The sequence below is a fragment of the Hanstruepera flava genome, from assembly GCF_023634025.1.
Lineage (GTDB): Bacteria > Bacteroidota > Bacteroidia > Flavobacteriales > Flavobacteriaceae > Hanstruepera > Hanstruepera flava.
Map to the genome: position 1 here is coordinate 171658 of NZ_JALJCW010000002.1, position 115343 is coordinate 287000.

The window sequence follows — 115343 nt, forward strand, 5'->3', positions numbered from 1 at the left end:
CTTTCGATTCCCTGAAACGATTGGGAGTTTCATTAAAAGTAGACGTTTACGATACAAGAAATATGTCAAGTGAAGTGTCAACTATCTTAAGAACTGAAGACCTCAATGCTGTTGATGCGGTTATTGGTCCTTTTATGCCAGATAATGTTGAACGTGTTGCACAAGCTTTAAATGCGTACCAAGTTCCTGTTGTTTCACCCTTAACTAAAAATGTTAAATTATTAGATAACGTTTTTCAAACAAGGCCTTCAGAAGATTTGTTGTCGAATAAAATTATTGAGTATGTAAAAACTGATTCTACGTTAAGTCAAATAATCGTTATAGCTGATCATGAACATACAAAAGTTAGTGATAATTTAAAGCGCATATTCAATAGAGCATCACAAGTGTATTCTAGAAAAAATAAAGAAGGAGTTGATGCTTATTTTATTTTGGATAGTGATATTATTGATAAATTGAAACCAGGAAAGAACATAGTGTTTTTAGAGACAGACAATTCTGGCTTAATTTCAAACGTTACCAGCAAACTAAACGCTTTAAGAACAGATGATATTGAGATTGTGTTGGCTACTACTAATATGAATAAAGCCTTTGAGGATGATGAGGTATCTAACTATCATTTATCAAACTTACAATTTCATTTTCCTACAATAGCGAAAACCTATAATGAAGAAGACAATAATAGTTTTGCTAAACATTACCAATCGCGTTTTGGTATAACACCAAATGCTATAGCTGTTAGAGGTTTTGATTTAACTATGGATGTTGTGTTACGATTGGCTACAAACTCTAATTTATACGAGTCAGTTGTTAATGACCCATTAACTGAATATGTGGAGAACAAGTTTTCTTATAAAAAGGAGATGTTAGGAGGCTATTATAATAACACGGTATATTTGGTAAAGTACGATGGGTTAAAAATCGTAGAGGTGAAATAAGGGTTCTTACCTTTGATTATGCCTACAATATTTTAGAATATCGTGTCGTTAATAATTTATGTTTCGCATTCTTGTTTTTTGTTTAATACCCTTGTTTCTTTTAAAAAGTGACCAAAGTATTCCTTGGCAAAAAAATTATAAATTAAGTTGGGAGAATTTTATAGGGCAACCTGACACTAATTCTGATGCTGCTGCGGTAACGTCTTCGGGTATTACATTCGGTTATCGGTTAAGTCGTGTTAATAATGTTGTGGAGAGTATTCGTGTTGAAGCCACAGCGCATTTTTACCCTGAAAAGTCTTGGTTTAAACCAAAAGAAGCTGATAATCATATTTTGGCTCATGAGCAGTTACATTTTGATATTACCGAATTATATACACGTAAATTACGAAAGGCTACTTCTCAAGTTACTATTTCTCAAAACGCAAATAATGAATTGGACGCCATTCACAACAAAATAGTCAAGGAACTACATGATTTTCAAAATCAATATGATAACGAAACCAATTATTCAAGAAATCATGAGGCTCAAGCCAAATGGCAAAAAAGTATTAAGGAGGCTTTAGAAGCTTTAAATGATTACCAATAGTTGAATTAAAAAAAGTGCAACCAGATAAAGAATTTCTTATAAAATTAGCACATACTAAAATGCCTTATGGGAAATATAAGGATAGGTATTTAATAGATTTACCAGAGTACTACATAGTGTGGTATCATAGTAAAGGGTTTCCTAAAGGTAGGTTGGGCGATTATCTTCAAACGGTTTACGAGCTAAAAGTTAATGGGTTAGAAGATTTGGTAAGGAATATTAAAAATAACTTCCCAAGACCGTAAAGCTTAAAATAATTTGCTGTTTTTAATCTTAAAAACAATACCCAATTACCTAATTTAATTTTGTAAATTTGCCTGCGTTTAACAACGCAACATGACAACAACAAAATACATATTTGTGACAGGAGGAGTATCGTCCTCATTAGGTAAAGGAATTATTGCTGCATCTTTGGCAAAACTTTTACAAGCACAAGGTTATAGAACAACCATTCAAAAATTAGATCCCTATATAAATGTTGATCCTGGAACACTAAATCCTTATGAACATGGTGAGTGCTATGTAACAGATGATGGTGCTGAAACCGATCTAGATTTGGGGCATTATGAGCGTTTTTTAAACGTGCCTACCAGTCAAGCTAATAATGTAACCACTGGCCGAATTTATCAAAGTGTTATTGAAAAAGAACGTCGTGGTGAATTTTTAGGAAAAACCGTTCAGGTTATTCCTCATATTACAGATGAAATTAAAGAACGTGTTCAGATTTTAGGAAACTCTGGCGATTATGATATTGTCATTACTGAAATAGGAGGTACCGTTGGTGATATCGAGTCGTTACCTTATGTTGAAGCGGTACGTCAATTGAAATGGGATTTGGGCGAGCATAATGCTATAGTTATCCATTTAACATTAGTACCATTTTTATCTGCAGCAGGCGAGTTAAAAACAAAGCCAACGCAGCACAGTGTTAAAACATTGATGGAAAGTGGTGTTGTGGCAGACATATTGGTTTGTAGAACAGAACATGAATTACCAGAAGATTTAAGACGCAAGCTGGCACTGTTTTGTAATGTTCGCGAAGAAGCTGTTATACAATCTATTGATGCATCTACAATTTACGATGTGCCAAATTTAATGCTAAAGCAAGGACTTGATAAAGTCGTGCTTAAGAAATTGGATTTAGAAAGTGCAGTTCCAGATTTAACCCAGTGGAACCAATTTTTACAACGGCATAAAAATCCTAAAACCGAAGTGACAATCGGGTTAATTGGTAAATATGTAGAATTGCAGGATTCATATAAGTCTATTTTAGAGGCATTTATTCATGCTGGTGCAGAAAACGAAGTAAAAGTTAATGTTGAGCCTATTCATTCAGAATATTTATCGGAAGAAAATGTGGATGTTAAGTTGTCACATTTAGATGGTGTTTTAGTGGCTCCTGGGTTTGGAGAACGTGGAATTGAGGGAAAAATAGATGCTGTTAAATATGTTAGGGAAAATAATATTCCTTTTTTCGGAATCTGTTTAGGTATGCAAATGGCAGTTATAGAGTATGCAAGAAACGTACTAAACCTTTCAGATGCGAATTCAACAGAAATGGCTTCAGATTGTGAAAATCCAGTTATAGATTTAATGGAAGATCAAAAAACCATTACAGATAAGGGAGGGACAATGCGTTTAGGAGCTTGGGCATGCGACTTAAAACCTAATAGTATTGCGTATAATGTATATAAGTCTAACGCAATAATGGAGCGTCATCGTCACAGATTTGAATTCAATAATAATTATAGAGAGCAAATTGAGGCAGCAGGAATGATTGCAACAGGAATTAACCCAGATACCAAATTAGTTGAGATTGTTGAAATACCTGAACACCCATACTTTATTGGGGTACAATACCATCCAGAATATAAGAGTACGGTGGCCAATCCACACCCATTATTTGTATCATTTGTTAAAGCGGCTCTCAAACGAAAGAATAAAAGCAAAGATGCCACTATGGCACAAAAGTAATTTTGGATAGTTTTTTGACAATCCAAAATGTAATAACAACTAAATAGTCAGAAGAAGAGTAAATAGTTTATAGAATTTTCTCAATTTGGCCGTAATATTAATATGGAAGAAAAGAAATTTGACCTTAATTCAATAATCGGATTTATTCTGATTTTTGGAATTCTTGTGTACATGATGTACACTAATCAACCAACTCCTGAAGAATTAGCAGAACAGGAAAAAGCAAAACAAGAACAAGTTGAAGCTGAAAAAAAAGCGCAACAAGATAAAGCCGCTGCTATAACATCAGCCGAAGATTATTCGGTAGCTGCAGTTCAGGACTCTGCACAATTGGTAGCAATAAATAATAAATTGGGAGCTTTTGCGTATTCCGCTACATTACCTTCTGCAACAGCTAAAGAAACATTAGTTGAAAATGACGTGTTAGCGATTAAGTTTAGTAATAAAGGAGGATATGTCTCAGAAATAAAATTAAAACAATTTGTAGATTTCGATTCTGTCCCTATTTACTTAATAAAAGATGGCAATGCCGACTTTAATATTAATTTCAGTACGACTGATAGTCGTAATTTAAACACAAGGGATTTATATTTTCAGCCTAATATTTCTAAAAGTGGAGAGAATACAGTTGTTTCTATGAAATTAAAGGTTTCAGAGCAAGCCTTTTTAGAATACCGTTATGAGCTGAAACCTAACGAGTATATGATGGATTTCACCATTCGCTCGCAAGGGTTAGCGTCGGTTTTTAATACCTCGAAACCAATAGATATGGACTGGGATTTAAAAGCCATTCGCCACGCGAAAAGTATTTCATATGAAAACAGATATACAGAAGTTGTATTTGAATATGAAGGTGGTAAAGATGATTATTTAGGTCAGCAAGAATTAACAGAAGATACCGCACAAGATGTAACTTATGTGGCTTACAAACAGCACTTTTTCACGTCTATACTATTAGCCGATACACCATTTAAATCAGCAAGTTTAAAATCAGAAAATCTAGTTCAAGATGAAGAAATAGATACGGTTTATACAAAGGCTTTTGCAACCAAATTGCCTTTGGAATTACAAGGTGGTGAGTTAAATAAAAGTATGAATTGGTATTACGGACCAAGCGATTATAAAATTTTAAATAGCTATGACCGTAATCTGGATGAGGTAGTTCCTTTAGGTTGGGGAATATTTGGTTGGATAAACCGCTATGTGTTTATCCCGTTGTTTGGATTTTTAAGTGGTTTCTTGCCCTATGGAATTGCCATTATTGTTATGACAATTTTGGTGCGAATTGTTATGTCACCTGTTACATATAAGTCTTATGTCTCACAGGCAAAGATGAAAGTTATTAAACCAGAAATAACAGAAATTAATACAAAATATAAAGACAATGCCATGAAGAAACAACAAGAAACCATGGCCTTGTATAGCAAAGCAGGTGTGAGCCCTATGGCTGGTTGTTTACCCGCTTTAATGCAATTACCGGTCTTTTATGCCTTGTTCCAGTTTTTCCCTTCGGCATTCGATTTAAGACAAAAAAGCTTCCTTTGGGCCGAAGATTTATCATCTTATGATACTATAGCTAAGTTGCCATTTAATATTCCTTTTTATGGAGACCATGTAAGTTTGTTCCCTATATTGGCGTCATTAGCGATTTTCTTCTATATGCGAATGACAACGGGCCAGCAAATGGCGTCGCAACCTACACAAGAAGGGATGCCTGATATGGGTAAAATGATGAAGTATATGATTTATTTCTCACCAATCATGATGTTGTTCTTCTTTAATAACTACGCTTCAGGTTTAAGTTTGTATTACTTTGTTTCCAACTTAATCACAATAGGTATTATGTTGGTTATTAAGAACTACATTATTGATGAAGATAAGATTCATGCTAAAATTCAAGAGAACAAGAAAAAGCCTAAAAAGCAAAATAAGTTTCAGCGAAAAATGGCAGAAATGATGGAGCAGGCCGAGCAGCAAAAAAAGAACCAAAACCGTAAATAAGTAAAAAGGCTGTCAATTTTGGCAGCTTTTTTGTTATAAAACATTTTCATGAAATTTACGTTTATTAAAATTGTAAAACTTAATTCAAAAATGAAATCTATTGTTTCTATTTTAATTGTATTAATAGCTGGATTGGCATCTGCCCAAGAGTTTAATCAGTTTGACGCTAATGGTAAGCGACATGGTAATTGGAAAAAAAACTTCGATGGTACACAAGTGTTGCGTTACGAGGGAAAATTTAATCACGGCCAAGAAGTAGGCCAGTTTAAGTTTTATAAGAATATAAACGGCAAGGCCGTACTAACAGCCACCCGAGATTTTAATACTGATGGAACAGCAAAGGTTATGTTTTATGCTTCTAACGGTAAAGTTGTAAGCGAAGGCCTAATGAAAGGCAGAACATATATTGGCCCATGGAAATACTACCATAATAATTCAGACCAGCTAATGACTTTAGAACACTATAATAGTTCAGGAGAATTAGATGGCGACCGTATAATTTATTATCCCAATGGGCAAATAGCAGAAAAAACATTTTATAAAAGTGGGAAGCTTGATGGTAAAGCTAATTGGTATGCAGAAAATGGTGTGCTTATAAAGGAGTACTTATATGATAATGGCCAGTTAAATGGTAAAGCGTCATTTTATGATAAGGCTGGCAAGCTAATGGTTGAGGGTGTGTATAGAAATGATAAGAAACACGGTATTTGGAAGTACTATGAAAATGGTGAGTTAAAGGAGGAAAAAGACTTTACGGTATACAGTAAAAATCCTTACAAGAAAAAGAAAAATTAATAAAGCACAGTTTATTTAAAATGAAAGCTCCTTAAGAAATTAAGGAGCTTTTCTATGTTAGGTATAATCTAATTTGAATTTATAAGCTATTAATCATCAAAATGGGGAAGTACCTAAACATAAGTATGGGCAATATATGTAATAATTTAAGACTCACAAAATATTCTCATAATAAAAAGTTTTTTAAAATGAGAAAAGACCATTCTTAATTAAGAATGGTCTTCCTCTTTTTCATAGCCATTTTTAAACTAACTAACTTAATTTGACAACCAACCAAATATAAAATGACTATGTTTTTTTGCTGTTAAAATTAAAGGTGGTAAAACAACCTTATTTAAATTTTACAACGTCATCGGCAGCATGAAACATCAACAGCAAATATGAATCGCTTACTTTTGGCGTCTCAATCGTTAAGGCTGCACACCACCTAAACTTTTTATTCATAAAGCTTATTTGTTAAAGCTTTTTACATCGATAAAAAAGGTCTCATAATATTAACTAAAGGAATTTTAAAAGACCTTTTTATCCCATCAATCAAATAAAATACTTTTTCTTGTGGATGGATTCACCATTTAGTTTGGCAACATCACTTTATTTATAACATGTATAACACCATTTCCAGCTTGTACATCTACAGCTACAACGCCAATATCAGTGGCTCCTGATCCATCTGTAATATCAGCAATATTATCTCCTGTACCTGGAACATTCAATGTAAATACGCCTCCTTGTAACGAGGTTACAGGATTTGCACCCATCATTAAGTCTCCCGAAGTTACATTAGCCTCGCTCGCCACGTGATATAGTAATACATTTGTTAAGACTACCTCACTTGGCACCCCACCTAAATCCTCGATTAGTGAATCAAACGCATCGTTTGTTGGAGCAAATACAGTGTAATCTGGATTGATACCGTCTGCATTACTTCCTGAAGTTCTGCTTAATATTTCCACAAAATCAGTCCCAGGTGTCAAATCTGTTAAAGCAGAAACTAAAGTTGAAAAAAGTGGATCAGCCGTAGCAAAAGTAACCACTGTTGGAATGTCAATTACATTATTCACTGCATGTATAATACCATTGGTTCCAACAACATCAGCTTGAAAGACTTGAGAAACACCGTTAAATGCAACACCGTCCGTTGTATCAAAATATATACTTATATTGTTATCATTCGGACCTGTTGCCAGAGTATTGGTATATCCTGATCCAGCATCTATTAAGAAGTCTGCATTAATAGCAGCACTTATAACATGATTTAACAAAATTTGTGATAATAAATCCGTCGGTACGCTTCCTATAGGTGTTCCATTTAAGAAAGTTTCAAAAGCGTCGTTATCTGGCGCTAAAACCGTGAACGGTCCATCGCCTTGTAATACTGAAACCAAATCACCATCTGCAGCGCCTAAAGCAGTCACAAGACTTGAAAAATTATCATTCATGATAGCATGATCGACAATGTCAGGAAGACCAAGAACACCATTAATAATATGTATGGTACCATTTGATGCGTCAATATCGGCCGTCGTTACAGTTCCCGCGTTATTGAAACGAACACCACCTGTCGCATCAAAATAAATACTAATGTTTAGACCTGCATCACTCGTAGCGCTTCCGGCTGCGTATCCAGTTCCTTGGGCTTGAAGATCAGCGGCTTTGATATCTGCCATGATCACATGATTAAGCAAGACCTGAGAGAGTACATCTGTTGGTACGTCTTCTAAAGAAGCAAAACCATTAGCATTCAAAAATGCAGTAAACGCTGCATTTGTTGGTGCTAACACTGTAAATGGGCCATCACCTTCTAGTACGTCAACTAAATTCCCATCAGCACGCACTAGGGCTTGAACTAGTGTTGACAATTCTGGAGTTTCCAGAGCAATTTCTACAATAGATTTAGCTTGAGGTGCTGGACTAGGTGTAGTATTGTCATCATCGCTACTACACGAAAGAGTAACCAATAACACCAAGGCTAAAGCTGTTGTTTTTTTTAAAGCTGTTAATGTTTTCATTGTTTTTGATTTAAGATTATTAAATTTTTGTTTAGCAAATATATAAAAAGATTAAACAAATAACCAAATAATGTTTAAAAAAATTAACAAAACTTTAAACAAATAGAAATGTTTTCACTCTCAATCATTTAATTATTTGATAGTTTAGAGGAAAAACAATGGTTTAAAAATAAGAGTATTTATGTATCTTTGCAGCCCATTATGAAGGAACAAAAGCGTGTTATAATAGGTTTATCGGGTGGAGTAGATTCCAGCGTTGCTGCATACCTTTTAAAAGAGCAAGGGTATGAGGTTATTGGCTTGTTCATGAAAAATTGGCATGACGATTCTGTGACTATTTCAGATGAATGCCCTTGGTTGGATGATAGTAATGATGCCATGTTGGTAGCCGATAAATTGGGCATACCCTTTCAAACGGTCGATCTAAGTGAGCAATATAAAGAGCGCATTGTAGATTATATGTTTAGGGAGTATGAAAATGGACGTACGCCAAATCCTGATGTGCTTTGTAATAGAGAAATTAAGTTTGATGTATTCATGAAAATCGCTCTTGATTTAGGAGCCGATTTTGTGGCTACAGGTCATTATTGTAGAAAAGGAAGTATTGAAAAAGATGGTAAGGTAGTCTATCAATTACTGTCTGGTGTTGATAACAATAAGGATCAATCGTATTTTTTATGTCAATTGTCTCAAGACCAATTGTCAAAATCACTATTTCCAATTGGAGAACTCACCAAACCAGAAGTGCGTGAAATAGCAACCAAATTAGATTTGGTTACAGCCGATAAAAAAGATTCACAAGGACTATGCTTTATAGGTAAGGTAAGATTACCAGATTTTCTACAGCAACAACTCAAACCAAAAGACGGTGTAATTGTTGAGGTGCCACAATCCAATTCAAATTATAAAAACCATATTAATAATTTCGATTCTAAATGGGAAGAACTAGAGTACAAATCTAGAAAACTAAAATATGATGTTTCCGACGGCAAAATAGTTGGGAAACATCAAGGAGCCCATTTTTATACAAAAGGACAGCGCAAAGGCTTGGCAGTAGGCGGAACTCCAGAGCCATTATTTGTTATTGATACTGATGTTGAGAAAAATGTAATTTATACAGGTCAAGGTAAGGCGCATCCAGGATTGTACAAGTCGGCATTGTTTATTAAAAATGAGGAACTACATTGGATTCGCGAAGATTTAGCATTGCAAATTGGTGAAACAATGTCCGTTGATGCCAGAATCCGGTATAGGCAACTATTACAAAAAGCTACATTGCATAAAGTAGAGTCAGGTTTGTACATAGAATTTGAAGAACCACAATCAGCTATAACCGAAGGGCAGTTTGCGGCTTGGTATCAAGATGACGAGCTTATTGGTTCGGGAGTTATATCATAGTTTTACGATACTTAATATTACTGTAAATTCTAATTTCATTTTCTTACTTTTGAAATTAGTATTTCGATCTGATTCGTGACCTTTCATTATTAAATTTCATTTAAATGCAAAATAGAATAACCCAACTTTTCAATATTAATTACCCAATTATACAAGCTGGCATGATTTGGAATAGTGGCTGGCGATTAGCTTCGGCTGCCAGTAATGCTGGTGCTTTGGGCTTAATAGGAGCAGGAAGCATGTATCCAGATGTATTGCGTGAACATATTCAAAAGTGTAAACAAGCAACCGACAAACCATTTGGAGTAAATGTTCCCATGTTGTATCCTAATATTAATGAAATAATGGATATTATTGTGGAAGAGGGTGTCAAGATAGTCTTTACTTCGGCAGGAAACCCAAAAACTTGGACCGGTTGGTTGCAAGAAAAAGGTATTATTGTTGTACATGTAGTTAGTAGTGTGAAGTTTGCTTTAAAAGCACAAGAGGCAGGTGTAAATGCTGTTGTAGCAGAAGGTTTTGAAGCTGGAGGACATAACGGTCGTGATGAAACAACTACATTAACCCTAATACCTATGGTAAAGGAACAGCTACAAATTCCCCTTATTGCAGCTGGAGGTATTGCAACAGGGCAGGCTATGTTGGCTGCTATGGTTTTGGGTGCAGATGGTGTACAGGTTGGCAGTAGGTTTGTGGCCAGTGAGGAAAGTTCGGCACATATGGCTTTTAAACAAGTTGTTGTTAATGCCAAAGAAGGGGATACCCAATTAACTTTAAAGGAATTGGCACCTGTTAGATTAATTAAGAATAAATTCTTTAATGATGTTCAAGAGCTATATAAGACAGCTCCAACAGTAGAGCAATTAAAAGATTTATTGGGTAGAGCTCGTGCAAAGCGAGGCATGTTTGAAGGCGATTTAGAGGATGGCGAATTAGAAATAGGACAAATTGCAGGACTCATTCATGATATAAAGCCTACAGCTCAAATTGTTAAGGATATGATGCAGGAGTTTGAAGAAGCTAAACGCTCCGCGCTAAACTTATAATTTATTATAAAGCCTTTAATAATTAGAATAAAACTAACGCTATGAAACTAAAAAAACTACTTTTTCTATTTTGCTTATTTTCTACAATTGGTCATGCTCAAATTCAGTTTCAAACGAGTATAATCGGAGATAATTCAAATTATGGCACTAGCGCATCTGGTGCCTATGCAGCCGATTTAGATGGAGATAACGATTTAGATCTTCTAGCGTATTATTACGAAGGGAATTTTGTTTGGTTTGAAAACAAGCCTAATGATGGTGGTTTAGTAGAACCAAAAATTATTCATAATAGTATAAATGGTTCAAATGCCAATGTTTTTGCAATTGATATTGATAATGATGGCGATTTAGACCCAGTGGGATCTTCTGGATATGATATTTTTTGGTATGAAAATGATGGTCTCGGAAATTTTACCATGCAGCATATTATTACTACCGATGTGGAATCTGTGAACTCCATTGATTATTATGATATTGATGGCGATGGTGATTTGGATATTTTGTCAACTTCAATTTATGACGATAAAATAGCATGGTATGAAAACGAAAATGGTTTAGGCAGTTTTGGTGCTCAACAAATTATTTCTGATTCCAATTCTGTTTTTATAGGAATTGTTTTTGCTGAAGATATGGATGGCGATGGCGATGGTGATGTAGTAGTGAATAACAATGGTATTAAATGGTACGAAAATAGCGATGGAAACGGCACGTTTACCACGGAACATAATATAGCATCTACAACAACAGCTAAATTTCTTCCAGTAGATTTAGATCAAGATGGCGATATGGATATTGTCGTACCTGATGGTTATGACGATGATGTTATTTGGTTTGAAAACATTAATGGACTTGGAACATTTAGTACGGATCTATTTATCGGTTCTGTATTAGGTGATGTAGATTTAGTAGCCGTAGATGATTTAGATGGCGATGGCGACCTAGATGTATTGGCAGATGGAACAGGTTTGTTTTTATTTGAAAATGAAGGCAATGAAGACTTTGGTTTTAGGGAAAATATTTATAGTACCACATCCAACGCTGGTGTGTCGCAATTTATTCTTACCACAGATTTTGATGATGATGGAGATGTAGATGTGTTTTCAGATGGTTTTATTAATTACACTTCTGGAATTATGTTAAATGAATATGATCAAACTTTAAGTGAATTTAAACATGAACATATTTTAGCAGAGTATACCAGTAATCCAATAGAAACATTATCGGCAGATGTGGATAACGATAACGATTTGGATATTGTAGTATTGTCAACTGGAGATAATAAAATTTCATGGTTCGAAGATGTAGATGGCACTCAAAATTTTGTTGAGCATCATATCATTTCAACCCAAATTTATAGAGGGAAGTCGTTAAGAGCCGAAGATATCGATGCGGATGGTGATGTTGACATATTTGTGGTTTTAGAGATTGAGGATAAAATAGTGTTGTTTAAAAATCAAGGTAATGGCAATTTTGATAATGAAATAACAATTACAACAGATACCAATAACCCAAAAATGATTCAGTTAGTTGATTTGGATAATGATGGCGATTTAGATTTATTATCTGCATCTTCAGTTGATGATAAATTGGCTTGGTATGAGAATACTGATGGCATAGGAAGTTTTGGTGCCCAACAAGTAATTTCAACAGAATTCAACAGTGCACATGCTATTTATGCTGCCGATTTTGATAACGATGGCGATTTAGATTTATTGGCATCAGGAGGTGATGGTCAAATAGGATGGGTTGAACATACAGATGGTCAAGGCAGCTTCGGACCAAAACAAACCTTTGTTTATGGAGCGTATAATGCAATATCTATGGATGTTGGTGATATTGATGGCGATGGGTTTTTAGATTTTGTAGTTGGAAGTGGTAATAGTTCAGATTTGCAATGGTATCGCAACGAAGAAGGAAATAGCCATCCCAACGGTCAATTTGGATACGGCAATGATATTAGAACCTCAAGTTCGGCTGTTGTTAGCCTTAATGATGTTGATAACGATGGCGCTTTAGATGTTATAATAACAGTAGGAGATGATATTTTATGGTATACCAATCAAGATGGATTAGGCGATTTTGTTAGTGGAGGTCATGTTGCAGATATTCGTTATGACAAATATTTCTTTGCAACCGATATGGATTTTGATGGCGATGTTGATGTTGTTTCCACTAAAAAAGGTAACGACCAAATTGCCTTCTCAAAAAACTTGGGTGTTTTAGGAAATGAAATTAATGGCACCATTCAAGTTGATATAAATGGTAATGGTTGCGATGAACAAGATGCCTTTTACCCTAATATTATGGTAGTGGCCAGTAATGGTTCTACAAGTTTCGGAACCTTTACTATGCCAAATGGCTCGTATCAAATACCTGTAAATACAGGAAACTTTGAAACGAGTATTGCTGGTGGTTTACCATCTTATCTAACATCTAATCCGGCTTCATATTATTTTAATTATAGCAATTTAGGTAACATAGAAACTGCCGATTTTTGTTTGGAACCAAACCAAGCAATACCCGATGTAAACATTAGTATTTACCCATTATTGCAAGCAAGACCAGGTTTTGAAGTGAGTTACAGAATAGTGTATAAAAATGTGGGAACCGAAACTTTAAGTGGCACCATAGATTTTCAATATGATAACGATATGCTTAACGTATTGAGCGCAAGTGAAACAATTTCTAATCAAACTGCTAATGCCTTAACATTTAATTATTCAGATTTAATGTCTTACGAGACGCGCTATATAGATGTGGATTTCAATGTTTTGCCTCCACCAACAGTTAATATTGATGATGTTATTTTTTTAGAGGCAATAATTAATCCAGTTTCAGGAGATTTTACAGAAGAAGATAATGTGTTTAGTTACAATCAATTGGTTATTGGTTCGTATGATCCAAACGATATTACCTGTCTTGAAGGAGATGAGGTTTTAATTGATGATTCAGATAAATACTTACATTATCTCATTCGTTTTCAGAATACAGGAACAGCATCAGCAATTAATATTAGAGTGGAGAATGTACTGGATGATAAATTAGATTGGAACACACTACAAATTGAGACTATAAGTCATATGAATCGCGTGGAAATTAAAGATGGTAATGAATTGTCGTTTATTTTTAGCGGTATTAATTTACCAGATAGCACATCAGATGAACCCAATTCTCACGGTTTTATCGCTTATAAAATAAAACCAAAAAGTGATGTAATTGAAGGTGATATTGTACATAATACAGCTGATATTTACTTCGATTTTAATGAGGCAATAGTTACGAATACTGCTACTACAGAATTTGTTGGTGCGCTTTCAATTGAAGAGTTTACTTCATCTAGATTTACTGTTTATCCTAATCCAACAACTGATGAAATAAATATTCAATCTAAATTACCAGTTATAAAAATTGAGATTTATAATAATTTAGGTCAACAAATATTAGGGCAAGAATATGTAGAAAAAGTTGATTTGTCTCAAGTTCGAAAAGGAATTTACTTTATGACAATTCATGATAGTAATGGTAATCAAGAAACCCTAAAGATAATTAAGAAGTAAACTAGTATTTTAAAGCATTATTAATATTGACCTGATATAATATACTCGAACCATTATCAAGTCTATTAAATTCATTAATTAGATTTTTTAAATCTAAAGCTTGTTCGTGTTGAATTTGAGTATTGTCGCGTTTACTAGTAAAATAGAGGATATTCTCTTTAACAAAAGGACAATAATCCATTTTATGAGAATTAACAGTGCTTCCTAAATTTTCAGCTTGAGTCCATCCTATATTCGTTTTTTTACTGATGTAAATATCACCACTACCATATCCACCAGTTCTGTTATAACCGCCAAATAAAATATAAGATTCATCTGGGGCAATAAAAGCGTTGTATTCATAGCTTTCAGAATTTATGGAATCTGGTAAAGCCTTTGGTTCTTGATACTTACCGTTTTTTAAAACACTAACATAGATATCATCCTTTCGGTTTTTTGAAGTATCATCTCGTGTAAAATAAAAATTACCATTATCAGCAATTGAAGGATAAAATTCACCATGCTCCGTATTAATGGGCGCACCTAAATTTTTGGGTTCTGACCAAGGGTTCTTTAAACTAGATCGTTCAACATACCAAATGTCAAAATCTTTTGGCTCCAATGAATCATCTAAAGGTCTTGTTGACACAAAATATAGCTTTAAGCCGTCAGGAGAAAAACAAGGTTCTAAATCAAAGTGTTTTCCAGAAAAGGATGCAACTTGAGGTTTGCTCCAAGTCGTATTATTTTTTTTAACACTTATAACGGCTGATAAATTGCCCATAACACTCTGCGCAGTAAATAGAACTTCATTGCCATCTGGCGAAATGGTAATATCACGAACATTCGGAAATTGTTTGGTGATTTCAGGTATAAATGGTTTAGGTATATTTTGACTAAAACAGAAGTTTATGCTCAATAAAAAAATTAGTACGTAGAGTTTTTTCATGTTTTATATATTATGATAATACAAGATAGGAATTGAATGTTTAGTTACTTCATAAGGAATTGTTAATCTGTAACTATTTATCAATGAAGTACAATTCTAAAGTACTACTTTTGCCAAATGGTATTAAGCGCATACACCAAAGAATTTAAGTACAATTGGCAATTAGCATCACCTGTTATGTTAGGGATGCTAGGTCATACTTTTGTGAGTTTTGTTGATAATATCATGGTTGGGCAGTTGGGAACGGCTGAACTTGCTGCAGTATCGTTGGGTAACAGTTTTATGTTTATTGCCATGTCTTTAGGTATTGGTTTTTCAACAGCCATTACACCTTTGGTAGCTGAAGCAGATGCTGAAAATAATTTTGTATCTGGAAAATCGGCTTTTAAACATGGCTTATTTCTTTGTATGGTTTTAGGTATCCTGTTGTTTCTAATGGTGTTTTTTGCAAAACCCCTTATGTATCTCATGAAGCAACCAGCCGAAGTTGTGGAGTTAGCCATTCCGTATTTAGATTTGGTAGCATTTTCATTAATTCCTTTAGTGTCTTTTCAAGCTTTTAAACAGTTTAGTGACGGCTTGTCAATGACGCGCTATCCCATGTATGCTACATTGGTAGCGAATATTGTAAATGTGGCTCTAAACTACGTGTTGATTTTTGGGAAATTAGGGTTTCCGCAATTGGGTATAGTTGGCGCAGCTTATGGTACATTAATATCCCGTTTTGTAATGGTTGGTTTTTTGTGGTGGCTCTTAAAGGGACATGAAAAATCTAAAGCCTATGTTACCCAAATCAAACTGTTTGTATTGAATTCTAGTATGATTAAAAAAATCATGAGCTTGGGTTCACCAAGTGCTATGCAAATGTTTTTTGAAGTAGCTATTTTTACGGCAGCAATTTGGTTAAGTGGATTGTTGGGCAAGAATGCCCAAGCAGCTAATCAAATTGCATTAAATCTGTCATCAATGACCTTTATGGTTGCTATGGGTTTAAGTGTAGCGTCTATGATACGGGTTGGGAATCAAAAAGGATTGCAGAATTATTTGGAGTTAAGGCGTATTGCATTTTCATTATTTTTAATGGGTACTTTATTTGCCATATGTTTCGGACTTTTATTTTTTGCCTTTCATACCGAATTGCCAAAATTATATTTGGATCAAAAAGATATTTTGAATGCCATTGATAATACTGAAGTTATGGCTATTGCTTCAAAACTATTGATAGCAGCTGCTATTTTTCAAATAAGTGATAGTATACAAGTGGTGGTTCTAGGTGCTTTAAGGGGCTTGCAAGATGTTAAAATACCAACTCTAATAACATTTATTTCGTATTGGGTTGTTGGTTTTCCAATAAGTATTTACTTTGGTAAAGCAGATAGTTTGGGTAGTTTTGGAATCTGGCTTGGCTTATTAGCTGGTTTGACTACTGCTGCTATTTTATTGTATATTAGATTTAATTATTTAACAAAAAAGTTGATTGATGCAAAACATGGAACTTCCTAAATTTATTTTAGGTGATAATACTGATTATCCAAACGCTATTTATGTAATACATACCGAGTTTCCTAGGTTTATAATTAATCTAGAAAATGATGATGTAGAATGGTTGGAGGATTTTGATCAACAAGATCAACGTGAATTGGAAAATGAAGCTGAAAACTTAATTGAACAAGCCAACTCATTTTACGATAGGGAAGTGGAACGCTACGAAGAATAGTTATGTTAGAACAATTAGTGCAGTTAGATACAGACCTTTTCTTGTACCTTAATAATTTAGGGACAACCACATGGGATCCTTTTTGGATGTTTTATACCACAAAATTCTACTGGATACCGCTATATGCCGTTTTGTTATTTTTGATTTACAAGATGCCGAATCCTAAAATTTTTATTCTAACTGTTGTTTTAATAGTTTTAATGATTTCATTTACCGACCAGATTACTAATGTGTTTAAAAAAGTTCTGGTAATGCGATTAAGACCTTGTCATGACCCCTTGTTGGAAGGTTTAGTGCGATTAGTTAAACCAAATTGTGGAGGACAGTTCGGTTATTTTTCTGGTCATGCTTCCAACTCTATGGCCGTAGCCATATTTACAGGATTTATGCTGCGTTATCGCTTTAAATACTTGCTTTATATTTTAATAGCCTGGTCAATTGGTATGGGGTATAGCCGTATTTATATTGGAGTTCACTACCCACTTGATGTGTTAAGTGGATGGGTTTTTGGTGGACTCTCAGGTTATATGTTTTATCGTTTGGATAAATACTTTCAAAACCGATTTAGAATGCGCTAACTATCGTTTGGTTAGAATGTAGTAGTTGGCTCGTAAGCGTTCTTTATATTGTTTGGAATCTGTATCAACTTTGTTTAAATCAAAAACGCCCTGTTTTTCAATTTGATATAAAGATTGCATATAATCGGAATCTTCAGGGCTGATTCCAATGGTCAATAAACCAAAGGTGTCATCTTTTGGAAATTCAATAGAGCCATCTTCTAATTTTATGGCTGGAATTTTATCACCATATTGCCAAATAACTTCTGGAGCGATATAATTAAATTGATAAAGATTTAAATCGCTAGTTTCTTTCAAATTACTGATTGGACGGTAGGTTTTACTCTCAAACGCTTGTTTTAAGGGCAAAGCCAGAATAAGTAGTGCAGCAAACAGTCCAAATGTTAAATAAAATACAGTAGATATTCGCTTGCGTTTTAAGCTCTTAAAAATTAAAACTCCAATACCCAATAGAATGATACTTGACGATATGAAATAGAAATAATATCCATCCAAATTATGTTTTAAAAACCATCCAGCTAGAAAAGAAAATACAATGCCTATCAATCCAATTAAGCCAAAATTGAAGTAAATAGGAAAAGTTTCCCGCTTATCTTTTAAGGTTTTAAATTCACGAATTAAATAATCGATGTAAAAACTGATATTTATGGACAATGGAATTAAAACAGGCATTAAATAGCGTGACTTTTTCTCTGGAATAATCGATAACAATACAACTGCCAAGAGGGTCCACAATAAGCTAAACTGATATGCTTTTAAATGCCTTACTCGATTTTTTAAGTACGGATACAATAAGCTGATAAATGCAGGAATAGTCCAAATACCGCTTTGCGTAAAAAAGCTCCAATAATAGTAAAACGGCCTAACGTTATAACTACTCCAATTCCCAGTTTCTTTTTCAGCAATAGCTGTAAACGTTATAGGGTCATAAGTGCGAACATACAAATACCACCATCCACCAAGTAAAATACCAACAACTATAATACTTACAATAGCTATAAGTTTTTTGGAAAACGGTTTATAAGTAAAGGTAAAACCATACGCTAATAAAAAAGGTAGAAGTAAAGCATATAGCGAAACAGGCCCTTTACTTAAAAACGAACAGCCTAAAAATACACTTGCCGGTAACGCATATTTAAAATGAAATTTTTCATGTTCAAAAAACTGAAACAAATAGTAGAGGGAAACGCACATAAAACCATGGGTAAATATATCCCAAGGTGCTTCTATTATAATACCTATTACGTAAAATGATGAGCCCACAATTAAAGCGTTTCTGAATGCAAAAAAGGTATTTTGGGTCAGCTTATTTGAAAGTTTAAATACAAAAACAACAAGTAAAACCACAAATAAAGCTGCAGGCAGCCGCATGGCAAACACACTTTTAATACCAAAAACTGAAGCTGAAATAGCGGTAAGCCAAGTTGGTAGCGGTGGTTTTTCATAACGGGCTTCACCATTCATGGTGGTTAATAGCCAATTATTATCGCTTAACATTTCTCTGGCTGTAATAAAATTACGGGCTTCCATTATGGTTACTTCTAATACATTTAAATTAGGTAGCAGCATAACCATAAATATTATGCAAAGTGTTAATAAAGGATAAGAATTAACGAGTCGCTTTAGCATATCGGTAAATTAAAACTAAATTTCTAACATAAATTGTAGCGCCCAAAATATGCCCTACAAATAAAACTGGGTCTTTTCTAAAAACGGCATAAGTTAAAATTAATAGAGACCCTATTAAACTTAAAGACCAAAACCCCATAGGTAAAGAAGATTCTTTTTGCTTTTCAGAATATATCCATTGATAAACAAAACGTAGAGTAAAAACTACCTGAGAAACAATACCAAGGATTAATAACCATAAAGGAATAGCGTCGTTTTTAAATAACTTCTCTACATCTATGGTGTTATTATTAAAATAGTAAATGACAATAAATGATGGCATTAATAAAATAAACCATTGCAGCCATTTGGGTATCTGTTCCCATTTGTCCTGTAACTGGAGATTTCTAATGTAAATAAAATAGGTTAAACCTTGGCCGAGCATAATGGCAAAGTCATCTCGTAAATAGCCATATACAAATAATAGAAATGAGGCTATTAAGCTTAAGGTCCAAAAAATAGTTGGTGTAATAACACGACCTTCTTTTTCTGAATAAATCCACTGAATTATAAGTCGCGAGGAAAATAATATTTGAGCCAAAAACCCAATGCTATATATTAACCAATGACTCATTCGCTAGTTTTGCTAACAGTATAGTTAATGTACTTTTTCTTCATCCATAAATAGGCAAAGCAATCCATTAAAGGGCCTATAAGTCTGTTCCAAACACCAAATTTAGCCTGACCCGCTACACGGGGAAAATGTTGAACCGGAATTTGGATAATTTTACCTTGTTGTAGTAAAATCATAGCGGGTAAAAATCGATGTAAGCCTTTAAACATGGGGATTCGTTTGGCATAAACTGTTTTTATCACTTTTAAAGGACAGCCTGTATCGTCCATGCCATCGTTGGTAAAGGCTCTGCGAATACCATTGGCAATGGTTGAAGACATGTTTTTTACAAATGAATCTTTTCGGTTTGCTCGTACACCAGTTACTAAATCATACTCTCCAATATGCTCCAACAATAAATTAAAATCTTCAGGAGCTGTTTGCAAATCAGAATCTATATACCCAACCAATTCAGTATCTGCGTAATCAAACCCAGCTTTTATGGCAGCACTTAAACCTCTGTTTTCAGCAAAAGAAATAAAATGAAAACTTGCATTTCTATTTGATATGGTTTCAATAAGTTCTTGACTGTTATCTTTTGAGCCATCGTTAACAAATAAAACTTTAGTTTTTCTTGAGGCTATTTTTATATAGGATAGGAGTTCTTTTTCAACACGTAGTAAATTATCTTCTTCATTATAAACAGGTACTATAATGGTAAATTGGTAATCCATATTACACGTAGTTAGTTATGCAAATGTATTCTTTTTTGGATAAAACCATACGAAGGACTAAAAATGTTTTAAGTTATAAGCTGTATAATTGAGGGCTAATTAAACAGGATTATAATGGGTGTATTAAAAGGAGTTAAAAAAAAAGTGGCTGGTACAAGGAGAACTTTCTATAATCCTTGTTTTAAGCTTAAAAGGTATTCTGCGGCTACAAACGGAGTGGTTTGATTAGTTTCTATAAGTTTAAGCTGTTCAACTAAAGCTGTTTTTATCTTGTGGTGATTAAAAAAAGCATTCTGTAGATTATCTTTTACAGTCTGGATTAACCAATATTTGTTTTGTTCTTGCCGTCTTTCATTAAAAAACTGGTTTCCTTTAGTTAATGTAACATAATCTTCAATAGTTTGCCAGATATCCGAAATACCTTCGTTATGTAAGGCACTACATAGTTGAACTTTAGGTGTCCAACCGGAAGCTTTTTCAGGATAAAGATGGAGGGCACGGTTAAACTCTACTTTGGCTAATTTGGCACGTTTAATATTATCATTATCCGCTTTGTTTATGGCAATAGCATCAGCCATTTCAATAATACCACGTTTTATACCTTGAAGCTCATCACCAGCTCCAGCTAATTTAAGAAGTAAAAAGAAATCTACCATACTATGTACGGCAGTTTCACTTTGTCCTACACCTACTGTTTCAATTAGAATAGTATCAAACCCGGCAGCTTCACATAAAATAATCGTTTCACGTGTTTTTCGGGCAACACCTCCCAATGAATCGCCAGAAGGAGAAGGCCTAATAAATACATTGGTGTCTTTTACCAAATCCTCCATTCGGGTTTTATCACCAAGAATACTTCCTTTGGTTAGAGAACTACTAGGGTCAATGGCCAATACAGCGACTTTTTTACCTAAAGCAGATAAGTGTTTGCCTAAAGACTCAATAAAAGTACTTTTGCCAACTCCAGGAACTCCGGTTATGCCAATTCTAACCGACTTGTTAGCGTGCGGTAGACATGCTTTGATAATTGTATTGGCTTTCTCTAAATGCTTACTGTTTTTGCTCTCTATTAACGTGATGGCTCTACTTAATGCAGTAACTTGCCCTTTTAGAATTTCGGAAACTAGAGTGTCTGTAGAAACCGATTGCAGACGTTTTTGCTTAATTTTATGTATGGCATTAGTATTAGTGATTTCAGGATATGAAACACCTTTTTGTTCTGATAATGCCGTTTTATGTCTGCTTTTTTTAGTCAAAAGTTTTTAAAGGTATACCAATTTTGGTGTTGTCCCAAGCCATGGTTAATGATATACTGTCTAGTGTATTGTTAAAGCCAATGGTGAATTGCTCTACTACCTGATTTAAGTGTTCAACAGGAACAGAAATATTTACAACGTCAAATTCGGGTTCTCGTAACGGATTCATTTTGGCATCAACACCCCAAGGATATTGTTTACTATTAAACATAACCTGCCATGTAGAATCGTTGGGTATGGTCCATAGCGTATACTTTCCGGCTGGTAATGAGTCGTTACCAATTTTTAAAGGTTTAGAACATTTAAATGTAGTAGCCTCATTAGCACCAGTACGCCAGACTTTGTTGTAAGGAACTAAACCGCCAAAAATGTCTCGGCCGCGTTTTGATGGTCTGTTGTATACTACTTCAAAGACTAAATCATTTTCTATAAGCTTAACAGTATCTATCGGACTCTTTCTTTTTGCCAAAAGGCTATCGTCTACAAAATAAGAATACAAAAAAAGACTCACTGCTATGAGTACCAATAAGCCAAAAAACCATCGAAATTTATTATTCATTTCCCCAAAAAATAGTGTTATAAAGATACTTTAAATGTTATTTGTAATAAAATAGTAAACCATAAAATTTATACAAATTTTTATCTGTGAAAAAAATTATATCTTTTTTGCAACAACAGAATTTTTTGTTCGTCTTTAAGATGAACCAAACCAAAAACCAAACAAAGCATGTTTCAAATAGACATTGTTGAAAAATGCAAACAAAACGATCGTAAAGCACAAATGCAGTTGTACAACCAGTACTGCAATGGTATGTATAGTGTTGCTAAACGATTTGTAAAACATGATGCCGAAGCCGAAGATGTTGTTCAAGACGCTTTTATTAAAGCGTTTACAAAACTTCATCAGTATAATGCAGAAGTAACGTTTGGAGCTTGGTTAAAACGTATTGTTGTTAATACTAGTATTGATGCTTTAAAATCTAAAAAACAACGCCTTGTTGAATTGGATGATGTGCACTTAAAAGTTGTTGATACTGGAGATGATGACAAATGGTTGGCAGATGATGCTGTGAGTATAGATGAAATAAAAGAAGCTATAAATCAACTGTCTGACAAATACAAGTATGTCGTTATGTTGTTTTTAATTGAAGGCTATGACCATCAAGAAATTTCAGAAATTTTAAATATTTCAGAAGTGGCTTCAAGAACACAGCTATATAGAGGTAAATTACAGTTGCAAAAATTGCTAAAACAAAAACAAAATGGCACAGGATATTAGAAAATTATTTGAAGATGCCCGTAACAACACAGAAGATAGAATGTCTTCTGGACATGAGGCCCGATTTTTAAAAAAGCTAGATAACCAATTACCAATCAAGAAATCCAAAAGGTTTACATGGTTACAAATAGCAGCTAGTATAGTAGTTGTTTTGGGATTGGGATACGGTACGTATAGCTATTTTAATAATCCTATAGAGCCTGTAAAGGTTGTAGATACCAATAATAAAACCATTGAAGAACCTACAAAAAGTTTGGGTGATATTTCACCAGATTTAAAAAAGGTTGAAGATTATTATTTGGCTAATATCAATTTAGAATTATCGAAGGTAAAGCTAACGCCAGACAATAAAGAGTTAATCGATGGTTACATCAGTAGGCTAGACGAATTAAATAAGGAGTACAAACGCCTGTCTATAGAGCTTACCGAGTCTGGTGCTAATGAGCTAACTGTAAATGCCTTAATTACCAATTTAAAGTTTCGTTTAAACTTAATGTACCGCTTAAAGGAACAATTAAAGATGCTAAATGAAACCAACGAAAATCAAAATCAGAACAAGATTAATGCATAAAACAATCAAAAAATGAAAACAGTAAATATATTAAGTATACTATTTTTCCTAACAATAAGTGTTTCGGCACAACAACGGTTAGAGAAAATTTCACAGTCAGTTAATGTAAATGACGATGTGATTATCAATCTCAATACAAGCCAAACCGATATTATTATAGATACCTGGAACAAAGATATTATTGAAGTAGAAGCTTATATGGAGAGCAATACTCTTACAAAACAAGAATTGGAAACCTATTTAAAAGGATGGAAAGTAAGCGTTGATGGATCTAAAGATAACGTTACCATTAGTTCTAACGCTTCTGGATTATCCTGGACGGAGAGTGTAGGCTTGCTTGAATTGGAATCTATAGATGCCTTACAAGATTTAGAAATCGAATTAGCCGATTTACCTGTAATGCCTATGGTAGACGGTCTGTTAGAGTCTATGGATCTAGCCAATATGCCAAAAATGCCAAAAATGCCAGATTTACCAGACTTACCAGAAGGTATGAATAATATTAATTTCGATTTTGATAAATACGAAAAAGAAGGCGAAGCCTACATGGATAAATGGAGTAAAGAATATGGTGAAAGGTATGGAGAAGCCTACGCAAAAAAAATGGAGAAATGGGCTAAATCTGTGGATTCAGATGCACTAGCCAAGTATGAAAAAGAAATGGAAGCTTGGGGTGAAAAATTTGGAGAAGAATTCGGAGAGAAATTCGGAAAAGAAATGGAAGCATGGGGCGAAGCCTTTGGCGAAAGTTTTGGAAAAAGCATGGAGGCCTGGGGTGAAAAATTCGGTGAAGATATGGAGAAATGGGGCGAAGAATTTGGTAAGGAAATGGAAGAGCGTGCCAAAGTTTATGAAGAACGTGCAAAAATAATTGAAGAGCAAGCAGAGGCAAACGAAGGATTATTTAAAGAAAGAGAAGATGCTTACCGCGTGCTTTTAGAAAAAGAGTCCAAAAAGAATTTGAATATTAAGAAAACCATTAAGATAAAAATCCCAAAAGATGCCAAACTAAAAGTTAACGTGCGTCATGGTGAATTAAAGTTTTCTAATGTAATACATAATTTAAAGGCAGATTTAAATCATGCCACCTTTTTGGCCAATAGCATTGATGGAGAAAAAACCTCCATCAATGCTTCCTATACGTCTGTGTTTGTAAAAAACTGGAATATGGGCGAATTAAAACTCAATTTTGTTCAAGATGCCTTGCTTCAAGATGTCAATGGTATGGTTTTAAATTCCAATTCGTCTAATATAGGAATTGATAGATTATCTGGAAATGCTATAATTAATGGTAGCTTTGGCGACTTGGTGATCCATAATATAAATGACAATTTTAATAATTTAAATATAACTTTAGATAATAGTAATGCTGCAGTTAAATTGCCAAAAGGTAATTTTAAGTTGCAGTATCAAGGAAAGCATTCTTATTTAGAGCACCCTGAAAATAACAAAGGGAAATCGGTTTCTTCATTTAATTTGGGAAGCATAGCTAATAATAAAACTATTGTAATAAACGCAAAATACAGTAAGGTAATCATGCAATAGTTTTTTATTTTTGGGTTTTCATACTGTAAAATGAACGCCACTCAATTTTCTTCTTTTTTAAACGGTATAAGTAAAGAACCGTTATATGTTTTAGATAAGACCATTCCTTTAAACAAGTATACACCTATTAACTTATCTGAAACCAATCCAGATTTACTAGCATTTAATGTTGCTAATTCCCAAGATTGGGAAACGTATTTAGATGATTATTTGCAAAACAAACAGTCTCAAGTAGCTTACGGTGGTTATTTGGAAAAACGCAGTATATACAAACGGAGTTCATATTTTAACGAATCTCATAAAGATTTAGAGCGCAATATACATCTCGGAATAGATTTATGGTTAGCTGCTGGAAGTTGTATTTATACACCTTTAGACGGTACAATTCATAGTTATGCCAATAATGTTAATCATGGCGATTATGGGCCAACCATCATTCTTAAACACGCGATTAAAAATGTGGTGTTTTATTCATTATATGGACATTTAAGTTTAGAATCCATAAGTAGTCTAAGAATAGGACAAGCTTTCAAAGCTGGCGATTATTTAGCTACATTGGGAAGTGCAGAAGTAAATGGCGATTATGCACCACATTTACACTTTCAGCTTATTCGAGATATCGAAAATTATAATGGAGACTATCCAGGTGTGTCAAATAAAAAAGATTTACAGTTTTATGTAAACAATTGTCCAGACCCTAATCTGCTTCTAAAATTGCCTTAATGCGATACTAATAGCTTACTGACGTTTTGGCTACCTTCTATAGTCTTAACGGTTAAAAAGTATAATGCACTGGGTAATACAGATGTGTCTAAAACTATTCCTTCAGGAGTTGGAGAATTGCTATCCATTGGCTTTAAAAGCACCGTTTTTCCATCAAGGGTTTGTATGGTTATAGACTGAATAGCTGTTTGATTATCAGCGAGTTTAATTGTTACTGTATCTTGTGCTGGATTTGGATAGATGGAAACAGTTAGAGAATTACTAAATGTCTCAATAGATAGGGTTTCTAAAAGAATGTCATTTGCTGTGCCTAAAATATCACTTCCAGAGTTGTTAACAACCACAGTACCATCAGCAGCATCATAATTGTGGGCAATGGAAATAGCTTGTGTTTCATCGAGAACTTCAAATTCAATAGTAAAAATAATTTCATCGGTAGTAATGTTGCCAGATAAACTTGCCGCTTCATATTTCACTAAACCAGGGGTTCCAGTATCGTTTACAGGAGTAAAATCAAAAGCATATACTGGAGTTAAACTATTAAGTTGAATAACACTAGGGTTGTAAATGAGTTTTATTCGTAATGCATTATATGGGTTCCCGGTAGACAGAATAGAATAATTAAATGTTTGCCCATTGCTTAATGGGGGAGTAACGTCTACTGTTGCAACTAAATCTACCGATTGAGCACTTAAGCTCATACTTATAAAAAACAATAAGGCAACTTGTAGAAAATATGGTTTTATTTGTTTCATCTTTAAAATTTTAATCATTTTGTGTATCACCTACTAATTGGTAGTTTCCAGAAAATAGCCCAAGGTCAAAAATGTTTATGGTTTGGTTACCATCAAAATCAGCTCGCGAATCATAACTTGAATCACCATTACTTAAGTTGTAGGTACCAGCAAAAATTCCCAAATCAAAAATATTAACAGCATTATCATTATTAACATCACCGGCCAGTAGCATCGGAATAATTTCTGTACCGTTGGCATTTACATCTACTATTTTTAACTGCTGTAAATATTGAGGATGTTTTACTAAAACCTTATAGGTGCCTTTGCTAATGGTCGAGCTTAAAGAAATGGTACCGCCTAAATCTCCAGATTCATTAAAAGTATATTCAGGTGTTGTTAAGTCGTCCAAAGTATAAAACAAAACAGAGTAGGAGCCGCTATGGTCTGATCGTCCTTGTAGACTTACACTTAAATCAATAGTATATTCCGGAATTAAAACATCAACGGTTTGGTTACAAGATAACGAGGTGTTACCAGAAGCATCCGTAGCAGTCCAAGTAATAGTTGTTGTACCCAATGGGAATGGATCTGTAAGTAACAACCCATCAGAACGCGAAAAGTCATAGGTAATAACACTATCACAATTATCTAATGCCGTAGGATTTGATATAACGATATTGGCTTCTGTAGTACCAATCGGTATCTCTTCAAGAAGGTTTGTTGGACAGGTTATTGTTGGTGCTTCAGTATCGTCTAAAACAATCCATTCAAAAGATTGGTTAACATCTAAACTCCCCGGTTTTTTTAGGGTTACAGTAACCTGATGCACACCATCGTTGTTAGGGCCACCAGAAACAGCGGTTTCGTCAATAGTACCAAATATTAAACCGTTTGTCGGTTCAATGGCAATCCCTAAAGGTTGACCAGAAATTTCATATACTAAATTATCCAGAGGATTGCCACCAGATCCTTCCGCTTGAAAATCAGAAATTTCTAATTCACAGTCCATACGGTCTGCAATAGGTTGTAATTCCAATTCAGGGTATTGAATACCTAAAATTTCAATGCCATTGACTAAAGGGTTTTGTATGTCAGAATGAATAAAACCTATTTCCAAAGCCCCTCCTGTAACAGTAACATTAAATTGTTCCATACCTCCAACTTCATGACCAAATCGTAAAGACAAATCAAGATTGGTTATTTTGCGTTCACCTTCAATTTCAACATGAAATAATCGTTCTCCGGGTTCCGAAGTACCACTGTATAAATTAGCAAAATATAGATTAACTATATAGTCGCCATCTGGCACATTAATAGCATAAATCATGGGATAGTCAGGTCCACTGTTACTATGCTGGCTACTTAAAACAGTAGTGTAAGTACTACTATCCATATAATCTGGTATAGATGCATCTCTGTTGTTATAGTCTACACTACCATTAAAAGGATTACCTGAAGCTACAACAAACGATTCCCCATTACGTGTTATATTGTCTTCCCAATTAGGGCCGCCATCTGTTGCTACAACTTCGGCACCACCAGCATTTATTCTAACAACTGGAGCAAAAATATCAGTGAGTTCAGCAGTTATATCTGCTTGAATGGCCGAATTATTTCCAGAATGGACAACAGAAATTACTGCTGTTTTTGTGCCTATTAGGGCATCTGAACTAAAATCTATTGGAATGGTTACCGATGAACCTGGGTTAATGTTAAAAGGCAAACTGACATCTGTAGAAAATAAACTGCTATCAGTTCCAGAAAAATTAAGCGCAGTAACTGTAATTGCAGTATCTGTTGGACCGCCTTCATTATTTAAGGTTAGGTACTTTGTGCGCTGCGAATTGGTAACTGGAGTTAATCCAAATTGTAACGGATCCGGATTAATGGATATGATACCGTCTAGATTTTCATAAACCTCAATAAAATCCCATGTAGCTGTAAAGGAGTTTGGTGTAGTTTGCGAGCGTGCCGTTGAAATCAAACCAACTGCCAAACCTTTATTATCTGTATCGTCTAAAAAAGATAAAGGAATCGTTATAGGGCTACCTAAAACTATTAACGTATGGCCATCATCTAAAGAGTAGAAAGGCTGCGCAGATAATGTCGCGGGATCAATCGATACATAAAGATCAACCGAACCTGAGTCCAGAATGCTAGGGACATCATAACTAGTGTTTGACGTTACAACACCACCAGATTCCAATAATACTTGTAGACCATTAATGTTGTCGTTGTTGTCTGTACCATTCATCAATACAAACTTTAAATAATTGTCTTGATCGCCTGTACCTAGTTGTATACCGTACGATTGAAAATCTACAGGATCGTTTTGCATGCCGTTTGAACCAAAGTAAGGCGATTCTATTCTGGAGTGTACCGTAAAAGCATTTGAATTGACATCCACATTTACTCCAAATTGAAATCCATAATCTTGGTCATTAGTATTTTCAAAAGCATCACCTCCAGTAACACCATCTACAGTAGCTTTTCCTGCAGCACCCCCAAAAGACATTTGCGTTTCATTAAACTGGTCAAGATAATCTGTATTACCAGTTGGGTCTAGCATGAGACCCGTAAAACCGAGTCCAAAAAAACCGGTGCCGGGATCATTGTTCCAAAACGGGTAGTCAATAGGCAGGTTATTAGTTGTTCCGTTATTGGCATCAATAGCAAAAGCATCATCGACATCTAAAATGCCATCATTATCATCATCTGGATCGTTTAAATCTGAAATAAAATCGCCATCATTATCTTTGGGCTTGCTACTTTGAGAACAAATATTGGTATTATTGTCAATCTCATCTTGATTGGTATAACCATCATTATCCGTATCAGCATTAGGATCATAGCCAGGATCGCCAGGTTGTAAACAGGTTATGTCCGATGGTTCAAAAATGGTTACGCTATTCGACCCGTAGGTAGCGGCCCAAACTGTGCCAGGGAAGATATCATCATCGCCTTGGGCAATAACATCTAAAGGAATACTACCAAAGCCATTAAAAGTAACCTCGTGTTCCAAAACGGTGTCGCCAGAAGCGTTAAGTACATACCTGTTAATATCGCCATTAAATGACGCCGTTAAAATATTGCCTTGCATGGCACCAGAAAAATTACTTGCAGTATATTCAGTAATACCATTTGTTGAAGATGGAATGACATCTAAAATATTATTTCTAGGACTGGACACAGGTTCGTCTACTAAATACTCACCCAGTTCAGGTTGATCTGGAAAATCACCGATGTTAAATGAACTGTTAAAGTAACCTGAAGTGCCTACAAGCATCGAAGCTAAATCGTGATTATTGGTGGCTACCCAAGAACCATCTATTTGTTCATACGAAATAACACGGGCTCTCGATGGAAATGCCAAAATAGGAATAGGATGCCCACCATAATAGGTTCCGTTTGCATCATTAATGGTGCCAACAAAATGCAACGGATCACCAGAAAAATTGCTGCCACTCTCATTCATTTCATTCGTAATATAATGTAAATTAGGGTCGTAGGTAATGGTGCTTTCATCTCCTAAATAGGTGTCTGTAGCACTATCATAAATTCTTGGAACACCGCCCCATAGCGCATTTGGTCCGTTATCGGATGTATAAATTCTATTGTTCTCTGTTATAATAACATCATAAGCGTTTCTAAAACCAGGAGCAAAAATCTGTAAAGGGCCACCTGCTTCTGGAAAGGCCTGATTTAAACTGTTGTTACCTCCAAAAGGATCACCAATATCAATTGTGGCATTATACATAGGATGCCCTACGGGATATGGAAATTCTGGATGGGTATTGTCAATATCTTGACGCAAAGGATCATTTAGCGTAGGTAAGTCATAAACATATTGCGTGTTTGTCCTAGGATCTGTATAAACGGGCATGTTTTCCAAGTCGGTAAGATTTACTATAAGCATGGATGCCGATAGAAAAAATTCTGGAGTCCCTGCAAAATTGTTACTTGGTGCGCCTTTATTGGTTTGTCCACCCTGTACAATAAGCAAATAATCGCTTCCATCTTTATGAAACATGTCCAAACCGTTTACAGCATGGTTTTCTTCACAGCGAGGCAAGCCTCTAATTAAGTCAACCTTTTCCCAAACACCATTTACTTTTGTAATTCGGGATAACATACTAGAATTGGTATCAAGGTTTGAATCATTTCCTGCTGAACCCCCACCCAATAAATAATCAGATGATGTTACATATACAATAGGATTTTGAGCTGTTCCAGCAGTCATGATTCCGGTTATCAATCGTTGTTGGCTGGGATTGAATTCCCCTAAATCGTTATGATTCGGAATTCCTGTTTTAATGATATCTATTTCTTCGGTATCTATTACGGTATACGTTCCTTCTCCGGCTACGGCATTATCACGTTCAATAGTATAGGCATATATGGTACCATTTTGTTGCGAAATATAAAGCCTATCATCAGGACCAAAGTCAAGTGATGTAGGGTTTAAAACACCTTCATTTTGCAAGCCAGTTGATCCGAAGCTAATGGATTGGGCTGCTATATTATTAATGGTTGTAACTAAAATTAAGGCCATCAGAATAGGAAAACAGCCTTTGCTTTTAAAATACGATAATACAGTCATAACATTACTTTTCGCTTATTCGTGCTATTAATCGAAAAATAGTTTAATTATCAGGAAAGTTGTCGCATGTAAATTTACTAATATCAAGCAATCTACAAGAATGTAAACGGTGATTTTCGTTAAAAAGAAAAAATATCGGTTTTAGAGTTTACTACCAAAAAAATACCGCGTTAAAATACGCGGTATTATGGATAATATGATCTTAAAATGTTATTCAACTAAAACCCAATCGCCTTTGGCGATTAAAGGTTCTGCTTGTTTGTATTTCAATGTTTTGTTTTCGCCGCTCATAACGTGTTTGATGGTCACACGGTCATTTCTACCAATTTTAGGTCGATCTCTAACTATGGTTTCTACAACTTCCGGCTGACGTTGCGTATTGCCCGCAGCTCGACTTTGGGCAGCACGTTCATCCATATTTGGAATATCTTCTTTTTCTGTTTTTAAGTTTTCCTTTTTACGGGTTTGACGCGCTTCTTGAATAGCATTGGTGGTTTCTGTAGGTAACTCTCCCTTAAACAAGAACGAAATCACATCTTTATTCACCTGGTCAATCATACTTTTGAATAATTCAAACGCTTCAAACTTATAGATTAATAACGGATCTTTTTGCTCGTGTACAGCCAGCTGGACCGATTGCTTTAACTCATCCATTTTACGCAAATGGGTTTTCCACGAATCATCTACAATGGCCAAGGTAATATTTTTTTCAAAGTCATTAATCAACTGTTTACCATTGGTTTCGTAGGCCTTTTCTAAATCGGTTATAACCTGCAGATTCTTAACACCATCTGTAAACGGTACTACAATACGCTTAAATTTATCGCGCTGTGTTTCATATACATTTTTTATAACCGGAAAGGCAATCTCGGCATTGCGCTCCATTTTGGCACGATAATGCTCAAATGCGGCTTTGTAAATAATGCCTGCTAATTCTTGAACGCCTAATTTTCCAAATTCATCTTCTGAAACCGGAGCGCTCATAGAGAAGTAACGAATCAATTCAAATTCAAAATTCTTATAGTCATTAGCCGCTTTGTTGGTTTCGGCTATCCCTTCAGAGGTATCATAAATCATGTTGGCCAAATCCACGCGTAAACGTTCACCGTGTAAGGCATGGCGACGACGTTTATAAACCACTTCACGTTGCGAGTTCATAACATCATCATATTCCAAAAGTCTTTTACGAACACCAAAGTTGTTTTCTTCTACTTTTTTCTGCGCACGTTCAATAGATTTTGAAATCATGGAATGCTGGATCACTTCACCTTCTTCCAATCCCATTCTATCCATCATTTTGGCAATACGCTCACTACCAAACAAACGCATTAAATTATCTTCTAGAGATACATAAAATTGTGAGCTTCCTGGGTCTCCTTGACGTCCAGCACGACCTCGTAACTGTCTATCCACACGTCGGGAATCATGACGTTCCGTACCAACTATGGCTAAACCACCAGCGGCTTTTACTTCATCAGATAATTTAATATCGGTACCACGACCGGCCATATTGGTGGCAATGGTTACCTGACCTGCATTACCAGCTTCGGCCACAATTTCAGCTTCTTTTTTATGTTGTTTGGCGTTTAGGACATTATGCGGTATTTTACGAATACTCAACATTTTTCCTAACAATTCTGAAATTTCAACAGACGTGGTACCAATTAACACCGGTCTTCCAGCTTGAGACAATTTCGTAACCTCATCAATTACAGCATTGTATTTTTCGCGCTTGGTTTTATAAACTAAATCTTCGCGGTCGTCACGGGCAATAGGTTTGTTGGTTGGAATTTCAACAACATCCAATTTATAGATTTCCCAGAACTCGCCGGCTTCGGTAACCGCTGTACCGGTCATACCAGATAACTTGCGGTACATTCTAAAGTAATTTTGTAGCGTTACTGTGGCAAAGGTTTGGGTAGCATCTTCAATCTTAACATTCTCTTTGGCCTCAATGGCTTGGTGTAACCCATCAGAATAACGACGACCATCCATAATACGTCCCGTTTGCTCGTCAACAATCATAACCTTATTGTCCATCACCACATACTGGATATCCTTTTCAAATAGAGCATAGGCTTTTAGTAATTGGTTAAGGGTGTGGATGCGTTCTGATTTAACACCAAAATCCCTGAAAAGTTCTTCTTTTAAATTAGCTTCTTCTTCCGATGTCAGGCCTTGTGATTCAATTTTGGCAATCTCGATGCCAATTTCGGGCATCACGAAAAAGTCAGGATTATCCTTACCCGATAAATGCTCGATACCTTTATCGGTCAATTCAATTTGATTGTTTTTTTCTTCTATAACATAGTACAGTTCCGCATCTACCTTTGGCATCTCACGGTTGTTGTCCTGCATGTAAAAGTTTTCGGTCTTTTGAAGCATCTGCTTAATGCCTTCTTCACTTAAAAACTTAATAAGGGCTTTGTTTTTAGGCATTCCACGATACACGCGTAGCAATTGAAAACTACCTTCTTTGGTATCGCCTTCAGCAATCAATTTTTTGGCTTCGGCTAAAACACCAGTAAGATATTTACGCTGTACCGAAACAATATCTTCTACTTTAGGTTTAAGTTCCACGAACTCATGGCGGTCACCTTGCGGAATAGGCCCTGAAATAATTAATGGGGTTCTGGCATCATCAATTAATACAGAATCCACCTCATCTACAATGGCGTAGTGGTGCGGGCGCTGAACCAAATCGTCTGGTGAGTGCGCCATGTTATCACGTAAATAATCAAAACCAAATTCATTGTTGGTACCATAGGTAATATCGGCACGATAGGCTTTTTTACGGGCAGCAGAATTAGGTTGATGGTAATCAATACAATCTACGCTTAACCCATGGAATTCAAATATAGGAGCCATCCAAGCACTATCACGTTTCGCTAGGTAGTCGTTAACCGTTACCAAATGCACACCTCTACCAGCTAATGCATTTAAATAAACTGGTAAGGTGGCTACTAATGTTTTTCCTTCACCAGTTTGCATCTCGGCTATTTTGCCTTGGTGCATAGCAATACCACCTATAAGCTGTACATCATAATGAATCATATCCCAAGTAATGGGCTTACCGGCAGCATCCCAAGAATTGGCCCAAACGGCCTTATCGTCATTAAGGGTTACGTAATCTTTTTCGCCAGATACTTCGCGGTCAAAGGTATTGGCAGTAACTTCTATTTCGGTATTATGCACAAAACGTTTGGCAGTTTCTTTTACAACAGCAAAAGCTTCGGGGAGAATGTCGTTTAAAACAGCTTCAGTAACTTGATACACTTCGTCTTTTATCTTGTCTATTTCAATATAGATGTCTTCGCGTTCATCAATATCTTCAGTGGCTTCAGCTTTGGCTAAAAGGTCTTCTATAGTTTCGTTAAGAGACTTTCGGGCTTCGGCAATCTGGGCCTTGAAATTAGCAGTTTTGGCACGTAGTTCATCATGCGATAAGCCTTCTAATGCAGCTTCGTGCGATTTAATTTGTTTTACTATGGGCATAATGGCGTTGACATCTTGTTTCGATTTGTCGCCTACAAAAACCTTAAGTACAGAATTTAAAAAACTCATGTGTTATATATTTTAATTGTACCAGTTTGATAACTGATAGTAATAGTTCTTTCTTTGAGAATTAACGTTCCCAAAGATACCGTTGTTCGGTTAATTTTTATAATTAATAGACACAAAAAAAGTCTCAAAACGAGACTTTTTTATATGTTGTTTAAACTATTAATATTCGTCCTCGTTCCAGAGGTAATCTTCGTCTGTTGGATAATCAGGCCATATTTCCTGAATCGATTCGTAAGAATCACCTTCGTCTTCAATAGATTGTAAGTTTTCAACTACTTCTAACGGAGCACCAGTTCTAATGGAATAATCAATTAATTCGTCTTTAGTGGCTGGCCAAGGTGCGTCACTTAAATATGATGCTAATTCTAATGTCCAATACATTTGTAATGTGTTTTAATTTTTTGCAAAAATAAATTTTTAGTTTAAATAGGCAAGAAAAAAAACAATTAATTACGCATTAATAAAAAGAACGTGCTTGCTTACAAAGGCCTTAATGTTTTTCCGGAATCCATTTCACTTCGTCAGCTTGCAGTTCATAGGACAACTTTCGTGCCAACACAAATAAGTAGTCAGAAAGACGATTTAAGTACATTAAAGCCATAGGATCTATAGGCTCCATATCGTTTAGTGCCGATGCCAAACGTTCAGCTCTGCGGCATACACAGCGAGCAATGTGACAGAATGACACAGTTTGATGACCGCCAGGAAGGACAAAATGCGTCATTTGTGGTAATTCGGTATTCATGGTATCCATTTCGTCTTCTAACAGTTTGATGTTATCAGCAGATATTTTGGGAATGTTTAAGCGCTCTTTGCCGCTTTTTAAAATGGCTTTTTCAGGATCTGTAGCTAATATGGCTCCAACTGTAAATAGCCTATCTTGTATATGGATTAAGATATCTTTATAATAAGGTTTGATGTCTTGGTCGCGAATTAACCCCAAATGTGAGTTCAATTCGTCTACAGTACCATAACTGTCTATACGAATATGGTGTTTGGGCACACGGGTTCCACCAAATAATGCTGTGGTGCCTTTGTCGCCTGTTTTTGTGTAAATTTTCATAATAACAAAGTTAGTGGTTAAAAGTTATAAGGCAAAAGGTTTTTCAATTGTCATTGCGAAGGAGGAACGACTGCGGCAATCTCTTACAACGTTTAAGCACTAGATAAATTTTAAAAGAAATTAAAAATGAGATATTGAGATTCTTCGTTTCACTACGTTCACTCTGAATGACAATGACTTTAACTTATCACACTGAAATTACAGATGTTTATGTCACACTGAACCTGTCGAAGTGCCTTCAAAACATGGATATACTATCCAAAAATCAAAAGCTTTTTTAATTGTCATTGCGAAGGAGGAACGACTGTGGCAATCTTTTGTAAGCTAAAGCTTAATATGAATTTTGTCTTTTTCATGTGGATTGAGATACTGAAACAAGTTCAGCATGACAAAGAGATTCTTCGTTTCACTACGTTCACTCTGAATGACAACGACTTTAACATATCACACTGAAATTACCGATGTTTATGTCACACTGAGCCTGTCGAAGTGCCTTCAAAACATGGATATACTATCCAAAAACCAAAAGCTTTTTTAATTGTCATTGCGAAGGAGGAACGACTGCGGCAATCTTTTGTAAGCTAAAGCTTAATATGAATTTTGTCTTTTTCATGTGGATTGAGATACTGAAACAAGTTCAGCATGACAAAGAGATTCTTCGTTTCACTACGTTCACTCTGAATGACATATGTCACACTGAGCAGAGCCTGCCTTGAGCTTGTCGAAAGGTCGAAGTGCCTTCCAAATCATAAAAAGCATTCAAAATGTCATTCAGAAGGAGGTTGAAAACCGACTGAAGAATCTTTTGGACTAAAACTAATAATCAAACGCGTATCTTAAAATGCTCTTTAGCTTGCTCGGTTCTAAAAAACACAAAACCCCAAAAATAGGTGTCAATGGTTACGGTTACTTGTGGATGTTTTTTAATGGCTTCCCAAGCTTCAGTCATGCCTTTGGACCAATAGATATCATCAAAAATAAAAACGGTATCATTATGGGCTGTAGGGAGTAGTGTCTCAAAATAACCAAGCGTTGCAGATTTGGTATGATTACCATCAAAAAAAATAAAATCGAAAACTTGATGGTTAAGATCTGGTAGATGACTGTTAAAATCACCAGTTAAAAGTGTGATGTGTTTGTGGTTTTGTAAGCTTTCTTTAGCAAAAGCAGATAGTTTTGGGCAGCCTTCAATACTGGTAATTTGGGTATCAGGATTTCCTAATGCTATAGCTTGGGTGCTGATGCCCAAAGAGGTTCCCAGTTCTAATACATTTTGGGGTCTAAAGTATTGTGCCAAACGATATAATAGCTTACTGCGTTTTAAAGGGGTTCCAGAAGTTTTTGCAATTGTAGAGACTTGCCGTTGATTGGATGGTTGGGTTTTGGATCCAGGCCCTAAATCGGTTATGGATATAACCTGATCGTTTTGTAATAATTGCTCGCGATAGCTGATTAACTTCGAATAATCTTTATAGACTGTTTGGTCGTAAAAGCATTGGGTTACCAAATGATACACAAATGGGGAGTGCACACCATGTTGATTGGTGGAACTAAACAAAAATTTAAAATAAGATATCACAGCGTGCCACATGTTATATATATTAAATTCCTAATTCTACTTCACTTTCATCAGTCACCCGTCATCGTTCATCCATCATCAGTCATCAATCACCCGTCACCCGTCACCTGTCATCGGTCACCCGTCACCTAACTTACTAACCCTCTAGTTTTTCCATAAGCTCCAACCAGCGCATTTCTTTTTCTTCAATCGTATCTAAAATAACTTGTAGTTTTTGGGATAGGTCTTGAATGGCTTCGCTAGATAAATCAAGATTAAGAAATTCGTCTTCTACTGTTTTTTTATCAAACTCCAACGACTTTAGTTTGCTTTCAATACTCTTAAACTCTTTTTGCTCATTGTAACTTAAGGTCGTATTACTATCTTTTTTCCATTGTTTCTTTTCCTTTTTAGGCGCGTCTGTCACCAAGGGCTCTTGGCTGTCCTCATAGGCTCTAAAATCGGTGTAATTCCCTGGGAAGTCATCAATCACACCATTGCCACGAAACACAAAAAGGTGGTCGACAATCTTATCCATAAAGTATCGGTCGTGGGAAACCACAATTAAGCAACCCGGAAAATCCAATAAAAAGCTCTCCAGGACATTCAAGGTTACAATGTCAAGATCGTTTGTAGGCTCATCCAGAATTAAAAAGTTGGGGTTTTGAATAAGAACTGTACATAAATATAAACGCTTACGTTCACCACCACTTAACTTTTCAACAAAATCGTATTGCTTCTTACGGTCAAATAAAAAACGCTCCAACAGTTGTTGGGCACTAATTTGCCGCCCTTTTTTTAAGGGGATATAGTCACCATAGGCTTTAATGACATCAATAACTTTTTGTTTGGGTTTTACTGGAATACCCGCTTGGGTGTAATATCCAAATTGTACCGTTTCGCCAACCACAACTTTTCCGGTATCAGGTTTTAGGCTTTGGGTTAAAATATTGAGAAAGGTTGATTTTCCAGTGCCGTTTTTCCCAATAATGCCAACGCGCTCTCCCTTTTTAAAGGTGTAGTCAAATCCGTTTAAAATAACCTTGTCTTTATAACTTTTGCCCAAGTTATGCAACTCGATAATTTTACTGCCCAGACGCTCCATATTGAGTTCAAGCTGTACCTCATGGTCTTTGCGGCGTTGTTGGGCACGATGTTTAATATCGTGAAAATCGTCAATCCGCGACTTGGATTTAGTGGTCCGCGCTTTGGGTTGCCGGCGCATCCATTCCAGTTCCTTTTTAAATAGTTGTTTGGCTTTGTTGGTTTCAATGGCTTCCTGCTCCAATCGGGCGTCACGTTTCTCTAAATAATAACTGTAATTGCCTTTATAGGTATAAAGTTGCCCTTGGTCAAGTTCTATGATTTCGTTGCAAACGCGCTCTAAAAAGTAACGGTCATGGGTAACCATTAGTAAGGTTAGCTGTTCTTTGGCGAAAAAGGTTTCCAGCCATTCAATCATTTCTAAATCTAAATGGTTGGTGGGCTCATCTAGAATAAGCAAATCGGGTTTTTTAAGAAGGGCTAGGGCTAGGGCTAAACGTTTTTTTTGTCCGCCTGAAAGTGTTTTTATGTGTTGCTGTAAATCATCTAGCTTAAGCTGAAATAGAATCTGTTTGTATTGGGTTTCAAAATCCCATGCCCCATGGCGCTCCATATTGTCAAACGCTTTTTGATAGGCTTCTGCGTCTTCCGGGTTTTTAAGGGCACTTTCATAAGCCTTAATAATGTCCAACGTGGGATTTTTGGTACTGAAAATGGCAGCTTCAATGGTTAAGTTGTCGTCCAGTTCAGGTTCTTGGGCCAAGAAAGCCACCTGAATATCTTTGCGGTATACAATCTGTCCGGCATCAGGTTCGTCCTTTCCGGCAAGCATATTCAGTATGGAGGTTTTTCCAGTTCCATTTTTAGCAATTAAGGCTATTTTCTGATCCTTATGGATACTAAACGAGAGGTTTTCGAAGAGTGTTAACTCGCCGTAATGTTTGGCAATATGTTCAACAGATAGGTAGTTCACCGTGTGTTTTTTGCAAATAACGTAAAAAAATAGGGTTTTGGTTAGAATGCTTTAGAGATTCTTCGTTTCACTGCGTTCACTCTGAATGACATTTTGCTTGTCATTGCGAGGAGGTCCCAATAATTTGGGGCGACGTGGCAAATACGAAGTATTCACGAATACCTATTTCTAAAAATTATTATGCATGAGTAATCTCTTTTCACATGTTTCGAGATGCTGAAACAAGTTCAGCATGACAGAGAGATTCTTCGTTTCACTGCGTTCACTCTGAATGACATTTTGCTTGTCATTGCGAGGAGGTCCCAATAATTTGGGACGACGTGGCAATCTCTTTTCACATGTTTCGAGATGCTGAAACAAGTTCAGCATGACAGAGAGATTCTTCGTTTCACTACGTTCACTCTGAATGACAATAATCATTCCTATGTCACATTGAGCAGAGCCTGCCTTGAGCTTGTCGAAAGGTCGAAGTGCTATCCAAAGGTTGAAAATCTTCCTTTGTCATGGTGAGTATCCAGACGTTTACTTTCTAGAGACGCGGCAATCTCTTTTCACATGTTTCGAGATACTGAAACAAGTTCAGCATGACAAAAAGATTCTTCGCTTTGCTCTGAATGACATTTTGCTTGTCATTGCGAGGAGATCCCAATAATTTGGGACGACGTGGCAATCTCTTTTTGTTTGTTTTGAGTTCACGATATCAAAGGCAGTTTTTTGTATTATGAGATTCCTCGACAAGCTCGGAATGACAAGTGATTGTTTATAAAGAGATTAGCTGCACTGAATCTATAGGTTTTTTCACTTCGTTACACCTGTCTGCCGATAGGCAGGCTTGTACTGAAATCGAAGATTCGACGTAGTCAATGACATTTTGCTTGTCATTGCGAGGAGAGCCCAATAATTTGGGGCGACGTGGCAATCTCAAATTAAAATTTGTAAGATTTGAAATAGTAATACTTAGCAACAGTCAAACTCCTCTTTGACTAAAGAGGAGAGCCTGGATAATTTTAATTCATTTCCGAAGGGCCCCTCCCTTGAAGTGCGGCAGAGCGTTAAGAAATAGTCCAGTGGACTATTTTAGTGAAGGGCGAGCTGGCGTGTGGAGTGGCTAGGTTTGGTAAAACCTAGACGGAGGGTTTGAAAAAGCGTTCTATAACCTACCATATTTTACGATAAAAACGAAAAGCTTAAGCTCTTCATCGTAAAAAAACCAAAATTTAGGGGATATGTTTTGATATTCCTTGTGAAAGGCTATATTTGTGATGAAACCGATGCCCTAATTATGAAGCATTTATATATCGTATTTTTGGTTGCTATGGTCTGTTTGATGCAGTCCTGTATTCCCAATAAAAAGTTGGTGTATCTACAAAACCAAGAAGCCGCTTTAGATAGTACATTAATTTTAACCGAAGCTCAAAAGCCATACCGCGTACAGATAAATGATATTTTAAATATTGTGGTTAAGGTAATGGACCAGAATAATGTGCAGATTTTTAACCCAGCCGGTCAACGTGAATTAAATGCCAATGGTGAGGAACGCGCTTTTTTTGATGGCTTTACGGTCGATTTACACGGTAATATACGTATTCCAGTACTGGGAGAAGTCAATGTATTGGGGTATACCACAGAAGAGATTGAGCAGTTATTAGAGAAAAAACTGTTGGAAGAAGAGTTTAAGGAAACCGCCAATATATTTGTAAGTGTCAAACTTACGGGATTGCGCTACACGGTTAATGGGGAGGTGGGTAGAACGGGTACACGTACCTTATATCAGCCTCGTGTTAATATATTTGAAGCTTTGGCCAATGCTGGCGATATTACCATTACAGGTAATCGTGAGGATGTAATAGTTATTAGGCAATACCCCAATGGACAACAAATTCACCATCTAAATTTATTGGATGTGGATGTTATGAAATCGCCTTACTTCTATATTCAAATGAATGATATCATTTATGTAAAACCCCTCAAGCAAAAATCATGGGGCACGGGAACTACAGGATTACAAACTTTTACAGCCATTGTTGCTGTTATGTCATTTGTTACTACCACTATTTTGTTAATTGATAGATTATAAACTATGGCCGTGAGTGATTATGATGAATTAGAGCATATAGAATCAGGTAGGATTACTTTTGATTTTAAGGGCTATTTGTTTAAGGTTTTAAACTTATGGAAATTTGTTTTAATCTGTATAGGTGTTGCGTTGACCATAGCTTATTTTATAAATGTTAGGAAACAAAATATATACAAGCTTGAATCCTTAATTTCTGTAGAAAATGACCAGAATCCTTTTTTTACGGCGAATACCAGTATTTCCTTTAACTGGGGAGGGGTTTCTGGTAAAATGGGTAAAACCATTACCACACTACAAACCCGAACCCATAATGAGTTGGTTGTAGATTCTTTAAAATCCTACTTGAATTATTATCGAGAAGGTAAGTATAGAAAGATTGATATCTATAAACAGGCTCCTTTTGTTTTTGATTTAGATATGGCTAAACCCCAAGTGCTGAATAAATTTATTGGGATACGTATTTTATCTGATACTAGTTTTGAGGTGTTTACCAATTTTGAAACAGAAAACGGAATGGGTCAGCGCTATGATACTAAAAAACACCTAGCCGTTACTGTTCCTGTAGGCGAATTTAAACAGGTCTTTAGATTTGGTGAAACCGTTGATATATCGTTTTTACATGGTGTTGTTAATTTAAGAGATGGCAGAACCATTCAGGTTGGTCAGGAATACTACATTAAGTTTAGTAATTACGATAGTACAGTACATACCTACAAGATGAGAATTGGTGTGCGACCTTTTAGTAATTCTTCGGCATCTGTTTTGGTTTTATCTTTGGCAGGTACCAATAAGGCCAAGCTAGTTGATTATTTAAATACTACGGCTACTATATTAAGTGAAACGGAATTGGAGCGTAAAAACCAGTATGCTACGAATACCATTAAATTTATTGATAGTAGTCTCGCGGCAGTAAACGATAACCTGAAAGATGTTAATGAAGAAATGAATCGGTTCCGTAAGGAAAATAAGATATTTGATGTATCTGAAGAAATGGCCCAAGTTTCTGAAAAACTAAAACAATATGAAACTGAACGGGAGATTGAAAACACCAAATTAGATTACTTAAAAACGTTAGAGAGCTATTTGCGGACCAAAACCGATTATACTAAAATAGCGGCACCCAGTTCGGTAGGTATTGAGGAGAAGAATATTCAAAATTCCGTTTCTAAAATTACAGCGTTAGCTATTGAGCGGCAAAGTTTGGAATATACTACGCGGGAAGGTTCTGATTTGTTTAAGGATTTGGATAGGCGGATTGATGCGGAGAAGAATGTCCTGTTGGAAACTATTGATGCTACCCGTAACACCATAATGGTGCTCTTGCAAAGTAACAATAGGAATATAGCCAATATGGAGTCGCAATTGAGTGATTTGCCAGAAGACCAACAGGAATTTTTAAAAATTCAACGGAAGTTGGATATCAGTCAGGAAGCCTATAATGTCTATATGGATAAACGTAGTGAAGCTGCCATAGTAAAAGCAGCCAACATCTCCGATATTAGCATTGTAGATGAGGCCAAAGATATTGGAGGAGGCCTTATAGGCCCCAATAAGTCTTTGAACTATATGATGGCGCTTATGCTAGGCTTTTTTATACCTATGTTCCTCATTTTTATTATCTTTTTACTGGATAATACCATACATGGTTCCGATGAGGTAGAGCGGTTGTCTAGTATTCCCATTATGGGCTTAATAGGGAAGTACCGTTACCATAATAATCTTGTTGTGTTTGAAAAGCCCAAATCGGCGGTAGCGGAATCCTTTCGCTCCATTAGGTCTTCCTTACAATTTATTTTAAATAAAGAAACACGAGACGATGGCCGAGCCATAATGATTACCTCTTCTGTAAGTGGTGAAGGAAAAACCTTTTGCTCGATTAATATAGCTACGGTTTATGCCTTAAGTGGTAAAAAAACCATCTTATTAGGGCTGGATTTGCGTAAGCCTAAAATATTTGATGATTTTAATATTACCAATGATTTAGGTATGGTAAATTACCTTATTGGAGAATCAGACTTCGATAGAGTTATACATAAAACCCACATCGAAAATTTAACAATTGTACCAGCTGGGCCTATACCGCCAAACCCTTCAGAATTATTGATGAGTGATCGTATGCGTACGCTAATGGCAGACTTACGGCAGACCTATGATATCATCATCTTGGATACGCCGCCATTAGGGTTGGTTACTGATGCTTTGGAATTGGTTAAATATGCCGATACTTCTATTTTTATGGTTCGTTTAGATTATACCAAAAAAGGGATGTTGCAACTTATTAATGCGAAGTATCGCGGCGGGGAGATTAAAAACATCAATTTTGTCTTGAATTTTTATAAACATAAAACCAATCATAACTACGGCTATGGCTATGGCTATGGTTATGGCTATGGTTACGGTTATGGCGTATATGGTAATGCCTATCATGAAGATGGTAAATTATCAACCTTTCAAAAAGTTAAACGGTTTATAAAGCGGTTTTAAATTTTCAAGCTATTAACACTAATTGGGATTATATATGAAACATCATATTACTGTTGTGGGTCTAGGATATGTAGGATTACCTTTGGCGGTTGAATTTGCGAAACAATACCCGGTTGTGGGTTTTGATATTAATGCTAAGCGGGTAGCGGAGTTGCGTTCAGGCACAGATCGTACTTTAGAGGTGTCTTCACCAGAATTAGAGGCTGTATTATCCACAGACAAGCAGTCAAAAGGGCTCTATATTACGGATCAAGTGTCGGATTTATCACAATCTAATGTATATATCGTAACAGTTCCAACACCTACAGATGAGTTGAACAAACCTATTTTCACGCCCTTAATCAAGGCGAGTGAAAGTGTTGGAGGGGTTTTAAAGAAAAACGATATCGTAATTTATGAATCTACCGTCTATCCTGGTGTTACCGAGGATATTTGTGTGCCCATTTTAGAGCGCGAGTCAGGATTACAATTTAATGTGGATTTTTATGCGGGCTATTCCCCAGAGCGTATTAATCCAGGAGATAAAAAACATACCGTTACCAAAATTTTAAAGGTTACATCGGGCTCTACACCAGAAATTGCTAAAATTATAGACGATTTATATAAATCGGTAATTACGGCAGGTACCCATATGGCACCGTCTATTAAGGTGGCCGAGGCTGCGAAGGTTATTGAGAATTCGCAACGGGATATTAACATTGCCTTTGTTAATGAGTTATCCAAAATATTTCGCTTGTTGGATATTGATACAAAAGCTGTTTTGGAAGCTGCTGGAACCAAGTGGAATTTTATCAAGTTTACACCGGGTTTGGTTGGTGGGCATTGTATAGGTGTGGATCCCTATTATTTGGCACAAAAAGCCATTGAATCGGGTTATAACCCAGAGATTATTTTGGCAGGGCGAAAAATGAATGATAGTATGGGTAGTTATGTGGCTACCGAAACGGTAAAACTGATGATTAAAAAGGGAGCCACCATTAAGAATTCCAGAGTATTAGTTCTGGGTATTACCTTTAAGGAAAACTGTCCTGATATTCGCAATTCGCGTGTTATCGATATTATTCGTGAGTTTGAAACCTACGACATTCAAGTGGATGTGTACGATCCTTGGGCATCGGCAGACGAAGTTCAGGAGGAATACGGTTTTGATTTAATTTGTAGTGACGATTTATTGGGTACCGATTATCAAGCTGTGGTTTTGGCTGTTTCTCATGATAAGTTTACAGATTTAAATATTCAAAATTTAAAAACCCCTTCTGGGGTAGTTTTTGATGTGAAGTCTATGTTGCCTGCCGAGCAGACTGATGCGCGGTTGTAGTACTCTAAATCCCTAAAGGGGACTTTTAATCTCATAGCATAGTTTAATTTTGAAGCGTCTAGAGACTAGATTATAGAGGCTAGACGACAACGCAACATAAACAACAACAAGCAGTTATTGTGATGAAAAGCGCGCTGTCATAGCGAGGATCCAGACGTTTACTGTCTGGGGACGTGGCAATCCCTTTTAGGGTTCTGGTGTTATTTGAGAAGTTAGGTTTTATTCTTTTGGGTTATAATTATTTACTTAAGTTAGACATTGTGTTTTGTTTTTGTTCATTTTGTCTTGATACAAAACGAACCAAAAAATCAAGAAGATCTGGAGGACATTCTTTCAGACCATTCGCCTCTTTTTTTTATTAGAATTTTGAAGACTACAGTTTATTTTTTGATTTTGCCCTAGTATTAAATTGCTTATTTTGTTTTTATGTCTCATTATGTCTTCAGACCTTCTATTTTCCGGCTTTGCCGGAATTTGGTTTAAGTGCGGGTTGTAATTAGACTTGTAAAAGGCTGGACAGAGGGTTTGACAATTCAAGGAGGTGTTTTTTTCAAACGCCTTTTTCTTTATTTCTGTTATCACTTTAGAAAATTCATTCCACTCTTCATCTGAAGAGGGTAGCTGTACTAATTATTAATTAACCAAGAGGCTCCTCCCTTGAGTTGAAGGGAGGTGGATAAACTGCCAGTAAGCAGTTTAGACGGAGGGTTTGAAATAGTAATTATATAATTTAAATCAAACTCCTCTTTCTTTACTTCCGTTATCACTTCAGTAAATTCATTCTCCTCTTTATCTAAAGAGGAGAGCTTAAATGGATAGTATATTACCAACTGGACCTCACTTTAGATGAAGGGAGGTGGCTAGGTTTGGTAAAACCTAGACGGAGGGTTTGAAATAGTAATTATATATTTAAAATCAAACTCCCCTTTCTTTGTCTCCGCAAGCTACGACAAATTCATTCCCCTCTTCATCTGAAGAGGGGAGCTTAAATAGTTAATATATTACCAACTGGCTCCTCACTTTAGATAAAGGGAGGTGGCTAGGTTTGGTAAAACCTAGACGAAGGGTTTGAATTAGTCTTCAAAATTAGAAGTAATCTCTTTTAAGACAGACGGTAAATTTTCAAAAACTAATTTATTTTCAAATCGAATAACCGTATAGCCTAAATTTTCTAAATGGCTAGAACGTATATTATCATACTCTTGAGCTACAGGATTGTTGTGTACTTCACCATCTAGTTCAATGATAAGTTTTTCGGATGCACAGTAAAAGTCTACAATGTAGTTTTTAATACTATGTTGTTTTGTAAATCGTTTGCCTTTTAACTGCCTTGACTTAATATGTGTCCATAAAAACGCTTCAGCTGGAGTCAGGTTTTTTCTTAATTCCTGTCTTTTGGTTTTTAACTGGGTTTTGTTGTGTATCCGTTGTTTGGGCATAAATTAAATATAATAAAATTAATTATTCAAACTCCTCTTTCTTTATTTCCGTTATCACTTTAGTAAATTCATTATCCGCTTATCAAACTCCCCGTCCAAACTGCGTTTGTCCACCCCTCTTCGCCTGAAGAGGGGAGCTGGGTTGGTTATAATTTATTTACAAATGGCTCCTCACTTTAGATAAAGGGAGGTGGCTAGGTTTGATAAAACCTAGACGGAGGGTTTGAAACCTTAAAAGCTTAACCGTTGCTCGATAGAGCTTATCTGTTTATCTAATTGGTACATCTTTCACTTTGTTTTCCTGTAATTAGTATTATTTTTAAAGTTGTAAAAACACATTATGGAAAAATGTTTTTAGGCAATCGCTTTAAATCGTATTCATCCCGTGAAACCTAAATTTGTTTCACAGGATAAATGAGTCAAGTTAATAAGTTAGAAGATAAAGAGATTGCCACGGCGCAAGCACCTCGCAATGACAAATAAGTTTTAATGATAATGGAAAATAGAATTAAAGAATATAGTTATTTAATTACTGGCGGAGCTGGGTTCAACCCATGAAATGATGACAGAATTAGATCAAACATATTATTTTGTTTATATTTTACAATCATTGAAAGACGGTAATAAATATACAGGTTATACCAAAGATCTGTCATCAAGATTTGAGGCGCATCAGAAAGGAAAAGTCAAATCTACAAAACATAGACGACCATTAAAGTTGATATATTTTGAAGGGTGTTTAACACAGGAAGATGCATTGAAACGTGAGAAATATTTAAAAACACATTATGGAAAAATGTATTTGGGCAATCGCCTCAAATCTTATTTCATAAGTCAAGTTAATAAAGTAGATGAAAATGATTAATAATAAAATAAAAGAATATAGTTATTTAATAACCGGAGGGGCTGGGTTCATCGGTAGCAATTTAGTTGCATACCTGTTGAAAAACAATGCTAAAAAAGTACGTGTTTTAGATAATTTCTCCAATGGGTATCGTGAGAATCTTTCCGAATTTATGAATCGCCCTAATTTTGAACTTATGGAGGGGGATATCCGTGATTTGGATACCTGTAAACAAGCCATGGCAGGTATGGATTATGTGAGTCATCAGGCTGCATTAGGTTCTGTACCACGGTCTATTAACGATCCTGCTACAACTAACGCTGTTAATATTTCGGGTTTTTTAAACATGATGATTGCATTAAAGGATTCTGATACCGTTAAACGTATGGTTTATGCGGCTTCGAGTTCTACCTATGGTGATAGTCTGTCATTACCTAAAGTTGAAGATACCATAGGAAAGCCCTTATCGCCCTATGCGGTTACTAAGTTTGTGAATGAATTATATGCTGATGTTTTTGGAAAAACGTATGGCACCGATGTTATAGGGTTGCGCTATTTTAATGTGTTTGGCCCTAAGCAGAGCCCCAATGGGGCTTACGCGGCGGTCATTCCGTTGTTTATGCAGGCCTTGAGTGATAATGTACCGCCTAAAATTAATGGCGATGGCGAGCAAACACGCGATTTTACTTATGTTGATAATGCGGTGCAAGCCAATATTAAAAGTTTTTTTGCTGACAACACGGCTAGCAACCAGGTTTTTAATGTGGCCTGTGGTGAACGGATTAGTGTTAATTACCTTTGGGAAAGTCTTCAGCTAGCTGCAGGTTCCGATTTAAAAGCGGTTTATGGACCACCACGTCAAGGCGATGTTCGTGATAGTTTGGCTGATATTTCTAAAGCGGAAGGTCTGCTAGGGTATCAGCCTGAAGTTTCAGTTCGTGAGGGTTTGAAACTGACTTGGGATTGGTTTAATAAATAACTAATTATTTGTCATTCAGAAGGAGGTTATAAACCGACTGAAGAATCTCTTTAAAAAAATATGCCTACTGTCATTGCAAGTTGGCAAACGACTGTGGCAATCTCCTTTCCCTAATTATGAGATGCTGAAATAAGTTCAGCATGACAGAGAGATTCTTCACTTCACTACGTTCGTTCTGAATGACAGAGAGATTAGCTGCGCTGAACCTAAAGGTTTCTTCACTTTACTACGTTCACTAAATAAAACAGATCCATGTCATTCAGAAGGAGGACGATAGGACGACTGAAGAATCTCTACTAAAAAATACCCCTTTTGTCATTGCGGGACAGCGCGTTTAAAAACAGTATATTACAGTTTTAGTGCTTTCTTTCTTTTTTATTCATGGGTTACTATTTTTTTTAAAGGAATTCATGAATGCTTCGCATTTGCATCGATCAAATAGTTCGACAGGCTCACTACAGGCTAGAAACAAAAAACTCTAGACTTACTTTTAATACCTTGAAAATCTTACGAACAAGTTTTATCGTGTGCATTGCAACCGCTTTGCTTCGGCAATGCTCCGCTACCAGCCGCCATACTTGTTCTTGATTTTACTACGGTATTAAAACTAGGTCGTTTTGGGAATCTGATTGTAATGAGATGGTGTTTATTCTTTTTTTCTGGTCAAAAAAAGAACCAAAAAAGACTTTTACTGCCAGAGGTATTTTTAAAGGTTTTTTTAGAAAGCCTTTAAAACCATAAACCCATCCCTAGATTTTTTCCAAGGCTTCAAAAATCTTAAACGGGATGTGTTTATCTATACTGCTGCCAGTGGTTTTCGGCAGAGCCGAAATTAGGTTTGACGTTGTTTACTTATGTGAATTCAATGCCCGTGCACGAGATTGCTCCTGTATTAGCATAGTCCACTGGACTATTTCTTAACGCTTGGCCGTATCTGAAGAGGAGAGCTGTACTAGTTATAATTGATTACCAAAAGGCTTCTCACTTTAGATAAAGGAGAGACGGAGGTATTGAAAATAAAAAAAAGGAAGCCGAAGCTTCCTTTTTCTGTTTACATCTAAACTGATTACAATACTTCAATGATTTGCAATGCATTGAATTCCCCATTTTTAAGTGGGTATTGCAGTCCGTTAATATCTTGAAAAAAAGCAATTTTCAAGAGATAGATAGACTGTCCAGAACCTGATGCCGCAGCAGAAGGGGTGAGTGTTACCGTTGAGGTTGTTGCATTAATTGCTACATTAACGGTGTTACTCAATTGTAAATCTTTTTCCTTCGTTGCAAAATCCAGATTCAAGAATCCTGTAGTAAACTCCACATGTGTGGCACCTGGAGGGATATACAGTTTTTGAGTTGGCGTAAAGTCGGTTATAGTGACTTCGCCTGTGACTGTATCTAAACTAAAATCGGTTTGTAGGACTTCTTCCAAAGGTGCCTTACGGTTAAAATTAAATCCTTTTAACCAAGCTTTACCTTCAGGTGTTTGAATTCCTATTTCGACTTTTCGCTGCCCTCTAAATGAGGTCTGATCTTGGTTTTTAACCTTAATCATCCGTTGGGTCAATCTTGATGCCAATTTGCTATCCTTGGCATTAGAGACCATATCCAAAATAGACCGTCTTAAGAGTTTTCCGCTTGATGCACTTGCACCAAACTCATTATTGTTTTCTCGGGTTCGCTCGAAAGCTGGATCTTTTTGAATACGTTCTTTACTGACACCGCCCTTTGTTCTCATGCGGTATCCGTCTTCTGTTTTGTAGAAGTTTACATCGTCTAAGGAGCCGCGCACCTTAAACAAAGATTTGTACTTTGCCATTTTTTTAAGTATTGTGCATGTTATTTAAACATACTGATAAAACAAAATTAAATTTGGTTGTAGGCTCAGGGTTTTGATATGCGCGCTTAAGTATGAGCTCCTACTTAAAAATTTTTATCATTATCCCGAGCTTTCAACTGTTGAGACAAATTTAAATAGTGTTGTTAATTGACATTTTGCTTTTTGAAGGTATAGCCGTTCTTTGATAGTATTTCAGCTAAACTGATTTATCTAACATTCTTATGTCTTTCTTTTTATTTATTGCGATTAGTACTGTTTTGTGAGTTTTATCCGTTTTATTGCTGTTTATACGTTTTATTATGTTTTTGAGGTCATAGGGTTACATACGAGCCATGTATGGGTTATCTACGGAGTATCTACGGGACTAGGTGGTGGGTGAGTAGTGGGTAGCGGGTAGTGGGCAGCGTAGTGGATTGTGTGTCAAGCGCAGGATGACACGGGCAGTTTTTTGTATTATGAGATTCCTCGACAAGCTCGGAATGACAGACTTGTTTGCACGGTGAGACGTTTACGAAGGGTGATGGGCCTGAATCGATACTGAAGCAAGTTCAGCACAAGGTTCAGGATGACAAGGCAGTTTTTTTATGTTATGAGATTCTTAATATCGCTGCGCCTGTCTGCCGATAGGCAGGCTCGTTCTGAATGACAAAAGGATTAGCTAAGTTGAACCTAAAGGTTTCTTCATTACACTGTGCCCATTGTGAATTTTATATTTGCTAGTAATTTTATGTGTTGGACTTATTAATGATGTTAAAGTATTGAAAATAAGATGTTTAATTCAATTTTTTAAGTGCTTAAAAAGCATGTCCTAAATTATTTTGAAAGAATTTTGTTGGTTTGCTTTTTATGACATCATGATGTCATTTAGTGAAGAGTAATTTTTATTTGATTTGTAAAAATTTATGCTTGTTAACAGTTTTTGTGAGATATTAACTACGAGTTTGTTAAGTTATAGTTAATAACTCATAAGCAGATTGTTTTAAGATTGTAATATTTTGGACTAATTTGCTTGCATTAACTAATAATTAAAACAATTAATAATGAAAAGACTCATTAAACAACAGCAAAGAGTAAAAAGATTAATATTACATGTATTATCGGATAACAATATACCCATGCGAGGTGTCAGAAATATTGGGGATTAAACTTAATACGGCTCAAACTTTAATACGAACTATAAAAGATGCTTATTGTAAGAAAAAGCATCAGGATGTTACGATTAAAGAGTTTTGTGAATATAAGGGCTTACCTTATGATGAGGTTTTTAATATGATTAATAAAATTACCCCAAAACATGATAAGCAATCTGCTTAATATATTTGTGACTTGTTTTGAGTTTTAGGAGGATTAATACTGGACCTCTACTATTATGACTTTCTTATTTCCATTCTTTTAATTTCTTGAGAACATTTTGATAACCAAACAGGCTTAATACTGGCTTTCCTGGTTTGATGTTAAAGCAAGGTACTCATTATAATAACTCAACAAGACGCTATTCTTCTGACAGTTGTTTTCGACTTTGTCGAAATTTGGTTTTTTTCTCTGTGTTCTTTTTATTATAGCCGTAATCTTATGAGAGATTTTAGACAGGCAGAATTATAGTGGTTTTACTTGCTTTTGCTATTTACTAGCACTCAAGTTTTTTATTTTGTTCTTTTTTACGCACAAAAAAGAACCCAAAAGTGCTTTCACTGTCGGTAGGCATTTCACCTACGGTGAACCAAGCCCAAAACTTCGCGTCGCAGAGCTCCTGTCCTCGAAGCTTTTGTTCTTTATGCTTACGACAGTGGGTTTTAATTCTGCGCATGAATTAAGTTTTTGTGAAATCGATTTATTGTTTTGTTAAGTTGAGGGTATATGAGACTTCATTATATTGAAGCTTTTGTGCTTTATGCTTATGACAGCAGTTTTCCGGTTTTGCTTGAGTAGGATTTGTTAAGGTGTTTAAGTGGATTCCAGAGAATAACAGCTTTCCCCATTGTTGTTGTAAGTAAAGAACGAAAACAGCAATCTCATTATCACATTCCATTACCCACTAAAAACGCGTTCTTAATTCTTAATTCTTAACTCTTAATTATTTATATTAGCCCTAACAAAAGCACTAAAAATTTACATTAATATTCTATGCCTTTAGAAACCCGTGTTTATCAAAAGGAACGTACTTTAAAAATGGGTGCGCTTTTAAAAGCGAGTTTAAAGGATTTGTTGGGCTCCCGTTTTTTAGCCCGGCAATTGGCCGAGCGCGATATCAAGGCCCAATACCGGCAATCATATTTAGGTATTTTATGGGCCTTTATTACCCCCATTGCTACTGCTGCGGTTTGGATTTTTTTGAATAGTAGTGGTACTGTGCGTTTAAGTGATACTGGTGTACCTTATGCTGTATATGCGTTTTCGGGTACGTTAATATGGTCTATTATTGTGGCAGCCATTAATTCGCCCATGCAGAGTACTAATGCCGCTAAAGGCATACTTACAAAAATTAATTTTCCTAAAGAAGCCTTATTGCTTTCGGGTGTTTATAAACTTTTATTTGATAGTAGTATTAAGATATTACTATTAGTGCTCTTTGTGTTTATTTTTGGGGTTGGATTTCATTGGAGTTTGTTATTGGTGCCTATTGCTGTTTTGGGTGCTGTTTTGTTTGGAAGTACTTTGGGGCTGTTTTTAACACCTATAGGACTGCTGTATAAAGATATTGGTAAAATCATCACCTTTGGGATGCAATTTTTAATGTATGTCACCCCTGTGGTGTATGCCATACCCAAAGCCGGTATGATGAAAACGATTATGACGTATAACCCGATTACCCCTATTATTTTGACCACCCGTGATTTGGCGGTTGGGTTTACACCAGAGTATTTAAGCTATTTTTTAATTGTTTTAGCGATATGTGTGCCTTTGCTGTTTTTAGGTTTGGTGCTGTATCGTATTTCGATTCCTATTATTGTGGAACGGTTGAGTGCGTAGGGAGGTGTGGGTTTTCGGTTGTCAGTTTTCTGTTATAACGCAAACTCACAAAAAAATAAACAAAAATGAAAAGTTATAAAGATTTAGAGGTTTATGTTTTAGCTTTCCAATATGCTGTTGAAGTACATGAACTTACCTTAAAGCTGCCGAAGTACGAACTCTATGAACAAGGAAGTCAACTTCGAAGATCATCTAAATCTATAAAAGATAATATTGTAGAAGGTTATGGAAGACGTAGTTATAAACAGGATTTTATTAAATTTTTAGTGTACGCACACGCATCGCTTTTAGAATGTAGAAGTCAATTAGAAATGATAGAATTGTTGTATGAATTAGAAGTTAAAGGTTTAATTTCAAAATATGATACTTTAGGAGCAAAATTATACAGTTTTAAAAATTATGTAGAACAACATTGGAAAGTTTGAAGTTTATAATTAACCAACAACCCACAACAGACAACCGGTAACCGAAAAAATGAACGATAGTGAAATTTTAGTAAAAGTAGAGGGCCTAAGCAAAAAGTTTTGCAAGGACCTAAAAACCAGCTTGTGGTATGGTGTTAAGGATTTGGTGAGTGGTGTGCGTGGTTCCAGGCAGGAGCGGGAGTTGCGCCCCAAGGAATTTTGGGCGGTACAAGATGTGAGCTTTGAACTGCGCCGTGGGGAGTGTTTGGGACTTATTGGCCATAATGGTGCCGGAAAAAGTACGCTGCTTAAAATATTGAACGGGTTGATAAACCCAGATGCTGGAAAAGTAACCATAAAGGGCCGAGTGGGTGCCTTAATAGAACTGGGAGCCGGTTTTAACCCGATATTGAGTGGGCGTGAAAACATTTATAACAACGGTGCTATTTTAGGGTTTAGCCGTAGGGAGATTGATGCCAAGCTGGATGCCATTATAGCCTTTGCTGAACTGGAGGAGTTTATTGATATGCCTGTACAGCATTATAGTAGTGGTATGAAAGTACGCTTGGGCTTTGCCGTAGCCGCCCAAATGGAACCTGATGTGCTTATTATTGATGAGGTATTGGCTGTGGGGGATGTGGCATTTAGAATGAAATGTTATAATACTATTAATGAACTACAAAAAAAAACAGCCATTATTTTTGTATCCCATTCTATGCCACAAATTGCTAAATTGTCAAGTTCTGCTTTATTGCTTTCAAGGGGTAAAGTTAAAAATCAGTCAATTGATGTATCTAAAGTAATTAATCAATACTTTTTAGATAGTCCTATTGATAATAAAGAGATGATAAGTGGGTCTGGTAAAGCTAAAATAGTTAAAACGAATTTTGATGCTTCTAAACAGATTTCAATAAAGAAAGATTCTTTAATTAGTTTAGAATTTACTTTAGATATAAGCCCTGAAATTGAACGTTTTGGAATAAGGGGAGTTGTGTATGATAGTGAGTTCAAGGGATTGTTGGATATAAATTCTTTACATGAAGGACATATTTTTATAAACAAAGGAAGTTCTCAATCAATAAATATTTCTTTTACTAACCCTTTAAATCATGGAGACTATTCACTGACACTCGTTGTTTTTGAAGTAGATGATAATATGAAAATTAAAGAGAGATTATTGAGGTATGAAGGGTTTTATAATTTTAAAAGTTTATCAGATAATGAATTTGATTCATATATTCCTATGAGTGTTAATGTTTTAATAAACCAAAATTAGATTTTTATATGGGAGCATTTTTAATTAACAATCCAAAGTGTGTTTTTGTCCATATACCAAAAGTTGCTGGTACATCAATACGTAATGGAGTGTTTAAAGGGGATTATGAAGGACCTGTATTCAAGAGTATCCCAAATGATTGGAATCAATATTTTAAGTTTGCTTTTGTGCGTAATCCATATGATAGAATGGTGTCTGCATGGAAAATGTTTACTGAAGGGATGGAAAAATCAAAATGGTCTTATAATAATGAGCCTCCTTTAAAGAATACGAGTTTTATTGATTTTATAAAAATTGCCACAGATGCTTCTATTGATTATCATTCAAGGAATAGTATTAAAAGTGTTTTAAGGCATCATACTTTACCACAAATCCATCCATATCATTGTTTTATAGATTTAGATTTTATAGGTAAATTTGAAAATTTAGAAAGTGATTTTTCGATAATAGCTAAAGAAATAGGTTTAAGGAAATACAAACTAAACCATTTAAATAAAACGAAAAGGATACATTACAGAGAGTATTATGATAATGAGACTTTTGAATTAGTTTCTAACAATTATAAAGAAGATATAGAACGATTTGGATATAGTTTTTAAATATGAAGAATAAAGATTCCAAAAAGTATTATTCAAATCTTAAAAAAGAACAAATACTTTGCCCAATCTGTGATGATAATCAGTTTAAAGTGTTGGCTAATAAAGATAGGTATGGTATGGGTGTACAAACAGTTATTTGTAATAATTGTAGTATGATTTACATTAACCCAAGACCTACAGAATTGGAAATGAACAATTTTTATAAAAATCATTACCGTTCATTTTATGAGTCTATAGAAGTTCCTACTCAAGATTATATTAATAAAGGTCCTTTTAAAGCTAGAGCTAGTTTTGTGAAAGATGCTTTAAATAAGTATTTACAAAAATCTAAAACGATTTTAGATGTTGGGTGTGCAGAAGGTACTTTGTTATCACAGATTGAAATATATTACCCTGATATACAGACCTATGGGATTGAACCAAGTATTGGGTTTGGGGAGTATGCAAAACAAAACCTTAAAGGGGATATTTTTATTGGTTCTTATCAAGATTTTATAAAGCATTCTAGTGGTATCTGTTTTGATGTTGTTACTTCAACACATGTTTTAGAACATATTTTAAACCCAAAAGAATATTTACTAGAGTTAAAAAAAATGATGCACAAAGCAAGTGTATTATATATTGAAGTTCCTAATATAATGAATGATAGGGTCAACGGATTAGGGGCTGTTCATTTAGGACATGTACTTTCTTTTGACATGCAGACTCTTGAAAGTTTGCTAAATATATGTGGATTTGAAGTAGTAGAATCTTTTGAAGAAGGATTGCCTGCCTTAACACCAGCCATGGCAGTGATATGTAAAATAGATGATAATATTGAGCCCATTGAGTTCCCGAGTAAACAGGAAATATTAAAGAAAGAAAAATTATTCATTCAAAAGGTAACCTGGAAAAACAAGAAAGCATCTAATAAGTTCAATGTAATTCAAAAAATAAAAAATAGACTACTAGGTTGATGAGCATTTTCAAAAAAAAGACCAATAATCATTTTATTATAGCAGCACCACGTTCTGGCACTACCTGGATGAGCAAGATGTTGAATGCCCATGAAGATGTGTTTTGTGTAGAGCGTAGGTTGTTTGGTGATTATGCAGATTTTGTTCTAGATGAAGGGCAAGAAATACCTAGGTTACGCATAACGTTAGACAAGTATATAAACAGTATGTTGTTGCACCATGGATACCCACGGAAACAGAAAGAATCGATGTTGCGTAGTGTTATTGCAGGTGTTTTAAATACGGAGCGTGAGTTTTCAAGAAAAAAAGTAGTAGTTGATAAGGTAACACCCTATATACATACAGCAGATAAAGTATTATCGCAGATAGATACTTTTTTTCCGAAAGCTAAAATCTTATTTTTGGTAAGAGATGGTAGAGATGTGCTTACAAGTGGGGTTTTTCATTGGTTTAATAAGCAGCCAATAGGGAGTGCGTTAAGTACATTTGAGCAGGAACGACGTACTATGTATTTACACAACGAGCGCAAAAAAGGCACGCGTTTTTTTCAAGATAAGGAGATAGAACAATGGGCAACAGAATGGATGCAGCCATTGCAAACTATACAAGAAGCTAAAAAGAACCATGAAGTAAAGGTTGTACATTATGAAGATGTTTTGAAGGATACCAATAGCGTTTTAAGAGAATGCCTCACGTTTTTAGGAGCCAAGACCAATGAAAGTATGATTAAAACATGCCTTGAGGTAGGTGATTTTAAACGTATGAGCCAGGGAAGGGAACGCGGAGATGCCCAAGCCAATGCCCATGTACGTAAGGGAGTTTCAGGAGACTGGAAGAATTACTTTACTTATGCCGATGGGAAATTGTTTCATGAAATAGCAGGCTCTAGTTTAGTAGCATTTGGATATGAAGAAAATGACAGTTGGGTTGAAGGACTTAGATAAACAGGCTTACGATATAGTTTGTAATTGGTATAAGTATACAGGCTTTAATCCAGTGTATAATGGTATAGATTATAGTCATATAATCCGGTTTTATTTATGGGATAAAGTTGGGCGTGCATTACGTATAAAACATGGTATTGATTATGGTGAAGTAGAATTTTATAGGAAAGAGTATAAAAGCTATCCGCAATACTATACGCCTGTAATATCAAAAGGAAGTTTTAAAAAATCTTTTTTATCGAGAAATAAAATTGTTTTTATACCATTTCAATCTCATTACACGCAAAAAATAATTCATGAACTGCAACTTACAAAAGGCGTTAAGGTTATCTCAAAAGTATCAGGTGGTATTCTTTCTAAAAAAAATATCATAAAGCCAAAGAAATATAATTTTGATAGCGTTTGGAATGATACCTTATATAATCAATTAATACGCGGATTGAACGAACAAGGCTTATGTTTAATTCCTGAGGATGTTTTGCTTTTAAAAGAACAAATTTCAGGTGTTGTAGCAATGACAAGCTTGGCTATAGCTGAATTGAAGGACAATAAGCCACATGCTGTGTTTGTACATTCGGATAATCATCCACCGTTTATAAATTATGTGTTGGCCGCCCGAAAACTAGGTATACCTACCTTTACCTATCAACATGGTTTAGATTGTGAGTATTATTATTATGATGATTGTTTTGCGGATTTTATTGGTGTATGGAGTAATCATAGAAAAAAAATGTATGAATTGAATTCGGTGATGCAACCAAAATCATTTAAAGTTTGTGGAAATATTTTTTTATCTAAACAACCGGAATGTAAGGAAGTTGGTTTAAATAAAATATTATTTATAACAAGACCTCATAAATCATTAAAATGTTATTCGCCTTCAAGAAGTCATAAAGAAGGTTTAAACATACTAAATGTCATCCTAGAATATTTAAGGGAAAATAAACATATTGAACTTGTCATTAAACCACATCCTATGGATTTAGTATCGCTTTATGATGATGCTATAGAGCAAAGCGGGCTCCATGAGCGTGTAAAAATAAAGGAATCTATTTTATCAGAATTGCTATGTGAAAGTACGGTTGTTGTTACTGAAGATTCTACTGCAGGAGTTGAAGCGATGCGATTTGGTATTCCTGTTATACATGCTAATCTATCTGAAGTGGAGCCTTTGTTACCACTCGTAGATGGGCAATCTGCATTAAAAGGATTTAGTGAAGTAGAATTGCTTCAAAATTTGGAAACAGCTTTTAATTTAGGCTCACATGAAAAAAAGATGATGTATTTACGCCAAAAGGAAATGGTAGAGATGCTAATCCCTGAAGGACAAGTAGAAGCGGTTACAAACTATATTTTGGAAAATATTTAAATATATGTCAAAACTTTTATTCATAACATTAAATGACCATGTGTCTTGGGGAGGTAGTGAAGAGCTATGGAGCAAAGCGGCATTGGAAATGGTTAACCAACACCATATAAGCATAGTAAAAAAACAATGGCAAGAAGAACATGACCGTATCATACAAATTGAAGCTTTAGGCGGTAAGATTCATTACAAGCCAAAACCAAAGCCATATAAAAAGGGTATTTTGCATCACATAAAAAGAAAACTTAAAAAGCCTACACCTAAACCACATGATTTAGAAGGAGTAACAAAAACGCAATCATTCGACCTAGCTATATTATCGGTAGGAAATCATGTAGATGCTAACATTATTAGTTTAACAAACTATTTAAAACAACATAACATACCTTATGTACTAGTAGTACAGTTAGCAACTAGTTTACGGTACTTACATGACCATCAAATAGAAAAATTAAGTTTAGCTTATAATGAAGCAAAAGGCGTAGGTTATTTATCCGTTGAAAACAGAATCGTATTAGAAACACAATTAGGCGTATCTTTAAATAATATTTTTAAAATAAACAACCCTTTTAATTATGAACAAAAGTATGTACAACCTGAAAGTAACGACATGTTGCAAGTAGCTTGTGTAGCTGCCTATACCATGTTTCATAAAGGTCAAGATTTGTTATTAAAAGTACTTTCTCAAGACAAATGGAAAACGAGAAACGTTTGTTTTAACTTATATGGAAGTGGTGTAAACGAACAACATTTTAAGGGGTTAATTACACGTTACGAATTAGAGAACACGGTAGTTTTAAAAGGACATGAATCTAATAAAGGGGTTATTTGGAAAAATAATGTAGCTTGTATCATGCCATCTAGAATGGAAGGGCAAAGTTTAGCCATGTTAGAGGCTATGTCATTTGGCCGTATGGTTATTAGTACAGCTGTTGGTGCGGCTGAAGAATTAATAGAACACGGTAAAACGGGTTTTTTAGCTAAAGCACCAACTATTGAGCTTATAGATGAAGCATTAGAACAGGCTTGGGAAAAGCGCGATATGTGGGTAGCTATGGGCAAGGCATCTAGAGATAAATTATATGAGGTAGTTACTGAAGATCCGGTAGATACTTTTTCAAATGAAATTAATAAGTTATTAAAATGAAACTCCTCTTAATTACACACGATGCATCGCGTTCTGGTGCGCCTATGGTGCTTTTGCATTTTTTAAGGTGGTTGCAAAAGGAACAACCAGATGTGCAAGTAGATGTTCTGGCACTTATAGGTGGTGCCATGGAAGGTGATTTTAAGGCTGCTTGCCGTTCATTTTATAATTATAAAGATGAAAAACAAATAGTAGACTCAAAAATTAAAAAAGTAGCTTATAAAAAGAGTAAGTTAAGGTTCCCTAAAAATCGTTTGCTACAAAAGATATATAATCAATATCTTCGTATGAACATGTAATAAGATATGAATCCCAAATTAAGTATTGTTATACCCTGTTATAACTCTGAATCCACTCTTGAAGATACTTTGCGATCAGTTTTTGATCAAGATTTTCAACAATGGGAAGCAATTATTGTAAATGATGGTTCCCCAGATAATTTAGAATCTATTGCATTGAGTTGGGTAAAAAAAGATTCTCGTTTTAAATATTTCAAAAAAGATAATGGGGGATTAGGAAGTGCGAGAAACTATGGTATTGAAAAAGCAAGAGGGCAATTTATTTTACCCTTGGATTCAGATAACAAAGTGAGACCTGATTTTGTAGGTGCTTCAATAAATGTTATGTATCACAATGAAAAGGTTGCTGTAGTTTATGGTGACGCTATGTTTTTTGGAGATAAAAACGAATTATGGGATGTTGGTTTTTTTGATAAGTATAGAATGTTACAACATAATTATATTGACGCCTGTGCTGTAATAAGAAAATCTGTATATGAGAGTATTGGTGGATATGATGAAAATTTGCCGCACCAAGGGCATGAAGACTGGGATTTTTGGTTACGCGTTATAAAAAGTGATTTTACGTTTTATTATCTTAAGCAAATAACATTTGATTATAGAGTATCAAGTAATTCAATGATTAAGACTTTTGATAATGATATGATGCAAGAAAATATAAACTATATCAAGAAAAAACACTATGATTTGTATGTTAAAGAGTTTTCTAAATTATTGAACGAAAATAAAGTGTTAAGAGAAAAGCTGTCATCTACATTTTTTGAAACATTGAAGAAATATTTAAAACGATTTTGAAGCCCAAAGTCTCCATCATCATCCCTAACTACAATCATAAGCCGTATTTGCAACAGCGGTTAGATAGTGTTTTTCATCAAACCTATCAAGATTTTGAAGTTATTTTACTAGATGATGCCTCAACCGATGGCAGTCAGGACTTACTAAAACCGTATCAAAACCACCCAAAAGTGAGTCAATTGATAATCAATAAAACAAATTCTGGTAGTCCGTTTAAACAGTGGCAAAAAGGTATTGCTTTAGCTAAAGGTAAATATATATGGATTGCCGAAAGTGATGATTATTGTGAACTTGATTTATTAGAAACCTGTTTAGAGGATTTTTCAAGAAACCCGCAATTGGGGTTGGTTTACACACAAAGTTTAGATGTAGATGAAAAAGGTAAACGTTTAAGACATAGAGAGGTCTATACCAATACTTTTAAACCCAATATTTGGCAGGCTAACTTTACTAAATCAGGGCGTGAATTTATAAATGACTATTTGCTTGTTAAGAATGTGATTCCCAATGCCAGTGCCGTAGTTTTTAAAAAAGAATTGGTTACAAAGCAAACTTTTACTAATAGTCTTTTGCAGATGCGCATGTGTGGCGATTGGTTTTTTTGGTTGCAACTCGTGCAGGATACAAACATGGCATTTATAAATAAACCCTTGAATTATTTTAGGCATCATTCGCAAGTAAGTAGAAACCATAAGACACCAACCATAAAAAAACAACGCTTATTAGAAGAGGCTACGATAAGAGACTTTGCTTTAGATACCTTTGGTTTATTCCATAAAAGTGCTACAAAAACTATGTATTTAAAGTGGTTTGCGTTACATACTAAATATGATATTTTTAAACCGTACTTTTATCAGGTGCGTTTAAAAAACAAAAGTTATGGTGCATTGATTAGTGATTTTTTTACAATTAAATTAAAAAACCTATAGTATTTTGACCATCGCCATATTTACACCTAGCCAAAACCCGTATTCGGAGACGTTTATTCAGGCGCATAAGCAGTATTTACAGGATAGGGTGTGTTATTATTATGGTAACTTAAGGCATATGCGTCTAGAAGGCGAAACCGCGTTAGTACCCAAACATAAGGAATGGCAATATCGGTTACAACGTAAAATACAAAAGCAGTCTTACAGCGCTATTAATGGCCAGCGCATATTGTATAGTTTAAAACAGCAGCAGGTAGATGTTGTTTTGGTGGAGTATGGTACGCATGCCCATAATTTATTATCCCTTTTAAAACAAAGTGGTTTACCGGTTGTCGTGCATTTTCATGGGTATGATGCGAGCGTGCATGTAGTGATAGAACAATGCGAGCAATATAAAGCCGTTTTTGCCTATGCTAAATATGTGGTGGCCGTATCACAAGTGATGTATCAAAAGCTGTTAGCTTTAGGTTGTCCAAAAGCTAAACTGGTCTATAATGTTTATGGGCCGCAACCCGAGTTTGAATCTGTAAACCCCAAGTTTAGCAAAAAGCAGTTTATAGGCATTGGGCGTTTTACTGATAAAAAAGCACCTTATTATACCATTATGGCTTTTAACAAGGTAGCCAAACAACATCCCGAAGCCCAATTAGTATTAGCAGGCGATGGTGTGTTGCTTGATATGTGCAAAAATTTGGTAAAGCACTACCAATTGGAAAACCAGGTGCAGTTTTTAGGCGTTATCACCCCAGAACGCTATCGGGAACTGTTAGGGGAGTCTTTGGCGTTTGTACAGCACTCGGTTACTGCAACTAATGGCGATATGGAAGGCACGCCATTAGCGGTATTGGAGGCGAGTGTTTCCGGTTTACCTGTAATAGCCACCAAACATGCGGGCATTCCTGATGTAATAAAACTCGGCGAAACAGGGTTGTTATGCTATGAGCATGATGTGGATGGCATGGCTGCACATATGAAGCAATTGCTTGACGATGTCAATTTTGCGAGGCAATTGGGGACTAATGGAAAAGCCAACATTCTTGAACAGTTTTCTATGAAACGCCACATTCAAGACCTTCAAGACATTTTAGAAGCCGCTGCAAAAAATTCCTTATTATAATTCTACATTGTATATTAGTCGGGTAAATAATAATCATGCCTAAACAACCCTTAGTTTCTATAATTATCCCTACTTATAACCGTGCCCACCTTATTGGTGAAACCTTGGATAGTGTATTGGCACAAACCTACCCAAACTGGGAATGTATTGTGGTAGACGATGGTAGTACTGATGACACGGAAACTTTATTACAAACCTATATAGATAATGATGTGCGTTTTCAATATCATAGGCGGCCCGACACCCATTTGCCAGGTGGTAATGGAGCCCGAAACTATGGGTTTGAGATTTCAAACGGTGCTTTTATACAATGGTTTGATAGTGATGATGTGATGCTACCGGAGTTTTTGAGTGCTAAATTGGCAGGGTTTACAACCCAAGCAATTGAATTTGTTATTTGTACGGGATATAATACCGATGAAAATTTGAAGAGCCAAACATTAATACCTTTATCAGAATCACAGAATTTGTATAAGGATTATGCTCAAATAAAATTTATAGCTTTAACGCCTTCAATTTTGTTTAAAAAGTCCTTTTTAAACGAAATAGATTTATTTGATGAAACTTTGGTAAGAGGTCAAGAGATGGACTTTTTTTTACGGTTGTTTTATTTTAAAACAGCTGAGCAGTATCAAATAATAAACAAACGCCTGTTTTTATATAGGCAACACGATAAAACAAAAACGGTTGAAGATAAAAGATATAACCCTTTGTATAAGGACAGTCAAACACGAATTTATATAGCCAATTTGGAACGGAGTGTTGCACTACAAGACAAGGATTTAATTATCATGTTTTATAGGTCATTGTTAAACTATTTTTTTGCAGGTTTAAATCATAAACATTATAACAATAGTACACTTATACTAAAAAAATTACCCCGTATTATGGGTGTGGTGAGTGCTAGGCTGAAGTTTGAATTAAGACTGTTAGGAGCTGCTTGTATGCTATTTAAACACCCTTTTTATCGGATTCATTTGAGATTAAAGTATCATCCAGCATTAAAGCGGTTATGAAAAAAATTCTGATTATACCCTCATTATACCCTAGCCATAATAAATATTCGGGGTCATTTTTTAGAGATCAAGCCTTGTTTTTAAGTCAAAATGGTTTTGATGTGAAAGTTTTGATGGCCGAGGAATTACATACCAAGAGTTATGTTTTTCAAGTTTTAAAACGCATTTTTTATAATAAACGTAATACTTTATCAACCGACTTTTTAAGCCAAAATCCAACGGCTTATTCTTTTCCTTTAGTCATTCAAAAATCTTGGAGTGAAAGAAAAAAAATGAACACTTATAAAGAGAGGTATAAGGTTGCATTTCAAGAACTTTTGGAATTAGGATGGCGACCTGATTTAATACATGCGCAAAACGTATTTAAAGCTGGAATAGTAGCTCAATACGTTTGTAGTGTATTTGATTTGCCCTATGTTATTATTGAGCATTCGCCTTTTAGATTAAAGAGTTACTCTAGCTTTTTTCAAGACGAAATAAAAACAGCATTTCGTAAAGCAAATAAAGTGGCCGCAGTAAGTAGATATCAAAGAGACTGTTTATTACGAGATGGAATAGAAAGACCTATTGAAGTAGTATGGAATTTAGTGGATGAAAGGAAGTTTATTATTCCAGAGAAAAAGCAACATTCAACATTTCGGATTGTAACCATTACGTATTCTGACCCTGTAAAAGATGTTACTACTTTTTTTAAAGCGCTAGCAGCTTTTGTTGAAATGGACACTTATCAGGATGTTCAGGTTATTGTGGTGGGTAATGCTACCTTTGGAGCGTCGCCAGATTCAGATACATCATATTTTGAAAACATAGCCGCTAAACTAGGTGTAAGGGAAATATGTACTTTTATTCCTTATGCTACCCAAACCAAGATTATACAAATCTTACAAGAAGCCCATGTTTTCGTTTCTACCAGTATTGAAGAGACTTTTGGGTTGGCCGTACGGGAAGCCCTATTATGTGGTGCTACTGTTATATCTACTAAAAGCGGTGGTGTAGAGGATACCTTAAATTCCAGTAATAGTATCTTGGTGGAAGTTGGTGATTTTAATGAAATTGCTTTACATTTAGAACAAATTAAAAAGAAACAAAAGTGTTTTGATATTTTACAGAACCGAAACGATGTGATATCACAAAGTGGTCGGGCAAAATTTTTAGAGGCTATGACCAATTTTTACACCATACCCCATGATTAATGTTACCAAAACATTTTTACCTCCACAGCAGGAGTATCAGGCTCTTTTACAACAGGCTTGGGATACAGGCTGGATGACCAATAGAGGTGTGCTCGTTAAAGAACTTGAAGATAGGTTAAAGGCTTATTTGGGAGTCCCGCAACTTATAAGCATGACCAATGGTACCTTACCGATACAGATAGCTATAAAGGCGTTGGGTTTAACAGGAGAAATTATTACCACACCGTTTAGTTATGTGGCTACGACCAGTAGCATTGTGTGGGAAGGTTGTACACCGGTTTTTGTGGATATTCACCCCGAATATTTGACCATTGATGAAACACAGATTGAAGCTGCTATAACCTTAAAAACTTCAGCTATTCTGGCAACACATGTGTTTGGTAACCCCTGTAATGTAGAGGCTATTGAAGCTATAGCCAAAAAACATAACTTAAAAGTTATTTATGATGCTGCCCATTGTTTTGGTGTGACTTACAAGGGGCAATCTCTTTTTAATTATGGTGATGTGAGTACTTGTAGTTTTCATGCTACCAAATTGTTTCATACTGGGGAAGGTGGTGCTTTGTTTTGTAAGCCAGAATATTATGAGCGTATGTATTGGCATCATAATTTTGGGCATGATGGACCAGAGGCCTTTTATGGCTTGGGTATTAATGCCAAGATGAGTGAACCCCAAGCCGCTATGGGACTGGCTGTTTTACCGTATATGTCTGATATTTTAGAATCTAGAAAACGTGTTGTTGAAACTTATAATGCGGTTTTAACTGATTTGGAGATACAATTGTTAGCCATACGGGACCATACCTTATGGAACTTTAGTTACTACCCAGTTGTTTTTAAAACTGAAGCACAATTACTGGCAGTAAAAACTGCTTTAAACCAGGCTGATATTTTTCCGAGGCGGTATTTTTATCCTAGCTTGAACACCTTGCCGTATGTGGATGGTTCTGCTTGTGAAGTAGCAGATGATATTGCTTCTAGGGTTTTATGTTTGCCACTTTTTGTTGGGTTTGAAACTCAAGATATTAATAGGGTATTAACTGTAATAAAAACTATTATATGCTGATTATAGGCGCCAAAGGGTTGGCTAAAGAAGTATTGGAACTTGTTTATCAAGACGAAAATGGATTAATTGATAACTTGGTGTTTTATGATGATGTTAATTTGAAAGGTCCTGATAAACTTTATGATAAATATCCCATTTTAAAGTCAAAAGAAGCTGCACAACGGTATTTTAAAATGGTTGATAATAGATTTGCATTGGGAATAGGTAATCCGTATTTACGTCAAAAATTGAGTTTGGTGTTTGAGGAACTTGGCGGTGTGTTAACTTCTATTGTTAGTGCTAAAGCGGGAATAGGTCAGCATGGTATTTCTATTGGCTCTGGTAGCAATGTCTTTGAGCAAACTATTGTTTCAAATGATGTTACTATTGGTAAGGGTGTATTGGTATATTATAATACACTTATTACCCATGATGTACGTGTAGGGGATTATGTGGAATTATCTCCGGGAGCTGTTTTGCTAGGGCGTTGTGTTATTGGTGATTTTACCCATATAGGTAGTGGGGCAACTATTTTGCAAGATGTTACGGTAGGTAAAGGTGTGGTAGTTGCAGCTGGTGCTGTCGTAACCAAGGATGTTCCAGACTATTGTATGGTTGCTGGGGTGCCTGCTGTTGTTAAAAAAATATTGACTCCTGAAAATTAGGTATTTATGGGGGCTCCACTTTTAAGTGTTTTTGTTATTACCTATAAGCAGGCTGCTTTTATTAAGCAGGCTATAACTGGTATTTTGAATCAGGAAACCCAATTTGATTATGAGCTTATTATTGCGAATGATTGCTCTCCAGACCATACCGGAACTATAATTGAAGACATACAGGCATCACACCCTAAAGGGCATGTTATTCGGTATTATGAGCAATCTGAAAATTTAGGTATGTATGGTAACTTTATGTTTGCTTTGAACCAGTGTAGGGGACAATACGTAGCAATTTGTGAAGGCGATGATTACTGGACCGACCCCAATAAATTGCAATTACAAGTTGATTTTTTAGAAAGCCATCCGGAATATGAAGTTTGTTTTACCAATATTAGTATTGTTGATGAGGATGGACATGTTGTAAAAGAGGTTTTGATTGCAGATGATAGAAAGACAGATTATGAGCGTTCAGATTTACCCATTTGGGCACCGACTTTAACACGGGTATTTAGAAATCGAGATTTTAATAAACTGCCTACAGCGCCTGGACTTGATACTATTATGCTATTATGGCAGTCTGAATTTGGTAAAATTAAATTTATTGACATTAATACTGGGGCTTATAGATTACATGAAGGAGGTATATATAGTGCTGAAAGCACTGCAGTTAAAAAGGAACAAGTTTTACAGACTTTAATAGTGAGTTTGAGCATAATAGACTCTAGCCTATATTCTAAATACTTTGGTATGCTATTTAAAAAGCTTGTTGAGTTGGGCCATTTAAATAGGGCAATATACAAAGTGAGCAAACAAGAAGTGGATAAAGCTTTCAACTTATATAAAGGTATTATGTCTTTTTCTTTGTACGCAAAAATAAAGTTTGCTTTTTTATTAATCTTATTTCCAATTGATATTCAAAAGCGGTTTCAGTCTGTTTTATTTAAAATTTTTGATAGGTTGTTTATCTATTGATGCTCTCTGTTTACGGCAAAATATTATGGCTGGGATGTGCATGAAATTTAGAATAACTTACTAGAAACTAAATGTGATTATGTTTATATTGCAGTTTAAAGGATTGTGACTACTATACAGATATTACATAAATATGAATAATAAACCTATTGTGAGTGTTTGTATGATAACATACGGACATGAGGATTATATAGGCGAGGCCATAGATGGTGTGTTGATGCAGATTACCGACTTTGATGTAGAGTTGGTGATTTCTAATGACTGTTCTCCTGATAAGACCGATTTAGAGGTGAAAAAATATTTAGGCATTGACCATGGCCGGGTAACTATTAATTATATTAAGCTTGAAAAAAATATAGGAATGATTCCTAATTTTATATTTGCTCTTGAAAAGTGTCGCGGTAAGTACATAGTGATGTGTGAAGGTGATGATTATTGGATAGATGAACACATGCTGCAAAAACAAGTGGATTTTTTAGAGAAGCATAACACGTATAATCTTGTAACCGGTTATGTTAAACAATATGTTCAAAGTACGGGAGAATTTATTGGTTCTAAAGAAAAAAAGGCTTATGATTTTACTTATAAAGATATGATTATAAGAAATCAATGTTCTACCTGTGCTACTATGATTCGTAACTTTATTAAAGATAACGGGTTTAATTACGCTGATGATATGGGAAGTGATTCCCAGCTTTGGATTCGCGCTTTAGGATCTGATGGGCTAGGACGTAAAATGGAAGCGGAATTTGCGGTTTACAGGCGGCATGATGACAGTTTTACGTTTAAGAGAACCCTAACCAAAACCCCTTACGAATCGGGCATACAATTTATGAAAGCTAAAATAAAGCGCGCTAGATTTTGGAATGATTATTTTGGAAATACCGCTAAAGCTTCTGTATTGCAAGTTGAAAAGACCATGTATAAGCGTATGGCTAAAGCAGCTTATAAAACTAAAGACTTGAAAGGACTATTGAAATTTGGTTTTAGTTACACCAAAGCCCGATTGTCTTTGTAATTTTTAATGACACTATGACCCTATCGTTGCCTATACTTCCTAACAGTCATACGTTTGCAAAACAGCTAAACGAGCCTCATGAGTTAGATTTTAAGTCTATTTGTGTTTTTATAGCTGCTGGTTTTTTTATGGGCTCGGATACCTACTGGAAAGATACTGTTTGCTTATTACCTGGGCATGATCATGAGTTGGATACTCATGGTTTTTTGTTAAACAGTAACCCTAATTTTAAGTGGCACTATTCTCCAAATAATATGTCATTTGATGAAGCATTAGAGGCGTATATTACCCTTTTTAAGTCTATTGTAGCTGAACAGGTTGGTGAGAATGCTGTTATTTTACCGTTATCGGGTGGTTTGGATAGCCGTAGTCAGGCTCTTATATTAAAACAGATGGATAACCCTGTTCATGCATTTAGCTATGCTTTTGAGGGTGGCTATCCCGAACATCACATATCTAAACAGATAGCTGCAGCTTGTGATTTTAGTTTTGAGCAGTTTGATATAAAAAAAGGGTATTTATGGGAGGTGATTGAAGACCTGGCTGCCATAAATGGGTGTTATTCTGAATTTACGCATCCTCGACAAATGGCTGTATTGTCTCAATTGAAACAAATGCAAGGTGTATTTTCTTTAGGCCATTGGGGCGATGTGCTGTTTGATAGGGGAGTCCCTGAGGGTACTCGAGAGGCTGATGTTATTCCCCTATTACTCAAGAAAATGATAAAACCCCAAGGGTTGATCTTGGCAGAACAATTATGGGAGACATGGGGTCTGACAGGTGATTTTAAGACTTATTTGATAGACCGCATCAGTACCGATTTAAACACGATTACCATAGATAACATTAGTGCCAAGGTTAGGGCCTATAAGACCAGTCATTGGGCACACCGTTGGACCACTACTAATTTGAGTGTGTTTACGGCCGCACATCCCATTACTTTGCCGTATTATGATACACGCATGTGTTCATTTATTTGTACTGTTCCAGAAGACTATCTGGCAGACAGGCGTTTGCAAATAGCTCATTTACAGCAGGATAAATCTTTGTCACGCATAACCTGGCAAGCACAAAAACCCTTTAATTTACAAAATTATCACTATAACAAGGTACCTTATAATATTCCTTATCGTGCATGGAGTAAGTTTAGGCGAACAGTACAAGAATTGATAGGAAACCCTTATATACAGCGCAACTGGGAATTACAGTTTTTAGGTGCTGATAACCGAAAGTATTTAGAGGATTATTTATTTGATTCACAATTTAATAAATGGATTCCAAAATCTATCGTGAATGAGACCTATAACCGATTTTTAAAGGAGGACCCTTTGCATACAGCCCATGCAGTAAGTATGTTGTTAACTTTGTCTGTATGGTATAACAATTGTAGAGATAATGAGGTAATGAGGTAATGCGATAATGAGTTAATGAAACAAATGAATTTATGAAATTATCAGTTGTAATTCCTGTTTATAATGGTGCAGCATTTATTGAAAAATCCTATCAATCTATTTTGGGTCAGGGTATAGATGATTTTGAGCTCATATATGTAAACAATAATTCTCGAGACCAATCTGTTGATGAGATACTTAAAATACAGTCTATTGATAGCAGGGTGCAGTTATTGAATCAACCCAAACAAGGTGCAGCTGCAGCTCGTAATATGGGTATACGGGCTTCAAGAGGGGATTATGTTTATGTGTTTGATGTTGATGATGAAATTTATCCTGATGCACTTAAGGCTTTATTGTCAGCTTTAGAATTGCATCCAGAAGTAATGGCGGTTTTTGGTAAGATGGTAAAATCTTATAAGGGTATTACGCAGACAATGAAACCAGATGACGAAACCCATGCTATAGTCATTAAAGAACCTCCTTATTGGGGTTTAGAATGGTTTGGAAGCTTAAAAACAGTTGTAGGACCACCAGCTTTTTTGTACAGGAGGGCCGTTTTTGATTCTATAGGATACTATAATGAATCTATTAGGAATAATGAAGATACAGCTTTGGATATTAAACTAGGTCTGACACAATGTGTGGCTTTTATAGATAGATATGTGTATTTGTATTTTAAACATGAAGAATCTACTATAGAACAAGCGAAACGGCGTATGCCCCGTGCGTTTATGATTTGGCCTCGTTTGATAAAGGAACATTTACCCTTTTTTTTGGCACGTGATACACCAAAGCGGTTTCAGGAATTGTTGTTTAGACAGTTGTTTCTTTCCATGGGGAGACAGATTGTTCATACCAAAGGACTAAACCAACGTTTACAATTAAAACAACAACTGGTACAGGACATTCAAGCTATTAAGATTCCCTGGTACATACAGGTTAATTTGACAATATTAATTATCTTGCCTCTAGAAAGTTTGCGAAAAGTATATGGGTATTATATTGTACCTTTTGCAGTGCAACAACTAGTTGAAAAAAAACAGTTTAATTGAAGCCATTACATTTCATGAAACATCTATTGAGGCGATTACTATTACGAATCTGGTATAGGCGCTATGTTTTGCATGATGTTTCCATTCAAGATGATATTGTTGCTACGCTTGAAGTTAGAGGCAGCAAGGTTCAAAAAGAATCACTAGAGAAGCAGTTTAACCATTTGATGTTGCACTATCCAGACTATGCATTACTATTTTTTTGGCGAATTAATAAATCAAAAAATCAATGGCGCGGGTTGTTTCTGGATGATATACCATTTAAGATTTTTAGAAGCACTGAAATTGGAGGTGGTATGATGTGTTACCATCCCTTTTCAACTGTGATTAATGCCAAATCTATTGGAAAGAATTTTCAGTTTAGAAATGGACTTACTATTGGGAATAAGGGTAATGATAATGCACAATTGCCAACGCTAGGTGATTTTGTTACTGTGGGTGCTCAAGTTGTGATTATTGGCAATATTACCATTGGAGACCATGTACTTATAGGGGCTGGTTCTGTAGTTGTTAAAGATGTGCCATCGCATTGTGTTGTTGCCGGCAATCCTGCTAAAATAATTAAGCGATTAAATGGGTAAAAGACGTATACGTATCCTATTCACCATTTCAAACTTTTATACTGCTGGTAGTGGTAAAGTGGTATATGATTTAATTAATGGGCTTAACAAAAATTATTTTGATATTGAAATTGCATGTGAAAGTACACAAGGAGTATTTTTTAAAGAAGTAGAAAAATTGGGTATTCCGATACATGTTTTTGAAACCAAAACCCCTTATCGCCCTTATACAACTTTGATACCACGTGTTTTAAAAATATCAAAGTTTTATAAAGCAAATAATTATGATATTGTACATTCCTGGCATTGGAGTAGTGATTGGACTTCAGTGTTGGCGGCCCGATTTATAGGCGTAAAATGGATTTACACTAAAAAGGCTATGGGAGCTAATAACAAGCATTGGAGATTAAAGAACTTTTTATCACACTTTATAATAACAATTAATGATGAGATGCACGCCTATTTTCCTAATAAAAAACAACAGGCTCTAATACCCATAGGTATTGATACTCGTTATTATAGTCCCGAAACATTAAAAGATATTTTACCATTGGACAGCTCTTGTTTTCATATTATTACTGTGGCCAATTTAGTTCCTGTAAAAGGTTTGGAAGTTTTACTTAAGGCTATTAAAATTCTAAACAATTCTAAATTACGATTAACTGTTCTAGGAGACTTTAGTAATGATTATGGACAGTCTATGTTTGCTTTAAGCCGTGAAATGGGATTGGATGAGCAGGTGACTTTTCTTGGTAAACATATGGACGTTAGACCTTATATAGCTTCTTCAGATCTTTATGTTATACCTACTTTGGACAAAGGGCGAAAAGAAGGTATGCCCATGGCATTGGTTGAGGCTATGAGTATGGGGATACCTGTGCTTGGTTCTAATATAACGGGTATTAAATTTGTTTTAAAAGACTTTAAAGATTTGTTGTTTCAAGCCGGAGATGCCAAGGCTTTGGCACTCAAAATTTCTAAAGTTCAAGCCTTAACTATGAAAGAACGACAGTTGTTAGGTAAATCTTTAAGAGCATATTGTGAAACTCATTTTACTATGGAAGCATTTATTAGCGCACATGAAACTCTCTATAAATCTCTTGTAAAACTATGAGTTCGTTTAAGAAACATGTTATTGTAGTGGGAAGTGCCCGTAGCGGAACCAGTTGGTTGAGTGAAACTTTAGCACAACCGTATAGGTATCGTATGTTATTTGAACCAGAACAAGAAACGCGTACCAAAAAAGGGCATTTAATTTGTGATAAGTGGCTAAATACTGAAACTGTAACACAGGAGGCGCATACCTATTTAAAGCGTGTTTTTCAGAACCGTGTTGATTGTGATTGGATAGCCCAGAACAGTAATAGAAAGTTCAAGCGTCATTTATGGCCTTTTTTACCCAAAAAGTATATCATCAAGTTTGTTCGGGCTAATTTAGCAGCCCATTATATGAATACGGTTTTTGCAATACCGTTAATTCATATAATTAGAAATCCGTATGATGTTATTTGCTCTCAACAACAAGTAAAATTTCCATGGCTTTATGATTTGTCTCATTTTGTAAAGCAAGACAGATTGGTTGAGCTGATAAAAAGGACATATGCATATGATATCACTCAATTTAGTAACTTGAATCATACTGAAATTTTGGCCTTGCGTTGGTGTATAGAAAATGTTATTCCGTTAGAGGTTTTTAAACCATATTTTAACAAAGCACTGGTTGTTCGTTATGAAGAATTGTTCAACAACCTTGATATGTTTTACGATATATGTAGTAGATTTAATCTGGAACCTGTAGATGACTTAAAAGCAATATTGAAACAGCCATCTTCTAAAACACATCCTAATAGTACTTTGCATAAAGCACCCGCTAAAAAGAAAAACTTAACTTCGGTAGAAGTAGACCAAGTAAGTCAAATATTAGATGTTTTTAAAACGGAATTATACTCTAAAACCTTTTTAGAATAAGATTAAGCGGCATTTGTTTTGGCCTTTATTACATTTTTTGAAGATGGTAACCTAATATTTCAAAACAGTTCTAATTGAACTTTGGTTTAAGGTCTGTCTATTTTATTAATTATTTATGTTTAATTAGTAGCCATTATTATAGAAAAGATAGGAAGCTCATTGATTAAATTTAGATATATTTGATGTTTAATATCAATGGCCTAATTGAAAGTTTCCGAATTATGATTCATATTATTTATAGTTATTTTTTAAAAAGTAATCCCCTAAAGAAGAGGTATAAAATAACATTGTGGTTGCATTGGCAGATTTATAAATTTCTAAAGGTTAGTTTGGTTAAATATTATAAAAATTTATCGTTAAATAATTTAGGTGTTGATAGTAATAGTAATGTAATAGTAAGTTTAACCTCTTTTCCTGCACGAATTGAAGTTGTTTATTTGTCCGTACGTAGCATTTTAAATCAAACACAAAAACCAAAAAAAGTTTTGCTATGGTTGGGTGAGGAACAATTTCCTTTAGGTGAAGAATCTCTGCCAAATTCTTTGTTGGAGTTAAAGCCTTTAGGTTTAGAGATTAAATTTTGTAAAGACATCAAGGCGCATAAAAAGTATTTTTTTGCATTTCAAAAATACCCGCAAAATTTGATAGTTACTGTAGATGATGATGTAATATACTCACGAGATCTTTTAAAAATATTAGAAGAAACACACATTAAACACCCAGATTGTGTTGTGGCCAACCGAGTTCGATTAATGGAAATGGATGCTTCTGGTTTTAAGCCTTACAGGGGCTGGAAAATAAATGATGTTGGAGATAATAACCCATCAAAAAGATTGTTTTCTACTGGGGTTGGTGGTGTATTATATCAACCTAAATTTTTCTCAAAATCATTTTATGATTTAGAAGGTATAAAAAAAACTAAATGTATGAATGATGATATTTGGTTAAAAGCGGGTCAAATTATAAATGAAGTACCTGTCGTTTACACCAATTTTTATTTTAAGAATTTTATAGAGATACCGGATTCTCAAGCAGAAAGTTTGTTTTCTACAAATGTCTTTGCAAACGAAAATGATAGGCAGATTTCTGAAATATTTAATTATTTTGGAGTAAATCAAGCATCTTTTGATTAATTGATTATTATTTAAAATTTAACAGTATATTCTTATGGGGTCATTTCTTAAAAACCAAGATTTATGTGACCACAATGTTTTAAAGGTTGTATCTATAGGACGTCCACATTGGAAAAAAGGTTATGTTTATGCTTTAGATGCCCTTAAACTGTTAAAAGATTTGGGAATTTCTTTTCAATATACCCTAATTGAGGGATCTGGTGCCATTGAGTTTCAATACCAAGTTCATGATTTGGAGTTGGGTGATGAGGTGGAACTATTAGGGAAGCTGTCTGATAATATGGTAGATGAATACTTTAATAATGCTGATGTGCTGTTGTTAACGAGTTTAGGCGAGTGTGAATTTGATATGGTGTTGAAAGCTATGGCGATTGAGACCTTGGTGTTAAGCACAAATTGTAACGGTATAAATGATTTGATTATTAATGGTGAGAACGGGTTTTTAGTACCCATACGTAATGCGCAAGCAATAGCCGATACATTGGTTATGATAAAGAATCTGCCAAGAGAACAGTATAATTTTATCACTAAAACGGCTTTAAAAACTATACAAAGGAAGTTCTGAAGAGCTTATGTAATTTGTGTTTAGTTGAGTTTGTATCAAAATATGAAAACAATAGTTAACCTATGAAACAACGTATTGGTCTGGTATTATCACAAATTCCTGGATATTCTGAAACCTTTTTTAGAAATAAAATAGCTGGTTTGCAAGCCGCAGATAAAACGGTTGTTTTGATAGTGACCGATACGGCGCCAAGTGAAAAGATTGTATTGGGATGTGAGATTGTTGTTGCACCATCATTTAAAGGTTCTAAATTGCGTGTGGGTATTCGCGTGTTAAAATCACTTTTCCAAGCACTTGTATTTGCACCAAAAAGCAGTTTACGTCATTTCCAATTAGATAGACAAGCCAATATTTCAGTACAAGAAAGTTTAAAACGATTAATACAAAATGCATTTTTTTTTAAACAGGATTTAGACTGGTTGCATTTTGGGTTTGGTATGTTAGCTGTTGGACGGGAGCATGTTTCTAAAACGATAAAAGCTCGTATGGCAGTGAGTTTCAGAGGGTTTGATTTGTATCTATCTCCTTTAAAACACCCCAATTGTTATGATTTGTTATTTAGCATGAAAACGGTGAGTTATCATGTACTGTCTCATAACATGCGAAGAGATTTGCACGCTTATGGAGTTCCTGAAGAAGCGATACAGGTTATTACCCCAGCTATTGATGTTTCGTTTTTTAATACTAAAAAGGAAAGATTGTTCAAAGAGCTGGACAAAACTATGCAAATTGTTACTGTAGCCCGTTTACATTGGAAGAAAGGTTTGGAGTATACCCTAGAAGCTTTGGCTATATTTAAACAACAAGGCGGGTTGTTTAATTATACCATTATAGGGTCTGGAGAGGATTATGAGCGTCTAGTGTTTGCGGTGCATCAATTGAAGTTAGAGGATGTTGTAACTTTTACAGGGCGCCTCTCATCAGAAGCTGTGAAAGAAGTTTTAGAAGCATCAGATATTTATTTGCAATATAGTATACAAGAAGGTTTTTGCAACGCTGTATTGGAAGCTCAAGCTATGGGCTTATTGTGCGTAGTGAGTAATGCGGAAGGTTTGGATGAAAATGTTCAGCATGGGCGAACAGGATGGGTGGTGCCTAAGCGTAAACCTCAAGCTTTGGCCGATTGTCTGTTGGAAATATTGCAAATGACGCCTTTGCATTGTAAACAAATCTCTAATGATGCTGTAAGTCGTGTACAACAACAATTTAATTTAGAACAACAGCAGCAATTATTTTTAGCATTTTATGAGAAATAAAGCCCTTATATTGTGGTTTTTAAAACGAGAACTTTTATTATTGTATGATAAAACGTATGCGATATGACCTCTTATGAATGGTTTAGGTGGTTTACATTCCCACTTATGACGGTGCATTTAAAAACTGTACGGCATGATATCCAGAAGCTTGTAGGTTTAAAACAATCTCCTGAAAGGACACTTTCTATATTGGATGTAGGGGGTAGGAAGTCACCTTATACCATAGGTGTGCCTGCTGCTATTACGTTATTGGATGTGCCCCAAGAAACAGGAGTTAAAGCTGATTTACATTTGGGTTTTACCCAAAAGATATTGTCTGATATCCAAATAAAACGTAGCAATATAAGTGATTTGGTTATTCAAGACATGACACAATCTACCTTGCCTGATGCGAGTTATGATGCCGTTGTATCAATTGAAGTTATAGAGCATGTTCCCGAGGATGATTTGTTTGTAAAACATATATCTAGGGTCATTAAACCTGGGGGTTGGGTTTATTTAACGACGCCAAATGGCGACTTTATTAAGAATGAGGGGCCAGACAAGAACCCAGACCACATTCGACATTATACTAAAGTGGAATTAGAGCAATTATTGGCACGTTATTTTGATGAGGTGTCTGTACATTATGCTGTTAAAACAGGCCGTTTTCGGGTTTGGAGTTTAAAAAGTTTAAAAACTAAAAACCCCATACATATTCTGAAGACCCTTTTAGGTACATTTATTAACACCTATGAGTCTAAAGGTTTAGAAAACAAACCTAAAGGGACAGCTCATTTGGTGGCTGTTGCTCATAAAAAAACAGTGATTTAATAAGTTTATGATGTCTATAAAAACACTTTTACTATCTATAAAAAGAATCATCAAAGGAGAGCACAAACGATATATTCCCGTTAACCTTTGCGGGACATCTTTGCAGGTGCTGCCGGGAACTTGCAGAGCAAATCCAGATCAAGATGATGCTTGGTGGTTTTATTTATCTAAACATCATCATGTTATTTTTGATATAGGATGTAACATAGGTTATACGGCCTTGATAGGTTTGATTCATGATCCCAATAAAAAAATGATTTTGGTAGATCCCAATCCCAAAGCCTTGCAGAAAGCGGCTTTAAATATCATTAATAACGGTATAGGGAATAAGGTTTATTATCAAGCAGCTTTTGTTGGTAATACGGTTGACGATACGGTTCGTTTCTATACAATTGGTGCAGGTGCAGCAGGGAGCATGTATCCTACTCACGCAAAAACAGCGGCTTCTATGAATGCATTTATGGATGTTAAAACCATAACATTAGATCATCTTTTTATCTTCTATGACATGAAACCTGATTTGGTAAAAATTGATGTTGAAGGTGCAGAAACACAGGTTATGGAAGGCGCTAAAGTATTAGCAAAGGATACCCAGTGTACTTTTTTTATTGAAATGCATACCGTTGAAAATTTGGGTATGGAAGCAGCTGCTGCCTTTATGTTAGATTGGTGTGCGCAAATGGATTATAAGGCTTGGTATCTTAAAACGGGATCGCTTTTAACCAGTGCTGCTATTATAAAAGATCGTGGAAAGTGTCATTTGTTACTATTACCAGAAAATAAGTCTTATCCAAATTACTTAAAAGGAATAACGCAGAATGCACCATTACCTAACTCTATATAATGCCCTTTGCCTTTTTAAAATATCTACAACCCACGCACTATTTTAGATTAGTGTCCCATTCTGGCTTAAGTATTTTTCCCAAGCCAGAATATTTTTCGGACTTAGAATTAGAGGTTTTGTCGCCAGATACTAATTATGACTCTGAATTAGCTAGTTATTATGATCTATCTTGGCAGGCCATTCAAGCAGGTTATATCGGTGATGTGTCAAGGTATCAACATTTTGAGTCAGTTTCGGTAATGGACAATTATCGTTTTATTCGTAAAAACTTTCATAAAGCTTGGGTATGGTATGTTTTGGTATTACGTGTGTGTAGTTTGTATAATCCATTTAAGGAATTCAGGGCCTTTTTTCTGACCCGTTCAGTAAATCGTCAACAGTCTATAAAACATCCTATAAAGCTAAAGGATTATAATACATTCCAATCAGCACTAATAGCAACACAGCCTTTAGTGAGTATTGTAATACCGACGCTTAATAGGTATGCCTTTTTGCAGGATATTCTTAAAGATTTAGAAAAGCAGACTTATACCCATTTTGAAGTCCTAATTGTTGATCAATCGGATGTGTTTCAACCCGATTTTTATAAATCCTATAATTTAGATATTCAATTGATTCGCCAAGAGGAAAAAGCCTTATGGCTGGCACGAAACACAGCTATTAAACAGGCTAAAGGCGATTTAATTGCCCTTTCGGAAGATGATGTACGTGTGAGGTCTAATTGGCTGGAGACCCATTTAAAATGTTTAGATTTTTTTAAAGCTGAAGTATCTGCAGGCGTATTTTATCCTGAAGGCAAAGATATTCCAAAAGATCGCTCATTTTTTGCAATAGCCACCCAATTTGCTACGGGAAATGCGTTATTGTATAAATCTGTCTTTAAGAAGGTGGGATTGTTTGATAGGCAATTTGAAAAACAGCGTATGGGCGATGGTGAATTTGGTTTACGCGTGTATTTGGCAGGGCTAAAAAGTGTTTCTAATCCGCTAGCCTCTTGTCTAGATGTAAAAGCAAGTACGGGAGGGTTGCGTGAGATGGGCAGTTGGGATGCTTTTAGACCTTCAAAATATTTTGCTCCACGCCCCATTCCGAGTGTGTTGTATTACTTTAGACGCTATTATGGGAGTGCGGCAGCACGATGGGCCTTATTACGCACCATACCAATATCTATATTTCCCTATCAGTTTAAAAAGAATAAGGCATTGATGGTTGTTGGATTGTTAATTACGTTATTGTTATTTCCGATTGTTTGTTTTCAGGTTTTAAAGTCATGGCACTTGGCTAGTATTAAATTGAAAATAGGTCCATTGATTGAGGAGTTTGAGTGAGGGGGTAAAGACGAAGATGAAGACTAAGATGAAGTCGAAATTGAATAAAGACTGTATAATATAGCATGAATTACATTAAAAAAACGAAACCTTAAGCGAAAACGCTCTTGAATAAAAAGATACTCATAATCACTTCCGAATTCCCTCCCTTACCAGGTGGGATAGGCAACCATGCTTATCATTTAGCCTTACAGTTTAATAAACTAGGGTATTTGGTGCAGGTAATTACCGACCAGCGTAGCGAAGGAACTGCAGATTTTGATTTTGATAGAACCTTGCCGTTTAAGGTGAGCCGAATTACCTTAAAGCGTATTAGAGGGTTAATGTATTTAAATCGTATTCTGATAACGATACGAGCCTGCAAGCATTCAGATTATGTGATAGCGAGCGGTAAATTTTCATTATGGAATGTGGCCTTTAGTTCACTGTTTTTTAAACGACAAACACTAGCTGTTTTGCATGGTAGTGAAGTAAATTTAAAAAAGCCCGTGTTACGCAAGATGACGAATAGTGCGTTAAATCAATTCGATACCCTTGTGGCCGTGTCGCAGTACACCAAACAACTTGTAGCTCATTTAGGGCGACCAATAGAAGTCATTCCCAATGGAATAGATGTAACAACCTGGCTAGATACTGTACCTCCTTTAGCCTTAACAGGAAGCCCTGTATTGACGACTGTAGGTCGGGTAAGTGCTAGAAAAGGTCAGCTAGAAGTTATAAAGCAAATACCCGAATTACTAGAGACGTTTCCAGAATTACACTATCATTGTATTGGCTTGCCTACGGAGGCAGTTGCTTGTAAACGTATGGCTCTTAATTTAGGTGTTTCCGAGCATGTGACCTTTCATGGTGCGCTGTCTACTAATACCTTAAAACAAGCACTTGCTGCTACAGATATTTTTGTCATGTTGAGTACCGAAAGCAAAACCGGTGATGTGGAAGGATTTGGTATTGCGATATTAGAAGCTAATGCCTTGGGTATTCCAGCTATTGGCGCAAAAGGTTGCGGCATAGAAGATGCTATTTCTGATGGTGTTACAGGATTTCTAATCGATGGAGATAACATTGCTCATTTTGCAACAAGTATAAAGCAATTGCAGCAAAATTATAAATATTTTTCACAGCATGCCAAGACTTGGGCTATCAAGCATGACTGGTCACAGATAATAAAACAATACGAAGCTGTATTAACATGCGCACATTAACGATTATATCGCACACCGAGCATTATCAAAGAAAAGATGGCCGCGTCGTTGGTTTAGGAGCCACGGTTATGGAGATTAATCATTTGCTAGATATTTTCGATACCATTTATCATGTGGCCATGTTGCATAAGGGGGTTGCTCCAGACAATTGTTTGGAATATGTTTCCAAACGTATTGTATTTGTACCCATCCCACCAGTAGGAGGAAAGACTTGGATAGATAAAGGTGCTATGTTATGGCGCATGCCACGGATTTTAAATCGGGTTCGAAAAACCCTTAAACAGACCGATTATTTTCAGTTTCGAGCTCCAACAGGTATTGGTGTTTTTATAGTGCCTTATCTTATATTTTTACATAAAGGTAAAGGTTGGTTTAAATATGCTGGTAATTGGTCGGCTAAGCAAAGTCCTTTGGCTTACAGGTTTCAAAACTTTCTTTTGAAGCGACAAAGGCGACTAGTTACCATGAATGGACGTTGGCCTGAACAGCCAAAACATTGTATTAGTTTTGAAAACCCATGTTTAACAGCTGACGAGGTTATTGAGGGAGAAATTTTAATTAATCAAAAATATTTTGAGCCCGGCCATATAAACTTTTGTTTTGTAGGTAGATTAGAGCCTCAAAAAGGTCTAGATATATTATTGGAGGCCTTGAGCGGATTGAGCGAGAGTGATAAAACCAAAATACAAGTTGTTCATATTGTAGGTGGTGGCTCACAGTTGGAAGCTTATAAACGTAGAGCTCAAAATTTAACAATAAATATTCGCTTTCATGGCGTTTTGTCCAGAACTGCTGTGCATGACATCTACAAAACATCTCATGTTTTAATTTTACCCTCACATTCTGAAGGGTTTCCTAAAGTTGTTGCTGAAGCTCTTAACTACGGATGTCTACCAATGGTTTCCAATATTCCTGCGATTGGTGATTATGTGATTGCTGGTGAATCTGGGTTTTTGTTTGACCGTTTGGAACCCGATTATGTGTCAAAACAAATAAGGCAACTTCTGGCTGTGAACCAGATTTCATTTTCAAAAATGATTAAGTCTGGTCATAATGTAAGCAGAGTATTTACCTACAATCAATATAATCGGAATTTGTTCAAATATATTTTAAACTGATTTTCTTTATTAGAATCTTGCAATTGTAGTAATTAAACTTTATGTGTAATATTGCTGTTCTTCAAAAAAAAATTATATTTTTAACATCAATAAATTCAATATCATATAGTTAATGCCATTAAAGAAATTACATTGGATATTTAAACGTCATCCGTTTCTCTATCTAACTAGATTTAGGCTTTTATCTAAAAATTCAGATATTGAAGATATTGGATCCTATGATTACAATCAATTAAACAAAGAAGAGGACATCCCTGATTACTTTTTTGAGATTAACCAAGAAATTTTTAAAGAAGGAAAACCTAAAACAGACTTTCTAGTAGTAAAACGGATTACACTATGGTTGCGTGACCATATCAAGGGTGGTCCTGGTTTAAGTGAACCTTCGGAAAAGGCCCTTAAGACCATGTTGGCTGGTAAAGGGGGCGTATGTAGTGATATGTCTCAAATTTTCAACAATTTCTGTGTGATTAATCAAATAAAAGTACGTGAGTGGGGTACAACTACTGCTCCCTTTAATCGTAATTATGGTGGGCATTCCTTTAATGAGTTTTACAGTTATGAGTGGGGCAAATGGATATTGATAGATCCATCGTGGAATTTATTATTTTATAACGGCACTAATGTACCTTTATCTGTGATAGAGGTTTACCAACATTTAAGACAAGATGTTCCTATTCGATATGACAGTTTTAATCCGAATCGTGAATTGGTTATCAAAAATGTCTATAAGAATTACTTAAACCCCAGTATAACCCCTTTTTTAGTTTGTGACTATAGTAATAAGACCTATGATACTTTTTTAGAACGTACTCGTCCATTCTTACCTGTTTTTATGACTCATTTTGCAATTTATTTGTTGAACAAAAGTTATCATTATAGATTCCCATTAGATGATTATAATAAGATTTTTTCATAAGAATATTATTGAATTGATTTATTCTGACGCTTTTTAATTTTGTGGTATCTTGCGAGTATAAATATAAGTTTAAGATACTTTGAAAACCAATATAACATATATTTCAGCCATAGTTTTTCATGTGGCTATTGGTCTTCTTATTTATTTTAATGAAACTTTGTCCAAAGTTTACTTTTTTGTTGCATTATGTTATTTTGGATATCGTATCATAGCTTCAGCTGAACAGAATAAAACTTATGAAGTGTTGAAAGCCTGTGCCTATTTTGTTGGAGCAGAAGTGTTTTTTAGAACAACACGTGGAGCCATATCCTATGAGGCTGGTAAATATTTGGTGATTGTATTTATGATGATGGGGATGTTCTATAAAGGACTCTCTGGTAAAGGCTATCCCTACTTTATGTACTTGATGTTCTTAATACCTTCCATTTTTGTGGCTTCTACAACTTTAAGTTTTGATGCCAACTTTCGGACTAATATTGCCTTTGTTTTAAGTGGGCCGGTTTGTTTGGGTTTAGCAGCCCTATTTTGTTATGACAAGCGAGTTAGTTTTGCACAACTTTCTCAAATTTTGTATTTTATGGTTCTGCCCATCATAGCTCATACAGTCTATATCTATTTTTATACTCCAGATTTAAAAGATGTACTCTCTAGCGCGGTCTCCAATAGAGCTGCCGCAGGAGGTTTTGGAGCTAACCAAGTAGCTGCAATATTGGGTCTAGGAATGTTTATTATGGCCATTCGATTGTTTACTAAATCTCCCCACATAGGTTTGAAGGTATTAAATGCTAGTATTTTAGGGTTGATTGCATTTCGTGCCATTACTACTTTAAGCAGAGGCGGTGTTATTACAGCTATATTAGCCATTTTAGTGTTTTTATATTATTATTATATACAAACATCTTCCAGAAGGCGTAATGAAATATTTGCTGTTTTTGGTTTGTTATGTATTAGTCTTGCCATGACCTGGTTCGTGAGTATCAATCAAACTGGTGGATTAGTGAATTTACGTTATGCAAATAAAGATCATTTAGGTCGTGAAAAGAAAGATATTACTACTGGGCGGGCTGAATTATTTGAAGAAGAATTGGAAGGATTTATTTCCAACCCTTTTTTTGGGATTGGTTCTAGTCGTGCCAAAGACCAACGTATAGAAATTGAAGGGCAAGGAGTAACCTCTCACAGCGAATTTAGCCGTACTTTAGCCGAACATGGTATTTTTGGGGTCATGATTCTCATGATATTAATTTTTAAACCGTTAGATTTACGTTTTCAAAACAAACAAAACTATTATTTTTATGCCTTTATGGCTTTTTGGTTTTTAACCATTAACCATATGTCCATGCGGTTAGCTATGCCCGCTTTTATATATGCACTAGCTTTATTACGTGTCACACATGATAAACGTCCTATACATAGGAAACAAATTAAATCATAAGCAAACTAATACTACCTCAATAGACATATTAGGGCCACTTTTAGAGTCTGAAGGGTTTAAATTGTATTATGCCTCTACTGTACACAATAAATTTTTTAGGTTATTAGACATGGTTTTTAAGACTATTCGATACGCTTATAAGATTGATGTCGTTCTTATAGATACTTATAGTACTCAAAATTTTTATTATGCTTTTGCAGTTTCTCAAGTTTGTAAATTATTAAACCTTAAATATATTCCTATTTTGAGAGGGGGTAATTTGGAAAGACGCTTGAAATTTTCTCCTAGATTGTGCCAGGCAATATTCACAAAAGCGAAGGTTATGGTTGCTCCTTCGGTGTATATACGTGATTTGTTTCAACGGTTTGACTATCTTGACGTAGTTTATGTTCCAAATAGTATTCCTATTCAACAATATCGATTTCAACCCAAAACAGTTGATACTGTTAAGTTACTTTGGGTACGCGCCTTTTCAACTATATACAATCCTCAATTAGCGGTCAGCCTTCTCAAGGTTTTACGTGAAGACGGTCTGGATGCAAGCCTTTGCATGGTTGGACCCGATAGCGACGGGAGTTTTAAGAAGGTAGAGCAATTAGTCAACGATTTACAAGTACCAGTGCGACTTACCGGTAAATTGTCCAAAACAGAATGGACCAATTTAGCTACTGATTACAACGTGTTTGTAAATACCACCAATTTTGATAATATGCCCGTAAGTGTTATAGAAGCTATGGCTCTTGGTCTGCCAATTGTATCAACCAACGTGGGAGGGATGCCCTATTTGATTGACGATGGTAAAGACGGTTTACTTGTACCTCCCAATGATGCTAAGGCTATGGCTAACGCTATTAAACGTATTATGAATAACCCTGAAACTACAAAAACTATGACGTTTAATGCTAGAAAAAAAGCTGAACGGTTTGCTTGGGAAGTTGTGAAACACCAGTGGTTTGAGGTGTTACGTTAATAACCGTTAAACTTGTCATTGTGATGCTGATATGTATTGTCAGTAGTGGTAATCTCTTTTTAAGATTGGTTAAGTTTGAATTAGTAATACTTTACTACAGTCAAACTCCCTTTCTTTACAACTGCTGCGCTTATGTAAAATCATACCTTTCTTATCAAACTCCCCTTTCTTTGTCTTCGTCCACTACGACAAATTCATTCCCCTCTTCAGGCGAAGAGGGGAGCTGTGCTTGTTATAATTATTTAACCAATGGGCTTCTCCCTTTAGATAAAGGGAGGTGTCAAAAAGAAGGGCTTTTTGACGGAGTGTTTGATTATAATGCTAATCGAAGTATAACAATCTTACTTCACTTGTTTGGAGATGCTGAAACAAGTTCAGCATGACAAGGAGATTAGCTGCGCTGAACCTAAAGGTTTCTTCACTTCGCTGCGCTTGTTCTGAAATCGAAGATTCGACGTAGTCAATGACATGGAGATTCTTCGTTTCACTTCGTTTACTAAATAAAACAGGCCTATGTCATTCAGAGGGAGGAACGACCGAAGAATCTTTAAAGGTTCTAAATACTTTCATTCAAAAATTCCCAATTCGAATTAAAGGCATCAATTAATTGTTCTTTTTTGATTCTGCTATAACCTTTTATTTGTTTTTCGCGTTCAATGGCTGTTTCAATATTATTAAAATGTTCATAGTATATGAGGAAAAAGCATTTGTATTTAGTTGTAAAAGCTTTAGAAAAAGGTAATGGGTTTTTGTGGTGATGTATACGTTCTTTAAGATTATTTGTAACACCTGTGTATAGTACTGTTTTACTTTTGTTTGTTAACATGTAAACATAATAATTGTGTGTACCTATAGTTTTCATTAAACTAAATGTAATGAATTTTTGAGATTCTTCGTTTCACTTCGTTTACTCTGAATGACAGGGAGATTCTTCGTTTCACTTCGTTCACTCTGAATGACAAATGACTGATGATAGGGAGATTAGCTGCGCTGAACCTAAAGGTTTCTTCACATCGCTGCGCTCGTTCTGAATGACATGGAGATTCTTCACATCGCTTTACACGTTCTGAAATCGAAGATTCGACGTAGTCAATAACATGCTGATTGTCATTCAGAGGGAGGAACGACCGAAGAATCTTTTAAAGTTTAACAAAATTTAGCATAAGGGATTCTTCACTTCGCTCTGAATGACAATAATAAAGGCATTGCAATGCTGGCATTTATCGTCAGTAGTGGTAAATACAAAGGACTTACGAATACCTCTTTATAAAAACAATAATATGTGAGTAATCTCTTTAGAGTTTAGCCTAGAATTAAAATCTACTAAACTAAAAGTTCAAGAAAGAGGGTCAAAATCCCGATAAGACCTTTGTGGAACTATAATCGAACTAATGGAATGCTTGTGGTACTTTAGAACAATATCTAATCATCAGTACATACTTTTAAAATAATTACCAAAGCTTAACCTTGCTTTATACGGTATACTTTTTATCTTTACCTTAACATTTTATTAACGAAATGGGGAAGCAAACCGTACATTTTAATATTTCTGAACGTAAGATTTTATTGCGTTTAATGGATGTGATTAGTGTCTTGCTGGTATTGTGCTTTATAAGTGTAAAATTTAATTTCGATTACTTTACCATAAGTGCAGAAAATTGGAGTTGGGTTTTGGTACTGGCACTTTACATTAGTGCGTTTGGTACTGTTTTTGAACTCTATGATTTACAAAAAGCCAGTAGACTGGATGCCGTGTTGGCCAATATTGTGCTTACAGCATCGGTAACCGTGTTGTTTTATTTACTAACACCATATTTTACACCTTTTTTACCCGACAATCGTTTGCAAATTCTTTACTTTTATTTAGCTATTATAGTAGCGTTAATGCTTTGGCGCTTCTTATATGTAAAGTTTATAACTTCGCCCAGATTTTATAAAAAGGTATTGATAGTAGGTGAGATTTCTAATATCGAAACCATTGTCGAGGCCTTTAAAAACTCGGATCCCAATTATAAAATAATTGGATTTATTAATTGTGAAGCCAAAAAGGAAAATGATATTGTTTATAAGGGCATCTCGGAATATCAACCAGATGCTATCCATCAGGTAATCCAAGAGGAAAACATCTCTGAGATTGTTGTGGCTAGTTATAATGCGGAAACGATTACTTCGGAAATTTATTTAGATTTAATAGCCTTACTGGAACGTGGTTTTCCCATTAAGGAATACACCCAGGTATATGAGGATATTACCTATAGGGTTCCAGTACAGTTTGTTGGTAAGGATTTTTACAAGTATTTTCCATTTAGTAGAAGCAATCAAAATAAACTGTATTTGTTTTTTCACAGATTGTTCGATTTAGTTATTGCATGTATTGGTGTAGTATGTGCTTTAATCTTGATGCCTTTTATTATAATGGGGAATGTAGTGGCTAATCGTGGCCCTCTATTTTATTCACAAGAACGGGTGGGAAAGAATGGCGAAGTGTTTAAAATTGTTAAGTTTCGTACCATGATTGTAAATGCCGAAAAGGAAGGTGCGGTTTGGGCCACAAAACATGATAAACGGGTTACTGCTTTTGGACGGTTTTTAAGACGTTCACGATTAGATGAGATGCCACAGTTTTTTAATATTTTAAAAGGTGATATGAGTTTAATAGGACCAAGGCCAGAACGCCCTTATTTTGTTCAGGAGCTATCTAAAGTCATTCCGTTTTATGAAACGAGACATATTATAAAACCTGGACTTACGGGTTGGGCTCAAGTTAAAGTGCGTTATGGTTCTACTGTTGAGGATAGCCTATTAAAGCTACAATACGATCTGTATTATATTAAGCACCGTAGTTTCTTTTTAGATGCTAATGTTATTATAAAAACCTTGAGCACTATGATATTTTTTAGGGGACAGTAGTTTTTTTAATTAAGAATTAAGAATTACTATAACCTTTTTACAACCTTTTCTTTAAAGCATATATCACATACACATACCGAATGGCTAATGCTAATAACAACGGTATAAGTACTGGAGCAAAAACTTGTATGCCAACAGTCCAATGAAAGGCCATTAAGGCTAGCATAATAAGCAAAAACTTTAAGAATTTGATACCCCATAGCTTTGGTTGTTTTTTAAGTAATTGTATACCCAAAATAATATTGAGCGGAAATGCCCAAAGTAAATTATAGTTTTGAGCTGTAGCCGTATGATCAGTAGCAAACCATAATAGTAAAAGCAACAAACCAATAACGCCTGTTAATGCAGAAATAGTAAAATCTAACCATCGGCTTTGTTTTCCTTTAATAAAATCGAAATAAGTTATAATAACTATAAACAGCCCAATAGCACCTAATATAAAACCCGGACTAATAAAAAATGACGATTTGTTGGAGTTGATATCCTGTTTGGTATACAAGGTTTTGTCTTGCTTGACCAGTTTTTTGTTACCATTTCCCAAAGTAGCCGTGTTAAAAAACGTATGTATGTACTCTGGTAAAAACATATGCTCTTCGGCAGTGGCGGTTTGATCAATTACAGAACCTAATGCTAGGTCTATACCCATGCTGCCCCAAGAATTGGTTTTCAAATTATCCTGAATAAGTGTGCGAAATGTTTGCGGTTGAAATACTTCTGGTTCATGAAAAACTATAGGTTCACCAATAGCTGTTTGTAAAACATCTCTAATTTTAGTCGCACAGTTGTTATAGAAAAAGTCGTAAAGGTAACGCCTGTTTTCGGGTTTGTAATTCTCAAGTAGATAGTCAAAAAGCACTTGTTTTTGCTCAGAATCTAAATCTAATTCTTGAGATAGAACAGTTCTGTCTTGACGTTTGTACATGAGCATAAAATCGTCAAAATAGTTAACACCAATAAGATAATGTAATTTGCCCTGCGCAAATTTGGTATAGAAATTAGGGGTATCAAAATCATAAACACCATAATTAAATACCATATCAATGTTTTGGGAGTGATCTTGAATATGAAATGCCGAATGCCCAAAAGCATCATTTAAATTTGAGCCTGGACCAATAGTTAAAACACGAATGGAAGCTTCTGGTGATAATTGTTGCGCAAATAGGTTGTGAACACTTAAAAAAACTAAAAATATAAGTATGCGCAAGCTCATGGTAAGGGTTTAATTAGCGAAAGATACTAAAATCCAATTTTAGTGAAAAGACATTGGAATAGAGGGCGACACTTTGGTCACCAATATCTGTAAAGGCATAATCTATTTCTATACCTTTATATCGGAAACCAAGACCAATACTAGGTTGAAACGTCACCTTTTCTGAATTGTCTATTTGTAGCTCATTTTGAAAATTACCCATACCAGCACGTAAGAACACCATATCAATATACCCAAACTCTAAACCTAAAGCAGGTGCTATGCTGGCAAATGATGTAGAAATAACATCGTTGGTTTCTGCAAAACGAAAGTTCAAGTCTACTTCAGCCAATAAGGAATAATCATAACGGATAATAAATTTCTTGGCGACACCAAATTGTAATTTAGGAATGGTTATTTCGGTCGTTTCAGGCAAATCTTGATTCTCACCTGGTATGGCATTTTGTATTTTTTCAAATTCTTCTTCGTTAATCGCCCAAGCATTGTAGGTTGTTGTAATATCACGAGCCATAATACCAAACTTCCATTCGTCTTTGGTTTCAAATTGAATAGCGGCATCAAGTCCGAAACCCCAAGACGTAGCAAAATCACCAATAATACGGCGTATAACTTTGGCATTTATACCATAATTTAAACCATCTAAGGGTAGTTTGCGAGAATATGAAAAGGTAAACCCATAATCGGCAGTAGAGAACAGACTTATCCTATCATAATTAATATTTCCATCGGCATCAATTAATTCGGTAGTATTTAAAATATCATCAACAGCAAAACGTATTACCGAAATACCAATGGCACTTCTGTCGTCCAAAGGCATAGCAAATGCTATATAATCATAATTGGCAATATTGGCAAAGTAACTGGAGTGCATTAAGGCAATTTGTTTGTCCTCTAAAGCGGTTAAACCAGCAGGGTTCCAATAACCAGAATTAACATCGGCAGTACTAGCAGTTACCGCGTTGCTCATACCTAGAGCCGCAGCATCTACACCAATATTCATAAATTCATTGGAATATTTACGAACAGTTTGTCCACATAACGAAATGGAAACTACAACTAATAGTGCCGTGGTTAGTAAGGTTCTCAAAAACAATTCTTTTTTTGCAAATATGCTACAATTTTTCAATATAATAAACTTGAATTTTATAGACTTATTGTGCGTTGTTTGTTTTAGACGCAAATAGTTTGTTATTTTTACAAAGCATAATGCATATTTATGAAAAAACACATCCCTAATATAATTACCTTGCTAAACCTATTTTGTGGTTGTATAGCCGTTATTCTGGTTATGAATAATTATTTTGTGGCATCAGCCATTTTTGTTTTTTTAGGTATTTTCTTCGACTTTTTTGATGGTTTGGCTGCTCGTAAATTACATGTTCAGAGCGAACTGGGCCTGCAGTTGGATTCTCTGGCAGATATGGTGACCAGTGGGTTAGTTCCGGGATTAATGATGTATAAGCTTATAGAGCTAACAGGGCCGCAATGGGATTATTTAGAATATTACAGTACTGTTGGGTTTGAAATTTCTAATGCTGAAATGTATTTGTTTTTACCATTAATAGGCTTACTTATCACCCTAGCTTCTGCCTATAGGTTAGCCAACTTTAACATTGATACCGAACAGCAATCATATTTTAAAGGCTTACCAACACCAGCCAATGCCTTGTTAATTTTATCGTTTCCTTTAATTATGGAATTTCAAAATAACGATATCATTAATGCGACCATTACCAATGTTTGGTTTTTAATTGGCGTAACCATATTGAGCTGCTATGCATTAAACGCACCCTTTAAATTGTTTTCGCTAAAATTTAAAACTTGGGGGTTTAGTGAAAATAGTATGCGTTATACTTTTTTACTTTTAAGCATTGTGTTGTTAATTGTCTTGCAATTTGCAGCAATTCCATTAATTATTGTTGGTTATATACTTCTATCTTTGTTGGCTCAAAAAACAATTGTTTAATATAATATTGAAATTATAAATGGCTTCAGGTTTTTTTGCCTTATTGGATGATATTGGTGCTTTAATGGATGATGTGGTGGTTATGAGCAAAGTAACCACCAAAAAAACCGCGGGTATTCTAGGTGACGATTTGGCTGTGAATGCTGAAAAGGCTTCTGGTTTTATGTCATCACGCGAGCTCCCTGTTTTATGGGCTATTACAAAAGGCTCGTTTTTAAACAAGCTTATTATTTTACCTATCGCTTTTGTGTTAAGTGCTGTTGTGCCTTGGGCTGTGACACTGATTTTAGTTTTAGGAGGCGTGTATTTGGCTTTTGAAGGCGCCGAAAAGATTTACGAATTTTTTGTACCCCATGCCCATGGGGAACAGGAACAGGTTACGGCAAGTATGCCTAAAGAGAGTGTGCTTGATATAGAAAAGAAAAAAGTAAAGTCGGCTATTATTACCGATTTTATTTTATCTGTTGAAATTGTCATTATTGCTTTAGGGACCGTTGTAAACCAGGATTTACTGTTTCAAATATTGGTCGTATCTATAGTGGCTATTATTGCAACTATTGGAGTTTATGGTATTGTGGCTTTGTTGGTACGTATGGACGATTTTGGATTATGGTTGGTTAAGCGTAACGCTGATGAAAAAGGTTTACTGTTTAGTTTAGGCAACCTTTTAATTCAGGCTTTACCATGGATTATTAAAAGTTTATCGGTAATTGGAACAATTGCCCTGTTATTGGTTGCTGGAGGCATTTTTGTGCACAATATAGATGGCTTACATCATGTGTTGGAGTTGTGGCCAGGTCTGTTACGCGATTTTGTTGTAGGGTTGGGTGTAGGGTTTATGGCGCTTTTAGTTTTTAAAGCTGTGAAAGGAATTGTGAACATGTTTAGGCGATAAGTAAAGCGTGGTACATGACAGATGGCAAATGACTGATGACAGGTGACAAAGAGATTTTTCGCTACGCTCTGAATGACAAGTGACTAATGATAAATAGATTCTTCACATCGCTGTGCTCGTTCTGAAATCGAAGATTCGACGTAGTCAATGACAATGGGATTCTTCACTTCAAGATTCTTCGCTACGCTCTGAATGACAGAGATATTCTTTGTTAAAAAGACCAATGTCATTCAGAGGGAGGGACGACCGAAGAATCTTTCAAACTTTTAAATACTATCATTCAAAAATTCCCAATTCGAATTAAAGGCATCAATTAATTGTTCTTTTTTGATTCTGCTTAATCCTTTTATTTGTTTTTCGCGTTCAATGGCTATTTCAATATTATTAAAATGTTCATAATATATTAGGAAAAAACATTTGTATTTAGTTGTAAAAGCTTTGGAAAAAGGTAATGGGTTTCTGTGCTGATATAAACGTTCTTTAAGATTATTTGTAACACCTGTATATAGTACTGTTTTACTTTTATTTGTTAACATGTAAACATAATAATTGTGTGTGCCTTTAGTTTTCATTAAACTAAATGTAATGAATTTTTGAGATTCTTCACTTCACTACGTTCGTTCTGAATGACAAGGAGATTCTTCACTTCACTACGTTCGTTCTGAATGACAAATGACTGATGATAGGGAGATTCTTCACATCGCTGTGCTCGTTCTGAAATCGAAGATTCGACGTAGTTAATGACAACAGGTGACCGATTATGAATGATAGGTTAGTCTCTAATTTTCTTCTTTCGCAATTCAAAGTTTTGCCCTAAATACACTTTCCGAACCATGGCATCGTTAGCCAATTCTTCGGGTTCTCCAGCTTTTAGGATACTACCTTCAAACATTAAATAGGTTCTGTCGGTAATAGCTAAAGTTTCCTGAACGTTATGATCTGTAATAAGAATACCAATGTTCTTTTTGGTCAATTGGGCTACGATACGTTGAATATCTTCAACAGCAACAGGGTCTACACCAGCAAACGGTTCATCCAATAAAATAAAGTTAGGGTCTGTAGCTAGCGCACGAGCAATTTCAGTTCTACGGCGCTCACCACCAGATAATAAATCACCTCGGTTTTTTCGAATATGCCCCAAGCCAAACTCTTCAATTAAGGATTCCATTTTATGAAGCTGTTCCTTTTTACTCAACTTGGTTAATTGCAGAACACTTAAAATATTATCCTCAATACTCAATTTTCTAAAAACAGAAGCTTCCTGCGCCAAATAACCAATACCATTTTGAGCCCGCTTATACATAGGATATTTGGTAATATTGGTGCTGTCTAAATGAATTTGTCCACCATTGGGTTTAATCAATCCAACTATCATATAGAACGATGTGGTTTTACCAGCTCCGTTAGGGCCCAGCAATCCAACAATTTCCCCTTGATTAACTTCCAAAGAGACATCTTTAACGACTTTACGACCGTTATAAGACTTCATTAAATGTTCTGCTTTTAATTTCATAAGTACAAACTGGAGGCTAAAATAGTAAAATCATAAAACTCTATAATTGTTACTGGACTAATTTATGCAAAGTTTAACGCTGTTCTAAAGCATCCCAGAATTCATAAGCACGACGTAAGTGCGGGATTACAATGGTTCCGCCTACTAGTGTTGCTATGCCCAAAGCCTCCGCAACCTGTTCTTTGGTTAAGCCAGCCTTGTAGCTGTTTTCTAAGTGGTATTTAATACAATCGTCACAACGCAACACGGTTGAGGCTACTAGCCCCAAAAGCTCTTTGGTTTTTACATCTAAAGCACCTTCTTGATATGCGTTGGTGTCCAAATTAAAAATACGCTTGATAATTTTGTTGTTATCAGCTAGAATTTTATCGTTCATTTTTGAACGATAGGCATTAAAATCTTCAACTAGATTTGACATGTTTAGATGTTTTTCGTTTTTCTTTTTTTACAACCATTTTAGAAATATAAATACTAACTTGATAGAGGACTAAAATAGGTATGGCAACTATTATCTGGCTCGCAATATCTGGAGGTGTAATAATAGCCGATAATATTAATACCAACACTAAAGCAAATTTTCTATACTTTTTAAGGATTTCAGGTGTTACCAACCCAATTTTAGTTAGAAAATATACCAATATGGGAAGTTCGAATATTAAACCTGATGCCAATGCTGAAGAGCGAACTAACGAAATATAGGAACTTAAATCAATTTCGTTGGAAATTTCAGAACTCACGACATAGGTGCCTAAAAAGTTGATGGATAGTGGTGTAACAATATAATACCCAAATAACACACCAATAAAGAATAAAAATGATGATATAATGATAAATCCTCTGGAGTGTTTGCGTTCATTGGGGTGTAAACCTGGACTAATAAAACGCCATAATTGATAAATAACATAAGGGAAAGCTATAACAAATCCCGCTGTAATGGCTGTCCATATATGTGCCGAAAACTGGCCGGCCATAGTCCTGTTTTGAATTCTAAATGGAAATTCATCCAAGCAAAAAGTAGTATCAACACCTACAAATTGCGATACCTTACAAAGCCATTGATAGGTAGGGAAGGTCATTTTTTTTGGACCAAAAATAATGGTGTCAAATAAAAAGTCTGACATTAAAAACGCGACAACACCACCAATTAATATAGCCAATGTGGCTCGAATTAAATGCCAGCGTAAATCTTCTAGATGATCTAGAAAAGACATTTCATTAATATTCTTCTTTGCCATTAAATAATGCCTTCTTTAATGAGATCGTGTAAATGTACAATACCAGCATATTTACCATTACGTTCTACTAATAGTTGAGAAATGCCATGGGCTTCCATATCTTCTTTTGCATCTACAGCCATAGCATCGTAATCAATGCGTTTAGGGTTTAATCCCATAATATCTTTGGCTCTAAACCCACTAAAGTTGTCTGTTTTTTTCAACATACGTCGTAAATCACCATCTGTAATAATGCCAACAATTGTATCGTTTTCCACAACCGCAGTAACACCTAGCATTTTTTCAGAAATTTCAATAATAATATCCTTGATTGTTGTGTCTGGTTTTACAGCGGGTTTTTGATTAGCATCTGCCAAATCACTTACGCGTAAATATAATTTTTTCCCTAAGGCACCACCAGGGTGGTATTTAGCGAAATCCTTACTTGAAAACCCACGTAGTTCCAACAAGCAAACAGCAAGAGCATCACCCATTACTAATTGGGCAGTTGTACTTGTTGTGGGAGCCAAATTGTTGGGACAAGCTTCTTTTTCAACAAACGTATTCAATACATAATCGGCCTGTTGTCCTAAAAATGAATCGGGATTTCCAGTAATGGCTATCATTTTGTTTTTTGCATTTTTAATAAGAGGTACTAAAACTTTAATTTCGGGCGTATTACCACTTTTTGAAATGCAGATGACCACATCGTCTTCTAAAATAAGACCTAAATCGCCATGAATAGCATCAGCAGCATGCATGAAAATTGCAGGTGTTCCTGTGGAGTTCATGGTGGCTACAATTTTAGTGGCAATTATGGCACTTTTACCAATTCCAGTAATAATAACACGTCCTTTAGAGTTGTATATGTGTTCAACAGTGTTGGCAAAATCGTCATTAATAAAATGAGCTAAATTTGAAATGGCTTGGCTTTCCATTTCAACCGTTTGTTTAGCCGTTTCAATAATTGCTTTAAGACTATTCAAAATTTATTATTTTTTTGGGTTGATGCTTTTAAAGATTTTATTATCTTTAAGTAATTCTTTCTTAATAATATTACGTTAGTTCACGTATGCTGCAAAGCTAACAAAAAAATTATGAGAGTACCCTAGATACGCTTGGATTAATTAATAGCAAATTTGTTGATAGCGTGTTTAATATGTGTAAATTAATATTAAAGATAGTTCATGTCTGTTGTTGAAAAAGACTTACAAGAAGCGCTAAAAAAATACTTTGGGTTTAATACGTTTAAAGGATTACAGGAAGCCGTAGTAAAAAGTTTGTTAGCCGGCCATAATACATTTGTTATTATGCCTACTGGAGGTGGCAAATCCTTATGCTACCAATTACCTGCGCTTATGCAAGATGGTACGGCCATAATTGTTTCGCCATTAATTGCCTTAATGAAAAATCAAGTAGATGCCATTCGTGCGGTTTCCGATAACGAAGGTGTTGCACATGTTTTAAATTCTTCGCTTAACAAAACGGAGATTAAAAAAGTAAAACAGGATATAGTTGATGGTGTTACAAAATTGCTCTATGTGGCTCCGGAATCCTTAACCAAAGATGAAAATGTTGAATTTTTGAAATCGGTTAAAATTTCATTTATGGCTGTAGATGAAGCCCATTGTATTAGTGAATGGGGACATGACTTTAGACCCGAGTACCGCAATTTACGACACATTATAAAACGTATAGGTGATGATATACCCATTATAGGGCTTACAGCTACCGCAACGCCAAAAGTTCAGGAAGATATTCTTAAGAATTTAGGTATGACCAATGCGGTGACTTTTAAAGCGTCGTTTAATAGACCTAATTTGTTTTATGAAGTACGACCAAAAACCAAACAGGTCGATTCAGATATCATTCGCTTTATAAAACAAAACGAAGGCAAATCTGGAATTGTGTATTGCTTGAGTCGTAAACGCGTGGAAGAGTTGGCACAAACTTTACAGGTCAATGGTATAAAGGCTGTGCCTTATCATGCTGGGTTGGATGCTAAAAAGAGAGCTAGTCATCAAGATATGTTCTTAATGGAAGATGTTGATGTTGTTGTGGCAACCATTGCCTTTGGTATGGGTATCGATAAGCCAGATGTTCGATTTGTAATTCATCACGACATTCCTAAAAGTATTGAAAGCTACTATCAAGAAACTGGACGTGCAGGTCGAGATGGTGGAGAAGGCCATTGTTTGGCATTTTACGCTTATAAGGATATAGAGAAACTGGAAAAGTTTATGTCTGGTAAACCTGTTGCCGAGCAGGAAATAGGTCACGCGTTACTTCAAGAAGTTGTGGCTTATGCCGAAACCTCAATTTCAAGGCGTAAATTTATACTACATTATTTTGGCGAAGAGTTTGATAATGAAACTGGCGAAGGTGGCGATATGGATGATAACATGCGTAACCCCAAGAAACAACACGAAGCTAAAGATCATGTGGTAACATTGTTGCAAACGGTTCAAAAAACCAACGAAAAGTATAAAGCTAAAGATTTAGTGAAAGTTATTATTGGTAAGGAAAACGCATTAATTAATTCACATAAAACACACGAGCAGCCCTTTTTTGGATTGGGAAAAGACGAGTCTGATAAATATTGGATGGCACTTATTCGTCAAGTTTTGGTTGCTGGGTATTTAAGAAAAGATATTGAAAGCTACGGCGTCATAAAGTTAACCCCAGAAGGGTTGGATTTTATTAAAAACCCAGAATCGTTTATGATGACTGAAGATCATGAGTTTTCTGAAGAAGCTGACGATTCTATAATTACAGCTGCAAAAGGTGGAGGCGGTGTAGCCGACGAAGCCCTGATGACCATGCTTAAAGATTTACGCAAACGCAACGCCAAAAAGTTAGGTGTACCGCCATTTGTGATCTTTCAAGATCCATCGTTGGAAGATATGGCTTTAAAATACCCTATATCCATTGAAGAGTTAAGTAATGTACATGGTGTGGGTGAGAGTAAAGCTAAAAAGTACGGCAAAGATTTTGTAGCACTTATAAAGCAATATGTTGATGATAACGACATTGAACGGCCTGACGATTTGATAGTAAAATCTACGGGAAGCAATTCGGCACTTAAATTGTATATCATTCAAAATATAGACCGTAAGCTACCATTAGATGATATAGCTTCGGCAAAAGGTATGGAAATGCCCGATTTAATTAAAGAGATGGAAGCTATAGTATATTCAGGTACAAAACTGAATATTGATTATTGGGTCCATGATATTTTGGATGAAGACCAACAAGAAGAGATCCACGATTACTTTATGGAGTCCGATACCGATAAAATAGATGTAGCTATTGATGAGTTTGATGGCGATTATGATGATGAAGAGCTTCGTTTATACCGTATAAAGTTTATCAGTGAAGTAGCTAATTAGTTTTGATTACAGATGACGGGTGACAGATGACAGGCAACAGGTGACTGTTGTATGTTGTACTTTCCTAAATAGTGTTGCCTATTTCAGATTATTTTGTAGCGTTGACATTTTTTAAGGTATCATGCTATGCAGAAAGTAAATCGTTTAAGGCGTATTGCCCCTAAATTTTCAAATCAACTTTATTAAAAAAATCTTCTTGGTAGTTACTTCGGTCTTCTGTCATCATTTCCTATCTTTGCACCTCATTTAAAATTAATACAATGCAAGACGGTTTATACGCAAAGTTTCATACTTCAAAAGGTGATATTTTAGTTAATTTAGAATTTGAGAAAACACCAGGTACAGTTGGTAATTTTGTTGCTTTGGCAGAAGGGAATTTAGAGAACTCTGCAAAAAAACAAGGCAACCCTTATTATAATGGATTAACGTTTCATCGTGTTATTCCAGATTTTATGATTCAGGGCGGTTGCCCTCAAGGAACAGGTACTGGAAATCCGGGTTATCAATTTGATGATGAATTTCACCCAGACCTAAAACACGATGGGCCAGGTGTTTTATCTATGGCCAATGCTGGGCCAGGAACTAATGGGAGTCAATTTTTTATAACACATGTGGAGACGCCATGGTTAGATGGTAACCATACCGTTTTTGGTAAGGTAAAAGAAGGGCAAGAGGTTGTTGATGCTATTGCACAAGGTGATACTATAGATACTTTAGAAATTATTAGAGTAGGTAAAGCCGCGGAAAACTTTAATGCTGTTGAGGCCTTTAGAACTTTTGAGGGCGCAAGAGAAAAGCGTGTTGCGGCAGAGCGTGAGGCTCGCGAAGCAGAATTGGATAAATTGGCTTCTGGTTTTGAAAGAACAGATAGTGGCTTGCGCTATCAAATTCTTCAAAAGGGATCAGGGGCAAAAGCTCAAAAAGGTCAAACCGTTTCCGTACACTACAAGGGGCAATTGGCTGATGGAACTGTTTTCGATTCATCGTACAAACGTAATCAACCTTTAGAATTTCCAGTGGGTGTTGGACAGGTTATTCCAGGTTGGGATGAAGGTATTTGCCTTTTGAATGTAGGTGATAAAGCACGTTTAGTAATCCCTAGCGATTTAGGTTATGGCAGTCGTGGAGCAGGTGGTGTAATTCCACCAAATGCGACTTTAGTATTTGATGTTGAACTTATGGATGTTAAATAAACGCGTCAATTCGAGTGATTTGCCTACGCAAATTGTATCGAGAATATTTTTACATTGTTCGTAACAATAATTCAAAAAAATCGTCTCATTTATAATGAGACTTTTTTTGCTCATTTTTTATTACATTTCAGCTAATCAATCATAACATAAATCCATGAAAACTACACGTTTATTTTTTTCAATAGTTTTTTTATTAATTCTAATGGGATGCTCCAAGAATATTGAATATTCTCAAGATATTATCGATACTACTTCGGGACGTTATTTGTATACACCAGATGAAGTTATTGATGTTTTTTATGAGGATAACACACTATTTTTAAAATGGAGAGGGAATGATGAATTAAAACCAGTAGCATTGGATGAAACCACTTTCTTTATTCCAGATATGTATAAAAAGCTTCGATTTGTTCAACACCCAGATTCTAAAAAACGGTATTTAGGTGTTGTTTCAGAAGATGACGAAACCAAGTTTACTTATGATTATGAGAAAGTAGCCGATAACTTTAAAACACCAAGTATGCATTTAGAAGCTAATAATTTTGAGGAAGCACTAGCTGGTTTTGTAGAAATTAAGGCACAAGATTCAACTAGTGTACTTATTGATGAATGGGAAATAAACAGTAAAGGTTACGAATTATTGCGCAAAAAAGAATACGATCATGCTATACAAGTGTTTAAAATGAATGTAGCTTTGCATCCAGAGAGTGATAATGTATATGATAGTTTAGCTGATGCCTATTTAAGAACTGGTGATAGTTTAAATGCCTATACCAATTACAAAAAGGCAATTTCCATTGATTCAGGTAATCGAAGAGCCAAAGCTTTTGTAAAGGCGTTTGAAAAGGAGTAAGTGTTTCTTTAACAGCCTTATGGGCTTATTCATAGACTAATTCTATATCATCAATTATTAAAGTACTATCAATGGCACCTGCAAAGATTGCCCCATCAAAACTGGATGAAGCTACAAATGTTATATGTGTTGGTAGTCCAAATTCGGCTACATCTGGTGTGACATAATTGTTGTTCTCTGGATACATGTATGCCGGAAAACTGCTGTCCAATTCGCCATAAGTAAATTCAACTTCTTGGGTTATCATTTCATTTTGAGTTGTATCACTCCTAAACCATGCTGTGCCCAAACGCTGTATTTCTCCACCTTGTCTAATTTCTAATAAAGCATAGATATCACAGGCATCACCATAGCTTAAGAGGTCTCCATTGCGATCTTTATTTTCTTCTCCAGGCACATAGCTATACTTAAATCTGATTTTTAATGGTCGCCCAGAAAATGGCGTGCCAAACTCAATAGCTGCTTCAGGATCACTTAAATCAATGTTATCTGGGTCAAAATATCCTGTAAACAATGAGCCTGCTGAAATGGGTGCCCCAAAAGTCCCTGCCAAAGAGCCATTATCCATGGTCATCATTTTTGCAGCTAAATTATCATTACCTAAATCTTCTGGTATTGTGGCCAGTATATTTAAAATTTGGGTACCTTGGTTTCCAGTTCCCCAAATAGTAGTCGCGGCACTTGCTCCTGGTTCGTAATAATTAGTAGCGGTCATATACCAATCATTTAATTGCCAATTATCAAGTTGAGGTGTTTCTGATGCCACAAAAGCACGAATCGTCCAATTATAAACAGAACCATCTTCGGCTGTAACGCTAATAGTATCATCCTCATTCAAATTAAGGATATCTCCTTGAGATTTATTACTGCTTGCAAATGATGAAACTTCAAGCTTTTCAATATTAATAGCGGTTAAATCAACACCTCCAGGAATTTCCACGGTAACCAATAAACTATCCCTAATAATAGTAGCTGCACCAGATTGGTTACTGACTTCAATAGTATTGATATAGCCATATTGTGATTTCCCAAAATAATCTTCTTCAACGCAAGACCATAACATGAATGTTAATGCTGTAGTAATTAAAATAATCTTTTTCATTTTTTAAGTCTTTAATGCACACCCAATTTTAGTGCTATCCTCCAAAATAATAGGCCAGCCCTATGTTAAGCGACAATATATTGATGTTGAAATCTACATTTTGCCGGACTTTACTGGATTCTTCAATATCATTTTTGGTGGTTTTAGAGGAATTTAATTCATAACCCAATACATCCAAGCCCACTTCTAAAGCAAAATTTTCCATAGCAAAAAACGTAATACCAGGACTTAAACCAATTCTAAAATTAAAATTTGTGGTATACACCTTGTCAATTTGGTCCAAATTTTTAATATCTCTAGTGAGGGTATTGCCGCCTCCAAATGTTACGCCCAGTTCGGTATAAAAACTTAAGCGTTCATTACTGGTTAGTGGTACCGTCGATCTAAAATATGGTGTAATAGCATATCCTCTTGTAATGGATTTTGATTGAATGGTGTCAGAATCTCTTAACACTGTCCCAGAAAACTTATTTTGATTATAATTGGCACCTATGCCAGCCATAGCATAATTTCCAATATAATAGCCACCTTTTAGCGTGATATCATAATTTGTTCTGTCACCATCCAAAACCGTTTCAATAATGTTATTGGCATTTTCAACTTTTCTGTCTTCAAAAGAAAGTGCCATGCCTAAATACACATTCCTTTTTTTAAACGGCGTAAATTCTGTATCATAATAACTGGACAATAATTGATAAGGCGAATAAGTGCTGTCTTTTTCGGTAGAAGGAGCTTGTGACCATGAAATCTGAAAAATGAACACAAAAACTAAACTTAAAATACCATTGGTTTTATTCATTTGCTGATGGCTTTAATGAAAGTAATAAGATAACAAATTTATCAAAATCTAATGCGTTACCCGTATAAAAGTAGGCTAAAAATATAGTAACTTTAACGTGTTTTGTAAGGTTTTAGAAATAGAAGCCATTCATTTATTGTATTTTTGAACCTTAAAATTAATTAGCATTGAAAATTAAGTCATACATATTATTTGTTTTTTTCGTATTGCAGACCTGTTATGTAATAGGTCAAAACGATGAAACTTATGATATTATAGTTGAAGGTGTTAATGCCATGATGGAGGGCAATTACAGTGAATCTTTGGAATTGCTAACTAAAGCTCGAGTACAGGCCGAAGAGAATGAAGATTACACCAATCAATTTGTAGCCATTAATAATATTGGTTTAAACTATCATAAACTACTCGATAATAATGAAGCTTTAGAGTATTATTTGGAGTCCTATAAAATTGCTATTAAGGAATTGGATTATAGCTACGAAATGACCTCCTTAAATAATATAGCCATACTGTATTCGCAAGAGAATGATTCAGACAAGGCTATTGAGTATTTTCAAAAGGCTTACGATTTAGCTTTAGTTCCAAAAGACAAATCAAAAAAAGGAATCTACGCCATTAATTTAGCACAAGTTTACCATGACATTGGGCAACCAAAAATTGCAATGCCCTACATTAAAGAGGCCATAAAACTTTTAGATGACGATCCTGATTATCTTCTTGAGGCAGAAGCTCTAGAGGCTGTATTATTACATACACTTGGTAAAGAACAAGAGTCTGAAAAGTTGATAAACGAACTCATGCCCAAGTTGGACGGCAATCGTTATGCCGAAACACGCGTGGTACTTTTACTAACCTTGGCAAAAATTGAAAACGCCAAAAACAATTGGAGCGATGCTTTAGCATTAGGGAATAGCGCTTTAAAACAGCAACCCATTAATTTAGAAACCAAATACAAGATTTATAGTTTAATACATAACTATAGTGAACAAGTAAACGACTATCCTCAAGCTTTAAAGGCTATGGATAGTATGCTACAATTAAAACAGGAGATATACGACCTTCAAAATAGTAGACAATATCAAGCCAATAAGGTAAAGTTTGAGGTGCTGAATTATGAAACCCAATTAAACGAAGGTCGCCAACGTATTAAATCGCAAAAACGGCTAATACTTATTCTGGCTATTAGTTCTTTCCTTGTTATTTTTCTATTGCTATGGTCTTTAAGGTTAAGTCGTATAAAAAATAAACAGCGTAAAGATTTATTAGCGAGACAGGAAAAAATATTGAATTTAGAATTGGAAAACGAAAAGGCCAATAATTTAATTCTAGAAAAACAACTCAAGGAAAACGAAACCAAATTGTTGTTGGAACAAGAACAGCACAAACGTGAAATTGAATCCAAAAACAGAAAGCTTTCAGCTAAAGCTTTGTATTTAATAGATCGTAATCGTTTGGTTGAAACTATTATCCAGGATTTGGAGCAATCTGATAAAATTAAACCGAGTAGGGAAGTAACAGGTCATATTAGACGTTTAAAAGGTTTGCTTAAAAGCGACGAGGAATGGGAAAATTTTGTTCAGTATTTTGATGAGGTTAACCATGGTTTGTTAAATCGCCTTAAAGACAAGCATGAAAATTTAAACGCTAATGATATTCGTTTTATTTCGTATTTATATATGAATTTATCTATGAAAGAAATAGCCTCAATAATGAATATTACACCAGAGGCTTGTAGAAAACGAAAGGAACGTATCTCCAAAAAAATTGAGCTTACCGAAAACGAAGATTTGTACACCTACATCTCACAAATATAGACTGCATCACGTTTTTTATGTATTATGTCACGTTTTGTCCGACTTAAAATTCGGCAATAACGACTTGATTTGTTGACTTTTGTAAAAAATCTTTAAATCACAACACAATGAAAAAAAAGTACACAATGAAAAAGTTTAAATCACTTGTTGTAGCTTGTTTAATGTTGGGAACTCTATTTTCCTTTGCACAAGTAACATCAATTACTTCTGATGAGTATGGACGTATATTTGATGTGGTCTATGACCAGAATACAGAAAACAAATTATACGCGGCAACCCTGAATAACCATATTCTGGTATCTCATGATAATGGCGTGACCTGGGAATTGTTTTATTCTGTTTCTTTAGGACAAATAGCAGAGTTGCAAACGCTTAATAATACACACTTAAGTTTTTATTTAAGAAATACTGGCTACGAGGATTATAACACCGTTTATTTGATAGATTTAAACACCCTTGCTTTAACATCCATTGACAGACCTGTCAATGGATCGGCTGAAGTGTCTTGGGCAACAGGATATAGTATCTACGAAAATGACACCGATATTATGCTTTATAAGCAGACGTATATGATTGGTTTTGATAGTTATGACAGTGTGTATTATACTACGGATGGTGGAACCACATGGACTTTGGTTTATGATGAAATAGTTAATAATCTTATTTCTGTAGATAAAGTTTTAATTAGCTATGACGATCCAAACCTTTTATTTGTAACTAGAGGAAACGGTGCCAATGGTGTAAATGGAGGGCTTTTGGTAAGTACGGATGCTGGAGCCAACTGGACAGAACATTATGCAACAATAAACATAAGAGGGATAGCTGTAGACCCAAACAATGCAGATCATTGGATGATAGGTACAGATCCAGGATGGGGAGAGCAAGTAGCGGTTTACCAAACATTGGATGCAGGTGCGAATTGGACTGAATTAGCCATTCCTTTTGATGATTATTCACTTCAAGAACTTAATGAGGTTATTTTTCACCCTGCAATTCCAAACAAAATTTATCTTTTAGAGACTAACGAAATAGCTATAAGTTCTGATGGTGGAGCAAACTGGTCAGTGCAATGGTTTGATGTAGGTTTGCCTGAAACAGATTACTTCTATGGTCTATCAGCTACTTTTAATCCCAATGATAATGATGAAGTTATTTACACCAGTAACTGGTACCCATTCCGTTCAACAGATGGTGGCGTAACCCTGTCTAGAATGTTCTCGCCTTATGGCTTTACTTCTGCTGTAGGATTATCTCCAGACAATGGATCGGATGACCCATACCTTTATTATGGAGCCAAAGGTGGTTTTATTGCTAGAAACTTAAACACGTCGGTAGAGACCACATACAATGTGCAACAAATTGATTACGTGAGTAATGATGGTGGTAGTTATTTTGTAGATGAAAACCAGTATGGTCGCGTATTTAGTGCTGTTGGTGGTTTTAGTGGAAACGCCTTAAGCGTCAGTACAGACCATGGTCAATCGTTTCATACGTTTTATAATTTCTTCGACCCACTTGTAACTTTAGTTCCAGACCCTGTAAATACAAACGAAGTATGGGTAGCTTTTGATTCTTGGGGTTCAGCTATAGCACAAATAGTTGATGTAACCAGTACAGACCCTTGGGCACCTACCATTACGTATGTAACATTGCCTGCTACAGGTAGAATTAATTCTATGTGGATAAACCCTAGTAATAATCAAGAAGTTTTAATAAGTCAAGGTGGCGAAATTTGGTCTACAACAGATCGTGGAACCAACTGGACTAATTCAAGTACAGGTTTAACGCTTGACCCAACTTCTGGAAGTATTTTTGATATTGTTCAAAGTCCTAATGATCCTAATGAATTTACATTAGCAACTTCAAATGGTGTTTGGAAATCTACAGATCATTATGCCAATTGGGTACACGTACTTAATACGAATGATGCGAGTAGAGTGCTATACGATCCAAACCACCCTGAAGTAATGGTAGCAACAGTATATTCAACTTTAGATGCTCAAGCCACTATTTTCCATTCAGAAGATTATGGTACTACCTGGACTATGGTGCCTTATCAGAACATAGGTTATACGCAATCGTACCAAATGGCCATTGATTTTAACGGTACAGGTTTTAAGGCTTTTATGTCTACACCAGATTTAGGTATTATTACTTACGATGTATCGTACATGACTTTAAGTGTCGATACACCAACTTTAGACACCACCGAATTGTTAATTTACCCGAACCCGGTTAAAGATGTTATGAATATCGCTTTACAGCCAGGTATTCAGGCAAAATCTGTTGTTATCTATAATATGTTGGGTGCTCAAGTTAAACAAGCTAACCAAGCATCACAGATAGATATATCTGATTTAAATTCAGGAATATATTTAGTTAAAGTTACTGATAGCGAGGGAAGAGATGTCGTTAAGCGCATTATAAAAAGATAGTTTTAGGTTAACTAGCCAGCCAATATTTGGTTAATTTTTGAAGAGCCCAGCATTATGTTGGGCTTTTCTTTCTTTCTTTTTAAGATATATTTGTTAAAGTTTATAATTAACTATTTTAGTGAATAGAACACGATCTTTAAAACATTCATAAATTGTTTGATTTTTGTATACGAATTCTGTGAATCTTAATGTTTTTAATATGAAAAAATACTTTTTAATTATTACTTTCTTACTAGTAGGTATAACAGCTCAATCTCAAATATTAATTTCGTTATTATTAGGAGATAAATTAAATTCTGATGGTCTGGAGTTTGGTTTAGAAACAGGCTTTAATTGGTCGAATATTTCCAATTTAGATAGTTCTAAATCTTTGGCAACATGGAATCTTGGTTTTTATTTTGATATCCGAATGAAGAATCAGTGGTATCTCTATACAGGTGTTTTGGCAAAATCTAATTTGGGACTTCATAAGCTAACAACAGCTGATCTTGAGTTGCTTGATGCCACCATTTACGAGGAAAAAGGTGATTACAGTCAAAAAATGAATTATTTTTTAGTTCCAGCACTCGCAAAATACAAGTTTGATAATTATATGTATGTTGAAGGTGGACCTCAATTTGGATTAATGTATAAATCTTGGATAGAATATAATTCTGATGAGGGTGGTAAAGAAGCAAAAATTAAAGAATTCAATAAAGATATGATCAACAAGTTTGATGCAGGTTTTACTTTTGGTCTTGGCTACAATATAGGTAAAGGTAAAGGCATGACTATTGGTGCTAAATATTATTTTGGTTTAATTGATGTTTATAAAGACATAAGCGGTACAAAGAACAATTCACTATTTTTAAAAGTTAACATTCCTATTGGAGCTGGAAAAAAAAGTGAATCTGTAAAAAAAAATGAATAATACTATTTACCATAAAGTAAATTTGGTTCTACACTTTTGTATTTACTGATAACAAATTTGTGATGGAAAGAAATAAAAAATATATAGAATGGATTGATGCTGCTTATGAGGAATTTGCAATTAATGGACCTAATTTCAGTTTAAAGGCACTATCTAAAAAATATCACCTTCCTAGAGCAACTTTTTATTACTATTTTAATAATAAAGAGCAATTGATAGAAGAACTTTTAAAAGAACATTCTCGCCTGAATGAAAATTTTCAATCAGAAATAGTAAAATTAAAAATATTAATGCCAGATCTTTACAAGATTATGTTCAGATTTAAGATGGCTGTCAGATTTCATCAGCAATTGCTTCGTAACGCGCATATTAAAGAATTTTTTGAAGTATATAGTAATTTTAATCAAAGCTCGATTAAAATATTATTACCATTAATAAAACCTCACTTTGGCGGAAATTTTACTGACAAAGAAATTCATCAATTTTATAATACGCTAACAGATGCGTGGTACTCAAAATTGAATTTTTCCGATTTCAGTGTTGATTACCTAAATTCTTTAGCTGAAGAAATTATGAATAACACTATCGGTTTATATCAAAACAATCCGCAAAACAGAAGCTGATAGTTTCCTTTCTAAAGCCTTTAAATTGGTTTCGAATTAATTATTACCGGAACCTGACACCCTTGTCTAAAATTCTTTGTCCTAATTCAGTAAATTTGTTATCGTCAGTCAAAAAAACTTTAACTTATTGTACATGAAAATAAAGTTATTTACCCTATTCATTTTTATAATTTTTGGTGTTTATCATACGAATGCTCAAGATGATCTTAAAATAATGTCGAGAACCGATTCGATTTTTTTTAGTAAACCCTATCCTTACATTTTACCAATTCTTGGGGATAAAGCACATAATACCAAAGTAAGGATGCCCTTACCTATAGGAGTTATGTTTAACGCACTTGTTGGCACTCAATATTTATCACTTGACAATATGCAATTAGGGTTTGGCAATGTAAATAGTCCTGACAATCCAGAAATGATTGACCTAAGCGAATTTGTGACCTTTGAAGATATTACTGCACAAACCTCGACCTATAATTTAAGATTTGATACGTGGGTTCTACCTTTTTTAAATGTCTACGGTATTGTTGGAAAAACCAAAAAAGCCGATATAAGCGTTACGCTCATAGACCCGATACCATTGAGCGTCACCACCGAAGTTAGTGGTACCTACGTTGGTTATGGTATGATGGCCGCAGGAGCGGTAGGTCCATTGTTTATCTCGCTGGACGCAAACCAAACTTATAGCTTTAACCCTAGACTAGATGACCCTGCTAAAGTGTCCATTGCCGGACTGCGAACAGGTCCTGTATTTAAGTTCAAGAATAATCCTAAAATGAATATTACGCTATGGGCTGGAGCGATGTATACTAATTTTAATAGTGAAACTGTAGGCTCTATAAGAGCAACTGAATTAGCGCCTGATGCCCCAGCACGAATTGATGAAATGATTACCAATTTAAATGATTGGTATGATAATTTAAGCCCAGCGGATCAACTTAAATATTATATTCCTTATACCAAGCTAAACAATGGTCTTGAGAATCTACAAGATTCTGTTAACAATGGCTACATCCGGTATTCCTTTGATAAGAAAATAAACAACCCTTGGAACATGCTAATTGGGGCGCAGTGGCAAATAAATTACCGATGGCAAGTAAGGGCCGAAGCGCAATTCCTTGGAGATCGTACAGCAGGTTTATTCTCATTAAACTATAGGTTTGGCATTAAAGGAAAAAACTGGTTTTCCAAAAGAAATCAATAAAAACTTAACTTGATAAAAAATGAATCTTCTTTTAAAAACAAAAAACAACAATCCCTTAACTTGGATTTTATTTGTAATTGTTAGCCTATTCTTTGCTTGCGAGCAAAACCATGAGCAGAATAAGGTAATGGAAACCGAGCATGAAGGAGCTGTTTTACCATTTGATGAACCTGCTTCTTCTAGTGTCACAGGAAAGACTTTGGCAGACTCTAAACATCAATGGCGGCAAGCAGAAAATCACTTACCAGCAGACGCTCCTAATATTGTAATTTTTATGACTGATGATGCTGGTTTTGCCAATCCAAGTGCCTTTGGCGGCCCCATTCACACACCAACTATGGAGCGTTTGGCTGAAACAGGTATTTCTTATAATGCTTTTCATACTACTGCTATGTGTTCACCAACAAGGGCATCCTTACTCACAGGTCGCAATCATCATAGAGTAGCGGCAGGTCAAATAGCCGAGTTGGCATCAGACTGGGATGGGTATTTAGGCAAAATACCAAAATCCACCGCTACGTTTGCCCAAGTTTTGTCTTATTATGGGTACAACACAGCAGCGTTTGGTAAATGGCATAACACGCCTATTACAGATCTAACCAAACTGGGGCCTTTTGACCGTTATCCTACAGGATTAGGATTTGATTACTTTTACGGTTTCCTTGCAGGTGAAACTTCACAGTATGAACCACGTTTGTTTGAAAATACCAATCCTATCGAGCCTCCTCATGATCCAAGCTATCACCTTACGGAAGACATGGCAGAAAAAGCCATTACATGGATGCGAACCAACAGAACAGTAACTCCCGATAAACCATTTTTCCTTTATTTCACCCCTGGAGCCGTTCATGGCCCACATCAAATTTTTAAGGAATGGGCAGATAAATATGACGGAAAATTTGACGAAGGTTGGGAAGCATTGCGCGACATGACTTTTGAGAAACAAAAAGATATGGGTTGGATTCCACAAGATGCTGTACTAAACCCATTGGCAAAAGGTATGCAAAAATGGGATGACGTGCCTCAATCCCAACGTGAATTCCAAAGTCGTTTGATGGAAATTTATGCGGGCTTTTTAGAGCATACTGACACACAATATGGAAAAATTGTCGATGAATTAGAGCAACAAGGTTTGTTGGAAAACACTTTAATCATTTATATCAACTCTGATAATGGTCCTTCAGCCGAGGGAATGAATGGTACCATTAGTGAGCTATTGGCACAAAATGCCATGCCTTCTACTACCGAACAACAATTGGAAGTGCTTAATCGCGATTATGGAGGCATGGAAGCTTTAGGTGGGCCACAACTAGATATCATGTATCACCATGGATGGGCTTATGCAGGGGCATCACCCTTTCAGGGAACAAAACTTGTAGCTGCTCACTTGGGTGGCACACGAACTCCCATGGTCATTTCTTGGCCTAAAAAAATAAAGCATGACGGTAAAGTACGTTCGCAATTTCATCATGTGAACGACATTGCTTCTACCATCTACGACATTTTAGACATTACACCGCCTAAAATTGTAAACGGTGTAGAACAACAACCACTGGATGGAACATCCATGGTTTATACCTTTGATAATGCAGATGCAAAAACTACTAAAGGTGTACAGTATTTTGAAATTCTTGGCAGTAGAGGTATTTACCATGACGGATGGTTCGCAGGAACATTTGGTCCTAAAATGCCTTGGTCAACAGACCCAACAGGTATTATAAACTGGGAGCCTGAAAAAGAGGAGTGGGAACTTTACAATTTGAATGAAGATTATTCACAAGCTGAAAATTTAGCAGATAAAAACCCAGAAAAGCTTGAAGAGCTGAAGGCTATATTTGACAAAGAGGCAACTGATAATCTTGTGTATCCAATTGGAGCTTCATTTTATACCGCTTTTTACAGCCCAAGCGAACTACCTTCTTCTCCACTAACAGAATGGTCGTTTTATGAAGGTCAGGACCGTATCCCAGAAGCTATGGCTCCTAAATTTGTCAGTGGACGTTCTACTTTAGCCATTATTGATGCTGAAATCAGTAATAATACAGAAGGCGTTCTTTTTGCTTTGGGTGGTATTTCCTCTGGTTTTACGGTCTATATGGATAAGGGTTTTTTAAAGGCAGAATACAATGCGATGACTCTAAACCGATATAAAATAGCGTCCAAATCAACTATTCCAACTGGCAAAGTAAAGATTGAGGTAGAAACCAAATACGATTCAAAAGAACGGATGGCACCAGCTACTCTTACGTTAAAAATAAATGGTGAGAAAATAGGGCAAGGGCGTATTGAAAGGTCTGTTCCTGCATTGCATACGGCTTCAGAAACTTTTGATGTAGGTGTTGATTTAGGTTCTCCTGTATCTTTGGATTACTTTGACCGAGCGCCGTTCCGCTTTAACGGTAAAATTGAAAAAATTAATATAAAGTATATTGATGAATAAAAAATTAAATATGAATATATAACCAATCAAAATGAAAACCAATTTACTATTATTGGCAATCTTGCTAGTACTGACTTCCTGTATAGAAGAACCAAAACTAACAGCTAACGAAGCCAAAGAAATTGCCAAAGAGGCTTATACTTATGCCAATCCAATGGTCGACCATTATCGAGGGCTTTACAATTACTTCATCGACACAAACAGTTCAGACTACAAAGGCCCCTGGAATACAGTTATCAATATGGCGAGGGTATATACTCATGAAGACCGTACGATACAGACTGCAAATTCCGATACGCCATATAGTTTTGCTGCCTTGGATTTGCGTTCAGAACCTATAGTTCTTACAGTTCCTGAAATTGAAGAAGGGCGTTATTTCAGTGTACAGCTTATTGATATGTACACCCATAACTTTGAATTTATCGGCACCCGAACCGTGGGCAATAATGGCGGTCATTTTCTTATTGCCAGCCCGGGATGGGAAGGTGAAATACCAGATGGCATCGAAAAGTTGATTCAAGCCGAAACCGAATGGGTGTTGGCAGTGTACAGAACACAACTTTTCAATCCCGAAGATCTCGACAATGTTAAGCAAATTCAGTCGGAGTATAAGCTTCAACCGCTATCTTCTTTTCTTGATTTACCCGTACCAGAGGCAGCTCCGGAAATTCAATTCATCGAACCTTTAACGCAGGATGAAATCAAAGCGTCTCCAAAGGTATTTGAGCAGTTGAACTATCTTCTGCAATTCTGTCCTACCCATCCTTCAGAAAAAGAATTAATGAAACGCTTTGCTAAACTAGGGATTGGAGCTGGAAAAGAATTCAAATGGGGCTCTTTTTCACCGGAAATTCAAAATGCAATAAAACAAGGGATTGCCGATTCCTGGGCTGACTTTGAGGCTCTTAAAACGCAAGCAGAAGCCGGAGAATTAGGGTCGGCAGAAATATTTGGCACCAGGGAACACCTTAACAATAACTACAGCTACAGGATGATAGCTGCTGTAGTGGGAATATGGGGAGCGAGTGCCGAAGAAGCGATTTACCCAACCTATTATGTCGATTCGGAAAATGAACCCCTTAACGGTGCCAATAACTACACCCTTCGTTTTGAACCGGGACAATTACCTCCTGTTGATGCCTTTTGGTCTTTAACCATGTATGAGCTTCCGGCGAGCCTTCTCGTGGAGAACCCACTTAACCGTTATCTGCTCAATTCACCCATGATGGACGATTTTGTTTTTGACGAAGACGGAGGACTTACCCTTTATTTTCAAAATGAATCTCCGGGCAAAGAAAAAGAACCTAATTGGTTGCCTGCACCCAAAGGACCATTTTCAGTTGTAATGCGATTGTATTTGCCGAAACCTGAGACCTTATCAGGAGAATGGGTGAATCCACCTATGGTAAAAAATTAAGAAATGAAAAAAAAATTGATAGCAAAACTGTTGGTGTTGTTTTTAGCTTTAAGCGTTAGTGCTCAAGAATCAGCGGAGCAACTGTCAACAGCAGCTGCAAATCCTTTAGCAGATTTAATTAGTTTTCCTTTTCAGAACAACCTGAACATGAATTATGGAGAATACAATCGTAATCTTAATGTTTTAAACATTCAACCCGTAATTCCTTTTGCTGACGGAAAAATTATAACGCGTACTATCTTTCCAATTGTAAATATACCAGACTTTGGCAGTGAAAGTGGAAAGTTGACGCCTGGATTAAGCGATATTGTTTTTACTGCCTTTTATGTACCAGAAAGTAAAAGCATTATGTGGGGAATAGGTCCTGTACTAGAAATTCCAACTGGAGGAAGTTTACGCGGTACAGATAAATGGAGTGTTGGACCATCTATTGTAGCTTTAGCTCAACCTGGTGACTGGACATTTGGTGCTCTTGTAAATAATACATGGTCCTTTGCAGGCGAATCTGAAGCAAATGATGTAAATCACATGCTGTTGAATTTATTTTTGGTAAAACAAATGGGCAATGGTTGGTACATCAATAGCGCACCAATTATAACAGCAGATTGGAAAGCAGAAAGCGACGACCGATGGATTGTACCAATTGGTGCAGGCGGCGGTAAATTAGTGATGCTTGGAGGAAAACTACCCCTTAATTTACAAACCCAATTGTATTATAATATAGTAAGACCAGATTTTGGTCCAGAATGGCAATGGCGTGTTCAGGTTCAAGTGATGCTACCTAAAAGCATTTTTAAATCAAAAGAAAGTAATCCTGAATAACACTAGTGATTAAAGTAGTTAACGAACCTATAATTTCAAAAATATTATGAGTATACATTATTTTAAACAGGCTAAAAAAATCATTTCAGGACTCATTGTCTTTTTATTTATTGGTTCTCTAAACACTTATTCGCAAAATGATTCAAATCCTAAATTGATATTGCAGATAACTGTAGATCAATTAAGGGCCGATTTACCCAAAACGGTTCTAGATCGTTTACCTGATGGAGGATTTAAATATTTATATAATCAAGGCATTGTGTATGAAAATGCACATCATCGACATGCCAATACAGAAACAGTCGTAGGTCATTCAACGTTGGCCACAGGTGCCGACCCTTCTGAACATGGCATGATTGGTAATTTATGGTACGATAAAGAACATAAGCAATCGGTTTACAACGTGGAGGATTACCGTTACCCCTTAATTGGTTCAGGTAAAGGAGTGGACAAGACTACTGAAATAGATCCCACTCAAGCAGCTGCTTCAACTGATGGGAGATCTCCTTCGGCTTTAATTTCAACAACTTTTTCAGATGAATTAGCTTTATTCACCAATGGCAAATCAAAAATATTTGGTGTTTCGGTTAAAGATCGTGGTGCAATACCTATGGCTGGTCATGCAGGAAAAGCATTTTGGTTTAGTAAGGCCACTGGTCAATTTGCAACAAGTACTTACTATTATGATGACTATCCAGATTGGGTAAACAAATGGAACAAGAAAGAAAAGTATAAAGCGTATGCCAATACCAGTTGGAATTTAACACATGATATTTCAACCTATATTCATGGTGAAGAAGATGATATGCCTTATGAAACAAATCTTCCTGGATATGGTGTAGTATTCCCACATAATTTCGGAGGTTTAGATAATAAATATTTTACTACATTTTTAACACTTAGCCCAGTTGGAGATGAATTAACCTTAGATTTTGCGAAAGAATTGATTGTAGCTGAACAATTAGGCCGTGATAATATTACTGATTATTTATC

At 35.5% G+C, this 115343-nt stretch carries 97 protein-coding genes (2 of these 97 only partly in view); 71 read left to right on the top strand and 26 right to left on the bottom strand.

Features of this window, described 5'->3' with window-relative positions; all coding sequences use genetic code 11:
* The 6 genes from MTX13_RS08320 to MTX13_RS08345 form a co-directional block, all read left to right on the top strand.
* Positions 1-938, top strand: the 3' portion of a protein-coding gene (locus MTX13_RS08320; protein WP_250434090.1) for an amino acid ABC transporter substrate-binding protein. It extends 973 nt beyond the left edge of the window; the window shows 938 of its 1911 coding nt (coding positions 974-1911); its start codon lies off the left edge, out of view; it ends in the stop codon at positions 936-938.
* Positions 939-996: 58 nt separating this feature from the next.
* Positions 997-1527, top strand: a complete 531-nt coding sequence (locus tag MTX13_RS08325) for a DUF922 domain-containing protein (protein WP_250434092.1) — start codon at positions 997-999, stop codon at positions 1525-1527.
* 14 nt (positions 1528-1541) lie between these two features.
* Positions 1542-1772 (top strand): DUF3820 family protein, encoded by a 231-nt coding sequence (locus tag MTX13_RS08330; RefSeq protein ID WP_250434094.1) that lies wholly within the window; start codon positions 1542-1544, stop codon positions 1770-1772.
* A gap of 91 nt (positions 1773-1863) precedes the next feature.
* Complete coding sequence (locus MTX13_RS08335) at positions 1864-3501, top strand: CTP synthase (protein WP_250434095.1); 1638 nt, start codon at positions 1864-1866, stop codon at positions 3499-3501.
* A 102-nt stretch (positions 3502-3603) separates the two neighbouring features.
* Positions 3604-5502, top strand: a complete 1899-nt coding sequence (gene yidC / locus MTX13_RS08340) for a membrane protein insertase YidC (RefSeq protein WP_250434096.1) — start codon at positions 3604-3606, stop codon at positions 5500-5502.
* A 90-nt stretch (positions 5503-5592) separates the two neighbouring features.
* The gene (locus MTX13_RS08345; protein WP_250434097.1) at positions 5593-6297 is read left to right on the top strand and encodes a toxin-antitoxin system YwqK family antitoxin; all 705 of its coding nucleotides are present in this window, start codon (positions 5593-5595) and stop codon (positions 6295-6297) included.
* Positions 6298-6869: 572 nt separating this feature from the next.
* Here MTX13_RS08345 and MTX13_RS08350 read toward each other — a convergent pair.
* Entirely contained in the window at positions 6870-8306 is a 1437-nt protein-coding gene (locus MTX13_RS08350; RefSeq protein ID WP_250434098.1) for a fasciclin domain-containing protein, read from the bottom strand.
* Between the two features lie 201 nt (positions 8307-8507).
* On the opposite strand from MTX13_RS08350, the gene mnmA reads away from it, so the two are divergent.
* The 3 genes from mnmA (at position 8508) to MTX13_RS08365 (ending at position 14307) form a co-directional block, all read left to right on the top strand.
* Entirely contained in the window at positions 8508-9704 is a 1197-nt protein-coding gene (mnmA, locus tag MTX13_RS08355) for a tRNA 2-thiouridine(34) synthase MnmA (RefSeq protein ID WP_250434099.1), read from the top strand.
* 104 nt (positions 9705-9808) lie between these two features.
* Entirely contained in the window at positions 9809-10750 is a 942-nt protein-coding gene (locus MTX13_RS08360; protein WP_250434100.1) for an NAD(P)H-dependent flavin oxidoreductase, read from the top strand.
* A gap of 41 nt (positions 10751-10791) precedes the next feature.
* Positions 10792-14307: a T9SS type A sorting domain-containing protein gene (locus tag MTX13_RS08365; protein ID WP_250434101.1), complete on the top strand. Its 3516-nt coding sequence runs from the start codon at positions 10792-10794 to the stop codon at positions 14305-14307.
* 1 nt (position 14308) lies between these two features.
* Here the strand turns inward: MTX13_RS08365 and MTX13_RS08370 are convergent, their stop codons facing one another.
* Positions 14309-15235, bottom strand: a complete 927-nt coding sequence (locus tag MTX13_RS08370) for a TolB family protein (RefSeq protein WP_250434103.1) — start codon at positions 15233-15235, stop codon at positions 14309-14311.
* A gap of 117 nt (positions 15236-15352) precedes the next feature.
* Between MTX13_RS08370 and MTX13_RS08375 the strand changes: the two genes are divergently transcribed.
* Genes MTX13_RS08375 through MTX13_RS08385 form a run of 3 tightly spaced genes read left to right on the top strand, consistent with a single transcriptional unit; the run spans position 15353 to position 17530 of the window.
* The gene (locus MTX13_RS08375; RefSeq protein ID WP_250434104.1) at positions 15353-16738 is read left to right on the top strand and encodes an MATE family efflux transporter; all 1386 of its coding nucleotides are present in this window, start codon (positions 15353-15355) and stop codon (positions 16736-16738) included.
* The gene (locus MTX13_RS08380) at positions 16725-16952 is read left to right on the top strand and encodes a hypothetical protein (RefSeq protein WP_250434106.1); all 228 of its coding nucleotides are present in this window, start codon (positions 16725-16727) and stop codon (positions 16950-16952) included. Before MTX13_RS08375 ends, MTX13_RS08380 begins: the two co-directional genes overlap by 14 nt.
* Before the next feature lie 2 nt (positions 16953-16954).
* Positions 16955-17530, top strand: a complete 576-nt coding sequence (locus MTX13_RS08385) for a phosphatase PAP2 family protein (protein WP_250434108.1) — start codon at positions 16955-16957, stop codon at positions 17528-17530.
* Here the strand turns inward: MTX13_RS08385 and MTX13_RS08390 are convergent, their stop codons facing one another.
* The 5 genes from MTX13_RS08390 to MTX13_RS08410 all read right to left on the bottom strand — a co-directional run bounded on the left by MTX13_RS08390 (position 17531) and on the right by MTX13_RS08410 (position 22300).
* Positions 17531-19159: an ArnT family glycosyltransferase gene (locus MTX13_RS08390; protein ID WP_250434110.1), complete on the bottom strand. Its 1629-nt coding sequence runs from the start codon at positions 19157-19159 to the stop codon at positions 17531-17533. It abuts the gene before it with no gap.
* Positions 19140-19772: a lipid-A-disaccharide synthase N-terminal domain-containing protein gene (locus tag MTX13_RS08395; protein ID WP_250434111.1), complete on the bottom strand. Its 633-nt coding sequence runs from the start codon at positions 19770-19772 to the stop codon at positions 19140-19142. Before MTX13_RS08395 ends, MTX13_RS08390 begins: the two co-directional genes overlap by 20 nt.
* Entirely contained in the window at positions 19769-20485 is a 717-nt protein-coding gene (locus tag MTX13_RS08400; RefSeq protein WP_250434112.1) for a glycosyltransferase, read from the bottom strand. Before MTX13_RS08400 ends, MTX13_RS08395 begins: the two co-directional genes overlap by 4 nt.
* 167 nt (positions 20486-20652) lie before the next feature.
* Entirely contained in the window at positions 20653-21741 is a 1089-nt protein-coding gene (gene meaB, locus MTX13_RS08405) for a methylmalonyl Co-A mutase-associated GTPase MeaB (RefSeq protein ID WP_250434113.1), read from the bottom strand.
* The gene (locus MTX13_RS08410; RefSeq protein WP_250434114.1) at positions 21734-22300 is read right to left on the bottom strand and encodes a DUF2911 domain-containing protein; all 567 of its coding nucleotides are present in this window, start codon (positions 22298-22300) and stop codon (positions 21734-21736) included. The genes meaB and MTX13_RS08410 overlap by 8 nt, the downstream gene beginning before the upstream one ends.
* A gap of 168 nt (positions 22301-22468) precedes the next feature.
* Between MTX13_RS08410 and MTX13_RS08415 the strand changes: the two genes are divergently transcribed.
* Genes MTX13_RS08415 through MTX13_RS08430 form a run of 4 tightly spaced genes read left to right on the top strand, consistent with a single transcriptional unit; the run spans position 22469 to position 25859 of the window.
* A complete protein-coding gene (locus tag MTX13_RS08415) occupies positions 22469-23020 on the top strand; it encodes an RNA polymerase sigma factor (protein ID WP_250434115.1) in 552 nt (183 codons plus the stop codon).
* Positions 23004-23591 (top strand): hypothetical protein, encoded by a 588-nt coding sequence (locus tag MTX13_RS08420; RefSeq protein WP_250434116.1) that lies wholly within the window; start codon positions 23004-23006, stop codon positions 23589-23591. Before MTX13_RS08415 ends, MTX13_RS08420 begins: the two co-directional genes overlap by 17 nt.
* Before the next feature lie 12 nt (positions 23592-23603).
* Positions 23604-25136, top strand: coding sequence for a YggN family protein (locus MTX13_RS08425; RefSeq protein ID WP_250434117.1), 1533 nt, complete (start codon positions 23604-23606; stop codon positions 25134-25136).
* 30 nt (positions 25137-25166) lie between these two features.
* Complete coding sequence (locus tag MTX13_RS08430; RefSeq protein WP_250434118.1) at positions 25167-25859, top strand: peptidoglycan DD-metalloendopeptidase family protein; 693 nt, start codon at positions 25167-25169, stop codon at positions 25857-25859.
* Here the strand turns inward: MTX13_RS08430 and MTX13_RS08435 are convergent.
* The 7 genes from MTX13_RS08435 to MTX13_RS08465 form a co-directional block, all read right to left on the bottom strand.
* Positions 25856-26614: a T9SS type A sorting domain-containing protein gene (locus tag MTX13_RS08435; RefSeq protein ID WP_250434120.1), complete on the bottom strand. Its 759-nt coding sequence runs from the start codon at positions 26612-26614 to the stop codon at positions 25856-25858. The genes MTX13_RS08430 and MTX13_RS08435 overlap by 4 nt on opposite strands.
* Positions 26615-26624: 10 nt before the next feature.
* Positions 26625-31196 carry a malectin domain-containing carbohydrate-binding protein gene (locus tag MTX13_RS08440; RefSeq protein ID WP_250434121.1) on the bottom strand — a complete coding sequence of 1524 codons (4572 nt, stop codon included), beginning with the start codon at positions 31194-31196 and terminating at the stop codon, positions 26625-26627.
* Between the two features lie 210 nt (positions 31197-31406).
* A complete protein-coding gene (secA, locus tag MTX13_RS08445; RefSeq protein ID WP_250434122.1) occupies positions 31407-34760 on the bottom strand; it encodes a preprotein translocase subunit SecA in 3354 nt (1117 codons plus the stop codon).
* A 159-nt stretch (positions 34761-34919) separates the two neighbouring features.
* Positions 34920-35141: a DUF2795 domain-containing protein gene (locus MTX13_RS08450; protein WP_008637498.1), complete on the bottom strand. Its 222-nt coding sequence runs from the start codon at positions 35139-35141 to the stop codon at positions 34920-34922.
* A gap of 109 nt (positions 35142-35250) precedes the next feature.
* The gene (locus MTX13_RS08455; protein ID WP_250434123.1) at positions 35251-35823 is read right to left on the bottom strand and encodes a cob(I)yrinic acid a,c-diamide adenosyltransferase; all 573 of its coding nucleotides are present in this window, start codon (positions 35821-35823) and stop codon (positions 35251-35253) included.
* Positions 35824-36646: 823 nt separating this feature from the next.
* The gene (locus MTX13_RS08460; RefSeq protein WP_250434124.1) at positions 36647-37414 is read right to left on the bottom strand and encodes an O-methyltransferase; all 768 of its coding nucleotides are present in this window, start codon (positions 37412-37414) and stop codon (positions 36647-36649) included.
* Positions 37415-37538: 124 nt separating this feature from the next.
* The gene (locus MTX13_RS08465) at positions 37539-39398 is read right to left on the bottom strand and encodes an ABC-F family ATP-binding cassette domain-containing protein (RefSeq protein ID WP_250434125.1); all 1860 of its coding nucleotides are present in this window, start codon (positions 39396-39398) and stop codon (positions 37539-37541) included.
* A gap of 1282 nt (positions 39399-40680) precedes the next feature.
* Between MTX13_RS08465 and MTX13_RS08470 the strand changes: the two genes are divergently transcribed.
* Genes MTX13_RS08470 through MTX13_RS08480 form a run of 3 tightly spaced genes read left to right on the top strand, consistent with a single transcriptional unit; the run spans position 40681 to position 45277 of the window.
* Positions 40681-41475 carry a polysaccharide biosynthesis/export family protein gene (locus MTX13_RS08470; protein ID WP_250434126.1) on the top strand — a complete coding sequence of 265 codons (795 nt, stop codon included), beginning with the start codon at positions 40681-40683 and terminating at the stop codon, positions 41473-41475.
* Positions 41476-41478: 3 nt separating this feature from the next.
* On the top strand, positions 41479-43959 hold the full coding sequence (locus MTX13_RS08475; RefSeq protein ID WP_250434127.1) for an exopolysaccharide transport family protein: 2481 nt from the start codon (positions 41479-41481) through the stop codon (positions 43957-43959).
* A gap of 34 nt (positions 43960-43993) precedes the next feature.
* Positions 43994-45277, top strand: a complete 1284-nt coding sequence (locus MTX13_RS08480; RefSeq protein ID WP_250434129.1) for a nucleotide sugar dehydrogenase — start codon at positions 43994-43996, stop codon at positions 45275-45277.
* Positions 45278-46350: 1073 nt separating this feature from the next.
* On the opposite strand, the gene MTX13_RS08485 is transcribed toward MTX13_RS08480, so the two are convergent.
* Positions 46351-46716 carry an endonuclease domain-containing protein gene (locus MTX13_RS08485; protein ID WP_250434131.1) on the bottom strand — a complete coding sequence of 122 codons (366 nt, stop codon included), beginning with the start codon at positions 46714-46716 and terminating at the stop codon, positions 46351-46353.
* Positions 46717-47275: 559 nt separating this feature from the next.
* On the opposite strand from MTX13_RS08485, the gene MTX13_RS08490 reads away from it, so the two are divergent.
* Positions 47276-47581: a GIY-YIG nuclease family protein gene (locus tag MTX13_RS08490; RefSeq protein WP_250434133.1), complete on the top strand. Its 306-nt coding sequence runs from the start codon at positions 47276-47278 to the stop codon at positions 47579-47581.
* Positions 47574-48539: an SDR family oxidoreductase gene (locus tag MTX13_RS08495; RefSeq protein WP_394801244.1), complete on the top strand. Its 966-nt coding sequence runs from the start codon at positions 47574-47576 to the stop codon at positions 48537-48539. The genes MTX13_RS08490 and MTX13_RS08495 overlap by 8 nt, the downstream gene beginning before the upstream one ends.
* Before the next feature lie 1066 nt (positions 48540-49605).
* On the opposite strand, the gene MTX13_RS08500 is transcribed toward MTX13_RS08495, so the two are convergent.
* The gene (locus MTX13_RS08500) at positions 49606-50355 is read right to left on the bottom strand and encodes a hypothetical protein (protein ID WP_250434135.1); all 750 of its coding nucleotides are present in this window, start codon (positions 50353-50355) and stop codon (positions 49606-49608) included.
* Positions 50356-51498: 1143 nt separating this feature from the next.
* On the opposite strand from MTX13_RS08500, the gene MTX13_RS08505 reads away from it, so the two are divergent.
* The 35 genes from MTX13_RS08505 (at position 51499) to MTX13_RS08675 (ending at position 85641) form a co-directional block, all read left to right on the top strand.
* Positions 51499-51690 carry a hypothetical protein gene (locus tag MTX13_RS08505; RefSeq protein WP_250434136.1) on the top strand — a complete coding sequence of 64 codons (192 nt, stop codon included), beginning with the start codon at positions 51499-51501 and terminating at the stop codon, positions 51688-51690.
* A gap of 810 nt (positions 51691-52500) precedes the next feature.
* Positions 52501-53346: an ABC transporter permease gene (locus MTX13_RS08510; protein WP_250434137.1), complete on the top strand. Its 846-nt coding sequence runs from the start codon at positions 52501-52503 to the stop codon at positions 53344-53346.
* Between the two features lie 65 nt (positions 53347-53411).
* Positions 53412-53771: a four helix bundle protein gene (locus tag MTX13_RS08515; RefSeq protein WP_250434138.1), complete on the top strand. Its 360-nt coding sequence runs from the start codon at positions 53412-53414 to the stop codon at positions 53769-53771.
* A 49-nt stretch (positions 53772-53820) separates the two neighbouring features.
* Entirely contained in the window at positions 53821-55026 is a 1206-nt protein-coding gene (locus tag MTX13_RS08520; protein WP_250434139.1) for an ABC transporter ATP-binding protein, read from the top strand.
* Between the two features lie 8 nt (positions 55027-55034).
* Complete coding sequence (locus tag MTX13_RS08525; protein ID WP_250434140.1) at positions 55035-55625, top strand: sulfotransferase family 2 domain-containing protein; 591 nt, start codon at positions 55035-55037, stop codon at positions 55623-55625.
* 2 nt (positions 55626-55627) lie between these two features.
* The gene (locus MTX13_RS08530; RefSeq protein ID WP_250434141.1) at positions 55628-56581 is read left to right on the top strand and encodes a class I SAM-dependent methyltransferase; all 954 of its coding nucleotides are present in this window, start codon (positions 55628-55630) and stop codon (positions 56579-56581) included.
* Positions 56581-57525 (top strand): sulfotransferase domain-containing protein, encoded by a 945-nt coding sequence (locus MTX13_RS08535; RefSeq protein WP_250434142.1) that lies wholly within the window; start codon positions 56581-56583, stop codon positions 57523-57525. The genes MTX13_RS08530 and MTX13_RS08535 overlap by 1 nt, the downstream gene beginning before the upstream one ends.
* The gene (locus MTX13_RS08540; RefSeq protein WP_250434144.1) at positions 57488-58894 is read left to right on the top strand and encodes a capsular polysaccharide export protein, LipB/KpsS family; all 1407 of its coding nucleotides are present in this window, start codon (positions 57488-57490) and stop codon (positions 58892-58894) included. Before MTX13_RS08535 ends, MTX13_RS08540 begins: the two co-directional genes overlap by 38 nt.
* A gap of 4 nt (positions 58895-58898) precedes the next feature.
* Positions 58899-60038 (top strand): glycosyltransferase, encoded by a 1140-nt coding sequence (locus MTX13_RS08545; RefSeq protein WP_250434146.1) that lies wholly within the window; start codon positions 58899-58901, stop codon positions 60036-60038.
* On the top strand, positions 60035-60337 hold the full coding sequence (locus MTX13_RS08550; protein ID WP_250434148.1) for a hypothetical protein: 303 nt from the start codon (positions 60035-60037) through the stop codon (positions 60335-60337). Before MTX13_RS08545 ends, MTX13_RS08550 begins: the two co-directional genes overlap by 4 nt.
* A gap of 6 nt (positions 60338-60343) precedes the next feature.
* Positions 60344-61132 (top strand): glycosyltransferase family 2 protein, encoded by a 789-nt coding sequence (locus MTX13_RS08555; protein WP_250434150.1) that lies wholly within the window; start codon positions 60344-60346, stop codon positions 61130-61132.
* Positions 61129-62061, top strand: coding sequence for a glycosyltransferase family 2 protein (locus MTX13_RS08560; RefSeq protein ID WP_250434152.1), 933 nt, complete (start codon positions 61129-61131; stop codon positions 62059-62061). Before MTX13_RS08555 ends, MTX13_RS08560 begins: the two co-directional genes overlap by 4 nt.
* A 4-nt stretch (positions 62062-62065) precedes the next feature.
* Complete coding sequence (locus tag MTX13_RS08565; RefSeq protein WP_250434153.1) at positions 62066-63178, top strand: glycosyltransferase; 1113 nt, start codon at positions 62066-62068, stop codon at positions 63176-63178.
* 35 nt (positions 63179-63213) lie between these two features.
* Positions 63214-64194 carry a glycosyltransferase family 2 protein gene (locus tag MTX13_RS08570; protein ID WP_250434154.1) on the top strand — a complete coding sequence of 327 codons (981 nt, stop codon included), beginning with the start codon at positions 63214-63216 and terminating at the stop codon, positions 64192-64194.
* Complete coding sequence (locus MTX13_RS08575; RefSeq protein ID WP_250434155.1) at positions 64191-65387, top strand: glycosyltransferase; 1197 nt, start codon at positions 64191-64193, stop codon at positions 65385-65387. The genes MTX13_RS08570 and MTX13_RS08575 overlap by 4 nt, the downstream gene beginning before the upstream one ends.
* Positions 65380-66453, top strand: a complete 1074-nt coding sequence (locus MTX13_RS08580; RefSeq protein WP_250434156.1) for a DegT/DnrJ/EryC1/StrS family aminotransferase — start codon at positions 65380-65382, stop codon at positions 66451-66453. Before MTX13_RS08575 ends, MTX13_RS08580 begins: the two co-directional genes overlap by 8 nt.
* The gene (locus MTX13_RS08585; RefSeq protein WP_250434157.1) at positions 66447-67097 is read left to right on the top strand and encodes a NeuD/PglB/VioB family sugar acetyltransferase; all 651 of its coding nucleotides are present in this window, start codon (positions 66447-66449) and stop codon (positions 67095-67097) included. Before MTX13_RS08580 ends, MTX13_RS08585 begins: the two co-directional genes overlap by 7 nt.
* 6 nt (positions 67098-67103) lie before the next feature.
* Positions 67104-68063, top strand: a complete 960-nt coding sequence (locus MTX13_RS08590) for a glycosyltransferase family 2 protein (protein WP_250434158.1) — start codon at positions 67104-67106, stop codon at positions 68061-68063.
* Positions 68064-68196: 133 nt separating this feature from the next.
* The gene (locus tag MTX13_RS08595) at positions 68197-69081 is read left to right on the top strand and encodes a glycosyltransferase family 2 protein (RefSeq protein WP_250434159.1); all 885 of its coding nucleotides are present in this window, start codon (positions 68197-68199) and stop codon (positions 69079-69081) included.
* Positions 69082-69095: 14 nt separating this feature from the next.
* Complete coding sequence (locus tag MTX13_RS08600) at positions 69096-70493, top strand: asparagine synthase-related protein (RefSeq protein ID WP_250434160.1); 1398 nt, start codon at positions 69096-69098, stop codon at positions 70491-70493.
* Positions 70494-70525: 32 nt separating this feature from the next.
* Positions 70526-71527, top strand: a complete 1002-nt coding sequence (locus tag MTX13_RS08605) for a glycosyltransferase family 2 protein (RefSeq protein ID WP_250434162.1) — start codon at positions 70526-70528, stop codon at positions 71525-71527.
* Between the two features lie 14 nt (positions 71528-71541).
* Positions 71542-72108 carry a serine acetyltransferase gene (locus MTX13_RS08610; protein WP_250434164.1) on the top strand — a complete coding sequence of 189 codons (567 nt, stop codon included), beginning with the start codon at positions 71542-71544 and terminating at the stop codon, positions 72106-72108.
* The gene (locus MTX13_RS08615) at positions 72101-73201 is read left to right on the top strand and encodes a glycosyltransferase (protein WP_250434165.1); all 1101 of its coding nucleotides are present in this window, start codon (positions 72101-72103) and stop codon (positions 73199-73201) included. The genes MTX13_RS08610 and MTX13_RS08615 overlap by 8 nt, the downstream gene beginning before the upstream one ends.
* Positions 73198-74055 carry a sulfotransferase domain-containing protein gene (locus MTX13_RS08620; RefSeq protein ID WP_250434166.1) on the top strand — a complete coding sequence of 286 codons (858 nt, stop codon included), beginning with the start codon at positions 73198-73200 and terminating at the stop codon, positions 74053-74055. Before MTX13_RS08615 ends, MTX13_RS08620 begins: the two co-directional genes overlap by 4 nt.
* A 221-nt stretch (positions 74056-74276) precedes the next feature.
* Positions 74277-75188: a hypothetical protein gene (locus tag MTX13_RS08625; protein ID WP_250434167.1), complete on the top strand. Its 912-nt coding sequence runs from the start codon at positions 74277-74279 to the stop codon at positions 75186-75188.
* A 34-nt stretch (positions 75189-75222) separates the two neighbouring features.
* The gene (locus MTX13_RS08630; protein WP_250434168.1) at positions 75223-75753 is read left to right on the top strand and encodes a glycosyltransferase family 4 protein; all 531 of its coding nucleotides are present in this window, start codon (positions 75223-75225) and stop codon (positions 75751-75753) included.
* Between the two features lie 62 nt (positions 75754-75815).
* A complete protein-coding gene (locus tag MTX13_RS08635) occupies positions 75816-77009 on the top strand; it encodes a glycosyltransferase (RefSeq protein WP_250434169.1) in 1194 nt (397 codons plus the stop codon).
* A gap of 63 nt (positions 77010-77072) precedes the next feature.
* Complete coding sequence (locus MTX13_RS08640; protein ID WP_250434170.1) at positions 77073-77822, top strand: class I SAM-dependent methyltransferase; 750 nt, start codon at positions 77073-77075, stop codon at positions 77820-77822.
* A 7-nt stretch (positions 77823-77829) separates the two neighbouring features.
* Complete coding sequence (locus tag MTX13_RS08645) at positions 77830-78666, top strand: FkbM family methyltransferase (RefSeq protein WP_250434171.1); 837 nt, start codon at positions 77830-77832, stop codon at positions 78664-78666.
* The gene (locus MTX13_RS08650; RefSeq protein WP_250434172.1) at positions 78666-79994 is read left to right on the top strand and encodes a glycosyltransferase family 2 protein; all 1329 of its coding nucleotides are present in this window, start codon (positions 78666-78668) and stop codon (positions 79992-79994) included. Before MTX13_RS08645 ends, MTX13_RS08650 begins: the two co-directional genes overlap by 1 nt.
* A 107-nt stretch (positions 79995-80101) precedes the next feature.
* Complete coding sequence (locus tag MTX13_RS08655; RefSeq protein ID WP_250434173.1) at positions 80102-81199, top strand: glycosyltransferase family 4 protein; 1098 nt, start codon at positions 80102-80104, stop codon at positions 81197-81199.
* Positions 81187-82317 (top strand): glycosyltransferase, encoded by a 1131-nt coding sequence (locus MTX13_RS08660; RefSeq protein ID WP_250434174.1) that lies wholly within the window; start codon positions 81187-81189, stop codon positions 82315-82317. Before MTX13_RS08655 ends, MTX13_RS08660 begins: the two co-directional genes overlap by 13 nt.
* Positions 82318-82429: 112 nt before the next feature.
* A complete protein-coding gene (locus tag MTX13_RS08665) occupies positions 82430-83236 on the top strand; it encodes a transglutaminase-like domain-containing protein (protein ID WP_250434175.1) in 807 nt (268 codons plus the stop codon).
* A gap of 79 nt (positions 83237-83315) precedes the next feature.
* Complete coding sequence (locus tag MTX13_RS08670) at positions 83316-84671, top strand: O-antigen ligase family protein (protein WP_250434176.1); 1356 nt, start codon at positions 83316-83318, stop codon at positions 84669-84671.
* Positions 84631-85641: a glycosyltransferase family 4 protein gene (locus MTX13_RS08675; protein ID WP_250434177.1), complete on the top strand. Its 1011-nt coding sequence runs from the start codon at positions 84631-84633 to the stop codon at positions 85639-85641. Before MTX13_RS08670 ends, MTX13_RS08675 begins: the two co-directional genes overlap by 41 nt.
* A 556-nt stretch (positions 85642-86197) precedes the next feature.
* Here the strand turns inward: MTX13_RS08675 and MTX13_RS08680 are convergent.
* Entirely contained in the window at positions 86198-86503 is a 306-nt protein-coding gene (locus MTX13_RS08680) for a GIY-YIG nuclease family protein (protein ID WP_250434178.1), read from the bottom strand.
* 656 nt (positions 86504-87159) lie between these two features.
* Here MTX13_RS08680 and MTX13_RS08685 point away from each other — a divergent pair.
* Positions 87160-88551, top strand: a complete 1392-nt coding sequence (locus MTX13_RS08685; RefSeq protein ID WP_250434179.1) for a sugar transferase — start codon at positions 87160-87162, stop codon at positions 88549-88551.
* 37 nt (positions 88552-88588) lie between these two features.
* On the opposite strand, the gene MTX13_RS08690 is transcribed toward MTX13_RS08685, so the two are convergent.
* Positions 88589-89761, bottom strand: coding sequence for a lipoprotein N-acyltransferase Lnb domain-containing protein (locus MTX13_RS08690; protein ID WP_250434180.1), 1173 nt, complete (start codon positions 89759-89761; stop codon positions 88589-88591).
* A gap of 13 nt (positions 89762-89774) precedes the next feature.
* Complete coding sequence (locus MTX13_RS08695; protein WP_394801245.1) at positions 89775-90848, bottom strand: putative type IX sorting system protein PorV2; 1074 nt, start codon at positions 90846-90848, stop codon at positions 89775-89777.
* A 129-nt stretch (positions 90849-90977) separates the two neighbouring features.
* Here MTX13_RS08695 and MTX13_RS08700 point away from each other — a divergent pair, with 129 nt between their 5' ends.
* Both MTX13_RS08700 and MTX13_RS08705 read left to right on the top strand, forming a co-directional pair.
* A complete protein-coding gene (locus tag MTX13_RS08700; protein WP_250434181.1) occupies positions 90978-91727 on the top strand; it encodes a CDP-alcohol phosphatidyltransferase family protein in 750 nt (249 codons plus the stop codon).
* A gap of 19 nt (positions 91728-91746) precedes the next feature.
* Entirely contained in the window at positions 91747-92622 is an 876-nt protein-coding gene (locus MTX13_RS08705) for a DUF808 domain-containing protein (RefSeq protein WP_250434182.1), read from the top strand.
* Positions 92623-92888: 266 nt separating this feature from the next.
* On the opposite strand, the gene MTX13_RS08710 is transcribed toward MTX13_RS08705, so the two are convergent.
* The 5 genes from MTX13_RS08710 to MTX13_RS08730 all read right to left on the bottom strand — a co-directional run bounded on the left by MTX13_RS08710 (position 92889) and on the right by MTX13_RS08730 (position 96287).
* Positions 92889-93194, bottom strand: a complete 306-nt coding sequence (locus MTX13_RS08710) for a GIY-YIG nuclease family protein (protein WP_250434183.1) — start codon at positions 93192-93194, stop codon at positions 92889-92891.
* A gap of 200 nt (positions 93195-93394) precedes the next feature.
* Positions 93395-94135 carry an LPS export ABC transporter ATP-binding protein gene (gene lptB, locus MTX13_RS08715; protein WP_250434184.1) on the bottom strand — a complete coding sequence of 247 codons (741 nt, stop codon included), beginning with the start codon at positions 94133-94135 and terminating at the stop codon, positions 93395-93397.
* Positions 94136-94208: 73 nt separating this feature from the next.
* Positions 94209-94553: a carboxymuconolactone decarboxylase family protein gene (locus MTX13_RS08720; protein ID WP_250434185.1), complete on the bottom strand. Its 345-nt coding sequence runs from the start codon at positions 94551-94553 to the stop codon at positions 94209-94211.
* A complete protein-coding gene (tatC, locus tag MTX13_RS08725; protein WP_250434186.1) occupies positions 94537-95370 on the bottom strand; it encodes a twin-arginine translocase subunit TatC in 834 nt (277 codons plus the stop codon). Before tatC ends, MTX13_RS08720 begins: the two co-directional genes overlap by 17 nt.
* Complete coding sequence (locus MTX13_RS08730; RefSeq protein WP_250434548.1) at positions 95370-96287, bottom strand: KpsF/GutQ family sugar-phosphate isomerase; 918 nt, start codon at positions 96285-96287, stop codon at positions 95370-95372. The genes tatC and MTX13_RS08730 overlap by 1 nt, the downstream gene beginning before the upstream one ends.
* A gap of 249 nt (positions 96288-96536) precedes the next feature.
* On the opposite strand from MTX13_RS08730, the gene recQ reads away from it, so the two are divergent.
* From recQ to MTX13_RS08745, 3 genes are all read left to right on the top strand, one after another.
* Positions 96537-98738: a DNA helicase RecQ gene (gene recQ / locus MTX13_RS08735; protein WP_250434187.1), complete on the top strand. Its 2202-nt coding sequence runs from the start codon at positions 96537-96539 to the stop codon at positions 98736-98738.
* Positions 98739-98998: 260 nt separating this feature from the next.
* Entirely contained in the window at positions 98999-99931 is a 933-nt protein-coding gene (locus tag MTX13_RS08740) for a peptidylprolyl isomerase (RefSeq protein ID WP_250434188.1), read from the top strand.
* A 154-nt stretch (positions 99932-100085) separates the two neighbouring features.
* Entirely contained in the window at positions 100086-100784 is a 699-nt protein-coding gene (locus MTX13_RS08745) for a tetratricopeptide repeat protein (protein WP_250434189.1), read from the top strand.
* A 25-nt stretch (positions 100785-100809) separates the two neighbouring features.
* Here the strand turns inward: MTX13_RS08745 and MTX13_RS08750 are convergent, their stop codons facing one another.
* Together MTX13_RS08750 and MTX13_RS08755 are read right to left on the bottom strand one after the other, a co-directional pair.
* Entirely contained in the window at positions 100810-101886 is a 1077-nt protein-coding gene (locus tag MTX13_RS08750) for a PCMD domain-containing protein (protein ID WP_250434190.1), read from the bottom strand.
* Between the two features lie 34 nt (positions 101887-101920).
* The gene (locus tag MTX13_RS08755; RefSeq protein ID WP_250434192.1) at positions 101921-102685 is read right to left on the bottom strand and encodes a hypothetical protein; all 765 of its coding nucleotides are present in this window, start codon (positions 102683-102685) and stop codon (positions 101921-101923) included.
* A gap of 167 nt (positions 102686-102852) precedes the next feature.
* On the opposite strand from MTX13_RS08755, the gene MTX13_RS08760 reads away from it, so the two are divergent.
* The 9 genes from MTX13_RS08760 to MTX13_RS08800 all read left to right on the top strand — a co-directional run.
* Positions 102853-104499, top strand: coding sequence for a tetratricopeptide repeat protein (locus MTX13_RS08760; RefSeq protein ID WP_250434194.1), 1647 nt, complete (start codon positions 102853-102855; stop codon positions 104497-104499).
* Positions 104500-104606: 107 nt separating this feature from the next.
* Complete coding sequence (locus MTX13_RS08765) at positions 104607-106934, top strand: T9SS type A sorting domain-containing protein (RefSeq protein ID WP_250434196.1); 2328 nt, start codon at positions 104607-104609, stop codon at positions 106932-106934.
* A 199-nt stretch (positions 106935-107133) separates the two neighbouring features.
* Complete coding sequence (locus MTX13_RS08770; RefSeq protein WP_250434197.1) at positions 107134-107844, top strand: porin family protein; 711 nt, start codon at positions 107134-107136, stop codon at positions 107842-107844.
* Between the two features lie 62 nt (positions 107845-107906).
* On the top strand, positions 107907-108467 hold the full coding sequence (locus tag MTX13_RS08775; RefSeq protein ID WP_223033989.1) for a TetR/AcrR family transcriptional regulator: 561 nt from the start codon (positions 107907-107909) through the stop codon (positions 108465-108467).
* Positions 108468-108600: 133 nt separating this feature from the next.
* The gene (locus MTX13_RS08780; protein ID WP_250434198.1) at positions 108601-109671 is read left to right on the top strand and encodes a hypothetical protein; all 1071 of its coding nucleotides are present in this window, start codon (positions 108601-108603) and stop codon (positions 109669-109671) included.
* Between the two features lie 19 nt (positions 109672-109690).
* Positions 109691-112111 carry an arylsulfatase gene (locus MTX13_RS08785; RefSeq protein WP_250434199.1) on the top strand — a complete coding sequence of 807 codons (2421 nt, stop codon included), beginning with the start codon at positions 109691-109693 and terminating at the stop codon, positions 112109-112111.
* Positions 112112-112142: 31 nt separating this feature from the next.
* Positions 112143-113528 carry a DUF1254 domain-containing protein gene (locus MTX13_RS08790; protein ID WP_250434200.1) on the top strand — a complete coding sequence of 462 codons (1386 nt, stop codon included), beginning with the start codon at positions 112143-112145 and terminating at the stop codon, positions 113526-113528.
* Between the two features lie 3 nt (positions 113529-113531).
* Positions 113532-114350, top strand: a complete 819-nt coding sequence (locus MTX13_RS08795; RefSeq protein WP_250434201.1) for a hypothetical protein — start codon at positions 113532-113534, stop codon at positions 114348-114350.
* 46 nt (positions 114351-114396) lie between these two features.
* Positions 114397-115343, top strand: the 5' portion of a protein-coding gene (locus tag MTX13_RS08800) for an alkaline phosphatase family protein (protein WP_250434202.1). It continues 769 nt past the right edge of the window; the window shows 947 of its 1716 coding nt (coding positions 1-947); it begins with the start codon at positions 114397-114399; its stop codon lies off the right edge, out of view.

Bases quoted from the DNA above. Each gene is read 5' to 3' on its own strand.
- MTX13_RS08325 (WP_250434092.1), top strand. From the start codon at position 997: ATGTTTCGCATTCTTGTTTTTTGTTTAATACCCTTGTTTCTTTTAAAA.
- MTX13_RS08335 (WP_250434095.1), top strand. From the start codon at position 1,864: ATGACAACAACAAAATACATATTTGTGACAGGAGGAGTATCGTCCTCA.
- yidC (WP_250434096.1), top strand. From the start codon at position 3,604: ATGGAAGAAAAGAAATTTGACCTTAATTCAATAATCGGATTTATTCTG.
- MTX13_RS08345 (WP_250434097.1), top strand. From the start codon at position 5,593: ATGAAATCTATTGTTTCTATTTTAATTGTATTAATAGCTGGATTGGCA.
- MTX13_RS08350 (WP_250434098.1), bottom strand. From the start codon at position 8,306: ATGAAAACATTAACAGCTTTAAAAAAAACAACAGCTTTAGCCTTGGTG.
- mnmA (WP_250434099.1), top strand. From the start codon at position 8,508: ATGAAGGAACAAAAGCGTGTTATAATAGGTTTATCGGGTGGAGTAGAT.
- MTX13_RS08360 (WP_250434100.1), top strand. From the start codon at position 9,809: ATGCAAAATAGAATAACCCAACTTTTCAATATTAATTACCCAATTATA.
- MTX13_RS08365 (WP_250434101.1), top strand. From the start codon at position 10,792: ATGAAACTAAAAAAACTACTTTTTCTATTTTGCTTATTTTCTACAATT.
- MTX13_RS08370 (WP_250434103.1), bottom strand. From the start codon at position 15,235: ATGAAAAAACTCTACGTACTAATTTTTTTATTGAGCATAAACTTCTGT.
- MTX13_RS08375 (WP_250434104.1), top strand. From the start codon at position 15,353: ATGGTATTAAGCGCATACACCAAAGAATTTAAGTACAATTGGCAATTA.
- MTX13_RS08380 (WP_250434106.1), top strand. From the start codon at position 16,725: ATGGAACTTCCTAAATTTATTTTAGGTGATAATACTGATTATCCAAAC.
- MTX13_RS08385 (WP_250434108.1), top strand. From the start codon at position 16,955: ATGTTAGAACAATTAGTGCAGTTAGATACAGACCTTTTCTTGTACCTT.
- MTX13_RS08390 (WP_250434110.1), bottom strand. From the start codon at position 19,159: ATGCTAAAGCGACTCGTTAATTCTTATCCTTTATTAACACTTTGCATA.
- MTX13_RS08395 (WP_250434111.1), bottom strand. From the start codon at position 19,772: ATGAGTCATTGGTTAATATATAGCATTGGGTTTTTGGCTCAAATATTA.
- MTX13_RS08400 (WP_250434112.1), bottom strand. From the start codon at position 20,485: ATGGATTACCAATTTACCATTATAGTACCTGTTTATAATGAAGAAGAT.
- MTX13_RS08410 (WP_250434114.1), bottom strand. From the start codon at position 22,300: ATGAATAATAAATTTCGATGGTTTTTTGGCTTATTGGTACTCATAGCA.
- MTX13_RS08415 (WP_250434115.1), top strand. From the start codon at position 22,469: ATGTTTCAAATAGACATTGTTGAAAAATGCAAACAAAACGATCGTAAA.
- MTX13_RS08420 (WP_250434116.1), top strand. From the start codon at position 23,004: ATGGCACAGGATATTAGAAAATTATTTGAAGATGCCCGTAACAACACA.
- MTX13_RS08425 (WP_250434117.1), top strand. From the start codon at position 23,604: ATGAAAACAGTAAATATATTAAGTATACTATTTTTCCTAACAATAAGT.
- MTX13_RS08430 (WP_250434118.1), top strand. From the start codon at position 25,167: ATGAACGCCACTCAATTTTCTTCTTTTTTAAACGGTATAAGTAAAGAA.
- MTX13_RS08435 (WP_250434120.1), bottom strand. From the start codon at position 26,614: ATGAAACAAATAAAACCATATTTTCTACAAGTTGCCTTATTGTTTTTT.
- MTX13_RS08440 (WP_250434121.1), bottom strand. From the start codon at position 31,196: ATGACTGTATTATCGTATTTTAAAAGCAAAGGCTGTTTTCCTATTCTG.
- secA (WP_250434122.1), bottom strand. From the start codon at position 34,760: ATGAGTTTTTTAAATTCTGTACTTAAGGTTTTTGTAGGCGACAAATCG.
- MTX13_RS08450 (WP_008637498.1), bottom strand. From the start codon at position 35,141: ATGTATTGGACATTAGAATTAGCATCATATTTAAGTGACGCACCTTGG.
- MTX13_RS08455 (WP_250434123.1), bottom strand. From the start codon at position 35,823: ATGAAAATTTACACAAAAACAGGCGACAAAGGCACCACAGCATTATTT.
- MTX13_RS08460 (WP_250434124.1), bottom strand. From the start codon at position 37,414: ATGTGGCACGCTGTGATATCTTATTTTAAATTTTTGTTTAGTTCCACC.
- MTX13_RS08470 (WP_250434126.1), top strand. From the start codon at position 40,681: ATGAAGCATTTATATATCGTATTTTTGGTTGCTATGGTCTGTTTGATG.
- MTX13_RS08475 (WP_250434127.1), top strand. From the start codon at position 41,479: ATGGCCGTGAGTGATTATGATGAATTAGAGCATATAGAATCAGGTAGG.
- MTX13_RS08480 (WP_250434129.1), top strand. From the start codon at position 43,994: ATGAAACATCATATTACTGTTGTGGGTCTAGGATATGTAGGATTACCT.
- MTX13_RS08485 (WP_250434131.1), bottom strand. From the start codon at position 46,716: ATGCCCAAACAACGGATACACAACAAAACCCAGTTAAAAACCAAAAGA.
- MTX13_RS08490 (WP_250434133.1), top strand. From the start codon at position 47,276: ATGATGACAGAATTAGATCAAACATATTATTTTGTTTATATTTTACAA.
- MTX13_RS08495 (WP_394801244.1), top strand. From the start codon at position 47,574: ATGATTAATAATAAAATAAAAGAATATAGTTATTTAATAACCGGAGGG.
- MTX13_RS08500 (WP_250434135.1), bottom strand. From the start codon at position 50,355: ATGGCAAAGTACAAATCTTTGTTTAAGGTGCGCGGCTCCTTAGACGAT.
- MTX13_RS08510 (WP_250434137.1), top strand. From the start codon at position 52,501: ATGCCTTTAGAAACCCGTGTTTATCAAAAGGAACGTACTTTAAAAATG.
- MTX13_RS08515 (WP_250434138.1), top strand. From the start codon at position 53,412: ATGAAAAGTTATAAAGATTTAGAGGTTTATGTTTTAGCTTTCCAATAT.
- MTX13_RS08520 (WP_250434139.1), top strand. From the start codon at position 53,821: ATGAACGATAGTGAAATTTTAGTAAAAGTAGAGGGCCTAAGCAAAAAG.
- MTX13_RS08525 (WP_250434140.1), top strand. From the start codon at position 55,035: ATGGGAGCATTTTTAATTAACAATCCAAAGTGTGTTTTTGTCCATATA.
- MTX13_RS08530 (WP_250434141.1), top strand. From the start codon at position 55,628: ATGAAGAATAAAGATTCCAAAAAGTATTATTCAAATCTTAAAAAAGAA.
- MTX13_RS08535 (WP_250434142.1), top strand. From the start codon at position 56,581: ATGAGCATTTTCAAAAAAAAGACCAATAATCATTTTATTATAGCAGCA.
- MTX13_RS08540 (WP_250434144.1), top strand. From the start codon at position 57,488: ATGAAGAAAATGACAGTTGGGTTGAAGGACTTAGATAAACAGGCTTAC.
- MTX13_RS08545 (WP_250434146.1), top strand. From the start codon at position 58,899: ATGTCAAAACTTTTATTCATAACATTAAATGACCATGTGTCTTGGGGA.
- MTX13_RS08550 (WP_250434148.1), top strand. From the start codon at position 60,035: ATGAAACTCCTCTTAATTACACACGATGCATCGCGTTCTGGTGCGCCT.
- MTX13_RS08555 (WP_250434150.1), top strand. From the start codon at position 60,344: ATGAATCCCAAATTAAGTATTGTTATACCCTGTTATAACTCTGAATCC.
- MTX13_RS08570 (WP_250434154.1), top strand. From the start codon at position 63,214: ATGCCTAAACAACCCTTAGTTTCTATAATTATCCCTACTTATAACCGT.
- MTX13_RS08575 (WP_250434155.1), top strand. From the start codon at position 64,191: ATGAAAAAAATTCTGATTATACCCTCATTATACCCTAGCCATAATAAA.
- MTX13_RS08580 (WP_250434156.1), top strand. From the start codon at position 65,380: ATGATTAATGTTACCAAAACATTTTTACCTCCACAGCAGGAGTATCAG.
- MTX13_RS08585 (WP_250434157.1), top strand. From the start codon at position 66,447: ATGCTGATTATAGGCGCCAAAGGGTTGGCTAAAGAAGTATTGGAACTT.
- MTX13_RS08590 (WP_250434158.1), top strand. From the start codon at position 67,104: ATGGGGGCTCCACTTTTAAGTGTTTTTGTTATTACCTATAAGCAGGCT.
- MTX13_RS08595 (WP_250434159.1), top strand. From the start codon at position 68,197: ATGAATAATAAACCTATTGTGAGTGTTTGTATGATAACATACGGACAT.
- MTX13_RS08600 (WP_250434160.1), top strand. From the start codon at position 69,096: ATGACCCTATCGTTGCCTATACTTCCTAACAGTCATACGTTTGCAAAA.
- MTX13_RS08605 (WP_250434162.1), top strand. From the start codon at position 70,526: ATGAAATTATCAGTTGTAATTCCTGTTTATAATGGTGCAGCATTTATT.
- MTX13_RS08610 (WP_250434164.1), top strand. From the start codon at position 71,542: ATGAAACATCTATTGAGGCGATTACTATTACGAATCTGGTATAGGCGC.
- MTX13_RS08615 (WP_250434165.1), top strand. From the start codon at position 72,101: ATGGGTAAAAGACGTATACGTATCCTATTCACCATTTCAAACTTTTAT.
- MTX13_RS08620 (WP_250434166.1), top strand. From the start codon at position 73,198: ATGAGTTCGTTTAAGAAACATGTTATTGTAGTGGGAAGTGCCCGTAGC.
- MTX13_RS08625 (WP_250434167.1), top strand. From the start codon at position 74,277: ATGATTCATATTATTTATAGTTATTTTTTAAAAAGTAATCCCCTAAAG.
- MTX13_RS08630 (WP_250434168.1), top strand. From the start codon at position 75,223: ATGGGGTCATTTCTTAAAAACCAAGATTTATGTGACCACAATGTTTTA.
- MTX13_RS08635 (WP_250434169.1), top strand. From the start codon at position 75,816: ATGAAACAACGTATTGGTCTGGTATTATCACAAATTCCTGGATATTCT.
- MTX13_RS08640 (WP_250434170.1), top strand. From the start codon at position 77,073: ATGACCTCTTATGAATGGTTTAGGTGGTTTACATTCCCACTTATGACG.
- MTX13_RS08645 (WP_250434171.1), top strand. From the start codon at position 77,830: ATGATGTCTATAAAAACACTTTTACTATCTATAAAAAGAATCATCAAA.
- MTX13_RS08650 (WP_250434172.1), top strand. From the start codon at position 78,666: ATGCCCTTTGCCTTTTTAAAATATCTACAACCCACGCACTATTTTAGA.
- MTX13_RS08660 (WP_250434174.1), top strand. From the start codon at position 81,187: ATGCGCACATTAACGATTATATCGCACACCGAGCATTATCAAAGAAAA.
- MTX13_RS08665 (WP_250434175.1), top strand. From the start codon at position 82,430: ATGCCATTAAAGAAATTACATTGGATATTTAAACGTCATCCGTTTCTC.
- MTX13_RS08675 (WP_250434177.1), top strand. From the start codon at position 84,631: ATGATAAACGTCCTATACATAGGAAACAAATTAAATCATAAGCAAACT.
- MTX13_RS08680 (WP_250434178.1), bottom strand. From the start codon at position 86,503: ATGAAAACTATAGGTACACACAATTATTATGTTTACATGTTAACAAAC.
- MTX13_RS08685 (WP_250434179.1), top strand. From the start codon at position 87,160: ATGGGGAAGCAAACCGTACATTTTAATATTTCTGAACGTAAGATTTTA.
- MTX13_RS08690 (WP_250434180.1), bottom strand. From the start codon at position 89,761: ATGAGCTTGCGCATACTTATATTTTTAGTTTTTTTAAGTGTTCACAAC.
- MTX13_RS08700 (WP_250434181.1), top strand. From the start codon at position 90,978: ATGAAAAAACACATCCCTAATATAATTACCTTGCTAAACCTATTTTGT.
- MTX13_RS08705 (WP_250434182.1), top strand. From the start codon at position 91,747: ATGGCTTCAGGTTTTTTTGCCTTATTGGATGATATTGGTGCTTTAATG.
- MTX13_RS08710 (WP_250434183.1), bottom strand. From the start codon at position 93,194: ATGAAAACTAAAGGCACACACAATTATTATGTTTACATGTTAACAAAT.
- lptB (WP_250434184.1), bottom strand. From the start codon at position 94,135: ATGAAATTAAAAGCAGAACATTTAATGAAGTCTTATAACGGTCGTAAA.
- MTX13_RS08720 (WP_250434185.1), bottom strand. From the start codon at position 94,553: ATGTCAAATCTAGTTGAAGATTTTAATGCCTATCGTTCAAAAATGAAC.
- tatC (WP_250434186.1), bottom strand. From the start codon at position 95,370: ATGGCAAAGAAGAATATTAATGAAATGTCTTTTCTAGATCATCTAGAA.
- MTX13_RS08730 (WP_250434548.1), bottom strand. From the start codon at position 96,287: ATGGAAAGCCAAGCCATTTCAAATTTAGCTCATTTTATTAATGACGAT.
- recQ (WP_250434187.1), top strand. From the start codon at position 96,537: ATGTCTGTTGTTGAAAAAGACTTACAAGAAGCGCTAAAAAAATACTTT.
- MTX13_RS08740 (WP_250434188.1), top strand. From the start codon at position 98,999: ATGCAAGACGGTTTATACGCAAAGTTTCATACTTCAAAAGGTGATATT.
- MTX13_RS08745 (WP_250434189.1), top strand. From the start codon at position 100,086: ATGAAAACTACACGTTTATTTTTTTCAATAGTTTTTTTATTAATTCTA.
- MTX13_RS08750 (WP_250434190.1), bottom strand. From the start codon at position 101,886: ATGAAAAAGATTATTTTAATTACTACAGCATTAACATTCATGTTATGG.
- MTX13_RS08755 (WP_250434192.1), bottom strand. From the start codon at position 102,685: ATGAATAAAACCAATGGTATTTTAAGTTTAGTTTTTGTGTTCATTTTT.
- MTX13_RS08765 (WP_250434196.1), top strand. From the start codon at position 104,607: ATGAAAAAAAAGTACACAATGAAAAAGTTTAAATCACTTGTTGTAGCT.
- MTX13_RS08770 (WP_250434197.1), top strand. From the start codon at position 107,134: ATGAAAAAATACTTTTTAATTATTACTTTCTTACTAGTAGGTATAACA.
- MTX13_RS08775 (WP_223033989.1), top strand. From the start codon at position 107,907: ATGGAAAGAAATAAAAAATATATAGAATGGATTGATGCTGCTTATGAG.
- MTX13_RS08780 (WP_250434198.1), top strand. From the start codon at position 108,601: ATGAAAATAAAGTTATTTACCCTATTCATTTTTATAATTTTTGGTGTT.
- MTX13_RS08785 (WP_250434199.1), top strand. From the start codon at position 109,691: ATGAATCTTCTTTTAAAAACAAAAAACAACAATCCCTTAACTTGGATT.
- MTX13_RS08790 (WP_250434200.1), top strand. From the start codon at position 112,143: ATGAAAACCAATTTACTATTATTGGCAATCTTGCTAGTACTGACTTCC.
- MTX13_RS08795 (WP_250434201.1), top strand. From the start codon at position 113,532: ATGAAAAAAAAATTGATAGCAAAACTGTTGGTGTTGTTTTTAGCTTTA.